The 112,448-nt window shown below is 65.5% G+C and carries 105 protein-coding genes and 2 pseudogenes (2 of these 107 only partly in view); 43 read left to right on the top strand and 64 right to left on the bottom strand.

The window, feature by feature from the left end; translation table 11 throughout:
* Nucleotides 1-482, bottom strand: the 5' end (the start) of a protein-coding gene (locus WJ16_RS23085) for an acetolactate synthase large subunit (protein WP_069259388.1). Its footprint begins 1,159 nt before the window's first position; 482 of the gene's 1,641 nt are visible here — the first part of the coding sequence; its start codon is at nt 480-482; the stop codon falls past the left edge of the window.
* Between the two features lie 329 nt (nt 483-811).
* On the opposite strand from WJ16_RS23085, the gene WJ16_RS23080 reads away from it, so the two are divergent.
* Entirely contained in the window at nt 812-1,150 is a 339-nt protein-coding gene (locus WJ16_RS23080; protein ID WP_069259387.1) for a type II toxin-antitoxin system RelE/ParE family toxin, read from the top strand.
* Nucleotides 1,151-1,153: 3 nt separating this feature from the next.
* On the top strand, nt 1,154-1,453 hold the full coding sequence (locus tag WJ16_RS23075; RefSeq protein ID WP_021157290.1) for an addiction module antidote protein: 300 nt from the start codon (nt 1,154-1,156) through the stop codon (nt 1,451-1,453).
* Between the two features lie 48 nt (nt 1,454-1,501).
* On the opposite strand, the gene WJ16_RS23070 is transcribed toward WJ16_RS23075, so the two are convergent.
* The 5 genes from WJ16_RS23070 to andAc all read right to left on the bottom strand — a co-directional run bounded on the left by WJ16_RS23070 (nt 1,502) and on the right by andAc (nt 6,250).
* Nucleotides 1,502-2,788, bottom strand: a complete 1,287-nt coding sequence (locus tag WJ16_RS23070; RefSeq protein ID WP_069259386.1) for a DUF445 domain-containing protein — start codon at nt 2,786-2,788, stop codon at nt 1,502-1,504.
* 140 nt (nt 2,789-2,928) lie between these two features.
* Nucleotides 2,929-4,149: an anthranilate 1,2-dioxygenase system ferredoxin--NAD(+) reductase gene (gene andAa, locus WJ16_RS23065; protein ID WP_069259385.1), complete on the bottom strand. Its 1,221-nt coding sequence runs from the start codon at nt 4,147-4,149 to the stop codon at nt 2,929-2,931.
* Nucleotides 4,139-4,465 (bottom strand): anthranilate 1,2-dioxygenase ferredoxin subunit AndAb, encoded by a 327-nt coding sequence (andAb, locus tag WJ16_RS23060; RefSeq protein ID WP_006479527.1) that lies wholly within the window; start codon nt 4,463-4,465, stop codon nt 4,139-4,141. The genes andAa and andAb overlap by 11 nt, the downstream gene beginning before the upstream one ends.
* Nucleotides 4,466-4,486: 21 nt before the next feature.
* Nucleotides 4,487-4,963 carry an anthranilate 1,2-dioxygenase small subunit AndAd gene (gene andAd / locus WJ16_RS23055; RefSeq protein ID WP_006490977.1) on the bottom strand — a complete coding sequence of 159 codons (477 nt, stop codon included), beginning with the start codon at nt 4,961-4,963 and terminating at the stop codon, nt 4,487-4,489.
* A 15-nt stretch (nt 4,964-4,978) separates the two neighbouring features.
* Nucleotides 4,979-6,250: an anthranilate 1,2-dioxygenase large subunit AndAc gene (gene andAc / locus WJ16_RS23050; RefSeq protein WP_069259384.1), complete on the bottom strand. Its 1,272-nt coding sequence runs from the start codon at nt 6,248-6,250 to the stop codon at nt 4,979-4,981.
* Between the two features lie 212 nt (nt 6,251-6,462).
* Between andAc and andR the strand changes: the two genes are divergently transcribed.
* Complete coding sequence (gene andR / locus WJ16_RS23045; RefSeq protein WP_069259383.1) at nt 6,463-7,422, top strand: anthranilate 1,2-dioxygenase regulatory protein AndR; 960 nt, start codon at nt 6,463-6,465, stop codon at nt 7,420-7,422.
* 150 nt (nt 7,423-7,572) lie between these two features.
* On the opposite strand, the gene WJ16_RS23040 is transcribed toward andR, so the two are convergent.
* A complete protein-coding gene (locus WJ16_RS23040) occupies nt 7,573-8,463 on the bottom strand; it encodes a LysR family transcriptional regulator (protein WP_069259382.1) in 891 nt (296 codons plus the stop codon).
* Between the two features lie 91 nt (nt 8,464-8,554).
* Between WJ16_RS23040 and WJ16_RS23035 the strand changes: the two genes are divergently transcribed.
* The 3 genes from WJ16_RS23035 to catC are packed head-to-tail and all read left to right on the top strand — an operon-like array spanning nt 8,555 to nt 10,956.
* Complete coding sequence (locus WJ16_RS23035; RefSeq protein ID WP_069259381.1) at nt 8,555-9,688, top strand: muconate/chloromuconate family cycloisomerase; 1,134 nt, start codon at nt 8,555-8,557, stop codon at nt 9,686-9,688.
* Nucleotides 9,689-9,719: 31 nt separating this feature from the next.
* A complete protein-coding gene (gene catA / locus WJ16_RS23030; RefSeq protein ID WP_069259380.1) occupies nt 9,720-10,622 on the top strand; it encodes a catechol 1,2-dioxygenase in 903 nt (300 codons plus the stop codon).
* Nucleotides 10,623-10,665: 43 nt separating this feature from the next.
* The gene (catC, locus tag WJ16_RS23025) at nt 10,666-10,956 is read left to right on the top strand and encodes a muconolactone Delta-isomerase (protein WP_059601564.1); all 291 of its coding nucleotides are present in this window, start codon (nt 10,666-10,668) and stop codon (nt 10,954-10,956) included.
* A gap of 90 nt (nt 10,957-11,046) precedes the next feature.
* On the opposite strand, the gene WJ16_RS35015 is transcribed toward catC, so the two are convergent.
* From WJ16_RS35015 to tssB, 15 genes are all read right to left on the bottom strand, one after another.
* Nucleotides 11,047-11,811, bottom strand: a complete 765-nt coding sequence (locus WJ16_RS35015) for a hypothetical protein (RefSeq protein ID WP_157126850.1) — start codon at nt 11,809-11,811, stop codon at nt 11,047-11,049.
* Nucleotides 11,808-12,326 (bottom strand): type VI secretion system lipoprotein TssJ, encoded by a 519-nt coding sequence (tssJ, locus tag WJ16_RS23015; protein ID WP_069259379.1) that lies wholly within the window; start codon nt 12,324-12,326, stop codon nt 11,808-11,810. Before tssJ ends, WJ16_RS35015 begins: the two co-directional genes overlap by 4 nt.
* 13 nt (nt 12,327-12,339) lie before the next feature.
* Entirely contained in the window at nt 12,340-13,497 is a 1,158-nt protein-coding gene (gene tssG, locus WJ16_RS23010; RefSeq protein ID WP_208607022.1) for a type VI secretion system baseplate subunit TssG, read from the bottom strand.
* Nucleotides 13,461-15,275: a type VI secretion system baseplate subunit TssF gene (gene tssF, locus WJ16_RS23005; protein ID WP_069259378.1), complete on the bottom strand. Its 1,815-nt coding sequence runs from the start codon at nt 15,273-15,275 to the stop codon at nt 13,461-13,463. Before tssF ends, tssG begins: the two co-directional genes overlap by 37 nt.
* Before the next feature lie 9 nt (nt 15,276-15,284).
* Nucleotides 15,285-16,868 (bottom strand): type VI secretion system protein TssA, encoded by a 1,584-nt coding sequence (gene tssA, locus WJ16_RS23000; protein WP_069259377.1) that lies wholly within the window; start codon nt 16,866-16,868, stop codon nt 15,285-15,287.
* On the bottom strand, nt 16,865-20,656 hold the full coding sequence (locus tag WJ16_RS22995; RefSeq protein ID WP_076605996.1) for an ImcF-related family protein: 3,792 nt from the start codon (nt 20,654-20,656) through the stop codon (nt 16,865-16,867). The genes tssA and WJ16_RS22995 overlap by 4 nt, the downstream gene beginning before the upstream one ends.
* On the bottom strand, nt 20,634-21,935 hold the full coding sequence (locus tag WJ16_RS22990; RefSeq protein ID WP_208607021.1) for a hypothetical protein: 1,302 nt from the start codon (nt 21,933-21,935) through the stop codon (nt 20,634-20,636). Before WJ16_RS22990 ends, WJ16_RS22995 begins: the two co-directional genes overlap by 23 nt.
* Before the next feature lie 3 nt (nt 21,936-21,938).
* The gene (locus WJ16_RS33670) at nt 21,939-22,196 is read right to left on the bottom strand and encodes a PAAR domain-containing protein (protein ID WP_076605995.1); all 258 of its coding nucleotides are present in this window, start codon (nt 22,194-22,196) and stop codon (nt 21,939-21,941) included.
* Nucleotides 22,197-22,260: 64 nt separating this feature from the next.
* Nucleotides 22,261-24,522 (bottom strand): DUF2235 domain-containing protein, encoded by a 2,262-nt coding sequence (locus tag WJ16_RS22985; RefSeq protein WP_069259375.1) that lies wholly within the window; start codon nt 24,520-24,522, stop codon nt 22,261-22,263.
* 19 nt (nt 24,523-24,541) lie between these two features.
* Nucleotides 24,542-25,306: a DUF3304 domain-containing protein gene (locus tag WJ16_RS22980; RefSeq protein WP_208607020.1), complete on the bottom strand. Its 765-nt coding sequence runs from the start codon at nt 25,304-25,306 to the stop codon at nt 24,542-24,544.
* Nucleotides 25,307-25,353: 47 nt separating this feature from the next.
* Nucleotides 25,354-26,118, bottom strand: a complete 765-nt coding sequence (locus tag WJ16_RS22975; RefSeq protein WP_069259373.1) for a DUF3304 domain-containing protein — start codon at nt 26,116-26,118, stop codon at nt 25,354-25,356.
* Complete coding sequence (locus WJ16_RS22970) at nt 26,111-27,103, bottom strand: DUF4123 domain-containing protein (RefSeq protein WP_069259372.1); 993 nt, start codon at nt 27,101-27,103, stop codon at nt 26,111-26,113. The genes WJ16_RS22975 and WJ16_RS22970 overlap by 8 nt, the downstream gene beginning before the upstream one ends.
* The gene (locus tag WJ16_RS22965; protein ID WP_069259371.1) at nt 27,103-29,454 is read right to left on the bottom strand and encodes a type VI secretion system Vgr family protein; all 2,352 of its coding nucleotides are present in this window, start codon (nt 29,452-29,454) and stop codon (nt 27,103-27,105) included. Before WJ16_RS22965 ends, WJ16_RS22970 begins: the two co-directional genes overlap by 1 nt.
* Before the next feature lie 80 nt (nt 29,455-29,534).
* A complete protein-coding gene (gene tssC, locus WJ16_RS22960; protein WP_069259370.1) occupies nt 29,535-31,085 on the bottom strand; it encodes a type VI secretion system contractile sheath large subunit in 1,551 nt (516 codons plus the stop codon).
* Between the two features lie 73 nt (nt 31,086-31,158).
* Complete coding sequence (tssB, locus tag WJ16_RS22955) at nt 31,159-31,671, bottom strand: type VI secretion system contractile sheath small subunit (RefSeq protein ID WP_069259369.1); 513 nt, start codon at nt 31,669-31,671, stop codon at nt 31,159-31,161.
* Between the two features lie 574 nt (nt 31,672-32,245).
* Between tssB and tssK the strand changes: the two genes are divergently transcribed.
* The 6 genes from tssK to tssE all read left to right on the top strand — a co-directional run bounded on the left by tssK (nt 32,246) and on the right by tssE (nt 39,960).
* Nucleotides 32,246-33,595, top strand: a complete 1,350-nt coding sequence (gene tssK, locus WJ16_RS22950) for a type VI secretion system baseplate subunit TssK (protein WP_069259368.1) — start codon at nt 32,246-32,248, stop codon at nt 33,593-33,595.
* Entirely contained in the window at nt 33,595-34,350 is a 756-nt protein-coding gene (locus tag WJ16_RS22945; RefSeq protein WP_069259367.1) for a DotU family type IV/VI secretion system protein, read from the top strand. The genes tssK and WJ16_RS22945 overlap by 1 nt, the downstream gene beginning before the upstream one ends.
* Nucleotides 34,347-36,110: an OmpA family protein gene (locus WJ16_RS22940; protein ID WP_069259366.1), complete on the top strand. Its 1,764-nt coding sequence runs from the start codon at nt 34,347-34,349 to the stop codon at nt 36,108-36,110. Before WJ16_RS22945 ends, WJ16_RS22940 begins: the two co-directional genes overlap by 4 nt.
* 94 nt (nt 36,111-36,204) lie before the next feature.
* Entirely contained in the window at nt 36,205-36,690 is a 486-nt protein-coding gene (locus tag WJ16_RS22935; protein WP_069259365.1) for an Hcp family type VI secretion system effector, read from the top strand.
* Nucleotides 36,691-36,829: 139 nt separating this feature from the next.
* Entirely contained in the window at nt 36,830-39,544 is a 2,715-nt protein-coding gene (gene tssH / locus WJ16_RS22930; RefSeq protein WP_069259364.1) for a type VI secretion system ATPase TssH, read from the top strand.
* A complete protein-coding gene (gene tssE / locus WJ16_RS22925; RefSeq protein ID WP_069259363.1) occupies nt 39,541-39,960 on the top strand; it encodes a type VI secretion system baseplate subunit TssE in 420 nt (139 codons plus the stop codon). Before tssH ends, tssE begins: the two co-directional genes overlap by 4 nt.
* 13 nt (nt 39,961-39,973) lie before the next feature.
* On the opposite strand, the gene WJ16_RS22920 is transcribed toward tssE, so the two are convergent.
* Entirely contained in the window at nt 39,974-40,759 is a 786-nt protein-coding gene (locus WJ16_RS22920) for an NAD(P)H-dependent oxidoreductase (protein ID WP_069261095.1), read from the bottom strand.
* Between the two features lie 86 nt (nt 40,760-40,845).
* Between WJ16_RS22920 and WJ16_RS22915 the strand changes: the two genes are divergently transcribed.
* Together WJ16_RS22915 and WJ16_RS22910 are read left to right on the top strand one after the other, a co-directional pair.
* On the top strand, nt 40,846-41,739 hold the full coding sequence (locus tag WJ16_RS22915; RefSeq protein ID WP_069259362.1) for a LysR family transcriptional regulator: 894 nt from the start codon (nt 40,846-40,848) through the stop codon (nt 41,737-41,739).
* Nucleotides 41,740-41,952: 213 nt separating this feature from the next.
* Nucleotides 41,953-42,357 (top strand): DUF2471 family protein, encoded by a 405-nt coding sequence (locus WJ16_RS22910; protein ID WP_069259361.1) that lies wholly within the window; start codon nt 41,953-41,955, stop codon nt 42,355-42,357.
* Between the two features lie 213 nt (nt 42,358-42,570).
* Here the strand turns inward: WJ16_RS22910 and WJ16_RS22905 are convergent, their stop codons facing one another.
* Nucleotides 42,571-44,604, bottom strand: coding sequence for an NADPH-dependent 2,4-dienoyl-CoA reductase (locus WJ16_RS22905; RefSeq protein WP_069259360.1), 2,034 nt, complete (start codon nt 44,602-44,604; stop codon nt 42,571-42,573).
* Nucleotides 44,605-44,679: 75 nt separating this feature from the next.
* Here WJ16_RS22905 and WJ16_RS22900 point away from each other — a divergent pair, with 75 nt between their 5' ends.
* The 3 genes from WJ16_RS22900 (at nt 44,680) to WJ16_RS22890 (ending at nt 47,100) form a co-directional block, all read left to right on the top strand.
* Nucleotides 44,680-45,789 carry an AraC family transcriptional regulator gene (locus WJ16_RS22900; RefSeq protein ID WP_069259359.1) on the top strand — a complete coding sequence of 370 codons (1,110 nt, stop codon included), beginning with the start codon at nt 44,680-44,682 and terminating at the stop codon, nt 45,787-45,789.
* A 112-nt stretch (nt 45,790-45,901) separates the two neighbouring features.
* Complete coding sequence (locus WJ16_RS22895; RefSeq protein ID WP_069259358.1) at nt 45,902-46,501, top strand: hypothetical protein; 600 nt, start codon at nt 45,902-45,904, stop codon at nt 46,499-46,501.
* Nucleotides 46,498-47,100: a hypothetical protein gene (locus WJ16_RS22890; protein WP_069259357.1), complete on the top strand. Its 603-nt coding sequence runs from the start codon at nt 46,498-46,500 to the stop codon at nt 47,098-47,100. The genes WJ16_RS22895 and WJ16_RS22890 overlap by 4 nt, the downstream gene beginning before the upstream one ends.
* A 91-nt stretch (nt 47,101-47,191) precedes the next feature.
* Here WJ16_RS22890 and WJ16_RS22885 read toward each other — a convergent pair whose 3' ends face one another.
* The 3 genes from WJ16_RS22885 to WJ16_RS22875 form a co-directional block, all read right to left on the bottom strand.
* Nucleotides 47,192-47,671 carry an aconitase X swivel domain-containing protein gene (locus WJ16_RS22885; protein WP_069259356.1) on the bottom strand — a complete coding sequence of 160 codons (480 nt, stop codon included), beginning with the start codon at nt 47,669-47,671 and terminating at the stop codon, nt 47,192-47,194.
* A complete protein-coding gene (locus tag WJ16_RS22880; protein ID WP_069259355.1) occupies nt 47,664-48,911 on the bottom strand; it encodes an aconitase X in 1,248 nt (415 codons plus the stop codon). Before WJ16_RS22880 ends, WJ16_RS22885 begins: the two co-directional genes overlap by 8 nt.
* A 187-nt stretch (nt 48,912-49,098) precedes the next feature.
* A complete protein-coding gene (locus WJ16_RS22875) occupies nt 49,099-49,527 on the bottom strand; it encodes a MarR family winged helix-turn-helix transcriptional regulator (protein ID WP_069259354.1) in 429 nt (142 codons plus the stop codon).
* Nucleotides 49,528-49,618: 91 nt separating this feature from the next.
* On the opposite strand from WJ16_RS22875, the gene WJ16_RS22870 reads away from it, so the two are divergent.
* The 5 genes from WJ16_RS22870 to WJ16_RS22850 all read left to right on the top strand — a co-directional run bounded on the left by WJ16_RS22870 (nt 49,619) and on the right by WJ16_RS22850 (nt 55,255).
* Nucleotides 49,619-50,539: a LysR family transcriptional regulator gene (locus tag WJ16_RS22870; protein WP_069259353.1), complete on the top strand. Its 921-nt coding sequence runs from the start codon at nt 49,619-49,621 to the stop codon at nt 50,537-50,539.
* An 81-nt stretch (nt 50,540-50,620) separates the two neighbouring features.
* Entirely contained in the window at nt 50,621-51,052 is a 432-nt protein-coding gene (locus WJ16_RS22865; RefSeq protein WP_069259352.1) for a MarR family winged helix-turn-helix transcriptional regulator, read from the top strand.
* Between the two features lie 64 nt (nt 51,053-51,116).
* A complete protein-coding gene (locus WJ16_RS22860) occupies nt 51,117-52,211 on the top strand; it encodes an HlyD family secretion protein (RefSeq protein WP_069259351.1) in 1,095 nt (364 codons plus the stop codon).
* A 13-nt stretch (nt 52,212-52,224) separates the two neighbouring features.
* Nucleotides 52,225-53,799: a DHA2 family efflux MFS transporter permease subunit gene (locus tag WJ16_RS22855; RefSeq protein ID WP_069259350.1), complete on the top strand. Its 1,575-nt coding sequence runs from the start codon at nt 52,225-52,227 to the stop codon at nt 53,797-53,799.
* Nucleotides 53,800-53,818: 19 nt separating this feature from the next.
* Entirely contained in the window at nt 53,819-55,255 is a 1,437-nt protein-coding gene (locus tag WJ16_RS22850; RefSeq protein WP_069259349.1) for an efflux transporter outer membrane subunit, read from the top strand.
* Nucleotides 55,256-55,324: 69 nt separating this feature from the next.
* Here the strand turns inward: WJ16_RS22850 and WJ16_RS22845 are convergent, their stop codons facing one another.
* On the bottom strand, nt 55,325-55,735 hold the full coding sequence (locus tag WJ16_RS22845) for a TIGR02594 family protein (RefSeq protein ID WP_069259348.1): 411 nt from the start codon (nt 55,733-55,735) through the stop codon (nt 55,325-55,327).
* A gap of 187 nt (nt 55,736-55,922) precedes the next feature.
* On the opposite strand from WJ16_RS22845, the gene WJ16_RS22840 reads away from it, so the two are divergent.
* The 3 genes from WJ16_RS22840 to WJ16_RS22830 all read left to right on the top strand — a co-directional run bounded on the left by WJ16_RS22840 (nt 55,923) and on the right by WJ16_RS22830 (nt 59,522).
* Complete coding sequence (locus WJ16_RS22840) at nt 55,923-56,834, top strand: LysR substrate-binding domain-containing protein (protein WP_069259347.1); 912 nt, start codon at nt 55,923-55,925, stop codon at nt 56,832-56,834.
* A 123-nt stretch (nt 56,835-56,957) separates the two neighbouring features.
* Nucleotides 56,958-58,274, top strand: a complete 1,317-nt coding sequence (locus tag WJ16_RS22835; RefSeq protein ID WP_069259346.1) for an MFS transporter — start codon at nt 56,958-56,960, stop codon at nt 58,272-58,274.
* Between the two features lie 12 nt (nt 58,275-58,286).
* Entirely contained in the window at nt 58,287-59,522 is a 1,236-nt protein-coding gene (locus WJ16_RS22830) for a metal-dependent hydrolase family protein (protein ID WP_069259345.1), read from the top strand.
* 261 nt (nt 59,523-59,783) lie between these two features.
* Here the strand turns inward: WJ16_RS22830 and WJ16_RS22825 are convergent, their stop codons facing one another.
* The 8 genes from WJ16_RS22825 to WJ16_RS22790 all read right to left on the bottom strand — a co-directional run bounded on the left by WJ16_RS22825 (nt 59,784) and on the right by WJ16_RS22790 (nt 67,733).
* Nucleotides 59,784-60,197 carry a hypothetical protein gene (locus WJ16_RS22825; protein WP_069259344.1) on the bottom strand — a complete coding sequence of 138 codons (414 nt, stop codon included), beginning with the start codon at nt 60,195-60,197 and terminating at the stop codon, nt 59,784-59,786.
* Between the two features lie 417 nt (nt 60,198-60,614).
* Nucleotides 60,615-61,034, bottom strand: coding sequence for a DUF6678 family protein (locus tag WJ16_RS22820; RefSeq protein ID WP_069261094.1), 420 nt, complete (start codon nt 61,032-61,034; stop codon nt 60,615-60,617).
* 152 nt (nt 61,035-61,186) lie between these two features.
* The gene (locus WJ16_RS22815; RefSeq protein WP_069259343.1) at nt 61,187-61,975 is read right to left on the bottom strand and encodes a hypothetical protein; all 789 of its coding nucleotides are present in this window, start codon (nt 61,973-61,975) and stop codon (nt 61,187-61,189) included.
* 103 nt (nt 61,976-62,078) lie between these two features.
* Nucleotides 62,079-63,941, bottom strand: a complete 1,863-nt coding sequence (locus tag WJ16_RS22810) for a methyl-accepting chemotaxis protein (protein WP_069259342.1) — start codon at nt 63,939-63,941, stop codon at nt 62,079-62,081.
* Between the two features lie 158 nt (nt 63,942-64,099).
* Nucleotides 64,100-64,774 carry an OmpA/MotB family protein gene (locus tag WJ16_RS22805; RefSeq protein WP_069259341.1) on the bottom strand — a complete coding sequence of 225 codons (675 nt, stop codon included), beginning with the start codon at nt 64,772-64,774 and terminating at the stop codon, nt 64,100-64,102.
* Between the two features lie 39 nt (nt 64,775-64,813).
* Nucleotides 64,814-65,578 (bottom strand): flagellar motor protein, encoded by a 765-nt coding sequence (locus tag WJ16_RS22800; protein WP_011355952.1) that lies wholly within the window; start codon nt 65,576-65,578, stop codon nt 64,814-64,816.
* A gap of 13 nt (nt 65,579-65,591) precedes the next feature.
* Nucleotides 65,592-66,833: a cyclic nucleotide-binding domain-containing protein gene (locus tag WJ16_RS22795; protein WP_069259340.1), complete on the bottom strand. Its 1,242-nt coding sequence runs from the start codon at nt 66,831-66,833 to the stop codon at nt 65,592-65,594.
* A 237-nt stretch (nt 66,834-67,070) separates the two neighbouring features.
* Nucleotides 67,071-67,733, bottom strand: coding sequence for a glutathione S-transferase family protein (locus WJ16_RS22790; RefSeq protein ID WP_069259339.1), 663 nt, complete (start codon nt 67,731-67,733; stop codon nt 67,071-67,073).
* Nucleotides 67,734-68,022: 289 nt separating this feature from the next.
* Here WJ16_RS22790 and WJ16_RS22785 point away from each other — a divergent pair, with 289 nt between their 5' ends.
* Nucleotides 68,023-69,378 carry a polyhydroxyalkanoate depolymerase gene (locus WJ16_RS22785; RefSeq protein ID WP_069259338.1) on the top strand — a complete coding sequence of 452 codons (1,356 nt, stop codon included), beginning with the start codon at nt 68,023-68,025 and terminating at the stop codon, nt 69,376-69,378.
* 106 nt (nt 69,379-69,484) lie between these two features.
* Here the strand turns inward: WJ16_RS22785 and WJ16_RS22780 are convergent, their stop codons facing one another.
* From WJ16_RS22780 to WJ16_RS22750, 8 genes are all read right to left on the bottom strand, one after another.
* The gene (locus tag WJ16_RS22780) at nt 69,485-69,952 is read right to left on the bottom strand and encodes a DUF3761 domain-containing protein (protein ID WP_069259337.1); all 468 of its coding nucleotides are present in this window, start codon (nt 69,950-69,952) and stop codon (nt 69,485-69,487) included.
* 61 nt (nt 69,953-70,013) lie between these two features.
* On the bottom strand, nt 70,014-70,154 hold the full coding sequence (locus WJ16_RS35355; protein ID WP_167375396.1) for an HHHH-motif protein: 141 nt from the start codon (nt 70,152-70,154) through the stop codon (nt 70,014-70,016).
* A gap of 312 nt (nt 70,155-70,466) precedes the next feature.
* The gene (locus WJ16_RS22775) at nt 70,467-70,901 is read right to left on the bottom strand and encodes a cupin domain-containing protein (protein WP_069259336.1); all 435 of its coding nucleotides are present in this window, start codon (nt 70,899-70,901) and stop codon (nt 70,467-70,469) included.
* An 83-nt stretch (nt 70,902-70,984) separates the two neighbouring features.
* On the bottom strand, nt 70,985-71,980 hold the full coding sequence (locus WJ16_RS22770; RefSeq protein ID WP_069259335.1) for an ABC transporter permease: 996 nt from the start codon (nt 71,978-71,980) through the stop codon (nt 70,985-70,987).
* 1 nt (nt 71,981) lies between these two features.
* Entirely contained in the window at nt 71,982-72,959 is a 978-nt protein-coding gene (locus WJ16_RS22765) for an ABC transporter permease (protein ID WP_084636107.1), read from the bottom strand.
* A 32-nt stretch (nt 72,960-72,991) separates the two neighbouring features.
* Nucleotides 72,992-74,548 carry a sugar ABC transporter ATP-binding protein gene (locus WJ16_RS22760; protein ID WP_069259334.1) on the bottom strand — a complete coding sequence of 519 codons (1,557 nt, stop codon included), beginning with the start codon at nt 74,546-74,548 and terminating at the stop codon, nt 72,992-72,994.
* A 55-nt stretch (nt 74,549-74,603) separates the two neighbouring features.
* Nucleotides 74,604-75,632, bottom strand: a complete 1,029-nt coding sequence (locus WJ16_RS22755; RefSeq protein WP_084636148.1) for an ABC transporter substrate-binding protein — start codon at nt 75,630-75,632, stop codon at nt 74,604-74,606.
* Between the two features lie 127 nt (nt 75,633-75,759).
* The gene (locus tag WJ16_RS22750) at nt 75,760-76,689 is read right to left on the bottom strand and encodes an aldose 1-epimerase (RefSeq protein WP_069259333.1); all 930 of its coding nucleotides are present in this window, start codon (nt 76,687-76,689) and stop codon (nt 75,760-75,762) included.
* Nucleotides 76,690-76,990: 301 nt separating this feature from the next.
* Here WJ16_RS22750 and WJ16_RS22745 point away from each other — a divergent pair, with 301 nt between their 5' ends.
* A complete protein-coding gene (locus WJ16_RS22745; RefSeq protein ID WP_069259332.1) occupies nt 76,991-78,031 on the top strand; it encodes a LacI family DNA-binding transcriptional regulator in 1,041 nt (346 codons plus the stop codon).
* A gap of 350 nt (nt 78,032-78,381) precedes the next feature.
* Entirely contained in the window at nt 78,382-80,703 is a 2,322-nt protein-coding gene (locus WJ16_RS22740; protein ID WP_069259331.1) for a PA14 domain-containing protein, read from the top strand.
* A 72-nt stretch (nt 80,704-80,775) separates the two neighbouring features.
* Here WJ16_RS22740 and WJ16_RS22735 read toward each other — a convergent pair whose 3' ends face one another.
* From WJ16_RS22735 to WJ16_RS22725, 3 genes are read right to left on the bottom strand one after another with little or no spacing between them, the layout of a single operon-like run.
* Nucleotides 80,776-81,543 carry an ABC transporter ATP-binding protein gene (locus WJ16_RS22735; protein WP_069259330.1) on the bottom strand — a complete coding sequence of 256 codons (768 nt, stop codon included), beginning with the start codon at nt 81,541-81,543 and terminating at the stop codon, nt 80,776-80,778.
* A gap of 33 nt (nt 81,544-81,576) precedes the next feature.
* Nucleotides 81,577-82,290 carry an ABC transporter permease gene (locus tag WJ16_RS22730; RefSeq protein WP_069259329.1) on the bottom strand — a complete coding sequence of 238 codons (714 nt, stop codon included), beginning with the start codon at nt 82,288-82,290 and terminating at the stop codon, nt 81,577-81,579.
* Nucleotides 82,287-82,976: an ABC transporter permease gene (locus tag WJ16_RS22725; RefSeq protein WP_069259328.1), complete on the bottom strand. Its 690-nt coding sequence runs from the start codon at nt 82,974-82,976 to the stop codon at nt 82,287-82,289. Before WJ16_RS22725 ends, WJ16_RS22730 begins: the two co-directional genes overlap by 4 nt.
* 766 nt (nt 82,977-83,742) lie before the next feature.
* On the opposite strand from WJ16_RS22725, the gene WJ16_RS22720 reads away from it, so the two are divergent.
* The 4 genes from WJ16_RS22720 (at nt 83,743) to WJ16_RS22705 (ending at nt 86,908) form a co-directional block, all read left to right on the top strand.
* Nucleotides 83,743-84,057 carry a hypothetical protein gene (locus WJ16_RS22720; protein ID WP_076605993.1) on the top strand — a complete coding sequence of 105 codons (315 nt, stop codon included), beginning with the start codon at nt 83,743-83,745 and terminating at the stop codon, nt 84,055-84,057.
* A gap of 187 nt (nt 84,058-84,244) precedes the next feature.
* Nucleotides 84,245-85,372 (top strand): porin, encoded by a 1,128-nt coding sequence (locus WJ16_RS22715; protein ID WP_069259327.1) that lies wholly within the window; start codon nt 84,245-84,247, stop codon nt 85,370-85,372.
* Nucleotides 85,373-85,555: 183 nt separating this feature from the next.
* Nucleotides 85,556-86,251 carry a histidine utilization repressor gene (gene hutC / locus WJ16_RS22710; protein WP_069259326.1) on the top strand — a complete coding sequence of 232 codons (696 nt, stop codon included), beginning with the start codon at nt 85,556-85,558 and terminating at the stop codon, nt 86,249-86,251.
* A gap of 303 nt (nt 86,252-86,554) precedes the next feature.
* Nucleotides 86,555-86,908, top strand: coding sequence for a hypothetical protein (locus tag WJ16_RS22705; RefSeq protein ID WP_069259325.1), 354 nt, complete (start codon nt 86,555-86,557; stop codon nt 86,906-86,908).
* Between the two features lie 37 nt (nt 86,909-86,945).
* On the opposite strand, the gene WJ16_RS22700 is transcribed toward WJ16_RS22705, so the two are convergent.
* The 5 genes and pseudogenes from WJ16_RS22700 to WJ16_RS35005 all read right to left on the bottom strand — a co-directional run bounded on the left by WJ16_RS22700 (nt 86,946) and on the right by WJ16_RS35005 (nt 91,622).
* Entirely contained in the window at nt 86,946-87,755 is an 810-nt protein-coding gene (locus WJ16_RS22700) for an alpha/beta fold hydrolase (RefSeq protein WP_069259324.1), read from the bottom strand.
* Between the two features lie 118 nt (nt 87,756-87,873).
* A complete protein-coding gene (locus tag WJ16_RS22695) occupies nt 87,874-88,791 on the bottom strand; it encodes a LysR family transcriptional regulator (RefSeq protein WP_069259323.1) in 918 nt (305 codons plus the stop codon).
* 184 nt (nt 88,792-88,975) lie between these two features.
* Complete coding sequence (locus WJ16_RS22690; protein WP_069259322.1) at nt 88,976-89,221, bottom strand: DUF3717 domain-containing protein; 246 nt, start codon at nt 89,219-89,221, stop codon at nt 88,976-88,978.
* 388 nt (nt 89,222-89,609) lie between these two features.
* Nucleotides 89,610-90,932, bottom strand: a pseudogene (locus tag WJ16_RS22685) (amino acid permease); the annotation flags it as partial.
* A 495-nt stretch (nt 90,933-91,427) separates the two neighbouring features.
* The gene (locus WJ16_RS35005; RefSeq protein WP_157126849.1) at nt 91,428-91,622 is read right to left on the bottom strand and encodes a hypothetical protein; all 195 of its coding nucleotides are present in this window, start codon (nt 91,620-91,622) and stop codon (nt 91,428-91,430) included.
* On the opposite strand from WJ16_RS35005, the gene WJ16_RS22680 reads away from it, so the two are divergent.
* The 4 genes from WJ16_RS22680 (at nt 91,609) to WJ16_RS22665 (ending at nt 96,760) form a co-directional block, all read left to right on the top strand.
* Entirely contained in the window at nt 91,609-93,141 is a 1,533-nt protein-coding gene (locus tag WJ16_RS22680; protein WP_069259321.1) for a GGDEF domain-containing protein, read from the top strand. The genes WJ16_RS35005 and WJ16_RS22680 overlap by 14 nt on opposite strands.
* A 171-nt stretch (nt 93,142-93,312) precedes the next feature.
* Nucleotides 93,313-94,383: an FUSC family protein gene (locus WJ16_RS22675; protein ID WP_069261089.1), complete on the top strand. Its 1,071-nt coding sequence runs from the start codon at nt 93,313-93,315 to the stop codon at nt 94,381-94,383.
* A gap of 330 nt (nt 94,384-94,713) precedes the next feature.
* Complete coding sequence (gene argG, locus WJ16_RS22670) at nt 94,714-96,048, top strand: argininosuccinate synthase (RefSeq protein ID WP_021157353.1); 1,335 nt, start codon at nt 94,714-94,716, stop codon at nt 96,046-96,048.
* Between the two features lie 214 nt (nt 96,049-96,262).
* Entirely contained in the window at nt 96,263-96,760 is a 498-nt protein-coding gene (locus WJ16_RS22665) for a nucleoside/nucleotide kinase family protein (protein WP_069259320.1), read from the top strand.
* A 125-nt stretch (nt 96,761-96,885) separates the two neighbouring features.
* Here WJ16_RS22665 and WJ16_RS35000 read toward each other — a convergent pair whose 3' ends face one another.
* On the bottom strand, nt 96,886-97,110 hold the full coding sequence (locus WJ16_RS35000; protein WP_157126848.1) for a hypothetical protein: 225 nt from the start codon (nt 97,108-97,110) through the stop codon (nt 96,886-96,888).
* Between WJ16_RS35000 and WJ16_RS22660 the strand changes: the two genes are divergently transcribed.
* A complete protein-coding gene (locus WJ16_RS22660; RefSeq protein WP_069259319.1) occupies nt 97,094-97,888 on the top strand; it encodes a polysaccharide lyase family 7 protein in 795 nt (264 codons plus the stop codon). The two genes, WJ16_RS35000 and WJ16_RS22660, sit on opposite strands and share 17 nt — an antisense overlap.
* A 75-nt stretch (nt 97,889-97,963) precedes the next feature.
* Here WJ16_RS22660 and WJ16_RS22655 read toward each other — a convergent pair whose 3' ends face one another.
* Together WJ16_RS22655 and WJ16_RS22650 are read right to left on the bottom strand one after the other, a co-directional pair.
* Nucleotides 97,964-99,274, bottom strand: coding sequence for an MFS transporter (locus WJ16_RS22655; RefSeq protein WP_069259318.1), 1,311 nt, complete (start codon nt 99,272-99,274; stop codon nt 97,964-97,966).
* 211 nt (nt 99,275-99,485) lie between these two features.
* The gene (locus WJ16_RS22650; RefSeq protein ID WP_069259317.1) at nt 99,486-100,568 is read right to left on the bottom strand and encodes a tartrate dehydrogenase; all 1,083 of its coding nucleotides are present in this window, start codon (nt 100,566-100,568) and stop codon (nt 99,486-99,488) included.
* Between the two features lie 108 nt (nt 100,569-100,676).
* On the opposite strand from WJ16_RS22650, the gene WJ16_RS22645 reads away from it, so the two are divergent.
* Nucleotides 100,677-101,597, top strand: a complete 921-nt coding sequence (locus WJ16_RS22645; protein WP_069259316.1) for a LysR substrate-binding domain-containing protein — start codon at nt 100,677-100,679, stop codon at nt 101,595-101,597.
* A gap of 246 nt (nt 101,598-101,843) precedes the next feature.
* Nucleotides 101,844-102,356 (top strand): helix-turn-helix domain-containing protein, encoded by a 513-nt coding sequence (locus WJ16_RS22640; RefSeq protein WP_069259315.1) that lies wholly within the window; start codon nt 101,844-101,846, stop codon nt 102,354-102,356.
* A gap of 52 nt (nt 102,357-102,408) precedes the next feature.
* On the opposite strand, the pseudogene WJ16_RS33660 reads toward WJ16_RS22640, so the two are convergent.
* The 3 genes and pseudogenes from WJ16_RS33660 to WJ16_RS22630 all read right to left on the bottom strand — a co-directional run.
* Nucleotides 102,409-102,532 (bottom strand): annotated as a pseudogene (locus WJ16_RS33660) (helix-turn-helix domain-containing protein); the annotation flags it as partial.
* A 95-nt stretch (nt 102,533-102,627) separates the two neighbouring features.
* Nucleotides 102,628-103,047 (bottom strand): ATP--cob(I)alamin adenosyltransferase, encoded by a 420-nt coding sequence (locus tag WJ16_RS22635; protein WP_069259314.1) that lies wholly within the window; start codon nt 103,045-103,047, stop codon nt 102,628-102,630.
* A 122-nt stretch (nt 103,048-103,169) separates the two neighbouring features.
* Nucleotides 103,170-103,970, bottom strand: a complete 801-nt coding sequence (locus WJ16_RS22630; protein ID WP_069259313.1) for an AraC family transcriptional regulator — start codon at nt 103,968-103,970, stop codon at nt 103,170-103,172.
* A 181-nt stretch (nt 103,971-104,151) separates the two neighbouring features.
* Here WJ16_RS22630 and WJ16_RS22625 point away from each other — a divergent pair, with 181 nt between their 5' ends.
* Together WJ16_RS22625 and WJ16_RS22620 are read left to right on the top strand one after the other, a co-directional pair.
* Nucleotides 104,152-104,778 carry a LysE family translocator gene (locus WJ16_RS22625; RefSeq protein WP_069259312.1) on the top strand — a complete coding sequence of 209 codons (627 nt, stop codon included), beginning with the start codon at nt 104,152-104,154 and terminating at the stop codon, nt 104,776-104,778.
* A gap of 13 nt (nt 104,779-104,791) precedes the next feature.
* Nucleotides 104,792-105,541: a class I SAM-dependent methyltransferase gene (locus WJ16_RS22620; protein ID WP_069259311.1), complete on the top strand. Its 750-nt coding sequence runs from the start codon at nt 104,792-104,794 to the stop codon at nt 105,539-105,541.
* Between the two features lie 20 nt (nt 105,542-105,561).
* Here the strand turns inward: WJ16_RS22620 and WJ16_RS22615 are convergent, their stop codons facing one another.
* The 4 genes from WJ16_RS22615 to WJ16_RS22600 all read right to left on the bottom strand — a co-directional run bounded on the left by WJ16_RS22615 (nt 105,562) and on the right by WJ16_RS22600 (nt 108,810).
* Nucleotides 105,562-106,251, bottom strand: a complete 690-nt coding sequence (locus WJ16_RS22615; protein WP_069259310.1) for a DUF2848 domain-containing protein — start codon at nt 106,249-106,251, stop codon at nt 105,562-105,564.
* A 71-nt stretch (nt 106,252-106,322) separates the two neighbouring features.
* On the bottom strand, nt 106,323-106,709 hold the full coding sequence (locus tag WJ16_RS22610; RefSeq protein ID WP_069259309.1) for a cupin: 387 nt from the start codon (nt 106,707-106,709) through the stop codon (nt 106,323-106,325).
* A gap of 49 nt (nt 106,710-106,758) precedes the next feature.
* Nucleotides 106,759-108,237 (bottom strand): 4-hydroxyphenylacetate 3-hydroxylase family protein, encoded by a 1,479-nt coding sequence (locus WJ16_RS22605; RefSeq protein ID WP_069259308.1) that lies wholly within the window; start codon nt 108,235-108,237, stop codon nt 106,759-106,761.
* A gap of 36 nt (nt 108,238-108,273) precedes the next feature.
* Nucleotides 108,274-108,810, bottom strand: a complete 537-nt coding sequence (locus tag WJ16_RS22600; RefSeq protein ID WP_069259307.1) for a flavin reductase family protein — start codon at nt 108,808-108,810, stop codon at nt 108,274-108,276.
* 276 nt (nt 108,811-109,086) lie between these two features.
* Here WJ16_RS22600 and WJ16_RS22595 point away from each other — a divergent pair, with 276 nt between their 5' ends.
* Nucleotides 109,087-110,298 carry an IscS subfamily cysteine desulfurase gene (locus WJ16_RS22595; RefSeq protein WP_069259306.1) on the top strand — a complete coding sequence of 404 codons (1,212 nt, stop codon included), beginning with the start codon at nt 109,087-109,089 and terminating at the stop codon, nt 110,296-110,298.
* 59 nt (nt 110,299-110,357) lie between these two features.
* Here WJ16_RS22595 and WJ16_RS22590 read toward each other — a convergent pair whose 3' ends face one another.
* Nucleotides 110,358-110,900 carry a MarR family winged helix-turn-helix transcriptional regulator gene (locus WJ16_RS22590; protein WP_069261088.1) on the bottom strand — a complete coding sequence of 181 codons (543 nt, stop codon included), beginning with the start codon at nt 110,898-110,900 and terminating at the stop codon, nt 110,358-110,360.
* Nucleotides 110,901-111,028: 128 nt separating this feature from the next.
* On the opposite strand from WJ16_RS22590, the gene WJ16_RS22585 reads away from it, so the two are divergent.
* Nucleotides 111,029-111,613, top strand: a complete 585-nt coding sequence (locus WJ16_RS22585) for a nuclear transport factor 2 family protein (protein ID WP_069259305.1) — start codon at nt 111,029-111,031, stop codon at nt 111,611-111,613.
* Between the two features lie 56 nt (nt 111,614-111,669).
* Here WJ16_RS22585 and rtcR read toward each other — a convergent pair whose 3' ends face one another.
* A protein-coding gene (rtcR, locus tag WJ16_RS22580; RefSeq protein ID WP_069259304.1) for an RNA repair transcriptional activator RtcR crosses the window boundary here: on the bottom strand, nt 111,670-112,448 show its final stretch. Its footprint extends 838 nt past the window's final position; 779 of the gene's 1,617 nt are visible here — the last part of the coding sequence; its start codon lies beyond the right edge, outside the window; the stop codon is at nt 111,670-111,672.

Here is a 112,448-nt window from a genome sequence, read left to right as displayed (position 1 = left end):
ATGTCTTCCGGCAGTTCGAGGTGCGCGGCGCCCGGGCGCTCTTCCTCCGCGCGACGGAACGCCTCGCGCACGGCCGACGGGATGTTGCCGATCGACACGATCTGCCGCGTGAACTTCGTGAGCGGCTGCATCATGTCGACCACGTCGACGATCTGGAAGTGGCCCTGCTTGCTGGACTTGATCGGCTTCTGCCCGGTGATCATCAGCATCGGCATCCCGCCGAGCTGCGCATACGCGGCGGCCGTGACGAAGTTCGTCGCGCCGGGCCCGAGCGTGGACAGGCACACGCCGGTGCGGCCCGTCAGGCGGCCGTAGGTGGCGGCCATGAACCCGGCCGCCTGCTCGTGCCGGGTCAGCACGAGCTTGATCTTCGATCGCCGCAGCGATTCGAGCAGATCGAGGTTTTCTTCGCCGGGAATGCCGAACACGTACTCGACGCCTTCGGCTTCCAGCGCCTTCACGAACAGATCCGATGCTTTCATGGGGACTCTCGGTTGATGCCGCCTGCCCGGCCTACGGACACGCGGCGTTCAGAACGCGCGCCGGCCTACGGCACGCGGACGCTTTACCTACTGGACACTGACCACGGCACTGCCCGCCGGGCGACATGCGACGCGCGGCGGCGCCCCCGGATACGGAGGACAAACGGACCCGCCCGCGCGCGGCAGGCGCGCACGGGCGGCAAAGACATTTTTGATTGTAGACGGATTACGAAGATCCCGACTTCGGCCGAACGGCCATTCGGCACGCACGCGAAGCGCGCGGCCCTACTGTGGAGGCAACGGAATTCAACTCACCGGACATGTGAACCATGGTTGACACATTGCCATCCTTGCCCTACAGTGCCCCTACGTTCAGCGTCCGGACCACCGACGTCTTCGACACCTGGTTTGCCGGCCTGCCGGATCGCGTCGCGAAGCGCCGCATCCAGGCACGCATCGACCGCCTGTCGATGGGCAATCCGGGCGACTGGAAGTCCGCCGGATCGCCGGTCGTCGAGATGCGGATCGACCACGGCCCCGGCTATCGCGTCTACTACGTCCGGCGCGCAACGATCTGGGTCATCCTGCTCTGCGGCGGCGATAAATCGACGCAACAGGCCGACATCCGCGCCGCGCACGCAATGCTCGCGCATCTCGACATGGAGTAACCGATGGACAAGATCAGCACCCGGCCGTGGGATTCGGCCGACCATCTGAAAACCGAAGACGACATGGCCGACTACTTCGAAGCGTGCCTGCAGGAAGCCGGCGACGATCCAGCCTTCATCGCGCACGCGCTCGGCGTGATCGCGCGCGCACGCGGCATGTCGCAGGTCGCGCGCGATGCGGGCCTGTCTCGCGAAGGGCTGTACAAGGCGCTGTCGCACGACGGCAACCCGAGCTTCGGCACGATCCTGAAGGTCATCAAGGCGCTCGGCCTGCAACTGCACGGCGCGAAAGCGCACGCATGATCCGCGGGCGCGGCCCGTCGCACCCGCGGTGCGATGCCCGTGGCCGCGTCAGTGCAGCCAGCCGGCCGCCCAGCGCGGCACGAGCGACACGAGGTACAGCCCGAGCCCGATCAGGCCGCCCACCAGCGTGCCGTTGATGCGGATGTATTGCAGATCCTTGCCGATGTTCAGCTCGATCTGCCGCGACATCTCGCGCGCATCCCAGTTGCGCACCGTGTCGCGGATGTGGCGCATCAGAAAATCCGCGAAATCCGGCGCCATCTCGTGCACGGCCTTCTCGACGTGCTCGTTCAGCGACGCACGCAATGCCGGGCTCTCCGCCAGCCGCGCGCCGAGCCAGCCGCCGAGCGTCGCGGCCTGCCGGTGCAGCGCCGAATCGGGGCGCGCGAGATCGGCCTTCAGCCACGCGCGCAACTGGTCCCACAAGTCGCGCGCATACTCGTTGAACGCGGCGCCGTCGCGGATATAGCGCTTGATCTCTTCGCCCTTCTCGATGAACACGGGATCGTGCTTCAGCCGCTCGGTCAAACGCACGACCGTCCGGTCGAAGCGCTGCCGCAGCTCGTGCCCGGGGTCGGCGGCCACGCCTTCGAGCACGCGGCTCACCGCGCTCGCGAGCATCCGCGCGCCGTTCTCGCCGAACCACTGCGTCGGCATGATCTTCTCGACCTTCGGGTACTGCGTCTTCAGCCATTCGACGATGAAGCCCGCGATCACCTCGCGGTTCTCCTCCTTGTCGAGCACGTCGACCACCTGTTCGATCGCGTCGTCGAGCAGCGCCTGGTGGCGGCCGTCCTTCGTCAGCGTGTCGAGGATCGCGCCGGCCGACTGCGACAGGTCGACCCGGTCGATCACCGCGCGAAACGCGTCGTGGACGAACGACTGGATCCGCGCGTCGTCGGTCATGTCGAGCGCGAAGCTCATCAGCTTCGTCACGTAGCCGCCGAGCGCGTCGGTGTTCACCGGCTCGCCGAGCCATGCGCCGAGCTTCCGCGCGGGATCGTGCTGGCGGATCTGCGCGGCGAGCGCGTCGGGGCCGAGGAACTTCTCGCGCACGAACACCGCGAGGTTGTCGGCGATCTTGTCCTTGTTCTTCGGGATGATTTCGGTATGGCGCGACACGAACGGGATCGGCACGCGGCGAAACAGCGCGACGACCGCGAACCAGTCGGCGAGCGCGCCGACCATCGCGGCTTCGGCCACGGCCTTGAAGCCGTCGACCCACGGGCCGCGCGGCAGCAGGATCGTCGTGACGAACAGCGCGACGGCGGCCAGCAGCAGCCACAGCGCGCGGCGCTTGCTGCGTTTCAGTTCGAGGGATTTGTCTGGCGTCATGGGCAACCGGTCGGGCGAACGATGCCGCTAATATGCACCGGTTGCGGTGCTGCCGACAAACATTGCCACACCCGTCGTGCGGGCGGCACGGCGCCGGTCGGCATCGCTGGCACATGCCGGACCGGACGACCGCGCGCCTGCTACATGAACGTCTTCAGGTTCACCCCCGGATCCGCAAGCTTCACCGGGTCCGGCACTGCCCCCGCCGCGATCAGCCGGCGCGACGCGCCGATGTCGCGCCCGAGGTTCACCGCGGCCACCGCGACGATCCTGCCGTCGTCGCCCAGCCCGAACACCGTGAACGGCCCGCTCGCCGGATCGCCACGCACGACGATCGTGCGCTCGCTGCCGAACAGCCCGAGCATCTGCAGGTTGCAGTCGTATTGATCGGACCACAGCCACGGCAGCTCGCCATACGTTTCATTGCCGCCGAGCAGGTTCGCGGCCGCGACGGCCGGCTGGTTTTCGGCCACCTGCCACGACTCGATCCGCACGTGACGCCCGAGCAGCGGATTGAAGTGCATCGTCACCTCGCCCGCCGCGAAAATTGCCGGATCGACCGTGCGGCAGCCCGCATCGACACGTATCCCGTTGTCGACATCGAGTCCGGCCGCCTGCGCAAGCTCGACATTCGGCACCACGCCGATGCCGACCACGACGAGGTCGGCCGGCACGTCGCCGCGATCGGTCTCGACGACCGCGCCGCCGTCCGGAGCGCGACGGATCGCGCGCGGCAAAGTCGCCGTGTGGAAACGCACACCGCGCGCGTCATGCAGTTGCCGCGCATACGTGCCGACGACTTCCGGCAGCGCACGCTGCAGCAAACGCGCGGCCGGGTCGATCACCGTCACGTCGCAGCCGAGCTGCCGCGCCGCGGCCGCCACTTCGAGACCGATGAAACCGGCGCCGAGCACCGCCACGCGACGGCCCGCAGCAAGTTGCGCACGCAACGCACGCGCATCGTCGACGGTGCGGACGTAGTGCGGCGTGACGCCCGCGTCGATCTCGCCGCCGAACGTGCGTACGCGCGACCCCGTCGCGAGCACGAGCCGCGCATAGGGCAATGTCGTGCCGTCGTCGAGCCGCACGCGCTGCGCATCGCGCTCGATCGCATCGACACGCGTGCCGAGCCGCAGCTCGATGCGCTGCGCGTCGTACCACGCCGCGTCGCGCACGAACGCACGCTGCTCGCCGCCGTCCGTCAGCAGCGCATCCTTCGACAGCGCGGGCCGATCGTACGGCAGCTCGCGCTCCGCGCCGATCATCACGATGCGCGCATCGGCGCGGCGCTCGCGCAGCGCTTCGGCCGTACGCCGCGCCGCATGGCCGGCGCCGACGATCACGAACGGGTCAGCCGACATTGACTTCCACCTGCCCGTCGACGATGCGGATCGGATAGGTCCGCACCGGCTCCGTGATCGGCGCGCATTTCGGCGCGCCGGTGCGAATGTCGATCAGCCCCTGGTGCAGCGGGCATTCGACGCAGCCGTCCTCCACGTAGCCTTCGGACAGCCGCGCATGGCCGTGCGTGCAGAGGTCATGCATCGCGAACAGTTCGTCGCCGATCCGGAACACGGCGATCGGCTTCTGGCCGGCGACGCGCGCCGCCGGTTCGTCTTCGGAGAATTCGTCGAAAGCGCCGAGCGGATGCCATTCGGCAAGCGTTGCTTCAGTCATGTCGTTTCCTTGCTTTTTGCATCAGATCGGGGTGGCAAGCAGCGTCTGCACGCGCGACGTGTCGTAGATCACGCGCTTGGTCTTGTAACGCAACCCGTCCGGCGTGCGCACGACCGTGTCGTAATACTTGCCGGCCTGGTACACGTTCGACTCGCCGTTGCTGCGCGTCTGCACGACCACGTAGTTGCTTTCGGTGTCGATCTCGCCGTCGCGTTCCGCGACGATCGTCAGCCCCGACGTCATGTGCCGGTACGTATGCTCTTCGTAGATGTTCGCGTGCCGCAGCGACACCACGCGGTCGCGCAGCATCCGCTGGTTCGTGCAGTGGACGATCCCGACCGGCAGCCCGAGATCGGCGTTCTCCTTCGGCACGATTTCATACGTGCAGTCCTCGGTGAACATTTCCGGCCAGTGTTCGAGCCGGTCGTTGTCGAGGTGGCCGATATAGCGGTTCTGGAGCATGTAAATCTCGAACCACGTCTTCATGTCTTCCGTCATTTTTTCGCTCCCGCCTCAATAGCCCATCAGCTTCTGGTAGCCGACCCAGAACTTGCGGATCAGGCTTTCGGTGATCACCGTGTCCTGCTGGTCCGGATTGCCACGCGACATCTCGATCACCGACGTCGCGTCGGCATCGCGCACCGTGCCGCGCTGGACGAGCTCGGTCGCTTCCGTGTCTTCCATCGAGATGTAGCCGGCCGGCCCGACGAGGTTCGCCTGCTTGATGCGCAGCGCGCGCAGTTCGGGCGTGTCGTCCGCGTAGCCGAAGAAGTGGAAGATCAGTTCGAAGTTGTCGGGGCCTTTCGGCAGGATCTGGCGTGCGACCAGCGTGTTGTGGATCTGCTGGATCACGAGCTGCGGGAAGATCGGCTGGATATGGTTCGTGCAGTCCTCGTCGTATTCGGAAACGAGATCGAGGATCGATTCGTCTTCCAGATGGAAGCCCTCGTCGAACGAACGGATGTTCTGCTGCTTGTACGCGGCCGACGTGTCGTCGCCCGTCTTCGTCACCGTGATGATGCTGTGCAGCCCGTGGTTCGCATCGGGAATCGAGCGCGCCTTCATCCCGACGCGGAAGATGTTGAAGGTCGTATGGAACAGGTGCAGCATGCTCGCGTGATACGGGTCCTTCACGTTCTCCATGTACAGCTTCCAGTTCGACTTCGAATACTGGCGCGTGCAGCCGAGATACTCGATCGGCTTGTGGAAAATCCGGTCGATCCACGGGCGCATCTGCTCGCCGAGATACTCAGGCAGCGGCGCGACCTCGTCGCTGAACGTCGCGAACACGAGCCCGCGATAGCTGTCGACGCGCAGCTTGCGCAGCCCGTGCTGCTTCGGGTCGAAGTCGGCCGGCATCCCGGTCATCCCCTTCTGGCCGCGCCGGAACGGCACGCCGAGCAGGTTGCCCGCGTTGTCGAAGCTCCACTGGTGATACACGCACGTATGCGAGCTCGCGTTGCCGCGCGACTTGCGGCACACCTGCGCGCCGCGGTGTGCGCAGCGGTTCACCCATGCGGAAAGCGTGCCGTCCTCGGTGCGCGTGACGACCACCGGCGTGTCGCCGACGAACGTGCTCTTGAAGTCGCCGGCGTTCGGGATTTCCGCTTCGAGCGCGACGAAGTTCCACGTCGGCCCGCGGAAGATGCGCTCCTGCTCGCGATCGTAGACCGCACGCGAGCTGAACACCTTGTACGGCACGCGCGAGCCGTCGTCGTGCGGAAAGCTCACGTCGGATGCGTCGCCGCGCTCGGCGAAAACGACGGGCGATTCAGTCTGCTCCATGTCGGACTCCTTGTGGTTCCGTTTCGTTGATTGCATGGAGCCGATTTTTGAAAAGCTAATATTCGCCGTCTATCCGGAAAGTGCGATTGCGGCGGCGCAATATCCACTTTCGGCGGATTTCTGCGCTAGCATGACGGCACACGCGACCGGCGCACGATCGAGACCCATTGATCGGATCGAAGCGCACGCCGTCTACTCCAAGGCCGATGCCCATGTCCCCAACGTCGTTCGAGCCGCTCGCGCTGCGCGCGCACCGGCTGTTCGAGTCCCGCGATCTCGACGAGACGCGCGAGCGGATCTCGCGCGTGATGCAGCCGCACGCGCTGCTGCCGGGCGGCCGCGGGCGCGGCGCATCGCACATGGATTTCGTCCGGCTCGGCGGGCTCGGGATGGGCACGATCGCGTTCGGCGACGCGATGCGCGTACAGGTCGACGCGGTCGACGGCTATTACCTGCTGATGTTCTGCCTGTCCGGCCAGGCCGAGGTGCGCGCGATGGGGCGGCAGCTCGGCGTGGACGGCCAGACCGGCGTGCTGTGCGCACCCGGCGAGCGCTTCGACGCGGTGCTGTCGGCCGATTGCGAGCAGTTCGTGCTGCGCATCGACGCGGCGACCGTCGGTTCGCTGACCGGCGACCCGCGTGCGACGCTCGACCCCGTGCTGCACGTCAGCGACGCCGCACTCGCCGCGTGGCGCCAGCAGTTGATGCTGGTCGCACGCTCGCCTGAACTGCTCGAACGCGCGAATGCGAACCCGCGTGTGGCGTCGCAGCTCGAGCACTTGCTGATCGACCTGCTGATCGAGGGCCATCCGCCGTCCGTGCTGCGGGCGTCGCACCGCGACCCGGCGCCGGGCTTCGTGCGCCGCGCGCAGGAGTTCGTGAACGCGCACTACGCGCAGTCGCTGCAGCTCGCCGATATCGTTCAGGCCGCCAACGTGCCGGAACGCACGCTGCGCGACGCGTTCCTGCAGTTCCGCGGGATGAGCCCGATGCAATACCTGCGTGCGACACGGCTCGACCATGCGCGCGAGTTGCTGCGCGGCGCGGCGTCCGGCCGGCGGATCGCCGATGTCGCGCTCGATTGCGGGTTTACGCACCTTGGACGGTTCGCGATCGCGTATCGGGAGAAGTTCGGCGAATCGCCGTCGGAGACGCTCGACGGGCAGCGGTAATCGTTGTCAAGGCGGCGGGCCGGACGCTTCCACGCGACGACTTGCCGGTCGTGTGGCAAGCGCCGGCACGGCATCGCGCCGCCCTTTTCCACATTCGGCAGCGGATGCCGAAAATGACAGTTAGTTGCGATTTATGGAATCAACGCCGAGTCACCCCGCCGCGGCGATCATCTCTCGCGCAATCGCGCAAAACGCGGCCGTCGCCGCGCTTTCGCCGTGCAGCCGGCGGCTCATGATGATCGGCGACGTCGCGGCCGGCTCCGGCAACCGTCGATAGACAACCCCCTTCACGCGCACGCCTTCCACGCTCTCCGGCACCAGCGACACGCCGACCTGCGCGGCCACGAGCCCGAGCGCCGTCTGCAGCTCGCGCACTTCGTGAACGGCCGCCGGCACCAGCGCGCCGTCGCGCAGCGCGGACAGCTGCTGATCGGCGAAGCTCGGCCGCGGCGTGCTCGGATAGACGATCAATGTCTCGTTCGCGATATCCGCGAGCGTCAGCGGCCGGCCCGGATCGGCGAGCGGATGCCCGACCGGCAGCGCCGCAATCAGCTTCTCCTCGATCAGCGCCTCGCGCACCAGCTGGTCGTCGTCGAAGCGCAGCCGGCCGAACCCCACGTCGATCCGCCCGCCCTTCAGCGCGCCGAGCTGTTCGAGCGTGAACATTTCGATCAGCGACAGCTCGACGTCCGGCTGCGCCTCGCGAAACGCACGGATCACGTCCGGCAGCGCGCCGTACAACGTCGACGGCACGAAACCGATCACGATCCGCTCCGACAGCTGCGCGAGCCGCCGCGTGAGCGGGCCGAGTTCGTCGGCCTGGTCGACCAGACGCTTCGCCTGCGCATAGAACACGCGCCCCGCATCGGTCAGCTTCAGCGGCCGCGCCCCGCGCTCGAACAGCGGCAACCCGATCTCGTCCTCGATCGCCTGGAGCTGGCGGCTCAGCGGCGGCTGCGTCATGTGCAACCGCTCGGCCGCCCGCGTGATGTTCATTTCCTCGGCGACGGCGATGAAGTAGCGGAGCTGACGCAATTCCATTTCATGCCTCAAAGGTATGGAAGTAGTCGGAAAGAGTGTTGGACGACGCGGGGCGGGAATTCCTACCATGTGCACCAACAGGAGGAATCGCATGATAGCAACTGCCGCCACCATCGAACGCATCGACACGCTGCTCGTCGACGTGCCGACGATCAGGCCCCACAAATTGTCGGTCGCCACGATGAACTGCCAGACCCTCGTGCTGGTCCGCGTTCGATGCACGGACGGTATCGAAGGCGTCGGCGAAGCGACGACCATCGGCGGCCTCGCGTACGGCGAGGAGAGCCCGGAAAGCATCAAGGTCAACATCGACACCTACTTCGCGCCGCTGCTGCAGGGCATGGACGCGACGCGCCCGGGTGCCGCGCTCGCGCGTGCCCGCAAGCTGTTCCAGGGCAACCGTTTCGCGAAGTGCGCGGTCGAGACCGCGCTGTTCGATGCGCAGGCGCGCCGCCTCGGCGTGCCGCTGTCGGAACTGTTCGGCGGCCGCCGGACCGACGCGGTCGATGTCGCATGGACGCTCGCGAGCGGCGACACGCAACGCGACATCGCGGAAGCCGAGGCGATGCTCGATGCGCGCCGCCATCGCGCATTCAAGTTGAAGATCGGTTCGAACGCGGTCGCCGACGACGTCGCTCACGTGATTGCGATCAAGCGTGCGCTCGGCGATCGCGGCGACGTGCGCGTCGACGTAAACCAGGCATGGAGCGAGACCGACGCGATCTGGGCCGGTGCGCGCCTGGCGGAAGCCGGCGTGAGCCTCGTCGAGCAACCGATCGCGGCAACCAACCGCGCGGGGCTGAAGCGCCTCACGCAGCTCGCGCACGTGCCGATCATGGCCGACGAGGCGCTGCACGGCCCCGTCGATGCGTTCGCGCTCGCGCAGGATCGCGCGGCCGACGTGTTCGCGGTGAAGATCGCGCAGTCGGGCGGCCTGCAGGGCGCGGCGAGCGTGGCATCGATCGCGGCGGCGGCCGGCATCGAACTGTACGGCGGCACGATGCTCGAAGGTGCGGCCGGCACGATGGCGTCCGCGCAACTGTTCAGCACGTTCGACTCGCTGAAATGGGGCACCGAGCTGTTCGGCCCGTTGCTGCTCACCGAGGAAATCCTCGTCGAGCCGCTGCGCTACGCGGATTTCAAGCTGCACCTGCCGGCGACGCCCGGCCTCGGCATCACCTTCGACTGGGCCCGCATCGAACGGATGCGACGCGACGCCCGCTGACCCCACACGACAACCGAAACCGGAGACACAGATGAACAAGCAAGCCATCGATGCACTGCTGAAGACCTTCGACGACGCCGCCGAGAAGCCGGGCAACCCGCGCGTGCGCGCGATCGTCAACCGGATCGTGAAGGACATCTGCTACACGATCGAGGACTTCGACGTGCAGCCGAGCGAATTCTGGACGGCCCTGAACTTTCTGAACGAAGCCGGCCGCGAATTCGGGCTGATCGCCGCGGGCCTCGGCCTCGAGCGCTTCCTCGACGTGCGCATGGACGAAGCCGAGGAAAAGGCCGGCATCCAGGGCGGCACGCCGCGCACGATCGAAGGGCCGCTGTATGTCGCCGGCGCGCCGGAGTCGGTCGGCCATGCGCGCCTCGACGACGGCACCGATCCGGGCCAGACGCTGATCATGCGCGGCCAGGTGCTCGGCCAGGACGGCGTGCCGCTCGCGAACGCACTGGTCGAGGTGTGGCACGCGAACCATCTCGGCAACTACTCGTATTTCGATCAATCGCAGCCCGCGTTCAACCTGCGCCGCTCGATCCGCACCGATGCCGACGGCCGCTACAGCTTCCGCAGCGTGCTGCCGGTCGGCTACAGCGTGCCGCCGGGCAGCAAGACCGAGCAACTGCTCGACCAGCTCGGCCGCCACGGGCATCGTCCGGCGCACATTCACTTCTTCGTTTCGGCGGACGGTTATCGTAAGCTGACGACGCAGATCAACATCGACGGCGATCCGCATCTGTGGGACGACTTCGCGTTCGCGACGCGCGACGGGCTGATCCCGCCGGTGAAGCAGGCCGAAGGCGCGGAAGGCAAACCGTATGGCGTCGACGGGCAGTTCGCGCTGATCGACTTCGATTTCTCGCTGCTCAAGGAAAAGCAGGACGTGCCGGCGAGCGAAGTCGAGCGGGCCCGCGCGCAGGCTTGAGCGGCCTTTCCGTTCGACGAATCGACAACGCAAGGAGTGCAGGATGCTGTTTCATGTGGAAATGACCGTCCGTCTGCCGACGGACATGGACCCGGTCAAGGCGGCCACGCTGAAGGCCGAGGAAAAGGCGATGTGCCAGCGGCTGATGAACGAAGGCACCTGGCGGCATCTGTGGCGGATCGCCGGGCAGTATGCGAACGTCAGCATCTTCGATGTGGAAAGCGTGCAGCAGCTGCATGACCTGCTCAGCCAGTTGCCGCTGTTTCCGTATATGGAGATGGAAGTGCGGGCGCTGTGCCGGCATCCTTCTTCCATTCGGGACGACGATCGGTGAATCCGGCAGCGGCTCATGCTGCCGGGTATCCGGCGGCATGAGCCGCGTGACATGGTGTCGCGGTGGCGCTACGCAAACCTGCATGAACGACTATTCGACTGTCGGCAACGACTGGGCGAATTCGAACCCATCGCCGACTTGGTCGAGCGTCCAGCGACGCGGCGCGTGCAGCTTTACCCATCGAGTGCGTTCGCGGTCGTCGGACACACGCCCGATCGACATTTTGGCCTTGCCCGTCGAGTAGTTCACACTGAGCGTACGCACGGCGCCCGTATTACGCATCACCGAGAAGTTGTCATAGCCGATCAGCATGAAATTCCGATCCTGCCACCGAAACGTATAGGTGGTCGATCCCATTTCCCAACTCCCAGCGCTGGCAAAGCGACCCAGCCCGACCTGCAACGTACCCCGGTCGATGCTCACGTTCCCCTCTTCCAAGGCATCCGCCAGACACGGTGATTCCCGGGTCGGTATCAGCGTTTCGTTTCGCAGCGCGAGAGCGTACTGCCCATCTGGCTGTGCAAAGGCGACGACAAGGATGCGCGGATTCGCGTCGAACGGACTCTCGCACATGCCGTCATCAGATATCACGTTCGCGGGATCATTGTCACGCAGAACCAGCGCAAGATCGTCGCGGCCATCGCCGTTCAGATCGCCCTTCGTCTGAAATTCGAGCTTCCAGCCCTTTGGAACAAAGTCTTCGGGCTTTCCAGCGAGCGGCACGATGAGTGGGGACGGTACATCTTGAGCCGCCACGCGAACGGACACGATGGCGCCAAGCCAAATTGCCAGTCCTAGCTGTTTAGAGAACCCAAAGGGCTTGCTCCCACTCAGAATAGATTGCGCGACTTTCACTTAGGCATGTCCTCCGTCATCTGTAATCTGCTCGACGTCAGGTCGAGGCGTAAAGGCTTATCCGGATCAAGCTTCTTTTTCTCGATAACTCGTCTCCAGTCTCCGGCGGCTCCGGGGGCGCGATACAACGCAACGATCGCCACATACGCCGTCTCGCGTTGCATCGGTTGAGACAAGCTCGACGAAGCGCCGGGGTTTACAACAGCCGACATATCGGCCTGCAGATCCTGAGCCAGCACGGCCCGATCGTTCTTCAGCAGATCCTCATACGACGCAGCGTCGAACAACTTGCGATCCTTCAACTGATAGACACGAACGGCAACCGATGTCGGTCGGCCCGCATCGTCCGGGTTCAACGCCGCGCGCGCAGTCAAATCGACGTCAAGCACCTTCACCTGCTTGAAAAATACGGCGCGATACGCATTCGACGACGCGTCCGACACCGACTGCCAGGCACCACACCCTGACAGCAGCAATACGGCGGCAGCGGTCGCCGCACTCACTCGATGGAACATGGACACTCCGGAATCAGGTTGCGTGCGACGCGAGTTGCGGGTCGGGGCCGGGTGCGGGAAACGCCTCGCACACGCCGAGCGCGATATCGATCAGGCGGTCGTCGATTGACGGCAACACCGTCGTCCAGCCAAGGCGCGGCGCGGGATCGCGACGTTCGACGCCGACGGTCGGGAGCGGAACGAACCGTGTCGACACGCTCATCCGCAAATGCACGTCGGCCTTGGTGCCGACATACAGCCGGATGAATGCCATCACCTCCCGATGCAGCCATGCGCCCGGCAACAAATCCTGAGCCTGTTGCGCATCGGCCGGTCGCACCGTCAAACACACGGCCCGGCTCCGATACGCAAGACGCCTGCCGAGCACATGGCCGCCACCGAGCCCGTGGCGCTGCCCGTCCGAAAGCGCTTCCGCATCCGGCTTCGCCGACGTCAACGGCGTCGGTCGGCCGGTGTTCGTCGTTACGGCCCAGAACTCGTCGACACGAACATCGGCCCCCGGCGCCGCAAGCGCCACCACGCCGGCCAGCCCTTCGGACGTACGCGTGCGCTGGATCAACAACCCCAGCAACGCCAGCATCCGCGAATCCGGCAAGCCCGCCCGCGACGGCTTGTCACCCCAGCCGAATCCCGCCAGACACAGCAGGCTCTGCGAATAATCGTCGATACCGCCGGCCCGAAAGCGCTCCGCGTAGCGGTATTTCTTCCATGCGCGATACAGCAGCGTTGCCGCGCGGTGATTGAACGGATCGAGAAACGCCTCGACCGCCTGATGTCCCTCTTCCCGCAACGCGATCTCGTCGATCGTGTGCGACGGCATGGCCGCATCGACACCGTAGAGCCCCATGAAAGTCGTACGCACGGTCGGAGGTGCATCCATGTGCTCGTCGTCGAATTCGACAGCGGCCACCTCGGCCGCCGGAAACCCCAACCGCGGACGCGGCCGGAACCGCACCGGCTCGTGCTCCGGCGTGTCGCGCGTGCCGAGCCCGGGACGTTCGGGCGCACATGCCTCCAGCAGACGGCAGAACTGCATGAAAGTCATCTTCGGTGCGCGTTCGAACAGTCTTGCGGCCACGGGCGGCAGGCCGTTTGACACGGTGATTTCGTTACTCGCCCGACCGATCGACGCGCTCATAGCGGTGCCCGCTGTGCCTTGCTGCGCGACCATTCCGTCCGCGACCGGGACGGCAGGCTGACGATCGCCAGCTTCGTGAACAGATTGATTTCCGCATACGCACCGAAGAATCGGTGCAGCAGTTCGCCGAACAGCATCACGTCGCCTTCACCGGAGAACGCATGGGTATCGAGCGTGACCTCGATCAGCACGCCGCGCTCGACCGCCCCGCCCGACACCTCCTCGATCATTTCCTGCGATACATGCAGGATGCCGGCAAGCCGACGCCGGTTCAGTTCCTCGTTCGTCCAGTCGTACAGCGCCAACGCGCCGCGCAGCACTTCCGCATTCATCATCGACAGGAAGTTCGGCGCGAGATGCGAGAGCACGCGCCACTGGAAGCGATCTTCCGTCGGCGGATACAGCGGCAACGTCGGCGAGACGAGATTGCGTACACCCGCGACGTTCGGCGTGCTGGCCGCGAGTTCGTCGAGGCTCGCTTCGCGCAAGCCCTTGCGCGGCAGCAGCCCGTTCGTGCCCGTCACGCGCAGCGACAGGCTTTCCTCGGGAAGCGTATCCATCGTTTCCCACGCATGACCGCCGAGAATCACCCACATTTCGTGCAGCCCCGACACGCCCGAGCGCACACGTGTGTGGAAATAGCGTTCCGGCGCTTCGTGCCGCAGCATGCCGCCGCGGTGCCGGAACGTCGCAAACGGCACGTATTCGTATCGCTCGGCCGTATCGTGGTCGAACGTCGCGATTGCATCGACCGAATACGTTTCGACATGCTCGCCCTGATGACCGGCCGGCACCACGCGATATTCGGTTTCGTGATGGTCGATCTCGATCGGCTCGGCATCCAGTTCGAACAGGTTGATCACCGGCGAACAGAACAGTCGAACGTTATCGACGTTGAACCGCTGATCCGACGGGTAAGCTGCCTTCAAAACGATCTCGAGTTCGAAGCGGGTCGATTTCTCGGGCAGCTTCGTGACCTCCAGTCCACACAAATCGACGAACAGGAATTTTTCGCGGAACGTGAAGTATTCGAGCAGCAGCTGATATCCGGAAAACGCCGCGTCGGCTTTGGGCCACAGCCGTTCTTCCGTCGAAAATCCCGCCGGCTCGATCGTGACGCCCGGGAGCGGCACGGATTCGCCATCGCGTATTTCCGGAACGCGCCAATGAATCGAATCGACCTGGCGCGTCAACGCGAGATGCATCGCGAACGCGGTCGGCAGATCGGCGTTCAGGTGCAGCCTCAGCCGCGACAGATCCGTCTCCTTGCGCAGCGCCGATCCTTGCAACGCGAAGCCGACGCGAATCACCGAGCGGCCGTCGTGACGCACGGCCGGCCCGGCATGCGTGATCGAGATCGGCTGCAGCGCGACAGCCTGCGTCGTCCGATACAGACATTGCACCGCCCGCGGCGCGACGCCTTCCGCGCCGCTCGGGGAAGGCACGTTGATCGGCGCGGAACGCACCGGCACGCCGGCCGGCACGACTACCGTTTTCTGCAGTGTCTCGGCGACTGGCGTCAGCTCAACGATCGACAGCGACGGAATCATCCGCAGATAGTGCGGCCACAACAGGCTGACGAGCCCTTCGGTGAGTTCGGGCAACTCGTCGTCGAGTTTTTGGCGAAGCCTGCCGGTCAGGAACGCAAAACCTTCGAACAGACGTTCGACGTACGGATCGCGATCGCCGACACGGTCGAGATTGAGCAGGCGCGCACGGTCGGGATGCGCCTTCGCGAATTCCTTGCCGGATTCACGCAGGTAGCGCATTTCCGCTTCGTAGTAGCGCAGGATGGGATCGTTTTTGTCCATGAGAATCCGTTACGACAAAGTCAATGCGCGGGCGGGATCGAGCACGGTTAGCTCGGCCTGCAGTTCTGCGATGCGTCGCACGAGTGCCGGCTTGTCGGCATCCTTGCGGTTGCTCATCGCCTTCAGTGCTTTCATCAGTTGCTGCTTGACATCGAACGTCAGCGCCGGCTCCCAGCGCATCAGCGGCAGCGACCGGGTGGACGCGTCGAGTTCGGCCAGCAGCGCGAACGATGTATCGGGCCGGCCGGCATGATCGGCCAGACGCGCCATCACGAACCGCTGCAAGTAGCGATGGCGATCGGTCTTCATCCCCGGCAGCGTTTCGAGCCATGCGAAGGCCGTCTCGATGCCTTCGCGCGCGGCCAGTTCACGGGCCTGGGTTTCGATCTCCGGCCAGTCGCCGGCGGCGTCGCTTTCGCTATCGGCGAAAACGGGCAACGGCGCGACCGTCTCGCCCGCCTCCAAATCGCGCACGACCGCGTAGCGCGCAATCCATTCGAGTGTCGTGTCGTCGGCGAACGGCGTGCCGTCGCTGAATGTCAGGCGCTCGATGCCCGGCAGTCGTTCGAGAAACAGCGCGAAGTCGGCGCGCAGCAGTTCGCGCCACGCGCTGTACGGCATGCCGACGTGATCGAGCGCGACATGCTGGAAGTACTGCAGATCGAACCACAGGTGATTCACGCCTTCCATGAACGCGCCTTCCACGCGCTCGAGCAGTTCGTGCCAGTGCTTCTGCAGCACGAGACGCTTCATCTGCTGGCGCAATTCGGCACGTGGCGGTGCCAGACGCGTGTGCGATGCGGTATCCGACGGCGGCACGTCGTGCAACGTGTCCCAGCGAACGCTGCGCACGACGCGTACCGACGGCAAGTAGCCGTTTTCCCGCTCCCGCAACCACGCCGCCATCGAACGTGCCTGATCGAGCAGGTCGCGCGTCGACGCGATCGCCCCGTTCGACACGGGAACCGGCGCAGTCCTTTGCGGCGGGATCGCGCCCGGATTCGCACCGCGAGCCGGTTCCTCCTTGCGCTCGAAACGGGCAACCAGCGGCTGCAGATTCGGGCGTGCGGCTTCGGGCCAGTTTCCTGTCTGTTCGACGAGCACGTCGAGCGCAGCAAGCGCACGTTCGAGATCGGCTGTCGCAAAGTCGCCGCGGCTGTCCAGCGTGTCGATCATGCGCGAAGTCGCCAGCATTTCCAGCGCCGCCCGCTTCGCCTCGAACCGCGCGGGCAGCACGGCCTCGCCGAACCGGTCGACGAGCGAAGCAGCCAGCTCGAGTCCGTCGGCAAAGCCGGCCGGACCGTCCTGCCGCAATCTCGCAAACGCGTAGTAGCCGACCAGTCGCAGATCCTTCCCGGTTTCCTTGAGCAATTGCTCGCAGGTGCGGACGATCAGTCCGTCGTCGATTCCCGACAGCTTGTTTGCCTCGTCCTTCAGTTCGAAGAACGCATCCTCGTAACCGGGATCGCGGCCACATGCTTGCTCCCCGGGTATCGGAACCAGCCATGCCGCCCAGGCAGTCTGTCGGGATTCATGCAGCGAATCGACGCGAGGACCGCCTACAAGTGTCTTTACGAAATTGGCAAGCGTCATGGCAGGTCTCGGAACGCAAATACGTCGCCCAGCAAACGGAGGGCGTATCCGAACGGTTTGGTGGGGACATCGGAAGATGCCGAAGTCGTCGCCAGCGAAGACAGCGCCATCCGCGGCTCGCTCGTTGGTGGTTTCTCGACGGACGCGCTCGGACGTGCTTCAGCTATCGCGGTCGTCTGACGGGGCTCCTTCCCGGCCTCCACCGGCGTCGCTTCATCCGGCCACGTCATCGCAGCCGGCAGCCCCGGCGGCAACGGCACGGCGGCGTGCCTGGCCGCGGCAATCGCCGCGGCCGGCAACGGCGGCGGACTGGCCGTCGACACCTTCGGCCCGGCGCTCGCCGCCCCGGTCATGAAAATCCGTGCAGGCAGCACGAAGTTGCGCAACTGGAGAACGTCGAGCGGGCCCGCGCCCACCTCGCTGCGCAGTTGCACCTTCAGCGGGATGCCTTGGCTCGTATCCGGCGTCCAGGTCAGCAGGTAGCGTGCGTTGTCCTGTTGCGTGACCTTCGCTCGCTCGAACAGGCGAATCAGTCCGAAGCGCCCCTGCGAATCGAGCGCCGCCCGCAAGCCGCCCTGCTCCGTCTGCCATTCGATATGCGACAGGTTTTCGAGCGACTGGCCGGGCCATTCGAACGGCGTCCATTCCTGCTTCTGGTTGAAGTAGTGCAATTCACGGCCGGACAACACGAATCGCATGTCGGTAACGCCCGGCGTCGGCACCGCCTGCAACTCATAGCGCACGCGTGCATCGCCGGACGGGAACAGCACCGTCGAAATGCGCGTGAGTTTGTTCAATCCGCTCAGGAAACCCGGATCGATCGTCAGCGCACCGGAATCGGTGCCCTGCGCAGGCACCCAGCGGTCGCCCTGCCGCTCAATGACGCCGGCGAGCTGCGTCGTCACGAATTGCGTGATCACGCCGCCATCCGGCCGCATGAAGCGCGCCATCTCGGGCAGCGACGCATCGTTGTCCGAATCCGCGAACGGATAGCGGCCGCCGAACGACTTGTTCCAGTCGGCCACGATCGCCGTGCGCCAGATTTCGTTCAGGCTCGACGCGGCCGGCTGCACGATGACCTGCCATGCCTGATCGAACGGCGCGCGGAACAGCGCGCCGAAGCCGGACCATTGCTCGCCGAGGCTCGCTGCAACCCGGCTGGCATAGTCGCGGCTGTCGGCGATATCGGACGTCTTGCCCTGCAACACCGACTGGGCGGCCAGTCGCGCAACCGCATCCGGATCGGCGCTCGAGACAATCTGCGACGTCTTCAGGCGCATGGCCGTGATGCGCTCCAGATAGCGGGCGAGGCTCAGGTCGCCGGTTGCAGCCATTTGCGCGGCGGCGGTTTTGCCGTTGGCCGGCTCACCGGAGAGGAGATCGCTGCCGGTCAGGCGCAGGATCGGCCCGAACGCCGCGGCCAGCGGCGCGAGCGGCGGCTTGACCTGCTTCGACGGATCCTTTTCGTCGCCGCCGACGAGTTGCTGCGCCTTGCTGATCAGCGTGTCGGACAGCGACTGAGTATTGGCTCCCGTTCCCGCCTGATAGACGATCGCGTTCATCAGCGCGACGAGCGGCGAGCGTTGCGGATCACCCAGCAAGGTTAATTGATCGGCCGTGGCGGAAAGCGTCGGTGCCGGTTGCCAGCGCACGCTGTTGAGGAATTGTGCCCAGGCGCGCGCATAGTCGTCGAAATAGCGTTGGCGCAGTTCGTTCTTTAGTGTCGACAAGGACTGGCCGGCGGCCTTGGTATCGGAAAGCACCCAGTCGCTCGACACGTCGTGTTGCTCGCCGGCTTCGTCGATGGCCTTGGCGATCCGTTCGTCCCATGCTGCGCGCGTGAATACGCCCGGTATGGTCATGGTCGTGTTGAACAAGCCGCGGCTTGTCGCGCCGCTTGTACCGGCCTGGGATGCTGCGTCACCCAGCAGCGTGGCGAGCGATACCGGCGGGTACTTCGGTGCCGCTTCGTCGAGGATCTGCTGGTAGACCGCGTCCCGGGAATTCTGAATGCCCCGAACGCCGATCACCGTCTGGCGCGTCGCTGCGATCAACGTACTGTCCGGTGCGATTGCCAACGCAGCCGACGCCGACTTCGCGCCGGGCCCCAGATGGTTCGTGAAGAATGTAATGGCTTGCTGCCGCAAGTCCTCCCATCTGCCCGGGGACAACGATGAATTGACGGGGCGCGCGGGCATGGACGTCGCGACGAGCTGCGGTGCCAGGAATGCAGCCACCGCGCGCTCCGGTTTCGCGAGCATCAGATAGGTTTTGAGCGTGTCGTACGCGGCCTGCACCTGGGTATCGCCGCTGTTGGCGATTTCTGCATCGGAGAGCGATGCCAGTTGATGCAGTCGGGACTCGAGTTTCTGGCGGATGGGGGCGACGAGAATGCGGTTTGCCGCATCGGCATAGTGCGGCCAGAGGGCATCGAGCAATGCGTGATCGCGATTCAGGCCGAAGCGGGCACTCAGCGGTGCGCGGGTGCGCTGGTGAGCTTCAAGCGTGTCGATCTGTCGGTCAAGGTCGGTGAGCGTTTGCAGTGACTGTGTGAGATTCTGGGTTCCCTTGAGCTTCGAGAGCGTGTCTGCGGCACTTCCAATCGTTGCGCGGTTGACGAAGCCGGACAGCATCGTGCCGGCGAGCCAGAGGCCGATCACGGCGATCGCCATCCACGCTGCGGCGGTCGACGGCGAAAAGCCGACGCGGCGGCCGTGGACGTTGCGGCTGTGGTCGGCGATGGTTTGCCAGAGGGTTCGGTGTTGGTGACTGTGCGACGGATCGCTCCCCTTCGAATCGCCATCCACCAAATCGAATTCCGGAGACATCAATGCGCGATCTTTGAATAGGGGCGCAAACATCAACCCGTGAAGCGTATGTCTCGAAATAGCGGATTCAGCCGTTCGATGCAGCAGGTCGGATAGCGCTCCGTGCAACCTTGAAACATGCTGCGCCAGTTCGGCAGGGTAACGATCATCGGCATTCGCAGCCAAGCGCGCGACACCCGTGTCCGAGAGGTGGTCGACGAGATTTCGCAGCGATTCGTCAATCGTCGCCTCGCTCACGTGCGTGTTCGTCCACGTGAAGCCCATCGCTTCGTCCGGACTGGCACGTTTGCTCCCAAAGTCCGTAACATCCAGCAGATAGGCCGGCGCGGCCCAACGCAACGTGCGTGCAAAGCGAGCAAGCTGTGAGGCGAGTCCATCCACGTCGAACGCTGCATCGCCGGCACTTCGTTGACGGGTGATGGCCACAATCGCATCGATCGGACGGCGGCGGCGCAGGCGACGAATCCGATCGAGCCATTCCGTATCGAGTTTGTCGTCAATTTTCCTCGCATACAGCATGACCGTATTGCCACGCATCGCGTAGCCGGAATCGGCCAAGCCCGGCGCGAGCCGCCGGACGAGCGGATAGTCGCCGACGACCAGCACCCAGCGATCGCAATAACGCCATCGCCAGCCGTGCCGCTCCCTCAGGACCTGCGTAAGCAAGTCGGCACGAGTCGCAACATTGACCGTCGGACCGCTTCCCGACGGAGCAGGCGTGTGACGAGCGCGATCATTGACCCACTTCTTCACGGCACGCCAGCCGTTTGCCGGCCGAGACGAGTCACTGAAGCTGAAAATCAACAGGATTGCCACGAAGATGGCGCACAAAATGACGAGCGCCACTCCTCGATCCGCTTCGGCCACCCCCATCCAGTGCGGTCGCCTCCATACGATCAGCCCTGGAAGAACGACAACGGCAAGAGCCCCGAACAAGTCAAGTTTGAAAATCCGGTTCATTCGGAAGTGCGTGTGTTGTTGATGCGTTATTCAGGTTCTTCACGACAGCGATCAGCACATGGCATTCGTCGCGCTGTGCGATCACCTGCGGCTTTGGCGATTGACAAGCCATATACGTTGCGCAAGCTGCCGCAAGCCATCCTGCCGAGATTCCCGCGTTGCCGACGATTCGATCGAGGTCAAACTCCGGAACCACTCCGTCTTTCTTTCCTTCCGGACTGTCCGCTCTCAGTGCCGTGCGCAGGAAGCCTGCCGCTGCACTATCAAGCCCAGTCATCCACAGCGCTCCGACATCGTTCGGCGCCGCATCGCCCCACTGAAGCCCATAGGTCAGCGCGTGGCCGGGATCGTCATGGCCGGCTCGCCGCGGACGATGGAATGCAGCGATCGGCCGCAATTCGAAACGCGACGCAAGGACATCGGAAATCAGCAACAATCCGACCGCGGCCTCAGCCGATCCGGGCGCGGGTTGCTCTGCAATCGCTTTGTTGAGCGCCACGGATACGAGCAAGACCGCATGCTGATGCAACGACCCATTCCGATCGTCAAGCCAGGCATCGAGCGCCATCAGGTCGAGCGGTTCGGCCGCACGGTCCGTTCTCGCGAAGCGCAACTCGTGGCGCCTCCATTCCGCCCGCCACAGCTCGACCACGTCGTGGCCTCCGACATAGCCGGAAATATCGAGCAAGACGCGTAGCGGCAGGTCCGCAGGGAGCGCATTGAGGGTTTTCTTCAGATCGTTCAACAGTCGCTCGTACAGCCATCCGAGGACCTCTGCATGACGCTCCGGATCGTCAGCGGCCAGGCAAGCTTCGATCGGCTCGAACCATCTTGCTGAAACCGATTCGTTTTCGTTCTGCTCCGAAGCCTTGGCGCTTAGCTTCAGCGTTCCATCGACGATCTGTTCGATGCCATTTTCCGTATCGTCAGCCGTTACACGGGCAGCCGCCGCAAGAACCAGCATTGGCACGCTCTCGCGCGCAAAAGCCTGCGTTTTGTACTTTCTGGTCGCATCATTCCAGGCTTGAACTTTCGCGCATTCGAGTTCGTGCGCCCGATAGCGCCGAGACACCACGAAGGCGGAAAAAACCGTCGGATAGACGGTGACGCATACCCAGAACCACGGCGTATAAGTCGGTTCGCCCTCCGGCCATAGCATCAACACCACCAATACGCCAGCCACTGTCAGCACAATGAACACCGCAGCCCAGAGAATTCGCGACGGCGATTCATCAGGGGCCGGCTTCTCAGGCGGAAGGGACGAGAAATCCAGTGCCATCGATTAACGGCGCCCGCTATTCGGAAGAGAAGAAATCAAACGGCACCCGCACTCGCACAAATCATCGTGTTGAGCGACTTCCAGACCGTCATCGAACGCACCCGAAGTTGCCGTCGCGATACGGTTGTCGCCGTGTTGCGGGCAAGTAACGGGATCGTGGAGTCGAGCAAGCGGACGACCCATGAAAAAACGTGTATTCGAGCCGGCCGTTACATGGCCACCGCCGGTATGGCTGTCTCCGACGCGCACGATGCCCGCCATATGTACCCCCGAAATAAACTGGAATCGCCACTGCAATTCGACAGTGAGCGAAATTGATATTGGGTTATAAGCGCCCCGGCAACCGGGCAGCTGGCTTCATCGCCTCGCTGACCTGCCTGACGCGCTCACCGTGCTGTTCTTCGCGCTTGCGCGTCTTGTCCTCGTCGACGTAATCGCTGGCGCCGAAGGTGTCGATAGCACGTGTCTGGAAATACAGATTCGACGACAGCACATGGTCGTGCCAGCTCGTCAGCATCGTGTCGTGAACCAGCAAGTCGAATAGCGCCATGACTTTGGGCGGCAGCGGGTTCTTGCCGCTCAGGCCCATCTTCCACGCCTGGATCAGCGCTTCCTGTTCCGGCGTCATCATCCACGCCTCGATCATCGAAGCGCTGAACTCCGGGTCCGCGTCCCACGGCAATGAACCGTCCTGAGCCATTTCGCGCACAAGATCTGCCGATTTTTGCAGTCCCGCTTGCCGGGATTCGCGTTGCATCAGTTCTTCCGATTCGCTTTGGATGCGGTCCCAGACGCCTACGGAGGGGCGCTTTTGCTCGATACCCGCGTCGCGACCGGCGTTCATTTCCGGCAACACCGCGTTGTGCCAGCGCGCATAGGCCCTGCCAAGCGTCTCTCGATCCGCAGCCGGCCGCTGATTGCGCAGCGCGAGATACGCTGCCTCTGCATCGTTGCGTTCCTTCAGAAGTACCCGATGCCGGGCGGCGAGGTCATCGAAGCCGCTCGTCACGGTTGCGCGAAATGCCGGCGACTGGTAGCGAAATGCCGGCGACTGGTAGCGAACTGCCATCCAGCGCAGGAAAACCTGCATGTGTTCAAGAAAATTCAGACGTGCGACGTAAGGGACTATCTGTCGATAGGCGTCGATCAGTTCTCCGATTTTGTAGGTGGATTTTCCGTCGGAGATGGGTTTTGCCAGGGTAAATTTCATGAACGTTTCACCCTTGAACTTGAATAGATCTTCCATCGTATCGAGCACGACACCATGCGAAACCGCTTCGTTAAGCATGTCACGCAAAACGACTCGCTGCAGTTCCGCACGTGCTCCAAGCGTTCCAGGCGGTGCGCCACCGGTGATGTCTTCGCTCGTTCCAGGATAGAGGTACTGAAGTCCGCGCGTGTTCTCGAGACTATCGAGCCGCTGATAGAAGCGCAGTTCATGTGCCGCAGCAAAATGCACGCATCGCTGCACCGACGCCGGGACCGCGAGGTCGCGATCCCCGTAGTTCTGTTTGAGCAGGCCAAGGATCGGCACAATCCCGAGCAGTTTGTTTTCCTCCATCACCGACGACACGGCGTCCAGCAGCCCCAGGAACTTGATTTCGATCGGAATAGCCGTTTGGTTGGGATCTTTCGGATCTGTATAAGCCAACTTCGTATCGCTCGGGCGCTTGTACTTTTGAGTCAACTCGTTCGCCAGCGCCCGAGCAATAACACAACCCCGATCTGCACCGAAAATGGATATCTGAATCCGCTGGACTTTCGGCATTTTCTGCTTGACGTCGTCGACTGATTTTTCAAACTGCGTCATCGCGGCCGCCATCCGATCCTCGACACCTGTTCCAAATACGCGCGCAACGGCTCGGTCGTCACGAAACCATGGAATCGAATCGATCGCCACGCCAAAGAACACCGATTTAGCGGCACTTTGGGCGATTGACGGTAAATTCTTCTTCGCGTCGTAAAGAATCGCGCGCGTAGCGGCGCGACCGCGTCGAACCCAGCGGTTGTCACGCTGCAGTTGCAGCACGCGGCCGATATTGCGCGGCGCGGATTCGACTGAGTCGACCAGATCTTTGAAAGACTGCACGACTGGTCGAAACGAGAATTCCTTGAGGCCCTTCTTGAATCCTTCCGTAATAGTATCTTTTGGATTGGTGGGAAGCCGTTTCAAGCCGGTTACGCTCTCGCCGACGTTAACTCCGATCGAAGCTGCCGCTTCGGCTCCTTGCTTTCCGAGCTTAAATATCGCAGAGACGACTTGCCCCTCTCTCGCCTCCTTGTTCAACTCTGTCCCGAGACCAGAATAGTAGAATCGATACCAGAACTGATTGGGCTCTTGCCTCTGACGTCGATCCTTGTTTTCACGATGAGCCTCCCAGAGGCGACAAATGTTTGAATATCGGGAAGTGTTCTTGTCATCGTGGTCTCGATGACGACCGAATCCGTCGAAGAAAAATCCGATATGTACAACGGCACCGCACGGAATGCAGTCGTCTTTCGGGTATGCCTTCTGATTCTCGCCTATCGCAGCACGAACTTCGGGCGGGGTTCTATCACATGAATCGAGGAGAGTTTTATTAGTCATGCCGCTCTCTGACAGGGTTTCACTCAAAACGGTAATTCTTGATTTCTTGGACAGTCACGTCAGGCAGATTCTGCATCGCCGCACCGAAGGCGCCTGGCCGACCTTTCGCCTCAGCCAAGATTCGCCGCACGATCGGATGCTCATCAAACCTGGGATTCACAAGCTGCCTGTAGTACACGTACTGCTCCAGATCCGTCGTGTCGGTCAGGCGATACTTCAGCCAACCCTGCGACGCGATACGTGCCGTGCGCCTGTAGGCCACGGCCATGTCGTCCCCGTCCGGGTTCGCCGCCTTACCGTATTTAGTCTGAAACCAGTGATCCACTTCCGTGTAATCGATCCTCGTCCCACTCATGTCGCTACGAATCTCAAACTCGATGTGATCGTCCGGGTAAAAGTGCACGGCAAGCACGTCCTCTCCTGCTCCACCCTTGATCTTTGTCGGCGGAAATTTGACTTCCGTCGTCTTGTGGATCTTCTTGATGGGCGCATATAGATCCTTGATGGCTTCATCCGCGTCATAAACTTCCCATTCGACCGTGAAATCCGTTCCCTTCAGCTTGTAACAACAAGTTAGGCTTCCGGCGCCCGCGCTCGGCGGCAAATCTCCCCCACCGCTTGCTCTGTTGCCATATCTGTCACGAATCGTGAACTCGCTCAGATTGAACGGTGTGTAATTGAGTCCCATGACGCTGACACTACGGTAGGTCGGTTCGGATGAAAACGCGTCGCAACCGGCTAACGTCGAGACGACGGCGAGCAAGACGAAAAACCGCTTGACCATTGCTGAAATACCTCCGAGTCACGAACACAACAACCGCGAAACGACGCCTAGTTAAAGCGACTCCGCTTGATCTCTTGCACAACGGCATCCGGCAGGCTCTGCATCGCCGCGCCAAAGGCGCCTGGCCGGCCTTTCGTCTCCGCCAAGATTCGCCGCACGATCGGATGTTCATCAAATTTTGGATTCACAAGCTGCCTGTAGTACACGTACTGCTCCAGATCCGCCGCGTCGGTCAGCCGATACTTCAGCCAACCCTGTGACGCGATACGTGCCGTGCGCCTGTAGGCCACGGCCATGTCGTCTCCGTCCGGGTTCGCCGCCTTACCGTATTTAGTCTGAAACCAGTGATCCACTTCCGTGTAATCGATCCTCGTCCCACTCATGTCGCTACGGATCTCAAACTCGATGTGATCGTCCGGGTAAAAGTGCACGGCAAGCACGTCCTCCCCAACTCTTCCCGTAACCTTTTCTGGTGGAAATTTAACCTCCGTTGTTTTGTGAATCTTCTTGATGGGGGCGTAGGGGTCTTTCATGAATTCGTCCTGGTCATATACCTCCCATTCGACCGTGAAATCCGTTCCCTTCAGCTTGTAGCAACAAGTTAGGCTTCCGGCGCCCGCGCTCGGCGGCAAATCTCCCCCTCCACTCGCTCTATTGCCATATTTGTCACGAATCGTGAACTCGCTCAGATTGAAGGCCGTGTAATTGAGCCCCATGATGCTGACACCACGGTAGGTCGGCTTAGACGAAAACGCATCGCAACCCGCTAGTGCGAGCAATACCACCGACAACGCAAAGAGCCGCCTAATCATGCGAGACCTCTCCATCATTCCCGGACTCCGAAGTCGCGCGTGTCGCCTCCCGCAAGACATCGGCGTCGATACGACTCAACGCGTCTCCGAACGTCCGCTCGCCGCGCATCGCATGCGCCAACCGCTCACGAATCACCGGATGCTCATCGAATCGCGGCGAAATGACGACGCCCTTTGAGACGTAGTTCAACAGGTCGTCATCGTCGGCAATACGGTATCGACGCGCACGTTCCAGTTGTTCGGAAACACACTGATAAAGCGTCAATTCCGTGAAATCGTCGAGCATCGCTCCATACATCATGCGCAACTGCATCGCGAGCTTGTCGGCACGACCGAGATGCAGCAACACCATATGCTGCTCAATTGTCATCACCTGCTCTCCCTCGACGACCGCATCGACCACACCCGCATCGTTGGGCCAGACGGTCTCGCTCAATTCACGCTCGCGATACCAGATCTCGGCACACGGCGCGAGAAATGTCCGAGCCTGTTCCGCGCTCCAAACTGCCCGTAACCGGGCAAGAATCCGGTTGTCATAGAAATGCAGGAAGTACGCGCGCTTGTCTGGCGTCGAGTAACGGCAGAACGATCGGAAATGCTCGACCAGAGACCGAATCGGAAACGGAGACCATATCCACGTCAGCATGTACAGTCCGATCGACTCCCTCCAGAGCCGCCGGACAAGCCGACTCTGTAGATCGCGCGGATCATCAAATGCGAAGCGATCGATCGCAATCAGATAGGGGGCAATGTCCGTATAGGACTCGAGAACGCTGCCATCCCACAGTGACCGCCATTCAAGCCGGGGGACGTTAGCCAGCAGTTTGTCGACGTCCGGATTGGCGCGCGCATCGGCAAGTATGTACAGGTGCGCCGAAACGCGCTCTGCATCGAACGCTTCGAATTGCGCCAACAATCGATCACGCCACGCGTCCCATGCCGCGTCCAAGTCACTGGTTGGCTTCTCAAGCCCGGTTCCGGTCATCAGGCGACCTCCGTCATCGCTTCGACACCACGGTGTGCATCAAGCAAGCACTCCTTGCATGGCCCGATGGGCATACTCGGCAGAGGAGTCGAAAGCGAAGCAGGACCGGTCCAGTGGAAATTTCCGCACTTGAGCGTGATATCTCCCGGGCATCCGAGTTCGATGTTGCCGCCATCGATCTTGAGATAGGCGCCACCGCTTGTCAGCGTCAACGCTCCGCGCGAGGCCGCGAGAATCGCACCATCGCTACTGGTGAAGTTCATGTCCTTCGACGCCGACAACGCCATCGCACCCGTGCGGGCCTGGACGACGACATCCTTTTTAGCCGCAGTGACCCGTACCCCCTGTGCTTGCGCGAAGAGCGATACCTGCCTTCCCGCCGCGACGGTGAAGCTCCGCATGATCCCGACGTCGAAATTCCCGCCCGCCGTCGCGATCAAGTTCCGGTCGGCATTGACCTGTAAATGCTCCCCGGACGTGAGCCCGATACCTGATGGTGCACTCGCAAGAATCGCCGAACGCTTCAAGCCATCCAGTGCTTCCGCATAGAATGACTTCTGTTGCTGCAACTCGGAGACGGTCGCCTCCGCCGCCCGTACCGCCTCGGAAAGTGACTCCATGCGATCAATCGCCCGCAGCAACTGCTCCTGCGCCTCTTTCATGTCGAGTTGATGCCCCGAGGCGGCAGCCTGCGCTTCAGTACTCAACAGCAAGCCCTTCGGGCCGCGCGCCGCAAGATGCCCGTCCGTCCGTAACTCGGCCCCTTGACCGCGTTCGTTACGGCCATCGTCCACCATGTGCCCCAGATTCAGCTCACTGGTCTGAGTCGGCGTCGTGAGATGAATATGCTCGACACCCTCCTTATCCTCCATCCGCAACTCATTCCGCGCCGCCGTACGAATAAGATTCCGCGTATGGTTCAGGTTGTTCACCAGATCCGGATGCACGCTGTCATGCATCGCCCCGATGATCACCGGCCGGTTCGGATCGCCGTCGGTATGAACGATTGCCACCTCCGCCCCGTCGATCAGCGGAAAGTGATGCCCGTAGTTGTCGCCGATATAAGGCTTCGCAAACCGCACCGGCCGACTCGTCCCACCCGGGCTCCATTCATCGAGATCGAACGGCAGCTTGATCACGTACCAGCCCTGCTCGGTCAGATACGCATACTTGTAATTCCCCGGCGACGTAACGCGCGCCGGCAGAATCCCGTCAACCACCGGCCGCGACACCGAAGCCATCGGCGTACGCCACACGCGATCCGACGGAATCCCCTCGAACGCCACCCAGTACGACTCGTTCCGCCCGCCGTGTGACTCGACCGACGTCACGAACACCCCATGCTTCGCATCGGCCGGCTTCGGCTCAATCCGCATCACCTCACCGGCTTCGAGCCAGAACGGATTACCCGTCCCCTTGAACGTGATCTGCTCGGCCAGATAGGCTTCGTGCCGCAACCGGGCGACCTGCTTACCCTCGTCGGGCGTCTCGTAATGCTCGCCCCAGCGATAATCGACGGCGTTCGTCGTCTTGTCGTCACGCGCTGTGTTTTCCTCGACCAGCAACGACACCTCGGCCTGCCGATGGTTGTAGTCATGCAGCCGCACCGCCTCCGGCACGCGCTTCATCTCGCGCCCGAGCGCCTTGATCGCCTCGGCGCCGGCGCTCTCCAGCCCCGAGTCACGTCGATACGGCACCGTACGCTGCTTGCGCGCATACGCATCCAGATCGTCGCCGAACACGACCACGGCATGGTCCTTCTTCTGCTCCCAGCGAAACCAGATCCCCTCTTCCGTGCAAATGCGCCGGATGAAGGCGAACGTCGTCTCGCGATACTGCGTCACGTACTCGCGACGCTTGTACTGTCTACGCAACTGAAACCGGAAATCGACACCCGCGCGATACCCGTAATGCCGCAACGTACCGGTCACGATCTCCTCGACCGACTGCTTCTGAAACAAACGGCTCGTCACACCACGATCGAGATCGGCCAGCGTCGGCTCCAGCACGACCCGGTAGCGCGTTTCATCCGCCGACGTCTCCAACTCGTCGAACTGCGTGATCACGCCGTGAACCGTATAGGCCGCAGGCTTCGTGCTGAACCGCGCCGCGTTCTCCCCGAACATCTTCCGCAGGTAATCCATGTTCGGATCGATCGGATCGGCACTGAACCTCGCCGGCCGACCCAGCACCTGATCCATCGGAATCACCGCCGCCGGACTTGTGAATTCGATCTCGTACCGATAAAGCTGGCTCACGCGGTCCAGCCCGGTGAACCTCAGGATCGAGAACGGCGCCGGATGCGGCGCCAGCTTCAATTCATAAGCCTGCGTAGGCAAAATCATCGACATGGATTCTCTCGGTTGCACAAAACGCGCTGCTCCGCCGGGGCAACCATCGACTCCCCGGCGGCTCACACACAAACGTCGGATCAGTTCTTGGCCTTCGGCATCTGCGACACGAGCGACAGCCCGATATCCATCCCTTCGACCTGGAAGTGCGGCACGATGAACAGCTTGATCCGGAAGAAACCCGGGTTGTCGTCGATGTCCTCGACCGTCACCTTCGCGTCGCGCAGCGGGTGCGACGCCTGCAGCTCATCGCCCGGATCCTTCATCTCGGTCACGAGCCCCTTGATCCAGCCGTTCAGCTCGAGTTCGAGCAGACGGCGATCCTTGGTCGTGCCGATGTTCTCGCGCTGGATCAGCTTCAGGTAGTGCGCGATACGCGACAGCAGGAAGATGTACGGCAGCCGCGCATTGATGCGGCTGTTCGCGGTCGCTTCCTTGGTCTCGTACAGCGCCGGTTTCTGCGCCGAACTCGCCGAGAAGAAGCATGCGAAATCGTGGTTCTTGTAGAACGACAACGGGATGAAACCGAGATTCGCGAACTCGAATTCGCGCGTTTCGGGGATCAATACTTCGGTCGGAATTTTCGGCTGGTAGCCGGTGCCGAGGTCGTACAGGTGGACCGGCAGATCCTCGACCTTGCCGCCCGCCTGCGGCCCGCGAATCTGCACGCACCAGCCATTGCTGACGAAGCTGCGCACCATGTTCGCCGCGAACGCAAATGACGCATTCATCCACAGGTACTTGTCGTGGTCGGGGCCCTTGACGGCTTCCTCGTAGTTGAACGCCCGCACCGGCGCCGTATCCTTGCCGTATGGCAGACGGCCGAGCACGCGCGGCATCGTCAGGCCGACGTAACGTGCGTCGTCGGTATCGCGGAAGCTCTTCCACTTGATGTATTCGGCGCGATCGAAGTAGTTGCCGATGTCCTGGATCGCCGCCACTTCCTCCATCGACTGCTTGCCGAAGAACGCCGGCCCGACCGAGCCGATGAACGGCATGTGCGCAGCGGCGGCCACCTTCGAGATGTTCCGCAGCAGCGCGACATCCATCGGCGAATGGGCAAATTCGAAATCGCTGATCATTGCGCTGATCGGCTGGCCGCCCGGCGTGTCGTACTCCTCGATGTACGTCAGCCGATACAGGCCGCTCTGGATCAGTTCGGGGGTGTCCTCGAAGTCGCGCTGCAGCGCGTCCTTCGACACGTCCAGCACCTCGATGCGTGCGTTCTTGCGGAAATCGGTCCGGCTCACGAGCATCTTCAGGCCACGCCAGCGCGCTTCGAGCGCCTGGAATTCCGGCGCGTGCATCACCGCATCGAGCTGACGGCCGATCTGCCGGTCGATCTGGCCGATATGGAAATCGAGCAACGACTTGTCCAACCGGTCGACCGGTTGGCTCGCCTTCGCGACGAGTTCGAGGAACGCGCCCATCCCGCGCGCGATGCGCTCGTCGGCCGACGCCTCGGACAGCATGTCGTTGTCGCGGAACGCCTCGAGCGGGCGTGCTTCGTTGACGGGCTTCAGGTTGATCTTGCTGCACAGCGACGCATAGACGCTGTCGATATCCGCGTGCGGGGCGTCCAGCACAACGGTCTCGGTCGCGCCGGCCTGCTGCGTTTCGGTGGGTTTCATGTCGGGTCCTGTCTGCGATCGAATCGCTACGATGTTGCGAAATGCGCTGAACGCGCGCTTTGCCTGGCGTCGCTCACGCATGCCCTTCCGGCTGCGTCGCGGCAGTCGCGATCTGCGCGAGTTCGCCACGGAGCTTCGCGGACAGGCGTTCGTCCTTCAGCACCTTCTCGAACTCGCGGCGGAACATGCCGTTGTCGAGCAGATTCGATTTGAGGTCGCGCAGCAGATTGCGCATCGCAAGGAGCGCCTGAAGCTCGGGAATCTGGCGCGCGACCTGCTCGGGCTCGAAATCCTTGATCGACCGGAACGACAGGTTGACGGGCAACTCCGAGCCGTCGCCGGCCAGCGTGTTGTCCGCAGCGATCTTGAGATCCGGTGCGTAATCGGCCAGCACGGCATCGAAGTTGTTCTTGTCGATGTTCACTTTCTTCCGCTCGGCAAGCGGCGCCTGCTCCCGGCCGGCGCTGAAGTCGCCCGCCACCAGCAGCTTCAGCGGCAGCTCGACCTTCTTTTGCGCCCCGCCCGTATGCAGATCAAGGGTGATCGACACCCGGCTCTTCGGGATCTCTCGCTGAAAGCTATCCAATTCGTTCTCCTTATCCAAGGAAGCTTGAAGATTCCGCGATGTGCACCCGCAACTACCGGTGCGCTGTCGTTCACGTCACCCTTGCTCAACCGCGCAGCACGTATTGACGGACGACCGATTCGGATATTCGCGGCACGGCATCCGATTCAGCCGGCAGAAAATATCACGCACTTTCACATGAAGTAAACAACCTAAACTCGAAATCGACCTTCAATCACAAATTCGAGCCATAAAACAATACAAGTACGAATACAGAAAACCGTCCACACATCATCAAACCGACCTCGACCCACATCCAAAGTCAATCTCAAATAACCAAACATTCAGCCTAACTAGCTGATTTTTATACACAAAAATCAACTCATAAGATCACTAAAATCTCAATAAAACAGCGCATCACAAACCCACGAATCAGAAAACAAGATCGCCCTCAAAATCCAAACCACCGAATCCGATCATATCTCTATATAAATGACACATTCGTCAACAATTCCTCTAATCACGGGGTATACGAAATCAGAAAACGATGGTTAGAATCGGCGCCTCATAATTCCAAATCGATATTGACCACACCATGCGGATCGAAAAGCCGCTCTGGCATGAAGGGCTGATTCTCACGCAGCAGCACTTCCAGCAGCAGGACCGCTGGAACGGGTTCGCGCTGCAACAACTGGCGTCGGCATTGTCCGTATCGCCATGGGGAACACTGAGCGTCGAGATCGACGAGGAGGCACTGTCTTCCGGACGCCTGAAGCTCACCCGGCTGCAACTGCGCTTCCCCGACGGCACGCCGGTCGACACGACCGTCGCCGATGCGTTGCCGCCGGCGCGCGACCTCGCCCGCGAGTTTCCGGCCGATGCCCAGACCGTCGACGTGCTCGCCGCACTCGCGCTGCCCGACGCAAACGGCAGCAACTGCCGTTTCGACGAAACGGCACTGGCCCGCCCGCGTCGCGCGTACCGCGAATTCGTCAAGGTGACGGACCTGAACGGAACGGCGGAAGCCGAGATCGCCGCCGAACGCCATGCGGTCAGGTTGCTGTACGACCATGAATCGCACGCAGACGATACGACATGCGCAATCGCCCGCCTGACGCGCACGACGAGCGGCCAGTTCCAGGTCGATCGCGGATACGTGCCGCCCTGTCTGTCGCTGTCGGGCCATCCGCTGCATATCGAGCGCATCCATCGGCTTGCGGATATCCTCGCCGCAAAAAGCGCGCTTCTCGGCGCGCGGCGCAGCGAACGGATCGAGCAGGTCGCCGAATACGGTATCGCCGACGTCCAGCTCTTCTGGCTGCTGCACTGCATCCATCAAGCATGGCCGCAACTGCGCTTCCTCGCGTCGCATCCGGCGCAGCCGACAGATCGCCTGTACCTGATACTCGCCGAGCTGGCGGGATCGTTGATCACGTTCTCCACGCGCGTGCCGCTGACCGACATCCCGCCCTACGATCATGCCGCCGCACACGGCGTCTTCGCGACGCTCGAATCGCTGATCCGCGATCTGCTCGACGCGATCATTCCGTCGCGGGTCGTGTCGATCGGGCTTTCACACACGGCAACCACAACGTGGGTCGGCCAGTTCCGCGACGAGCGGATCGTCGAAGGCGCAGCGGACTGGTACCTGTCCGTCAACGCAGCATTGCCGGCGTTCGATCTGGTCGAGCAGTTCCCGCGCCTGTGCAAGATCGGTGCGCCGGACGACGTCGAGCACATCGTCAACTCCGCGGTGGCCGGCATTCCGCTCAAGGCCGTGCAGCGCGTGCCCGGTGCCATTCCCGTCCGGCTGGACAACCACTACTTCGCGCTCGACGCGCATGACGCCGCGCATGCGCGGATGCTGGCCTCACGCGCTTGCCAGATCTACCTGCCCGCGTCGATTCCGGACGCGTCGATCGAACTCTATGCGGTGCTGCGCTGATGAATGCCATCGTCTCCTCCCGTCACGATTCCGCGCTGCTCGCGCGCGAGCCATCCTCCGATCGTGCGCCCCGGCCTTCGATACGGGCGCAGTTGCGCGATACCGCGCTGCTCGTCACTCACCTGTCGAACGGCGGGCAGGTCGACGGCCAGGAGAACCTGCGTCAGCAGTGCGTCACGCTCATCGCGCAGTTCGCCACGGCGCTCGATGCGCAAGGGGTCGCGGCCGACGTCCGGGACGACGCCGTCCTCGCCCAGTGCGGGCTGATCGATGAGGCGGCATTGCGCTACCTTCCCGCGTCGGACAAGGGAAAGTGGGAGTCCCAACCGCTGCAGGTCGACCGATTCGGCACGCATGATGCGGGAACGCGCATTTACGAGCGCCTCGAGCAGCGGATGCGCGAACCCGCGCCGAACGTCGACCTGCTCGAATGCTATGCGGCCGTGCTCGGCCTCGGGTTCCGCGGCCGTTACGCCGCCCGCTCGGGTCCGTCGCCGGATGCCCACGACGGCGAAGCGAAGCGGCAGGCATTGATCGCTGCGCTGGTCGCCCGGATCGACCAGTTGCGACCGGCCGCGCGGCCGGGGTTCGTCACCGACCGGTCGAACACGCGGCTGATCGATCGGCTCAGACACCTGTCTCCGTGGGCGATTGCGGGAACCGCCTGCGCGATCGCGATCATCGTGTGGTTCGCGTGGGATCGCATCCTCGACGCGGAACTGGCACGACTCGTCCAGCAAGCGACGCGGCCGTGAACGTCGATACCGCCGTCCCGTCGGCAGCAACACGCGCCGATGCCGATGCCGCACGCGCGGCCCTGTCGGGACTCGGCTACCCGCTGCGCACGGTCGTGACGATCTCGGCCGGTCTGGCGCTTGCCGTCATCGGAAGGGTGTTGCCCGTCGACCGCGACGTCATGTGGGGATTGATGGCCATCGTCGTCGCGCTGTCGGCGCTGATCGTCGGGTTGCATGCGTGCAGATTGACGCAGGCCCGCGAACGGCACGTGCGCGTGATCGCGCAACTCGGCGCGGCAACCGCCGACCTGCCCGTCGCGCTGCGCACCAGCATGCCGCTCGTTCTCGTCATCGGGGACGGTCTGCCCGCCATGTTCGATCGCGGCGCAAGCCCGTCGCGTTTCATCCACGTCGGCGACGGCGCCATCTGGTTGCGGGCCGATCGCCCGCAGGACCTTCCCCGCCTTGCCGTTGCGGTCCGCCAGTGGCGGAACGGTCATGCGCCCGATTGCATCGTGTTGTCGGTCGCGCCGGGACTTCATGCGAGCGACGACCTGCTGTCGCAAACGCTGCGCGTCATCCGGCAGGCAGTGGCGGACACGTCGCGCATGCTCGGCACGTCGCTGCCGGGCTATGTCGCGATCTATCAGCGACTCTCCGATTCGGCCGTTTCAGCGGGACCGGCAACCCGGTGGTATAGCGTATCGGCACGCTCACCGATCGCGGACATGCACCGGTTCGACGCCGCGATCGACGCCGCCGAATCCGATGCCCTCCACGCCGGCGCAAACCCTGCTGCCGCGGCCCGCGCCGCCGGGATCGCATCCATGATCGGATGGACTCGCCGTATCGTGTTCGACACGCTGACGGACCGACGCCAACCTGCGTCGCCCTGGCCGTTGTTCGGCGCCGGCTGGATCGACCATGGTCCGGCGACGGCCCTCGACAAGCCATGGGAACGCGAAGTCCGGGCGCGCACGGGCATCGCGCCGGCCGTACTATCGGCATCGCCCGCGCCGTGGCCGCTGCCGCAGCCGCTGATCGACGCGATGCCGCGCCGCGCGCGGCGATCGCCGCGCGTCACCGCGGTCGCGCATGTCGTCGCGATCGCGGCTTGTGCGGCCACCGTCGCCATCTGCGGTGCAGCGACAAACAACGCAGCGCTGATGACCCGAATCGGCGACCACGTTGAGCGCTATAACCGTCTCCCCGCTACGCAGGAGGCCGCGAAACGCGATGCGCTCAAAACCCTTTCGTCGGACCGCGATCAGCTCGATCGATATGCGCGCATCGGCGTGCCGCTCCGACTGTCGTTCGGCACGTATCGCGGCGCTCGACTGCTGCCGGTGCTCGGCGACGCGATCGCCTCCTACCAACCGCCCGCGCCGCCGCCCGCCGTCGTCACGCTGGACAGCATGTCGCTGTTCGACAGCGGCAACGCAAGGCTCAAGCCCGGCACCACGCGCGCGATGGTCGATGCGCTCGAACTGATCAAGGCCAATCCCGGCAAGCGCGTGCTCGTCGCCGGCTATGCGGACGACCAGGGGCGCCCCGACCGCAACCTGAAGCTGTCGATCGACCGCGCGACCGCCGTGCGCGACTGGCTCGTCGATGCATCGGGCATGCCGACGACGCAATTCGCGATTCAAGGCTACGGCGATACGCGGCCGATCGCGGACAACGCCACGCCCGCGGGCCGGGCCAGGAATCGTCGAGTCGAAATCACGCTGGTGCCCGACATGCCGGCGCCGGCCGTCTCGACCGGCGCCGCGAGGTAATACACGTTTGGGTTCCCGGGGCATCCGTCCCGGGTTTGTCAGCGCCGGAATCCGGTTCCGGCGATTCGCAGTACGAAGAAGAAGGAGTGAACAAATGGCAATTCCGGCCTACATGTGGCTCAAGGACGACGGCGGTGCGGACATCAAGGGTTCGGTGACCGTCCAGGATCGCGAAGGCAGCGTCGAACTGGTCGCGTTCGACCACGGCGTGCACATTCCGACCGACGGCAATACGGGAAAGCTCACCGGTACACGCGTGCACAAGCCGATCACGCTGACGAAGGAGACGGACGCGTCGACGCCGTATCTGTACAAGGCCGTGACGAGCGGCCAGACGCTGAAGTCGGTCGAGATCAAGTGGTACAAGATCGACGACGCGGGCAAGGAGAAGGAGTATTTCAACACGAAGCTCGACAACGTGAAGATCGTCGCCGTGAAGCCGAAGATGCTCGACATCAAGAACCCCGCCTACGAGAAACACAACCATCTCGAAGACGTCGAACTGCGCTACGAGACGATCACGTGGTCGTACAAGGACGGCAACATCATCCACAAGGACACGTGGAACGAACGTTCCTGACGCGCTGACCGACGGGCGGAATCCGGCGCGCCCGCGCGCCGGGTGCCGCTGCGCCGGTCGCCGATTCGCAGTCGCGCCCGCCGGTTCGCATGGGCGTCGACGAATGCACGCCCGCCTCCCCTCCTGATCCGATATCGACATGACGCCGCCTCTCCGGGACGCCTCCCATCTCATTCGCCGCCTCAATCCCCATTGCGCGCGCGCTCTCGAAGCCGCCGCGAGCCTGTGCCAGACCCGGCTCGCCGACGAAATCGCGGTCGAGCACTGGGTGCTGAAACTGATCGAAGCGGACGACGGCGACATTCCGGCGATCCTGCGCCACTACGGTCTCGATATCAACGCGGTGTGGGATGCGTTGATCGACGTGATCGACCGCATGCCGCGCACGCTGCGCGGCATGCCGGCGCTGTCGCGGCAGCTCGCCACGGTGATCGAGGATGCGTGGACGCATGCGATGTCGGACGATTCCGACGGCACCATTCGCTCGGGCCATCTGCTGCAGGCGATCGTCGACGCGCCACACGTGTTGCGCACGCAGCGTGCGTGGCCGCTGTTGTCGGTTTCGAGCGCGCAGATCCGGCGCGTGCTGCCCCGGATCGGGCGACGTTCATCCGAGAACGCGTCCGACGGCATGACGTTGCAGCCGCAGACGTCGCCCACCGCCGATCAGTCCGGCAACGTTGCGACAGCGGCGTCCATCGATCGTCACGCGCCACCGGCACCGTCTCGCACCACCGACGACGACGCACTCGCGCGCTTCGCACTCGACCTGACCGAGAAGGCCCGCCGTGGCGAGATCGACCCAGTGTTCGGGCGCGACCGGGAGATCCGGCAGATGATCGACGTGCTGGCGCGCCGCCGCAAGAACAACCCGATCCTGGTCGGCGAGCCGGGCGTCGGCAAGACCGCGCTCGTCGAAGGGCTCGCGCTGCGCGTGATCGAAGGCAGCGTGCCGGAGACGATTCGCGACACGCGCATCCTGACGCTCGATCTCGGCTTGCTTCAAGCCGGGGCCGGCGTCAAAGGCGAATTCGAGCAGCGGCTGAAGAACGTGATCGACGAAGTGCGGAACTCGGCGACACCCATTCTGCTGTTCATCGACGAAGCGCACACGCTGATCGGCGCGGGCAACGCGGCCGGCGGCGCCGACGCGGCCAACCTGCTCAAGCCGGCGCTCGCGCGCGGCGAGTTGCGCACGATCGCGGCGACGACGTGGGCCGAGTACAACGAATACTTCGAACGCGACGCGGCGCTCGAACGACGCTTCCAGGTCATCAAGGTCGACGAGCCCGACGACGACACGGCGTGCCTGATGCTGCGCGGGCTCGCAAGCCGCTATGCGCAGCATCACGACGTCCACATTCGCGACGACGCGATCGTCGCGGCCGTGCGGCTGTCGCGCCGCTACATTCCGGCCCGGCAACTGCCGGACAAGGCCGTCGATCTGCTCGACACGGCCGCCGCGCGCGTGCGCATGGCGCTCGACGTGCCACCGGTGGAATTGCAGCAGACACGCGCGACACTGGCGGCACTCGAACTGGAACGCGCCGCGCTCGATGCGGATTCCCGCGCCGGGATCGGCGACGTTGCCGGACGACGCGCGACGATCGACACGGAACTCGACGCCGTACGCGACACCGCGGACACGCTGCTCGACCAGTACGCTAGGGAACGCGAACGCGTCGACGTGTTGCGCAAGCTTCGCGGCGCGGCCGTCACTGCGCCCGATCCGGCGGCCCTTTCCGACGCCATCGATGCGCTATCGGAAGTTCAGGGCAAGTCGCCGATGATCGCCGCTGACGTCGATGCGCAAGCCATCGCACGCGTCGTCGCGGAATGGACCGGTGTGCCGGTCGGCAATCTCGTCGACGACGAACTGCGCAGCCTGCTCGCGCTCGAAGCGATGCTCGCCGCGCGCGTGGTCGCACAGGACGATGCGATCGGCGCGCTGGCGGAAAGCCTGCGCACCGCGAAGGCCGGCCTGAAGAGCGAACACGCACCGCTCGGCGTGTTCCTGCTCACCGGGCCGTCCGGCGTGGGCAAGACCGAAACCGCGCTGGCGCTCGCCGACCTGCTGTTCGGCGGCGAGGCCGCGCTGACGACGATCAACCTGTCCGAGTACCAAGAGGCGCATACGGTGTCGCAGCTCAAGGGCTCGCCGCCCGGCTACGTCGGTTACGGGCGCGGCGGCGTCCTGACCGAAGCCGTGCGCCAGCGTCCGTACAGCGTCGTGCTGCTGGACGAAGTGGAGAAAGCGCACCGCGACGTGCTCGACATTTTCTATCAGGTGTTCGACCGCGGCACGATGCGCGACGGCGAAGGGCGCGAAATCGATTTCCGCCACTGCGTGATCGTGATGACATCCAATCTCGGCAGCGCGCAAATCGACGATGCAACGGCCGAGGATCCGGCAATCACGCACGAAGCGCTACGCGAAGCCGTGCATTCGCAGTTGGTCGCGCACTTCCAGCCCGCCCTGCTCGCACGCTTTCAGACACTCGTCTATCGGCCGCTCGATGCTGCTGCGCTCGCCTCGATCGTGCGGCTCAAGCTCGACAAGATCGCCGAACGTCTCCATCGGCAACACGCGGTGACCCTGACGTGCGCGGACGGCCTGATCGAATCGATCGCGCGGCACTGCGTATCGCGCGAATCCGGCGCACGCAGCGTCGACGCGTGCCTGAACCGGCGCGTGCTGCCGGCCGTCTCGCGCGAACTGCTCGCCAGGATGGCAGCGGGTATCACGCCGCGGCAAATCCTGTTGTCGGTCACCACCGAAGGATCGTTGACGATCGACTTCGTCGATGCGCCGACGGCCGGCGATGCCGGCACGACGCAACGGAACGACCGATGACCGCCGGCCCGTCGCTCTACGACATGCTGCTCGGCCAGATCGGCGGCGAGCCGATCGGCGCTTACGACGACCGCACGCTCGAATGCCTGAGCGTGCAGCAGAACGTGCGCCGTATTCTCAATACGCGGGCAGGCGCGCTCAAGCACCTGCCCGACTACGGGCTGCCCGACCTGACGAACATCTACAAGGCACTCCCCGCGTCGGCGCATTTGCTCAAGCAGCAGATGGAAGCAACGTTGCTGAAGTACGAGCCGCGTATTCGCGCGATCGACGTCGGGATCGTCGACAATCGCGATCCCGGCATCCTGGTCAGCTTCGAGATGACCTGCCATCTCAAGAACGCAGGGCTCGTGCGCTTCGGCACCTACTTCGAGCCGCCGGGCCGCCTGCGCGTCGAACGACGCATCGACCCGTGACGAGCTCGCGCCGTCACTGCTCGAGCGCAAGATGCGCGGCAAACCCCACCGCTCCCGGCGCGATCTCCGGCTTCAGCGTCAGCGCCGGAATCTCGTAATCGCCGGCATTCTGCCGCCGGAACGGAATCGGCGGCGTCGTCTCCAGTGCGTCCAGACGCTTGCCGAGCGCCGCACGCGTTTCGGCGAAACGCGCTTCGTCCATCCGGTGCGTCTGATAGATCACGAACGGCGGCAGCACGTCGAAACCCGGGTAATACAGAATCCCGTGCTGAATCGGAAACAGCACGTCGTCGATCGGCCCGTTGATGCCGCGCGGGCTGTAGTGCGATTCCCAGCCGCCGGTCGTCACGATCACCATCGCGCGCTTGCCCGCCAGCGATCCCTCGCCGTAACGGTCGCCCCAGTGGCTGTCGGAATGCTCGCCGACGCCGTATGCGAAACCGTACGCATATACGCGCTCGACCCAGCCCTTCATGATCGCCGGCATCGAGAACCACCACAGCGGAAACTGCAGGATCACCGCGTCGGCCCACTTCAGCTTGGCCTGCTCGCGCGCGATATCGTCGCGCTGCGTGCCCGTCTCGAATGCACGCTTCGAATCGAGCGCGGGATCGAAGCGCGCATCGGGCGCGCGATCGGTCACGTCGCCCGCGTCGAACGCGGCCTTCCAGTTCATCGCATACAGGTCGGTCACCTGCACCGCGTGGCCGGCCCCTTCGAGATGCGCGACGGCATAGTCGCGCAGCGCGCCGTTCAGCGAACGCGGTTCGGGATGGGCATACACGATCAGCACGTTCATGTTCGTCACTCCGTCGATTGAATGACTGCAGGATGCCGCGGCCAAAGGTATATTTGAAATGAATTCCTGATATTCCAGGTATAGCGATGAATAATCTCAGGCGACTCGATCTGAACCTGCTGGTCACGCTGGACGTGCTGCTCGCCGAGCACAACGTCACACGCGCGGCCGAGAAGCTGAACATGTCGCAGCCGTCGGTCAGCGTGCAGTTGCAGAAACTGCGCGACCTGTTCGGCGATCCCCTGTTGCTGCCGGGGCCGCGCGGGATGCGGCCGACCGCACGCGCGGAAGCGCTGCGCGAGCCGTTGCGGGACGCGCTCGAAGCCGTCGAACGCGCGGTGATTCCGGCCACGCCGTTCGATCCCGCGACCGCGACGAACACATGGCGGGTGGCCGCGACCGACTACGGCGAATCGACGATCGTGCTGCCCGCGCTGAATGCGCTGCGGTCGGCCGCGCCCGGTACGCGGCTCGCCGTCGTCGAACTCGTGCCGCCGCGCATCGAGCAGGATGCCGAACGAAACGGTATCGATCTGGCCTTCCATACGACCGAGGGTTCGCCGCCGGGCATGCGGCGCCTGCCGCTGTTCGTCGAGCGATACGTGCTCATCGGCCGCGCCGGCCATCCGAAGCTCAAGCGGCGCCCCACACTCGCGCAGTTCGGCACGCTCGAGCACGTGATCGTGTCGCCCGACGGCGGCGGCTTCTTCGGCGTGACGGACGAAGTGCTCGCGAAAGCGGGGGCCGTGCGGCGCGTCGTGCTGTCCGTCCCGCATTTCCTGTTCGTGATGTCGGCCGTCGCCAGCACCGATCTCGTCGCGATGGTGCCCGAGCGGCTGGTGCGCGATGTGCCCGCGCTGCGTGTCGTCGAAGCGCCGGTCGACGTGCCCGGTTATGAAATGTCGATGCTGTGGCACGAGCGCGCGCATCGCGATCCGGCGCATCGGTGGCTGCGGGAGACAATCGCGCAATCGGTGTAAGCGGCACGGCCGACGGAATCGGCACGCCAGCGAGCGGGCAGCGCTCGCCTACCGGCCTCCATCGGCCGCCCCGACATCCGCCGCGTCCGCGCGGCCAAGATTCTTCATCCGGGACTTGAAACCGCGTCGAACACTGTATATATTTACAGTGCTTTTGCACCATTTGACCCGAATTCCGTCATCCACAGACGGACGGACTTTTGTGAGGCGACCATGTTCCAGTCATCCGCATTCGATCCCGAGCAACCCGGCTTCAATCCCGTCCACTTCGAGCGCGCCGCGCAGCGGGCGGTCGTCGATCTGCAGCGTGTCGTCGGCGGCCCCGCTCAGCGGGCGCTCGGCCTGCGCCGCCGCACCCACCCGGCCGCCGTCCGCACGATGAGCTGGCAGGCGCTGCTGAACGTCGAGGATCTGGCGTTCTCGAATGCCGGCTTCCTGAGCCGCAACGATCCGACCGTCGTCGATGCCTTCATCCGGCTGCGCGGCAGCCGGCTGGTCGCCGCGGACGTCGAGGAACCGGTCGACTGGCGTCGCGACGACGACGACCTGCCGGCCGTCTATCTGATCGTCAAGGCGATGCTCGAAGCGGAAGAGGAAGAACGGGCCGAAGCGGCCTGAGCGGCGCCGGGCACCGGTCGTGCGCGGCTGGCCGGTTTCGCGCCGCCTCGTTGCGGAGTGGCGCACGGAGGCCCGCAAAGGCGCACGGCACGGTCACCGCACCGCCCGCCTGCGCGCGCCTTCGGCCCAGCGGCGGGCAATACGTGTATCGTCGCACCGGCTGCACGCCGTCACGCGACGAACCTCGTCGCGAACGCAACCGCCACCCTGCCGTTACAGCCGCGCCGCGAGCCGCGCACCCTGATCGATCGCGCGCTTCGCGTCGAGTTCGGCGGCCAGTTCCGCGCCGCCGATCAGATGCACCGAGCGCCCGGCCGCCTGCAATGGGGCGAGCAGCGCGCGCTGCGGCTCCTGCCCGGTGCAGAGCACGATCGTGTCGGCCTCGATCAGTTCGTGATCGGTGCGCTGCTCGCCGTACGACACGTGCAGCCCGCGCGCATCGATCAATTCGTAGTTCACGCCGCCGACCATCTTCACCTGTTTCATCTTCAGCGTCGCGCGGTGAATCCAGCCGGTCGTCTTGCCGAGCCCCTTGCCGAGCGGCGCGGCCTTGCGTTGCAGCAGCGTCACTTCCCGTGCCGGAGCCGAAACCTGCGCACGCGTCACGCCGCCGCGCGTCGCAGCCGGGTCGGTCACGCCCCACTCTGCCTTCCACGCTTGCAGATCGAGCGCCGGCGATTCCCCCTCCTGCACCAGATATTCGGCGACGTCGAAGCCGATCCCGCCCGCGCCGACCACCGCCACTCGCCGGCCCACCGGCTGCCTGCCCGCGAGCACGTCGATGTAGCTGAGCACGTTCGGCCCGTCCTGCCCCGGGATCTTCGGGTCGCGCGGCGCAACGCCGGTCGCGAGCACGATCTCGTCGTAGCCGCCCGCGATCAGGTCGCTCGCGTCGACGCGCCGGTTCAGATGCAGGTTCACGCCGGTCAGCTCGACCTGGCGCCCGAAGTAGCGCAGCGCTTCATCAAACTCTTCCTTGCCCGGAATCCGCTTCGCCATGTTGAACTGGCCGCCGATCTCGGCGGCGCCGTCGAACAGGTCGACGTGGTGGCCGCGCTGCGCGAGCACGGTCGAGCACGAGAGCCCGGCCGGCCCCGCGCCGACCACCGCGATGCGCTTCGGCTGTTGCGCGGGCGTGTATTTCAGCTCCGTCTCGTGGCATGCGCGCGGATTCAGCAGGCATGACGCGATCCGGTTCTTGAACGCGTGATCGAGGCACGCCTGGTTGCAGCCGATGCAGGTGTTGATCTCGTCGGCGCGGCCCTGCGCGGCCTTGACGACGAACTCGGCATCCGCGAGCAGCGGGCGCGCCATCGACACCATGTCCGCGCAGCCGTCCGCGAGGATCTGCTCGGCCACTTCGGGCCGGTTGATCCGGTTGGTCGTCACGAGCGGAATGCCGACCTCGCCCTTCATCTTCTTCGTCACCCACGCGAACGCGCCGCGCGGCACCGACGTCGCGATCGTCGGCACGCGCGCCTCGTGCCAGCCGATCCCCGTATTGATGAGGGTCGCGCCCGCGCGCTCGACCGCCTTCGCGAGCTGCACGGTTTCGCTCCAGTCGCTGCCGTCCGGAATCAGGTCGAGCATCGACAGCCGGTAGATCAGGATGAAATCGCGGCCGACCGCTTCGCGCGTGCGCTCGACGATTTCGATCGGCAGCCGGATGCGGTTCTCGTACGCCCCGCCCCACTGGTCGGTGCGCTTGTTCGTGTGCATCGAGATGAACTGATTGATCAGGTAGCCTTCCGAGCCCATGATCTCGACGCCGTCGTACCCGGCTTCACGCGCGAGCGTCGCGCAGCGGACGAACGCGCGGATCTGCCGTTCGACGCCGCGCGCGCTCAGTTCGTGCGGCGCGAACGGCGAGATCGGCGACTTGATCTTCGACGGCGCGACCGCGAACGGGTGATAGCCGTAGCGGCCCGTATGCAGGATCTGCAGCGCGATCTTGCCGTCCTCCGCGTGCACCGCATCGGTGATCTCGCGATGCCGGCGCGCGGCGGCCGACGTCATCAGCGTGCCGCCGAACGGCTTGGTCCAGCCGGCCACGTTCGGCGCGAAGCCGCCCGTCACGATCAGCCCGACCCCGCCGCGCGCGCGTTCGGCGAAATATTCGGCGAGCCGCGGCAGCGTCTTGCGGCTGTCTTCGAGGCCCGTGTGCATCGAGCCCATCAGCACGCGGTTCTTCAGCGTCGTGAAGCCGAGGTCGAGCGGCGCGAGCAAGTGAGGAAAGGAGGTCGTCATGAGGATTCAGCCAAGGGGCGATGCGTGACATCGTAGGCGCGCGCCGCCTTGAACGTGAGGGGGCAAACAGCCATAATGCTTGTCATTTCCGGCCAAGACGACATGACTTCCCCTCTCGCCAAGGACCGCCTCGGGCTGCGCCGGCCGACGATTCCGGTCGCCTATACGCGCCTGCTGCTGCAGGCGCTGGCCGCGCGCGGCGTCGACCTGGCCGCCGTGCGCGCCGGCACGGGCCTGCGCGATGCGGTGCTGGCCGAGCCGGACGCGCGCGTCGCGCCGTCGCAATGGGGGCGGCTCGTGCTCAATGCGATCGAGATCGGCGGCGATCCGGGCATCGGGCTCGCGTTCGGGCTGCTGCTGAAGCCGACCGTACACGGCTTTCTCGGCTACGCGACGCTGACCGCGCGGGACATCCGCGAAGCGCTCACCGTCACGCAGCGCTACTTCCGGATGCGCAACCGCCAATATCGGCTGACTTATGCGGAAGACGAACGCGGCGCGACGCTCGAACTGCACGGCGTGCAGGCGAGCCCCGTGCTGCAGCATCACGTGATGTTCGAATTCGTGCTGACGGGGCTCGCGCAGAACATCTCGCAATGGGCCGGGCGCGCGTCGCCGCCGATCGCGCTGCGGTTCGCATGGCCGGAGCCGCCCTATTTCGCGCGCTATCGCGACCAGTTGCCGCCGGTCGAATTCGGCTGCGCGGCCAATGCGCTGTGGATCGCGCGCGACGTGCTCGACTGGCCGCTGCCGCTCGCCGACGAAGTCGCGCACCGGCAGGCGCTGGTGCAGGTGGAGCGCGAGTATGCGCAGGTGCGTCAGGAGGACGGCGATCTGGTCGAGCGCGTGCGCGCGGAGCTGGCGCGCGGAGCCGGCGACTACCCCGGGCCGGAGACGCTCGCCGACGCGCTGCTCGTATCGACGCGCACGCTGCGGCGGCGTCTGGAGGAAGCCGGGTCGAGCTACCGGCAATTGCTCGACGAAGCGCGGTTTCGCGACGCGAAGCAGTTGCTCGCCGCATCGGATCTCGACCTGAAGACGATCGCCGAGCGGCTGCAATTCACCGACCCGGCGAATTTCACGCGCGCGTTCCGGCGCTGGGCCGGGCAGACACCAAGTGCGTATCGGGAAGCGGCGGCCGGAGTGACAGGGTCGGCGACGACTCGGGCACCGGTGCGCGAATGACGCCGAGCCGTCGGCGCCATGGTGCGGCGGCAGCGACGCGCGGATTTCGGTGTCGCGCGCCGGACGACCCGTCGCCCGGCAAACCCGGACGGTCGGCCGAAAGCGTTCGCGTATGATGGGCGCCACATCAAAACGATGCCGCGCGAACCGGCGCCCGCTCCGACCCATGCCCAATCGCACCACGCTGATCGACGCGACGATCGACCGCGTCGATACCAACCTCGTCCGATTCAAGGCCGACGTCAGGAAGGCCCCGCCATACCGTTTGACGATGCAGAACGTCTGCTACTTCGTCACGGCCGACGACGTCGACTCGGAAGCGTTCAAGCAGATCGAGAAACTGAAGCCCGGCATGCGGGTGCGCGCCTGCACCTTCGCGCATCGCGGCCGTCGCCGGATCGCGTGGATCAGAAGCGGCAACGTTGCCATCGCGCCGTACGACGTGGTCGCGCAAAAGCGGCGGAACCTGTCGCTGCTCGCGTGGGCGTCGTGCGTGCTCGTGCTGAGCCTGGGCATCGCTGCCGCGGCACTCCATTCGGGTTGGGCGTTCGTGTCGGCACTGGCCACCGTCGTGGCCATCGTCAGTCTGACGGGCAGCCTGCTCGCCATCGCCGGCCTGTCCGATCTGATCTTCCAGCCGCAGCGACGCGAAGCCCAGGATAGCTGGCAATGCGAACCGTCCGGTTTCGACGTGGAAAGGAGCAGCCCATGACGAACCATGCGATGCAAACCACGTCCGGTCGCGTGACGGCCATCGGCCAGCAATCGATCGAAACGAAGGTCTGGAGCAACAACCTGGGTGCGACCACGCAAACAATCGAGGAAATCACGCTCCAGCTCGATTCGCTCGAGTCCCCGCTCGTATTCAGGACCAACCGGACGACACGCCTGTTCATCGCCGACGGCGATCGATTGAATGTCGCCTATACCGACGGCCAGGATCGCCGGATCGTCTACGGCATCCGCAACATGACCGACGGCTCGGCTTTTCTGCTGCGCCCCGCCAAAATCGCTGGCGCCCGGACCGACCTCGTTGTCATGCTCGTTTGCGTGATCGCCGCCGCCGTGGTCAGCGGGATCGTATCCGCGGTGACGCTCAGCATGGAATCGACGTTCGACGTGTTTGCGCTGATCAGCGCGGCTGCCATCGGTTTGTGCGCGCTGAGTGCGCTCCTGCGCATCCTGTTCGGCGTGATCGTGTGGCCCGAAATCAGAAGACTGGCTCAGCCGGGCGGCAAACGCGAAATGCATGCGGCAACCCAGGCGCTGTCGCTCACGCAGGAAGAAACCCGGCACGTGCGCTTCATCTGACCACGCCGCTCGTGCGGGCGCACGAAGCTGCACGCGCCGGATCGCATCGCCGCGCACACCGGCTGATTCGCCGCCAGTGCGCGCCGCTCGTTCAGGTCGAACCAGGGCCGCCCGAACGCGCGTCGTCACTCAGATCAATCCGCGCACCGCCATCGCCGTCGCCCGCGTCGATCCGCACGTCGCCCGTTGCCGCGACGATCGCGTCGTACACGTCGTCCGTCACGCACACCACCGGCACCGCAATCGCATACAGCTCGGCGGCCACGATCGCGCCGATCGAGATGATCAGGTCGCGCTCCTTCAGCACGATCGCGACCGGCCCCGTGCCGTTGCGCACGGCCTCCGCCAGCACGCTGCTGCTCGAACTCGACCCCTTCGCGTGCGGCATCACCATCACCGTGCCGGCGAGGCTCGCGCCGGCCTGCGGATGCCCGCGATCGACGATCCTTCCCGCGCCGGAATCGTAGCCGCCCCAGAAGCTGAGCGGCTTGTCGAGCACGAACGGGCGCGCGCACGCGCGGCCCGGCACGAGCGTGTCGCCCGTCAATACGTTGCGCGTCGCGTCAGTCATCGAATCGCACCTTTCCTTCATACGCCGACCATACGCACTCGCGCATGCTGCCGTACGCGACGCTCACGCCGATGTTCGCGGGCGCATACGACGCCCATTTCCCCGAATTGGTCATCACGAGCCCCGACAGCTGCTTCATCACCGGCGTGATGTACGTGCAGGTATCGACGACGATCTGGATGCCGCGCGCGGCGAATTTCTCCGCGAGGCCGGCTTCGTCCAGCTCCCACAGGATGAACCGGCTCGTGTTCACGTAGAAATCGCAGGCCGGCTTGCCGTCGTACGCGTCGAGCAACGTATCGAGCGTGCGGAATTCGGCCAGCGAGAAATGCGGCGTGCCGAGCGCTACCGCGACGAGCGCATCGCCGGCCGCGCCGTGGTTCAACGTGCGGCGAATCTCGTCGAGATCGGCCATCGCGACGTCGACCGTGCGTGGCGCCGCCTGCCCGTGCAACGCGGCGTCGAGCGTCGGCGCTTCGGGCGTCACGCCCACCGCATGAAACAGCGCGACCGCGCCGCTCGACGCGGCGGCCGCACCGAGCGCCTTGAGTTCGTCTTCGGTGGTGTCCGCCGGCAGCCCGACGATCGCCGGCACGATCGCGCCCGCGATCCGGCCGACCAGCAGCCCAAGCGCGGCGAAATGGATGTCGCGCGACGGCAGGCGGCTGAAGTCCGGCGCGTTGAACACGATCCGCGCGGCGCGGTTCGCTTCGACATGCAGCCCCGCGTACGGCGCGCGCCCGGTGATCGCGGCCGCCAGATCGAGAAAATCGCCGTAGCGGCTCGTGCGCGCGCCGAGCACCGAATTCGCGAACACGATCGCGTTCGATTCGGCCCACGCGATCTGCTCGCCTTTCGCCGGACGATTCTTCAACTGGTAAGGCGCGCACGTGAAGCTCGATTCGCAGCCGAGCTGCAGATGCGCGTCCATCAGGCGCTGCGCGTCGCGCTGGATCGTGCGGTCGCCGTGGTACAGCTCGGGATGGATCAGGTCGAGCGACCCGACGTTCAGCGTGGTCGGCACCGCGACCTTCGCGCCGGTCTCGACGAAATACTCGACGAAGTCGAGGCTTGTCCGGCCGTGGTACAGGCAGCCGTCGATATGCGCGGACGTGATGTCGATCAGGTGCGGCGCGGACATCACTTGCGCGGTGCGTGCGACGATCCGCATCGCGCGCGCGACGCCCTCGCCGAAATCCCCGCGCAGCATCGCGCTGTCGCGGTCGCTCAACTGCAGCATCGGTGGCTCCTCTGACGGGAACCGGCGGCGCCGGTTCACGAAATCCGTCAGGGGACTCTACAACTGGAAATAAAAACTGTCCAGATAGCAATCTATCCGGACCGTTTAAAAAACCAATTTACACATCTTCCCGCGTACAAAGAAACCATTGGCTCTAATTTCGCACCAGTTTACCGCGAACGGTCGCCTAGCGTTCCGCGGTCACGCTGAACAATTCGTCGCGCAGCGCCTTCGCGCGGTCGCGGCCGAACTGCGTTTCGAAATCGTCCTGCGCGGCCTGCCACGCGACCAACGCCCGCGCGAACGTCCGCTCGCCGAGCTTCGTGAGGCTCAGCGCATGGGCGCGCGCATCGTGCTCGGACGCGGCCGTCGTGACGAAGCCGTCGCGCTGCAGCGGCTTCAGCGCGCGCAGCAACGTCGTGCGGTCCATAACCAGCGCATCGGCGAGTTCGCTCATCAGCAGGCCCGGCTGGCGCTTCATGTTCGCCATGATCGAGAACTGGGCGGGCGTGACGCCCACCGGGGCCAGATGGCGCTCGTACAGTTGCGTGACGAAGCGCGCCGCCTGACGCAGCGCGAGACAGTTGCACGCCTGGGCAATCGAGGTGTCGTTCATGCCTGGCAATTTATATGTGCATATGCATAAAGTCAATGTACACTCCGCCGTAACACGGCCGGCGGCCGGCCCTCGCGTCAAGGAGACGGACATGGACTACATCGACAAGCTGCGGATTTTCCGGTCGGTGGTGGAGATGCGCAGCTTCACGCGCGCCGCCGACATGCACGGCCTCGCGCGGCCCGTCGTGTCGCGCGCGGTCGCGGATCTGGAGGCGCGCTTCGGCAGCAGGCTGCTGCACCGGACCACGCGCCAGGTGTCGCTGACCGAAACGGCCGAGCGCATCTACGAACGCTGCGCGGCCGTGCTCGACGAACTCGACTCGCTCGAAGCGGAAGCGCAGGCGCCGACGCGCGAACCCGAAGGCCTGCTTCGGCTCGTCGCGCACACGACGGCCGCGCTGAACCGGCTGGTGCCGCTGATCGCCGGCTTCAAGGCCACGCATCCGAAGGTGCGCCTCGACGTGACGCTGACCGAGCGGCCCGTCGATCTCGTCGGCGAAGGCTACGACATCGGCATCGTCGTGCCCTACATGCTGACGAACGAATCGACCGTCGTGCGGCTGGTCGAGCGGATTCCGCTCGTGATCGTCGCGACGCCCGCGTACCTGCGCGCCCATGCGCGCCCGGTCGCGCCGGCCGATCTCGCCGAGCATTCGTTCGTGCCGATGTCGCCGTCGCTGCGCCGGCCCGCGCTGTCGTTCCGCGTCGACGGCGACTTGCTGACGGTGCCGTTCCGCTTCGACATCTCGTCGAACAGCCCCGTCTTCAATCGCGAGATGGTGATGCACGATTTCGGGATCGGCGTCGTGCCGCGCACGCTCGTCGAAGCCGAAATCGCGTCGGGTGCGCTCGTGCAACTGCTCGAGGATGCCGATCTCGTCGACAAGTGCGTCGAGATCAAGCTCGCGTACGCGAACCGCGCGCTGCTGCCCGCGAAGGTCAAGGCGTTCATCGACTACACGGCCGCGTACTGCGACCGCGAAGGCTGGATCGTGCCGGCCGCGGCCTGACGCCGATTGGTACAGCCGCGACAACAATCTGATCCTGCCCCGCCGCTCGCTTCGCGCCGTATAGCCCCCTAATATGTGTACATGCACAAGACGACGCTCAACGATGACGATTGCTTCGCGGTCCGGCAAGCCGCCCGCCGGATCTCGCAGTTCTACGAGCGTTATCTGTCGCAGGCGGGCGTGACGCCGTCGCAGTACAGCATTCTCGCGCTGCTGCGCGACCGGCCGGGCCTGACGATGGCGACGCTGTCGGCCGTGCTGGTGATCGAGCGCACCGCGCTGCTGCGCGCGCTCAAGCCGCTCGTCGGCGCCGCGCTGGTGGCCGGCCGGATCGAGCCGCCGTGCCGCGGCCAGACGTTCGCGCTGACCGCGCACGGCGAAACGAAGATCGCCGACGCGCAGGTGCACTGGCTCGCCGCGCAGCAAGCGTTCGAGCAGCGGTTCGGGTCGGCGCAGGCGGCCCGCCTGAGAGACGAATTGTTCCGGATCACGCACAACCTGCCGGAACGCTAGCCCCTTTCCCGATCGACGACACGTCGTCGATCGTCTTGATACGTGCATATACATAGGTGAATCGATGGATACGACCCAAGCCGCTGCGTCATCGCGTGAAGCAGCCACACCCGACCAGAGCGCGAAGCAACGGCGTCGCGTGCCGTGGATGCGCATCGCGGTGGGTGCCGTCATCGTCGTCGTCGCCGCCGCCGCGCTCGACTGGCTGTTCGTGCTGCGCTTCCAGGAGAGCACCGACGACGCGTATGTCGGCGGCGACGTGACGGTGCTCGCGCCGAAGGTCGGCGGCTTCGTCGACAAGATCCTCGTGACCGACAACCAGCGCGTGAAGGCCGGCGACGTGCTCGTGCAGCTCGATGCGCGCGACTACGACGCGAAACTCGCGCAGGCCACTGCCGAAGTCGACAGCGCGCGCTCCGCCGTGGCCGAGCTCGAGGCGAAGCAGCAGTTGCAGTTCGCGGTGATCGGCCAGCACGCGGCGGACAAGAACGCGTCGTCGGCCGAGCTGACGCGCGCCGCGTCCGACCGCGTGCGTTACCGTGAACTCGTGAAGTCGGACGCCGTCTCGAACCAGATCGTCGAGCGCGCGGACGCCGATTACTCGAAGGCCGGCGCCGCCGTCGAACGCAGCGATGCTGCGCTGCTCGCGTCGAAGCGGCAGCTCGACGTGCTCGGCGCGCAGCTCGCCGATGCGCGGGCCCGCGTGAACACCGCGCTTGCCGCGCAGCGCGTCGCCGCGCTCAACGTCGAATACACGACGATCCGCTCGCCGGTCGACGGCTACGTCGGCAACCGCACGGGCCGCGTCGGGATGCTCGCGAACGTCGGCGTGCCGCTGCTGACGGTCGTGCCCGCGTCCGGCCTGTGGATCGACGCGAACTTCAAGGAAGACCAGCTTCGCAAGATGCGCGCGGGCGATCGCGTCGACGTGTCGCTCGATGCGTCGAGCACGCGGCTGCACGGCCGCGTCGACAGCGTCGCGCCCGCCACCGGCGCGACCTTCAGCGTGCTGCCGCCCGAGAACGCGACCGGCAACTTCACGAAGATCGTCCAGCGCGTACCGGTGCGCGTGCATCTCGATCCACAGCCCGGTATCGAACACGTGCTGCGCCCCGGCCTGTCCGCGGTCGTGACCGTGCATACCGGCCACGCAGGCTGAACGGGAGACGACGATGACCACCGCGTTTTCCGGCGACCCGGCGTCGCAACCGACGAAGCAGCGCGTGTTCGCGTTCGCGCTGATGTGCGTCGGCTTCTTCATGGCGACGCTCGACATCCAGATCGTCGCGTCGTCGCTGCGCGACATCGGCGGCGGCTTGTCCGCCAGCCAGGACGAACTGTCGTGGGTGCAGACGGCCTACCTGATCGCCGAGATCATCGTGATCCCGATGTCGGGCTGGCTGTCGAAGGTGATGTCGACGCGCTGGCTGTTCGCCGCGTCGGCCGTCGGCTTCACGATCACCAGCATGCTGTGCGGCATCGCGTGGGACATCAATTCGATGATCCTGTTTCGCGGGCTCCAGGGTGCGCTCGGCGCCGCGATGATCCCGACCGTGTTCACCACCGCGTTCGTGCTGTTCCCCGGCAGGCAGCGGCTGATCGCGTCGACGACCATCGGCGCGCTCGCGTCGCTCGCGCCGGCGATCGGCCCCGTGATCGGCGGCTGGATCACCGATCAATGGTCGTGGCACTGGCTGTTCTACCTGAACCTCGTGCCCGGCATCGCGGTGGCCGCGCTCGTGCCGCGCTACGTGCACATCGACGAGCCCGACCTGAGCCTCATCAAGCGCGGCGACTATCTCGGCATCGCGCTGATGTCGGGCTTCCTCGGCTGCCTCGAATACGTGCTCGAGGAAGGCCCGCGCAAGAACTGGTTCGGCGACGACGTGATCGTGATCTGCGCGTGGATCTCCGGCATCTGCGGCTTCCTGTTCGTCGTGCATGCGCTGACCGCGAAGGACCCGGTCGTCGACCTGCGCGCGCTCGTCGTGCGCAACTTCGGGATTGGCAGCCTGCTGTCATTCGTGACCGGCATCGGGATCTTCGTGACCGTGTTCCTCACGCCGCTGTTTCTCGCGCAGGTGCGTGCGTTCAGCTCGCTTCAGATCGGTATCGCGCTGCTGTCGGTCGGTGCGTTCCAGTTGATCGCGCTCTGCGCGTATGCGTTCGCCGCGCGCTACTTCAGCCTGCGCTCGCTGCTCGTGTTCGGGTTGATCTGCTTCGGGCTCGGCTGCTATCTGTACACGCCGATCACGCACGACTGGGGCTGGCGCGAACTGCTGCTGCCGCAGGCGCTGCGCGGCATCGGCCAGCAATTCAGCGTGCCGCCGATCGTGACGATGGCGCTCGGTTCGCTGCCGCAATCGCGCCTGAAATCGGCTAGCGGGCTGTTCAACCTTATGCGCAACCTCGGCGGCGCGATCGGCATCGCGGTGAGCGCGACGATGCTCAACGACCGTCTGAACTTTCATTACCTGCGCCTGAACGAGCACGTGAGCGCCGGCCAACCGCAGATCGCGTCCCTGCTCGATCGCCAGGCCGCGTACTGGGCGTCCGTGGCCGGCAATACGCTGAACACCGCGCAAGCCGGGCTCGCGAACCTGCATCACCTGATCTATCGCGAAGCGCTGACGCTCACCTATGCGGATGCGTACTACGCGCTGTCGCTGTGTTTCGTCGTCGCGCTGATCGCGGTCGTCTTCTCGAAACCCATTTCCCTGAACGCGCCGCCGCCGGACGCGCACTGAGGCTGAGGTCCTCTCCATCATGAAAAAACTTCTCGTCGCCCTCGCCGTCAGCGCACTCGCCGCAGGGTGTGCGGTGCAGCCCGCGCAGCATCCTGCGCTGCAGAACTCGGTTCGAACGCTCGCACCCGATGCGTGGGACATTGACGTGCCGCGCGCGGACATCGACGCCGCCGCGTGGTGGGCGCAATTCCATGATCCCGTGCTCGACCGGCTGATCGCCGCCGTGCTCGACGGCAACCTCGACCTGCAGGCCGCCGCCGAACGCGTGAAGCAGGCGCAGGCGCTGACCGTGCAGAAGCGCGCGGTGCTGCTGCCCGAACTCGACGCGACCGCGCACGCGGCCGACGCGCGGCAGAACACGCCGCCGCCGCTCGGCTACGTGCGGCAGGCCGGCGCGGGGCTCGCGCTGAGCTGGTCGCCGGATGTGTTCGGCGGTGAACGGCTCGACCTGCTCGCCGCGCAGGCCGAGCTCGTCGGGCAGCAGCATGCGGAAGATGCGATGCGGCTCGCGCTCGCGGCCGACGCGGCTTCCGCGTACGTCGATCTGCGCTGGTCACAGCAGGAATTGAAGATCCTGCAGGACAACGCGAAGATCCGGCAGCATGCGCTCGAACTCACGCGCAAGCGGCAGGCGTTCGGGTTGTCGACCGAGCTCGACGTGACGCGTGCGCAGAACCAGCTCGATGCGCTCGAAGCACGGATTCCGCCCACGCAGGCTCAGATCGCGCATCAGCTCAATCTGATTGCCGTGTATTCGGGACGCACGCCGGAATCGGTCGATCGGCTCGTGCTCGCGCAGGCGGGGGAGATTCCGGCGCCGCCGGTGGGCGCGCCGGGGACGTTGCCTTCGCAGGCGTTGCTGCGGCGGCCCGATGTGCTGACGGCGTATGCGCAGGTCGAGCGGCGTGCCGCACAGGTGGGGGTGGCGAAGGCCGAACGGTATCCGAAGTTTTCGTTGAACCTGACGGACGGGATTCTGGCCGCTTCTTATCTCGGGTTGCCTACATTGACCGATAACCTGTTCAGTGCCGCGTTAAGCGCGACGAGTCCGATCTTCAATGCGGGGCGGATTACCGCCGATATCTCGCAGAGCGAAAGCCGGATGCGCGAATCGGAACTCGGGTTACGGCAGACGATGCTGCAGGCGTTGCGGGAAGTCGAGGATGCGCGGGCGAATCTCGTCAGTTCCGACGAGGCGACGCGCAGGCTCGGGAGTGCGCTCGCGGCTTCGGACAAGGCGCTTGGGTTGGCGAATCAGCTTTATAAGGGCGGTGCGACGGATTTTCTGGATGTGCTGTCGGCGCAGGAAGTGTATCTGCGGGATTCGGATTCGCTCAATCAGGTCAGGCGCGAACATGCGCTGGCGGCGGTCGCGCTTTATCGGTCGCTTGGCGGTGGGTGGAGCAGGAATGACACGGCGGGTGGGCCGGGGATGGAGGCGGTGGCGAAGAACTGAAGCCGGCGCCTGATGCGAACGCACGCCGCGTGAACGGCCTGCGCCTTTATTCACACATCGCCCGCGAGATCATCCGGCAACGGGCCAGCGGTATCCGATCACTTCATTCAACGGATACGCAAGTTCGCGCACTTCTTCCAGCTGGTTGCCGCCGAAGAGATACACCTGTTCTTCATCGTGACGCAGGTAGAAACCGACATGCCCTTTCCAGCTCGCGGGATCGTCGCGCGTCAGAACGGCGATGCAGCCGTAGACCGGGCGCTCCAGCGGCCTGCCCCATTCGAGCCACGAACGCGCGAGCGCGGAGCCCGTGCCGCGAATGTCGGCGCGCGCCAGGCACCAGTTGACGAACGACGAGCACCAGGAAATCTTGTCGTCGTAGCCGACCAGGTTCGTCTGGTTGTTGTATTCGACGATGCGCGGATTGATGCTGCCGGGCGGGTGGCGGCGGATGCCGAGTTCGGCCAGGGCGACGGGCATCCACGGCGGGTGGGCGGCGTTCGCGTTGCTCTCAGGATTGGATGGGGTCACGTCGTTCTCGGGCGAGGGTGATGTGCGCTCAATCTTCGCACGAATGCGGCGGCCGGCGGCGGCGCCCTGATTCCTTGTGATTTCCTTTCGATCCGCTCGTATCATATCGGCAGCCTCCTCGACCTCCCTAGCCGCCATGCGCATTACGCCTCTGCCGCCCCTTCAGTGCCTCGTCGCGTTCGAAGCCGCCGTGCGGCATGCGAGCTTCACGAAAGCCGCCTCCGAACTGCATCTGACCCAAAGCGCGATCAGCCGCCAGATCCAGCAGCTCGAGGAATACCTCGGCCGCTCGCTGTTCGTCCGCGAGCATCGTTCACTGCGGCTGACCCTTGCCGGCGAGCAATACGCGACCCAGGTCCATCATCTGCTCACGCAATGCGCGGAAGCCACGCATGACGTGATGAAGCCGTACGGCGATCTCGAACTGACCATCGCATGCTCGTCGGGCGTCGCGCTGCTGTGGCTCACGCCGCGCCTGCCGAATTTCCGCGCCGCTTATCCGAACATCAAGCTGCGCTTGATCGTCAGAGACGGCCTCGCGTCGATGTCGCCGGCGGAATTCGACGTCGGCGTCTACTACGTGCGCCAGCAGGCGCCGGCCGAATACACCGCTCGCCGCCTGTTCGACGAGGAAGTCTTTCCCGTCTGCGCGCCCGGCTATCTGGCCGGCCGCACGCTCGACGCAGCCGACCTTGCGAACGAGACGCTGCTGCGCCTGGAAGATGGACAGCGCCAATGGATGTCGTGGCCCGAATGGTTCGACCAGAACGACATCGATCGACAGAAGGCACTGCCGCAGGACATCACGATCAATTCGTATCCGCAGATCGTACAGATGACCATTCTCGGCCAGGGCGTGTCGCTCGGCTGGCGCTACATGATCGACGCGTGCATCGAGGCCGGCCTGCTCGTGCGCGTGACGGAAGCCTCCGCGAGCCACGGCGGCGGCTATTACGTGATCTCGCCGAACGACCGCGCGCAGAACCAGGCCGCGCGCCTGTTCACACGCTGGCTGTTCGAACAAGCGGAGAAGCAGATCGCGTCCTGATCGCGATGCATGCGCGTAGCGCATGCATGCATGCAAATCTTTCGTTTCAGAAAAAAATCGCGCTGTCCTTAGCATGGGGTTCACGCGGGGCGCCCGTCCCGTCTTCTGGCAAAGGAAGAGACCATGCAAGGAACGCTTTCCCCGCGCGCCGCGCCTGCCGTCGATGCGGCAGTGCAGCAGCGTCGCCGCGCCGTCGTCGCGACCGTGATCGGCAACGGTCTCGAATGGTTCGATTTCACCGTCTACAGCTTCTTCGCGGTCATCATCGCGAAACTGTTCTTTCCGACCGGCAACGAACTGACGTCCGTGCTGCTGACCGTCGCGACGTTCGGCGTCGGCTTCTTCATGCGGCCCGTCGGCGGCATCGTGCTCGGCATCTACGCCGACAAGGTCGGGCGCAAGGCCGCGCTGTCGCTCACCATTCTCATGATGGCAGCCGGCACCGCGCTCATCGGGCTCGCGCCGACCTACGAACAGGCCGGCATCGCCGCGCCGCTGCTGATCGTCGTCGCGCGGCTGCTGCAAGGTTTCTCGGCCGGCGGCGAGATGGGCGGCGCCACCGCGTTCCTCACCGAATACGCGCCGCCGGAGAAGCGCGCGTACTACTCGAGCTGGATCCAGTCGAGCATCGGCTTCGCGGTGCTGCTCGGCGCCGCGACCGGCACCTTCGTCACGACGTCGCTCGACGTGCAGGCGCTGCATAGCTGGGGCTGGCGACTGCCGTTCCTGCTCGGGATCATCGTCGGACCCGTCGGCTACTTCATCCGCAGCCATATCGACGAGACGCCCGCCTTCAGTGCCGTCGAGGCGCAGGCCAAAGAAAGCTCGCCGCTGAAGGATGTGCTGTCCACCTACCCGCGCGAGACGTTCGCGAGCTTTTCGATGGTCATTCTGTGGACCGTCTGCACGTACGTGCTGCTCTTCTACATGCCGACGTATTCCGTGCGCACGCTGCATCTGCCGCAATCGACCGGGTTCGCAGCCGGCATGGTCGGCGGGCTGATGATCATGTGCTGCTCGCCGATCGTCGGCAAACTCGCCGACGTGTGGGGACGGCGCGTGTTCCTGTCCGGATCGGCGCTTGCGATCTTCGTGCTGGCGTGGCCGATGTTCGCGTGGATCAATCATGCGCCCGGGTTCATGTCGCTGATCGTGTTCCAGGCCGTGTTCGGCGTGCTGATCGCGATCTACACGGGGCCGATCCTCGCGGCGTTCGCGGAACTGTTCCCGACCAAGGTGCTGTCGACCGGGCTGTCCGTCGCGTACAACTTCGCGGTCACGATCTTCGGCGGCTTCGCGCCGTTCCTGATCACGTGGCTCATCGCCCGCACCGGCAGCAATATGGCGCCGGCCTTCTACGTGACCCTCGCGGCGGCCGTCAGCTTCATCGGAACGCGCTTCGTGAAGGACGCCAGGCGTGCCGCTTCCGTCAATCGATAAGGATCCCTCTCCATGACCATTACCGTGCTTCAAGGCGGCAACGTACTCGATCTCGAACGGGGCGTGCTGCTCGATCATCATCATGTCGTGATCGACGGCGACCGGATCGTCGAAGTGACCGATCGACCGGTGGATTTTCCGAATGCGCAGCGCATCGACGTACGCGGCAAGACCGTGATGCCGGGGTTCATCGATTGCCATGTACATGTGCTGGCTTCGAATGCGAATCTTGGCGCGAATGCGACGCAGCCGAACATTCTCGCCGCGATTCGGTCGTTGCCGATTCTCGATGCGATGTTGTCGCGCGGGTTCACCAGCGTGCGCGACGCGGGCGGTGCGGACTGGAGCTTGATGCAGGCGGTCGAGACCGGGCTGGTGTCGGGGCCGCGGATTTTTCCGTCGGGAAAGGCGTTGTCGCAGACCGGCGGGCATGGGGATTTTCGGCCTCGCGGGGACTTGCTGGAGCCTTGCTCGTGCTGTTTCAGGACGGGCGCGATTGCGCGCGTGGTGGACGGGGTCGAAGGTGTGCGGCTCGCGGTACGTGAAGAAATTCAGAAAGGCGCGACGCAGATCAAGATCATGGCGTCGGGTGGCGTCGCTTCACCGACCGACCCGATTGCGAACACGCAATACTCCGAGGACGAGATTCGGGCCATCGTGGATGAAGCCGAGGCCGCGAATACTTATGTGATGGCACACGCGTACACGGGGCGGGCAATCGCGCGGGCGGTGCGCTGTGGGGTAAGGACGATCGAACACGGCAATCTCGTGGACGACGCGGCGGCGAAACTGATGCACGAGCACGGCGCGTTTGTGGTGCCCACGCTTGTCACTTACGACGCGCTTGCCAAACACGGCGCGGAGTTCGGGATGCCGCCCGAATCGGTGGCAAAGGTGGCTTCCGTGCAGCAGAAGGGGCGCGAATCGCTGGAAGTCTATGCGAACGCCGGCGTGAAGATGGGATTCGGGTCGGATCTGCTCGGGGAAATGCACGCATTTCAGTGCGGGGAGTTCCGGATCCGGGCCGAGGTGCTGGGGACTCTGGAAGCGCTCCGGTCGGCGACGACCGTCGCGGCGGAAATCGTCAACATGCAGGGCCAGCTCGGGGTCGTGGCGGCGGGAGCGATCGCGGATCTGGTCGTGCTGGACGGGAATCCGCTCGAGGATATCGACGTGGTGGCCGGTCAAGGCGAGCGCGTCGAATATGTATTGCAGCGGGGGAAGGTTGTGAAGGCGCGGGCGGGTTAGGGTGGGTTCGCGGTTGCGGGGATTTGTCGCCGGATCGATTGACGGCTCCGTTGCTTGCTTCGAGCCGGACGATCGAAACAACGAGCGAACGATCATGGTTCGCACTTTTTTGAATGATCGGCGATCGGTGACGGTCCATCCTGCTACGTCGAACGCCTGCTCCTGCCCGTCGCGCGTTCCGGATGTCCGTGCGCAGCCTCCGGTCATGAAGCGCAGCCTCGTCGGGGGCGTCTTTCCGTTCGGCCAGGCGGGCTCGGAAAGTCAGCGGCTAAATTGTCCGAAAAACCGAGCCCACGCCACCCGAAGACGTCGCGCGCGGTCTTCGAAGAGATAGGAGGCCGCAAGCGTCAGGAGACCTGAAATTGCCCCCGTCACGATGTGCTCGACATAGGGGATACGGTAGTGACTCGTGTGCGAGTAGACGTCGCCCAATGTTGTCAGGATGCCGACGACCAGCGCATTGCCGTATCGATGCGGGTAGAGTTTCGCCGCGGGCGTGAAAGTCAACAGTACGGCCAGGAGTCCGGTAAGCAGACCCGTATGAATTGCGATAGTCCAGTGGGTAACGCTCATGATATTTCCCCAGCTCCCGGGCATGCAGGTCATGCACGCACTGGTCGGTTGCCAGAAACGCTGGACAAACAGTCTGACGCGGTGCTTCCACTCGGTTGACATGATGCCTTCCCATCAATGTCATCGCCGCGGCCTGTGCCATCACACGTATCGTTGAAGCAGTTTCCAAACTCTTTAACGAGCTTGCCGCCGTCGTCACGGATGGGTCGACTGTGCGCCGTATAGGCCGGGCAATAACCTGGACATGGGGGAATACTACTCCACGATTTGACGCCCGCTGTTTCGAACGAAACCGGAATTCGATGCTTGCCTCTATCGGTGCACCCCCGTCCGTGACGCGCGTCGAACGATGCGCTTGCACGCGAAATCGATGGCCGGCCTGGACCCTGAGCGGTCCATCGGATTTGCCTGTAGTGGCCCATTCACCACGGTGTCGGGATGTGCTGCGGTAGCCGTCGGTACAACGCCAGTCAGCGGTCGACGCAGAAGACATCGTCGGCGCCCACTGACGCAAGACGATCAAGCTCCGGAAAAGTCATCCGGCGGAAAATCTTCATAGGACTTCGGGGCATAGCCCCAGATTCTGGCGACGTCACCCCTGACCTCAAACTCGAAGCCAATTTCTGCCAGCTTACTCAAAACAAGCGTTGAGTGATCGATGACCTCGTGCCTGACCGAAGCCTGCTCACGCAATCCGAGATCCATCCACTCAACCCCCACAAATGGAAACGGCAGGTGGTAGAACCACTCGACATCCCATCCCGACACATGCCCGTTGATCCATTTTGAACGGTACGAAGGCCGCCATCCGTCCAGACCACGCATGAATGAAATCAGCTCGTTCCATTTCGTGTCATTGGCCAGAGACCCGGCGAACTTCTTTTGCGCCTGCGATCGAATTTTTGCCTTGTCGATACCCCGTGGCAGGGCATCAGCCATAGGAAGCTCGGACTGCATTTACTCCCCTCTGGTAGTCGTGGGCGACGCGATTGTCGGCGATGTCCCCGGTACTGTCGACTCTTTCAAAACCCTAGCGAACCCGATCGCCTCGCGATATCGCCTGACTCAACGGCCATCGAGACAATTGCATCCTACTGAACAACCGCATCGACCATCGCCTGCGCTTCCGACACAAACCGTGAATAGCGCCGCTGTTTGGGCAATTGCTGCGCGAAACAGGCTGGCCGCTGTTCCTCGGCCACGTGTTCCGTACTGCAAGCGGCGATCGTCGGCAACGTCGCATCCCGCCACAGGATATAAACCCGCGCGCCCTGCCTGATCGACACTGCCAACGTTTTCGGCCCATCCGGCATGCCGTCCTGGCTGTCACCCAGCAGCCATGCTTTCACCGTCGCATCAGCCGGCTTTCGCTTCACCGGTAATTCCGCAAACCGAAACTCCGCGGCGTCGCCACCGAGCACGTCGGTGTAAAACGTCTCGCTATCGAAAATCGCCGCAACGTCATCCGCCGACTTGATCCCCGCATCCGCCGTCGCCACCCAGGCCTTCAAAAGCGGAACCGTCGTCACGACGAGATTCACCTTCCCGTCATTCGACTTAAAGAACAGTCCGTCCGGCCCGGGCGTCATCCCGTTATCGACAACGAGGGTCGACACGTTACTCCCCGCCTTAGCGGAAAACCCTTTCGCCCTGACCATCCCGACCAGCTTGACCAACCGCGCATTCACGTCGGCCGTGTATTTCTTGTCCAGATCCGCCCGGTCTTCAATCCGCGCCGCTGCAACCGTGTCGACGGCTTTCTTTCGATAAGCAAGATAAGAATCGGCAGGCGACGCAACCACCTTCGCGCCCACGGCAGCCACTACCGCGACGAGCACCACCGCCCCCACCCCGATCTTCCACCTGGAAATGCGTTTCATATTTATAGACGTCACCGAATCCCGCGCCGATATGCAAACGGCCGCCGTGACCCCACGACAGCCGTCCCTCAGAAACGCCCTATTCTAAATCGCGAATCAGACTTTACTCATCCACCTTGAAAGCCGATACCAGCCGCGTCAATTCCGCCGCCTGCTGCTTCAAACTCTCCGCAGCCGCCGCACTTTCCTCGACCAAAGCCGCATTCTGCTGCGTCATCTGATCGAGCGACTGCACCGCGTCCCCGATCTGATCGATACCGGCACTCTGCTCCAGGCTCGCCTCGGCAATCTCGCTCATCATCGCGCTCACGCCCTGCACTTGCGTCACGACATCGCGCATCACCTTCCCGGCCTCACTCACCAGCCGCGACCCGGTATTCACCGTCCCCGCGCTATGTTCGATCAGCGATTTGATCTCCTTCGCCGCCTGCGCACTGCGCTGCGCGAGATTCCGCACTTCCGAAGCCACGACAGCAAACCCGCGCCCCTGCTCGCCGGCCCGCGCAGCCTCGACAGCCGCATTCAACGCCAGAATATTCGTCTGGAACGAGATGCTGTCGATCATCACGATGATCTCGGAGATCCGCTGCGACGCGTCGCTGATCTCCTGCATCGTGCTCACCACCTCGCCCACCACCTGCCCACCACGCGCCGCCGCATCGGAAGCGCCGTTGATCATCTTCGCGGCCGTCGTCGCCGTCTCGGTGTTGTTCCGCACCACGGCCGTGATTTGTTCCATCGACGAAGCCGTGCGCTCCAGGTTGCTCGACTGCCCTTCGGTACGTTCGCTGAGGTCGGCATTGCCGGTCGCAATCTGCGCCGACCCGGTCGCGATCGATGCAGAAGCCGCCCGAATGCTATGCACCAGCGTCGACAGCGACGACACGAACCGGTTGAACGCATCCGACAACTGCCCGATCTCGTCCTGGCTCTCGACCGTCATCCGGCGCGTCAGGTCGCCCTGGCCGCTGGCGATCTCCGACAGCAGCGTCGCCGCGCGGCGGATCGGCGCGGCGATCGCGCGGCCCACCAGCCAGATCACGAGCAACGCGACGCCAAGGCCCACCACCGCCGCGACCAGCGCAGCACTGCGAATCGCACGCGTCACCGGCCCGAGGAGTTCGACCTGCGGCACCTCGACGACCACATATGCGTTCAACTCCGGAATGAACGACGTCGCGATGAAACGCGCGCCGCCTTCACCGTTGTAGCTCAGGTACGCATACGGCTTGCCGGCCAGCAGCGTCGACGACGCATCGCCGGGCAGCCCCTGCTGGTCCTTCATGAAATGCTTGCCGTCGATCAGCGACGAATCGCGATGCATCATGATCGCGCCGTCGGGACGCACGAGATACGCGAAGCCGGTCTCGCCGATCCGGTAAGCGGCGATGCCCTTCGCGAGCGCATCGACCGACAAGCTCATGCACGCCGCGCCGATCGGCACGCCGTCGAGTTCGACGCGACTGTTGATGAACATCATGTAGCCGCCGACCGTCACCTCGCGGTCCATGTTCACGTCGAACGCCTTGCCGGACGACAGGAAGCCGGTCAGCCACTGATCCTTGTCGGTCACCTTCCGCTGCAGACCGGCTTCGTTGTAGTAGTTGCCGCTCTTCACCGACACCCACTGCACCGACGCGGCCTTCTGCTCGTCCTTCACGTTCTTCGCGAGCTGGATCCAGTTGCGCGTGCCGGCGTCCGGTTCGCCGTCGGCTTCCCATTGCAGCAGGAACGCATCGCGCGCGAGAATTCGCGACGCGGCGATCGGGCCGGCCATCTGCCGCTGCACGTCGGCGCGGATGCCGTTCACGGCCGTCGGCAGTTCTTCGCGCACGACACGGTCGCGCACCGCGTTGCCGATCAGACGGATGCTGAGTCCGCTCGAAATCGCGACGAACACGAGCAGGCAACTCGTCATGCTGAGAATCAGCTTGTTCTGAATGGAAAGCTTGCGCCAGAAGTGCATGGGGAACCCTCGATAACCGCTCGGTCTGAGCCAGTTTGGGTTATCGGCATGCTCGCGCGGAACCGCATCGCTGATTTCAGATGTTCATCATGCGAGATTCGTTATGTTGCTGTCTGATGGGCATAAGCGGCCGCTCATGAGCACGCGATCAGCGCCAATCAATACGCAACGAAGATCGTCACCCGCCGGTTTCGCGCCCGCGCAGCGGCATCGTCCCCCGCGACGAGCGGCTGCGTATCGGCCCGCCCGATGGCCGCGAGCCGATGCGGTGCGATGCCCCGCTCGGTCAGGTAGCGCACCACGCTCCCCGCGCGCGCCGACGAAAGCTCCCAGTTCGATTCGTATTTCGCGTTCGCGATCGGCACGCTGTCGGTGTGGCCTTCGACGAGGATGTCACCGGTTGCATGCGCGCTCAATGCCTGCTCAATCTGGTTCAGCACCGGCGACGAATCGGGCAGCAAGCGCGCATCGCCAACGTTGAACAGGATCTTCGCGTCGATGCCGATCTCGACACCATGCGGTGCCTTCACCAGCGAGATCCGGCCGTTCGACTTCAACGAATCGAGCAACGCGAGCCACGGCGGCGAGCGCTCAGGTGTTACGGCAGAGGCAGCGGATGCACTCGCCGCGCTGTCGGCATGCCGCGCGAGCGTCTGATACCGCGCATCGAGCGCGTTGTATTTCGCGAGCTGAAGCACATACAGCGCGAGAAACAGCACCATCAGCGTCGTGATGAGATCCGCGTACGAAATCAGCCAGCGGCCCGATTGCACGCCGTCGAGTTCGTCGTCGTCGCGATCGGTGGTGGATGCACCGTCAGTTCGAGCAGTCATGCGATTGGGAATCCGGGTTCGTCGTACGACATGCGCCCATCACGCGAGCGATTCGACCGCACGCCCGCGCACGTCACCGGTCAACCGCGTTTCGATCGTATGCGGCGATTCCTTGCGCGATATTGCCAGCAAGCCGTCGAGATACAGCTTGCGAAACCGCAATTCGCTGTCGATCTGCGCGCGCAGCTTGCCGTACAGCGGCAGGAACACGAGGTTGGCGAACGCCAGCCCGTACAGCGTCGCGATGAACGCAACCGCGATGCCTGGCCCGAGCTGCGCCGGTTCGAGAATGTGGCTCGTCACCTGCACGAGCCCGAGCACCGACCCGAGAATGCCGAACGTCGGCGCATACCCGCCGGCCTGCTGCCACACGCGCGCGGCAGCGAGGCGGCTGCGTTCGTACGCATCGAGTTCGCGCTGCAACGCATCTTCGAGCACGGCGGTCGACACGCCGTTGGCCAGCAGCTCGAGCCCGCGGCGCGCGAACGGATGAATACCGCTCACGTCCATCGATTCGAACGCGAGCAGCCCGTCGAGCTTCGCGCGGTCGCCCCATTCGAGCAGGTCGGACAGGTTCTTGCGATCGACCTCGCGCGCACGGACGAACGCGAGCCGCAGCTGTTTCACCGCGTCGAAGAAGCGCGCCCAGGTGTTCTGGATCATCACCGCGCCGAGCGTGCCGCCAAGCACGATCACGAGCGCCTCGAACTGGAACAGCATCGAGAAGTGCCCGCCTTCCAGCGCGAAACCGAACACGATCGCGGCGCCGCCCAGCACCACACCGGCCAGGGTCAACAGATCCATACGCGGCTCCTCGTCATGCATCCGACGCCGATGCGACCGGCGCGATGGCCGCCGCCGGCGCCTTCACCGCGCGCACGGCATCCAGCACGCGCTGCTCGATGTCCTCGATCTCGACCGGATCGAGCTTGAGCTCGCGACGCATCACCCACGACACCTCGTTGCGCCGCGCCTCGGTCATCACGGAAAACAGCTTGTCGGCCACCGCGCGATCGTCGAGGTTCGCGATCAGCTTCGCGAGATCGTAGGTGTCGAATGTGCCGATGACGTCGAACAGCGTGCGCTGGTCGATCGACACGAGATCCTCCAGCGAGCGCACCTCTGCGCGACGCGCGTTGCGTCGCGAGAAGTACGCAACGCCCTTTTGCTCGACGTAGCTGAGCACCTTCGATTTGCGGAACGCGAACACTTCGTCGGCAATCTCGCCGTTCGACAGCTTGTTGAGCAGCATCGTCCTCTCGACACCGATCAGCGATTCGAGATCGGCCAGCTCGATGAGTTCGAGCTCGCTGTTGATCGACAGATCGAGATCGTGATCGGCCACCTGCTGCGCGCGATCGATCACGCGCGCGGCGTCGAACGTGACGACCTGGCGCGCATCCGACGAAGCCGCATAGTCGACTGCCCCGCCCGCATGGTCCGCCTGCGCCGCTTCGATCGTGACGAGGTTGAGCTTCTCCATGCGTCGCAGCATCGCGAGCACGTGCGGGCGCGAATGGCCGGCAATCGCGCGGCATTTGCGGATCACTTCGGCAAGCGGCACCGAGGTTTCGGCCGCATGGGCCTGCATCGGCCGGCGCACCCACGCGTCGCCGCCGTCGCGCGCTTCGGCGCCCGCCATCAGCGCCAGCACATGCGCATACGACAGCACGCCCGGCATGAAGTCGGCATGCGTGTAGGTGGCGAGCTGGTCGTCCTTGCGCTTGACGCGGCGGATCATCGTTCGCACGATGTGGCGCAGCAGCGCCGACACGCGCTCGATTTCCTCGTCGAGCATGCCGGCCGGCACGACCGTCAGCTGACAGAATGAAAGCGCCTTCGCGGTATGGGCACGCGGTTCGGCCGCGAGCAATGCCGATTCGCCGAAGAACTCGCCGCGGCCGAGCGTCGCGACGATCACGCGCTTGTCGTCGCATCGCGTGGACAGCTCGACCTTGCCGTCGGCGATCAGAAAGATGACGGGCTCGCCCGCAAAACCCTCGGAGTAAATGATTTCCCCGGGCGCCGCCGTACGCGTCCACGATTGCTGACGATTCAAGTCGATTCCCCTGCTGCGCTGAATGTTGCGGACTGCGCGTCGCATGTCGAAAGCATGCGATCGCGAGTCGTCCCCGTGACCCGTTTACGTCATCGGGCTCAACATCCTTTAGGGAATTCGTCCTCGTTTCGAACCGAAATCAACGTAAAACGTTTGCGGGTCGCGCAGCCGCACGGGAAAGTTCATTTCATCGCCTGCGCGTGTAGTGCAATTGAAAGCGGCGAGCGGCCCCGTGCGTCAGAACTCCATGTCGAGTTCGTCGATGTCCTCGTGCTCCGCCTTCGCCGCGTCGATCCACTCCGTCACGAACGGATGGGCGAGCACCTGCATGCAGTACTCGGCGACGTCGGGCTCCAGTTTCACGTCGTAGGTCAGGAAGCGCGTGACGACGGGCGCATACATCGCGTCGGCGATGCCGATCTCCGCGCCGAACAGCCAGGGGCCGCCGTACGCGGCCAGACACTCGCGCCAGATCGTCACGATCCGCTGGATGTCGTGCTGCGCGCGCGACCAGATGCGAAAGCCGGGAAAGTGCGCGCGCAGGTTCATCGGCAACGCGGATCGCAATGCGCTGAAACCGGAATGCATCTCGCCGCAGATCGACCGGCAATGCGCGCGGGCTTTCCGGTCTTCAGGCAGCAGCCGCGCGTGCGGCCGGATTTCGTTCAGGTATTCGGCGATCGCGAGCGTGTCCCACACGGTGTTGCCGTCGTGCGTCAGGCACGGCACGAGAATCGACGGCGACAGCAACAGCAACTCCGCGCGCGACGCGGCGTCGATCGGCACGCTGACCGTATCGAACCCGAGCCCGCTCAACTTCGCGAGCAGCCAGCCGCGCATCGACCACGACGAGTAATTGCGGCTGCTGATGGTCAACGTCGTCCGTCCGGTGACTTCCATGTCGCTCCCCTGTTCAAGACCGTTCGCGCCCCTGCACCGAAAACGGACGCCGCGTCGCGCCACCCGCACCATGCCGGTGCCGCCCATTCGCCGAACTGGCGCACCACCGCACGCTGTCGCGGCACATGCCGCACGCCAGGCCGGCTGGGCAACGCATCGCGCGCGGCTGCCGTGTGGGGCGTGCCATCTGCGTCGTCGCGTTCCCGAACCGCGTGCAACGCGCGTGCCAGCCGCAAGCTGGCACATCGCTTGCCTCGTTCAATGCAACGCGGCACAACGAGCGACGGTCATGAATCTGCTTGCCTATCCGTTCTACCAATGGTCTGCAGAATGCACGCGCCCGGCGCGCGCATGGGCCGCGGCCACACGCGCGACGATGGCGCTGTGGCCGCCGTCCACCGCGACGCCGACCGGCCGCATGCTCGACGCGCTGTGCGAACTGCTCGAATGCTGCGCGTTCTCGCATCGGCGTCCGCCGTTCGGCATCACGTCGATCGTCGTCGACGGTGAAACGGTGCCGGTCGTCGAGGAAGCCGCCGCCGCCACGCCGTTCGGCACGCTGCTGCATTTCCGCAAGGCGTTGCCAGTGGCGCGCCAGCCGCGCGTGCTGATCGTCGCGCCGATGTCCGGGCATTTCGCGACGCTGCTGCGCGGCACGGTGCATACGATGCTGGCCGACCACGACGTGTACATCACCGATTGGCACAACCCGCGCGACATCCCGCTCACGGCCGGACGGTTCGGCTTCGACGAATACGTTGCGCACGTGATCGACTTCATCCGTCAGATCGGCCCCGATGCGCACGTGCTCGCGATCTGCCAGCCGACCGTCGCCGCACTCGCGGCGGTCGCGCTGATGGCTGCCGGCGGCGATCCGGCGCAGCCCGCGAGCCTGACGCTGATGGCGGGCCCGATCGATTGCCGCGTGAATCCGACGAAGGTCAACGCGCTCGCGACGAGCCAGCCGATCGAATGGTTCGCGCGGAACCTGATCAGCGTCGTGCCGGCTGGCTTCGTCGGTGCGCAACGCTGCGTGTATCCGGGGTTCGTGCAGGTCGGCGCGTTCATGTCGATGAATCCCGATCGCCATGCGGCGTCGTTCGCCGACCTGTATTACGAGCGCGCGAAAGGCGACCCGGCAAAAGCCGACACGCTGCGGCACTTCTACGACGAATACTTCGCCACCGCCGATCTCACCGCGGAGTTCTATCTGGAAACGGTCGAGAAGGTGTTCCAGCAATACGCGCTCGCGCGCGGCGAGCTGACGGTCGGCGACCGGCTCGTCGAACCGGCGGCGATTCATCGCACCGCGCTGTTGACGATCGAAGGGGAGAAGGACGATATCTGCGCAGTCGGCCAGACGGTCGCCGCGCAGGAGCTGTGTTCGGGGTTGCCGCCGTACCTGAAGACGCACCACGTGCAGACGGGAGCGGGCCACTACGGTGTGTTCAACGGCAGCCGCTGGGAAACGCAGATCTATCCGATCGTGCGCGCGACGATCCATGACAACGAGCCGTACGATCGCACCGCGGATGCGGAAGGCAACGCGGACGGCACGCACTATGTGACGCTGCGCGCGCTGCTCGATGCCCGCACAACCGCGCACGACGCGGCGACCGACGCGCCGCTGCATCCAGCCCACTGAAGGCCTACGACACTGAAAATGAAACGCCCCGCCATCGATGGCGGGGCGTGCGTTGCTGCAGCTTGCGGACGACGCGCGAGGAAGCGGCCTCGCGCGTCAGCCTGCGTTACGAACAGGCCTTGCCGTGCGACGCGTGGTAGCCCTTCGCCTTCGCGTCGGCTTCCGACATGTAGCTGCCGTGCTTCGTCTTGCCGTAATACTTGTCGGTCGAGCAGTGATAGACCTTCGTGCTGTCGTTGACCCACACCTTGCCCGGGCCGCCGCCGGGTGCCGCCGCCGCGGTCGTTGCGGCCGCGCTCTTCGCCGGCGCGGTGCCGGACGCAGGGGCGGCGGAGGCCGCCATGGCCGGCGCTGCGGCCGGCGCGCTCGCGGCGGCCGCCGACGATGCGCCGTACCAGGCCTTCACGCCCTTGTGGCCCGCGCATGCGCCCTTCTTCGATGCGCCCGAGTAGAACGAGCCGTCCTTGCACAGACCGGTCGTGCCGGCCGGCGCGCTGGCCGGAACCTGCGCGAACGCACCGATCGACATACCCATGCCGGCGACCAGCGCGGCGATCAACATTGTCTTTTTCATGGTCCTCTCCTGATTTGCCTGTATGAAGAATGCGTTCCGGGTATTCCCGGGAAAGTCGCGGTTACCGCACCCAGCGGCACACGCGATGGTGGTGGTGGTGATCGAAGTGACACACACGGTGCGAATGCGCTTCCGCCAGTGCCGGCACGAGAACGGCACATGCCACTGCGGTGGCCGTCAGGATCTTTGCGATGCGCTTCATGAAATCTCTCCCGGGTAGGTCAACCGGTGATCCGGCTGGTACCTCCTTAACGCCGGTCGTCGACGGGCCGTGCACCGCGTTCACGCGCAATTGACGATCTTTGACATCGCGGCGGCGCCAACGCGTCGAAGCTGACGAACGACTTTCTTTTCTTTCCGGATCTTCAGCTTCGCGGTCATTCGGAATTCGAAAGAATGTGAACACGGGAACGCGGACCCCACGTGGGCTTCCATGGAAGGCCCAACAAAAAACCGCCCGAAGGCGGTTTTCACAAACAGGCGGACGGACGATGCATGCGGAAACACCGCACCGCTACGCCCCCGACTCTGCCCACGGTGTCGGTGGCGGCACCGCGCACGGGCCGTCGACGTCGATCGATTTGAAATCGGCGGGCCCGACGATCTCCAGGTACTCCATGTCCGGCGAGTAGTCGAACAGGTAGTGGACGATCCCCGGCGCCTGGTGCACGCAATCGCCGGCGCTCACCAGCGTCTCCTGTTCACCGTACATGAAGCGCGCCCAGCCCTTCAGCATGATCACGATATGGAACTCGGCCTCGTGACGGTGCCAGCCGGTGCCCGCCTCCGGTGCATGATTTGCCCTGACGAGTTGCGCGACGACCTTGCCGTTCGTCGCGGCCGCGATACCGAGATCGCGATACAGGAAGAAGTCGCGCAGGCCTTCGCCGCGATACGCGGTGTCCTGCGGCTTCACATGGGAAAAGGCGGTGGGGGTCGGGGTGCTCATCGCGGTGCTCCTTCATCGAAAGGATCCCGCGTGACAAGCATTTAGCGTTCCAGTGTGCGGCGGCGCGACACCGCGCCGGGTCGTTACCGCTTGCGCCGCTTGCCGGTCAGCAGCGTCTGCGCGATCACCGCGAGCAGCAGGAACGCGCCGCTCGCGAGGTTCTGGTAGTACGGGCTCAACGTGCCGACCTGGTTGATCACGTTCTCGATCACGCCGAGCAGCAGCACGCCCGCGAGCGGGCCGAACAGCGTGCCGACGCCGCCCGTCAGCAGCACGCCGCCGATCACCGCCGCGGCGATCGACTGCAGCTCGTAGCTGTTGCCTGCACCCGGCAACCCCGAATCGAGCCGCGACGCGAGCAGCGCGCCGGCCAGCCCGGCGAGCGCGCCGCTCAGCCCGTACGTGACGATCTTGAGCCCTTCGACGTTCACGCCGAGCATACGCGCCGCCTCCTCGTTGCCGCCGATCGCGAACACGCCCGCACCGTAGCGCGTGTGATTCAGCACGAACGCGGCAACGAGATACGCGATCAACACGATCCACACGAGATTGCCGACGCCGAACAGCGAGCCGTTCGCGATCGTCGCGAAGAACCCCGGATTCGCGATCAGCATGTCCTGGCTCGCGAGCACGAGCGACAGCCCTTTCAATCCGAGCAGCGCGGCGAGCGTGACGATGAACGGCGCCATCCGCGCGCGCGCGATCAGCCAGCCGTTCGCGAGCCCGACGATCAGCCCGGCGCAAACGGGCGCGGCGAGCGCGGCGCCCCAGCCATACGGCGCCGCATACGCGGCGATCACGGTGCCGAGCCCGACGAGCGAGCCGACCGACAAGTCGAACCCGCCGAGGATGATCACGAAGCTCTGCCCGATCGTGATCAGCGCGACGAAGGCGGCGGCCGCGACGATGTCGAGCAGGTTCGGCGCGCAGAGGAAATGCGGAAACACGCGGCCGGCGATCAGGCACACGAGCACGAGGATCGCGATCGCACCGCGCGACTGCACGAGCCGGACGAATTGCGCGCGGCGCGCGCGGCTCGCGTCCTGCGCGGTGTGCGTGGGAATCGGCGCGGTCGACATGTCAGGCTCCCGAGCGCTGCAGGTACAGCGCGCCGAGGATGAACGCGGCCTTCAGGATCTGCGCATACGTGTAGCTGATGTTGTTCATGATGAAGCTGGCGTCGAGCAGTTGCAGCAGCAGCACGCCGAACACGGTGCCGACGATCGACACGCGCCCGCCGGAGAGCGGCGTGCCGCCGATCACCGACGCGGCGATCGCATCGAGTTCGAAGTTCACCCCGACGTAGTTCGGATCGCCTGCGCCGAGCCGTGCGGTGGCGAACAGGCCGGCAAGGCCCGCGAGCGCACCGCTTGCCGCGTACACCGCGAGCAGCGTGCGCCGCACCGGCACGCCGGCGAGATGTGCGGCCTCGCGACTCGCACCGACGAGGATCGTGTAGCGCCCGAAGGTGGTATTGCGCACGACGAAGAACACGATCGCCGCGCACGCCAGCGCGATCAACATCACGACCGGCAGCCCGAGGAACGTACCGATGCCGATGAAATCGAACGCATCGGAAGGCGGCAGGCTCACGCGCGACCCGCCGAGCAACGCCTGCGCCAGCCCGCGCGCGGCAACGAGCAGCGCCAGCCCGGAAATCAGCGGATCGATGCCGAGCCGCGCGACGAGACCGCCGTTGAAGAGGCCGACCGCGAGCCCGGTCGCGATCGCCGCCGCGCATGCGGCGCCCGTTCCGTACGGCAGACACACGGCGATGACCGCGCTCGACAGCGCCATCACCGACCCGACCGACAGGTCGATGCCGCGCGTCGCGATCGCGAGGTTCTGCCCGAGCGCGATCAGCACGATCGGCGCGGCCTGGAACAGCAGGCTGCGCGCGGCGAGCGGATTCGAGAACCCGGGCGTGACGATCAGGTTGAAGACCGCGAGCGCGACGAACGCGAGATACACGCTGTGGTCGCGCGCCTGGGCGAACAACGCGCGGCGCGACGTGCGGCGTGCGTCGTCCCGCTCGCTCGTCAGGTTGGCTAGATTCACGCTTCCCTCATTCTCTGGTCGATGTGCGGTGCTCAAGCCTGATTCGCGAGCAGCGCGGTCACGTCGTCGGGGCTCGCGCCGCGCGTCGACAACTCGCCGCTCGTCGCCCCTTCATGCAGGATCACGAGCCGGTCGGCCAGCTCGAGCAGCTCGTCCATCTCCGACGACGTCGCGACGACTGCCAGCCCGTCGTCGGCGAGCCGTTTGACGAGGTCATGCACTTCCGCCTTCGCGCCCACGTCGATGCCGCGCGTCGGATCGTCGAGCAGCAGCACCGTCGGCTCGGTCGACAGGCAGCGCGCGATCAGCGCCTTCTGCTGGTTGCCGCCGGACAGCGTCGAGATCGGCGCGCCCGCGTGCGACGTCTTGATACCCAGCTCGCGGATGTAGCGTTCGACGAGCGCCTCCTGCTTGCGCACGGAAATGAAGCCGAAACGCGCGATGCGCGGCAGCACGCACACGACGATGTTCTCGCGCACCGACAGCTTCGAGAAAATGCCTTCCGAACGGCGATCTTCGGACAGGAACGCGAGCCCCGCGCGAATCGCACGCGCCGGGTCCGTGCCGTCGAGCGCACGGCCGCCGATGCGCACCGCGCCGCCGTCCGGCTGCTGCGCGCCGAACACGGCCTTGAACGTTTCGGTGCGGCCGGCGCCGAGCAATCCCGCGAGCCCGACGATTTCCTTCGGCGCGACGCGGAACGACACGTCGCGCAAACGCGTACCCCAGCGCAACCCGTCGACGGCGAGCGCCGGCGCCTGCGTGCGATCGGCCGCGGCGGCTTGCGCCTGTTCGCGCGGCCCGTGCGCGCCGACTTCGCGGCCGAGCATCGCCGCAATCAGCGTCATGCGCGGCAGCCGGTCGGGCGTGTCGCTGCGCACCACCGCGCCGTCGCGCAGCACGGTGAGCCGGTCGCACATCCGGTAGCACTCGGACAACCGGTGGCTCACGAGCACGATCGCGATGCCCGTCGCGCGCAACTGATCGACGACGCCGAACAGCACTTCCACTTCCGCCCCGCTCAACGCCGACGTCGGCTCGTCGAGAATCAGCACGCGCGCGCCGAGCGACACGCCGCGCGCGATCGACACCATCTGCTGCTGGCCGAGCCCGAGGGAACCGACCTTGTCGGCCGGATCGACCGAGAGCCCGTAGCGCTCGACGATCTCGCGCGTGCGCGCGCGCATCGCGCGCCGATCGATCCACGGGCCGAAGCGGCGCGGCTCGTGGCCGAGGAAGATGTTCTCGGCCACGCTGCGCTCGGGAATCAGGTTGATTTCCTGGTAGACCGCGCAAATGCCCGCGCGCTGCGCGGCCCGCGGGCTGTCGAACGACACGGGTACGCCGTCGACGCGGATCTCGCCCGCGTCGGGCTGGTGAAAGCCGGTGAGGATCTTGATCAGCGTCGACTTGCCGGCGCCGTTCTCGCCCATCAGCCCGTGCACTTCGCCCGCGCGCAGCGACAGCGACACGCCGGCCAGCGCGCGCACGACGCCGAACGTCTTGCCGATGCCGCGCGTCTCGAGCACGACGGGTTTGCCGCCGGCGCCATCGTCGGCGCCGGGTCCGGCGGGTAGCGTTGCGTCCATCGTGCGCCTCGCGTTCGCGTGTGAGCGGTTGCCGACCGGTTGCCCGGTTGCCGGATCAGTACACGAGATTCGCTTCGAGCGAATGCTTCGCGTTCGCCTTGTCGTACAGCGCGTCTTCCATGATCTGCTTCTGCGCGACCGGCTTGCCGGCGAACCACGCTTCGAGCGACTTGAATGCGAGCGGGCCGAAGCGCGGGTTCGTCTCGACGCTCGCCGCGGCCGAGCCGTTCGCGATCGCGGTGACGAAATCCTTCGTGCCGTCGATCGACACGACCGTCACGCCGCGCTGCTTGCCGGCCTGCCGCAGCGCGGTCATCGCGCCGAGCGCCATCGTGTCGGCCTGCGCGTAGACGGCGTTCACGTCCGGATGCGCGAGCAGCACCTGCTCCATCACCTTCTGCGCTTCGGTGGCCGACCAGTTCGCCGTCTGCGACGCGACGATCTTCATGTTCGGGAATTTCTTCAGGCCGTCGGCGAAACCGTCGGTGCGCTGGCTCTCGACGGTATTGCCGTAGCCGCCCTGGATCTCGGCGATCGTGGCTTTACCGCCCGTCGCATCGGCGAGCGCCTGCGCGGCGCGCTGCCCTTGCCGGAAGAAGTCGGAGCCGAGGAACGTGATGAAATCCTGGCACGGCGTGCCGGCCGTCTGCCGGTCGATCGTCACGACCGGGATGCCCTTCGCGCGCGCCTGCGCAAGCGCGGGCTGCAGGCCGGTCGAATCGTTCGGTGCAACGATCAGCGCCTGCGCGCCCTGGTTGATCATGCTTTCGATATCGGCGACCTGCTTCGCCTGGTTCGCGTTCGCATTCGTGTACAGCAGCCGCTTGACGCCGGCCGCCTTCGCCGCGGCACGCACCGACGCGGTTTCGGTCGCGCGGAACGGGTTCTGCTCGTTCTCCGACTGCGAGAAGCCGACCACGAGATCGGTCAGCTTCACGCTGCCCGGCTTCGGATTCGTGCAGGTCTGCGCGGAGCTCGTCCCGACCTTCTGCGCATTGTCCTGCGCGTGCGCGATCGCGACGCACCCGAGCGTCACCCCCAATGTCACCACGATACGTTGCAGCTTTGCACGGCTCGGCATCATCGTCTCCAAGTGTTGTGATCGGCCCGCGCGCCGTCGCACATACGGCCGGCTTCGACGTCACGAACTAATATTATTACTCGATATTATCGCCTGCCCGACTCGGGATAATCCCGTATCGCCGAACCCGTCAGGCAGGGCCCGGCGTCCACCGCAGCATCGCCTGCAGCGACTCGCCCGGCGCCAGCACGCAGCCGCCGACGAGCGATACGGATTCCTTCGCATTGAAACTGTCCGTCGTGTTCGTGACGGGCTCGACGCACAGCGCGTCGGCGCCGGCCGGCGCGTACACGACGAGCTGGTCGAACGGCCGCTCGGCGTGCATCACGACCTGCCGGCCGCGCGCCGGCCAGATCACCGCGGCTTCGCGCGACCAGCCGACGAAATTGTTGTCGAGATCGAACGCATCGACCGGCATCCCGTTTCGGAGCGCGTCGACAGCCGGATGAGCGCCGACGCGAACGGGCAGCACGTCCGCATCGGCGTGCCACATCGCATCGACGTGCGCCTTCACGACGGTATCCGGCGTGCGCGGGTAATACGGGTGATGGCCCATGCCGAACGGCATCGGCGACGCGCCGAGGTTACGCGCGGACAGCGTGATCGACAGCACGGCGCCGTCGAGCCGGATCGACTGGCGCGCCTCGTAATGGAACGGCCAGTCGCCCGGGCGGCCGGGCGACGGACGATGCTCGAAACGCAGGTCGGCCCGCGCCGCCTCGCACCGCTCGACTTCCCACGGGCGACGCCAGCCGTGGCCGTGCAGCGCATGGCGATATGCATCGTCCGGGCCGGACAGATCGATCGTGCGGCCGTCGAATTCGAACTTCGCGTCGCGGATGCGGTTGCAATACGGAAACAGCGGGAAGCTCGCGAAACGCAGCGGATCGCCGCTCGCGAGCGCTGCGTCGGAGGTCGGCCGGAACCAGTGCTGCGGGCCGTCGGGCCCGTGTTCGTAGTACGCGGCGATCGCGCCGCCGGCCTGCGGCGCGACGCGCACGCGGGCCGTACCGCTGGCGAGTTCGATCAGGCCGGCATTGCGGGGCGTTACCATCGGCATCGTTCATCCCGGGATGAAGCTGGCGACCCCGCGGCCGGCGTGCAGCATCCGGCCGCGGGCATGTGCGGCAAAGAATGGCATGGCGCGGCCCGCGTGGTCAATAATATTTGTTGATATTATTATCCGAATGTCGACGAATCCGGCGCAGCCCGCGTAAAGCTTGATTGCCGGCCCGAATGGCCGATGTTACCGTCGGGTCAGGTTGATCCGACCCGCTGTTCATTACCGATTTTATTTGCCCACCCTGCCGAGGCCGGACCGCGCTCCTACCGTGAAACGCTCTACTCAACGTCGCCCCACGATGACCGACATCGCCAAGCTGGCCGGCGTGTCGCAATCCACCGTCTCTCTCGTGCTGAACAACGCGGCGGGCACGAAATTCTCGGACGCCACCCGCGACAAGGTCGTGAAGATCGCGCACGAGCTCGGCTACCGCTTCCTGCCGCGCGAAGTGACGATGACGCACGACGGCGAGCGCGACCTGATCGTCTATCTCGCCGACGAAATCTCGACGAGCCCGCACCCGGTCGTCAACGTCGACGGCGCGCGCGACGCGGCCTACGCGAACGGCAAGCTCCTCGCCGTGTACTCGACGCACGGCAACGTCGACATCGAGCGCCAGGTGCTCGAATCCGTGCTCGCGATGCCGAACCTGCTCGGCGTCGTCTATGCGACCGTCTATACGCGCAAGGTCACGCTGCCGTCCGAACTGCTGCGCGTGCCGGCCGTGCTGCTCAACTGCTATACGACGGAAGGCGGGCTGTCGTCGATCGTGCCGGCCGAAGTCGCCGGCGGGCTTGCGGCCACTGAATACCTGCTGCGCGCGGGCCACCGGCGCATCGGCTACATCAACGGCGAACCGTGGCAGGACGCCGCGAAGGACCGCCTGAAGGGCTATCGCACCGCGCTCGCGACGGCCGACATCCCGTTCGCGCCGGAACTCGTGCGCGACGGCGACTGGGGTTCGGACACCGGCTTCGAGCAGGCGCTGTCGCTGCTGCGCGAGCCGCATCCGCCTACTGCGATCTTCTGCGCGAACGATCTGATGGCGCTCGGCGCGATCGAGGCCGTCAAGCATCTGGGCATGCGCGTGCCCGACGACATCTCGGTGCTCGGCTACGACGACCAGGAAATCGCGCGGCACACGCACCCGCCGCTGTCGACGATCGTGCTGCCGAACTACGAGCTCGGCCGCTGGGCGGTCGAGATTCTGCTGCAGGAAGAGCAGAACCGCGCGGTCGGAATGCCCGTGCGCCGTCGCGCGATCAAGCTCGACGGGCCGCTGGTCGAGCGCGGGTCGGTGCGCGCCGTCGAGACGGCCGCGCAATCGGCCAGCGCGTAGGCGAGCACCCGCTTCATTCCCCGCATACGACTACGCGGTGCGGCGGCTTCGCCGCCCGGCCTGCTTGTCCTTGCCGTCGAACGCTTCAGGGTAAACACCATCGCTAAATTATTAGTAATAATTTCAAAGCATTTCTATACTTGCGTCGGCATCGGGCAAAACCCCGCGCCACGACACGGCAACACGACGAGACGGTGACCGGAAGCGAATGCGCGCGAACCCGCCGCGCTGCCCGCTCCGCCCGTCCGCACATCACACGCGTACCGCTCCGGACGCTTCCTGTCCGGGCACCGCTTCATCCGCATCGAGTCATCAGTCGTCCGCTTCTCCTCATTCATACGGAGTCCAGAATGACTATCACGTCTCGCCTCAAGCCCGCCGCACTGGCGGTCGTCGTCGTGCTCGCGTCGTGCGGCGGCGACGATTCGTCCGCGCCGTCGGCGTCCGCGCTCGCCGCGCGTGCGTCCGTCGATGCCGCATCGACCGACAGCGCCGCAGCCGCGAACGCAACGGCGTCCGGCGATTTCATGAACACGGGCTACGGCGGCCCGTCGCACTTCCCGAATCAGCTCGTCACGCTCGGCCTGCCGGGGCCGACGCCCGCGCTGCGCGTGTCGCCGCACGGCGTGCCGCCCTATGCACCGCCGGCGCCGCCCGTCGCGACCGACACGCAGACGCTGACGCTCGCCGACTTCGATACGTACGGCCCGGCGTGGACGAGCGGCGGCGGCAATACGATCCGGATCGACGGCACGAACACGGACGGCGCAAAGCTCGTCACGAACGCGCAGCATCCGGCATACGGCCACGCGTCGTACGAAGCGGACGTCACGATCGGCGCACCGGCGCCGGGCACGAACACCGCGAACGCGGGCTTCATCGTGCACGTGACGAACCCGACGGTCGGCACCGACGCGCTGACGGGCTACTACATCGGGCTCGACGCGGTGCGGCACGTGGTGCAGGTCGGCCGCGAACGGAACGACTGGACCGACTTCATCGACTACCCGGCGCCGGCGATCGTGCCGGGCAGCACGCACCATCTGAAGGTCGTCACGCGCAACAACGCGATCGACGTGTACGTCGACGGCACGCAGACGATCAGCATCAACGACGCGACGAGCGGCCTGACGACCGCGCTGCGCGCGGGTGCGTTCGGGCTGCGCCGCTTCGGCGCGAGCGTCGCGTTCAGCAACGTGACGGTCAGCCGCTATCCGGACGTCGCACCGAAAACCTACGACTTCTCGCGCGTGGTCGGCGCCGTGTACAACCCGTGGAATGCGGTCAACGCGATCGACTTCTGGGAGAACTACGATCCGGCGACCGTCGACCGCGAGCTCGACTACGCGCAGACGTACGGCATGAACACGATCACCGTGTACCTGCACTACCTGAACTGGGTCAACGACCGCGACGCGTTCCTAGCGAAGTTCGACAGCCTGCTCGGCATCGCCGCGCGCCACGGGCTGAAGGTCGCGCCGATCTTCTACGACGATTGCTGGCACGTCGATCCCGCCTACGGCCCGCAGCCCGCGCCGATCTTCGGCGTGCACAACAGCCGCTGGGTGCAGTCGCCCGGGCAGTCGGTCGAGCAGCAGTACCTGCAGCCGGTCGCGGCGGGCGCGTCGACCACGTACAAGCAGGACCTGCAGCACTACATCGCCGATTTCGTGTCCGCGCACCGCAACGACCCGCGCATCCTGTACTGGGAACCGATGAACGAGCCCGGCTGCAGCGGCAACGGCGCGCTGCAGCCCACGCGTGCGCTGATGATGAACGACGCCCGCATCGCGATCCTGAACGCGGGCGCGACGCAGCCGATCAATTCGCCGAACGTGCAGGAGCCGGAAGGCGACTACTTCTCCGATTTCCACGCGTTCCACCCGTACGCGAAGAACGCGACGACGCCCGACTACTCGCTGCCGCCGAGCCTGCTCGACAGCCTGAATTCGGAAACGCTGCAGCGCGGCTGGCCGGGCGGCCAGGCCGGCCAGACGATGGCCGGCATCGCATCCACCTACGGCGGCACGACGGGCTTCCTCGTGTGGGAGCTGATGATCGGCCGCACGAATACGCGCTTCCACTGGGGACAGACGGCGTCCGCCCCGGCGACCGTCGAACCGGCCACGCCGTTCCAGGGCACGCTCTACCCCGACGGCCACCCGTGGAGCACGGCCGAGGTGCAGGCGCTCGCGAGCGCGTTCAGCTCGCGGCTGCGCGTGCTCAATGCGACGTACTACAACGACACGACGTTCACGACGCCGGTGTTCTCGTCGATCACGCCGCTCGTCGATTTCGACCTGAACACCGAGCGCGGCACCGATTCGCCGGACGCGTCGAAGGGGATGAATGCGACGAACTATGCGATCCGCTGGACCGGCGCGCTCGACATTCCGAAGGCCGACAACTACACGTTCAGCGTGACGAGCGACAACGTCGCGCGAGTGTGGATCGACGGCCGCAAGGTGATCGACAAGGAACAGCCGGGGCTCGCGACCGCGAAGGGCCGCATTCACCTGACGCAGAAGCGCAACGTGCCGATCCGCATCGAGTACGTGCATGCGAGCGGGCCGGCCAGCATGCATCTGCAATGGTCGAGCCCCGGTGCGAGCCGCGACAATCTGGTGCGTGTCGCGCAGCGGCCGCTGACGGACGCGCTCGCGCAACAGTAGGCGTTTTCACGGCGACGCCCATGACGCCGGTGCGGCGTCACGGGCAACGCATCGCGCCGCGCAACGACCGGTTTACTTCAACCGCCCCGACAGGAACTGCCCGAGCCGTTCGCTCTTCGGATTCACGAGAATCTCCTGCGGGTTCCCTTCCTCCTCGATCTTCCCCTGATGCAGGAAGATCACGTGATTCGACACGTTGCGCGCGAAGCCCATCTCGTGCGTGACGACGACCATCGTGCGGCCTTCCTCGGCGAGCTTCTGCATCACCTTCAGCACTTCGCCCACCAGTTCCGGATCGAGCGCCGACGTCGGCTCGTCGAACAGCATCACTTCCGGCTCCATCGCGAGCGCACGCGCAATGGCCACGCGCTGCTGCTGGCCGCCCGACAGGTGCGACGGATACATGCCCTCGACGCGCGGCGCGAGGCCGACCTTCTCCAGATACTTGCGCGCCCGCGCGATCGCTTCGTCCTTGCCGACGCCGAGCACCGCCATCGGCGCTTCGATGATGTTCTCGAGCACCGTCATGTGCGCCCACAGGTTGAAGTGCTGGAACACCATCGACAGCTTCGTGCGCATCCGCTGAAGTTGCTTCGGGTCGGCGACACGCAGCGAGCCGTTGCGGTCGCGCGTGGTCCCGATCGGCTCGCTGCCGATCGTGATCTGCCCCGAGCACGGCTGCTCGAGGAAGTTGATGCAGCGCAGGAACGTGCTCTTGCCGGAGCCGCTCGAGCCGATGATGCTGATCACGTCGCCGGCCTTCGCCTTCATCGACACGCCCTTCAACACCTCGTTGTCGCCGAACTTCTTGTGCAGGTTGTCGACGGTGAGCTTGTACATGCTGAATCCTTCCTTGCGAATCTTGCGAAAGCGTTAGTGGCCGCGCGGCGCGAGGTACGCGAGCCAGCGCATCTCGAGCTTGCGGAACGCCCAGATGAGCGTGAACACGACGGCGGCGTACAGCACGGCCGCGATGCCGTAGGCCTGGAACGACATGTACGTCGCCGAATTGACGTCGCGCGTGATCTTCAGGATGTCGGGCACGGTCGCGGTGAACGCGAGCGTGGTCGCGTGCAGCATCAGGATCACCTCGTTGCTGTAGCTCGGCAGCGAGCGGCGCAGCGCGGAAGGCAGGATGATCCGCGTATAGAGCTTGAAGCGCGACATCCCGTAGGCCATCCCGGCTTCGATCTCGCCGGCCGACGTCGCCTTGATCGCGCCCGCGAAGATCTCGGTCGCATACGCGCATTCGTTCAGCACGAACGCGAGCAGCGTGCAGTTCATCGCGTTGCGGAAGAACGTGTCGAGCAGCACGTGGTTATGCACGACCTGCAGGCTGTAGATGCCCGTGTAGCACATCAGCAGTTGCACGTAGAGCGGCGTGCCGCGGAACACGTACGTATAGAGCCACACGGGGCCCGAGATCCAGCGGTTCGACGACGCGCGCGCGATTGCCAGCGGCACGGCGAGCGCGAAGCCCAGCGCGATCGACACGACCAGCAGCCACAGCGTGATCGCGAGGCCGCTGAAGCGGTAGCCGTCGGTATAGAGATAGCTTTGCCAATACTGGCTGACGAGTTCGATCACAGTGCGAGCCTCCGGACACCGACGGAATAACGCTTCTCGAGGTGATGCAGCACGACGTTCGACACCGTCGTGATCGCGAGGTAGATCGCGCCTGCCGCCAGCGTGAAGAAGAAGAAATCGAGCGTGCTCTTGCCCGCGTCCTGCGACGCTTTCACCACGTCCGCGAGGCCGATGATCGACACGAGCGCGGTGGCTTTGACCAGCACCTGCCAGTTGTTGCCGATGCCCGGCAGTGCGAAGCGCATCATCTGCGGGAACAGGATGCGGCGGAACACGCGCCAGCCGCTCATTCCGTACGCGAAGCCCGCTTCGAGCTGGCCGCGCGGCACGGCGAGGAACGCGCCGCGGAAGGTCTCGGTGAAGTACGCGCCGTAGATGAAGCCGAGCGTGATGACGCCCGCGACGAACGGATCGATGTCGATCTGGTCCCAGCCGAGCATGTCGGTCACGTTGTTCAGCAGGATCTGGATTCCGTAGAACAGCAGCAGCATCAGCACGAGGTCGGGCACCGCGCGGATCAGCGTCGTGTAGAAGGTGCCGACCGACCTGAGCATGCGATTCGTCGACAGTTTCGCGCTCGCGCCGACGAGGCCGAGCACGAGCGACGCGGCGAGCGACAGCACCGCGAGCTTCACGGTTTCCACCGTGCCGGCCCACAGCAGCGGGCCAAATCCTTGGAAGATCATATGAGGGACCCAGATCGAAGTGGCTGGATTGTCAATAGCCATTAACTGCGCATCAAACGATACTTACGCACGACGTGATGCAGCCTGCTCATCAAGCCGCACGCATCGCGCACCGTGCGCGGCGCCCGACGACAGCGCGGCACGCACGCGGCCGGCGCGCGCCGGCGCCGCTGTACGACACCCCGCCGCGAACCCTTCCAACCCGGACATCGCCCGTTCCGGCGGCGCCCCAAGTTGTACATACAACTTTGCCTTTTCAGCCCGTCCACCGGCAATCCGTGTTTATCTCTAGTTGTCGCCGGATTGTTTCGCCGGTGGAATTTTCCCTTCAATTTCAATTGATTACGGATTACATCGCGCTAAACGGAAGCTTTCCGAGCGCATCGGGCGCCAGCTTTCACCTGTCTAGACCTGACAAGGCCGCATCGCGCAGCCCGTCGGTCATGCGGACCGTTTCCAGACCGACCCGCCGGTAGCCGAACCGCGGTTCCGTCAGCGGGTGCCGCGGGCGCGCCGGCACCGGTTCGAGCTTTCGCCGCAGGTTCGTCATGTCATGGACACGCGCACGTCGTGCGCGCGGCCCGACGTCGCGAACACGTTCGCGCGCCTCTCGCGGCGCATCCGCGGTCGCGATCGTTTTTTATGCGTTCTTTTCACGGCCGGTTCGAGTCTATACACCGTATCGTCACCGTGATTCCTAGAATGGGCGGCATGTCCAGCATGAAATCTCCGCAGTGCGAAGCACGATGCGAACCGGGGTGCCAGCATGAAACCGACCACAACCGAAACCGCCGCTTCACGCGCGCTGCCGATCGTTCGATCGCGGCGCCGGACCGCCGCCGACGAATTCGTGCTGCTGTCGATTCGCATCGAATCGGACAACCTCGCCGTCGTGCGCCGCCTGCTGCATCAGGCCGTCGGTGCCGCGCTCAATTTCTACACGGCTGCGATCGACAACCGCACCGGGCGAGCGTGCATCGAGCTTGAAGTCGCGCGGTCGCAGGCGTCGCCCGCGATCCTGTCGATCCTCCGCCTGCTGCCGGCCGCCGAATTCGGCGCGATCCGCCTGCTGCAGCACTAGCCGGCATCCGTTGCGGTCGCGCACGACACACGTCTCGCGCCCGCCTCCCCCTTTCATCGATTCGAACGCGCGTTTCCGACGCGAACGCATGCGGCTCGTCATCGCCACGCGCCGCGCCGTTACGCCGTCGGCGCGCGCGCCGGATCGTCGTTCCCGTCGCAACGGGCCTTTCCAGGAAGCACACTCAATGAAAAAAGCAGTCGTCGGTACCCTCTCCCTCGCGTTCTTCGGCGCCGCCGCGCATGCGCAAAGCAGCGTCACGCTCTACGGGATGCTCGATGCGGGTATCGCCTACACGAACAACCAGTCGGGCAAAAGCGCGTGGCAGCAAGGCAGCGGCCTGCTGTCGAACACCGTGTTCGGCCTGAGCGGCAACGAGGATCTCGGTGGCGGCCTGCATGCGCTGTTCCGCCTCGAAAGCGGCTTCAACCTGAACAACGGCACGCAGTCCTACAGAAATACGATGTTCGGCCGTCGCGCGTACGTCGGCCTGCAGAGCGACCGGTACGGCGCGCTGACGCTCGGCCGCCAATACGACGCCGTGGTCGACATGCTCGGCCCGCTCGCAATGGCGAACAACGGCGACGGCAACAACCTCGCGTCGCATCCGTTCGACAACGACAACCTCGACGATTCGTTCTACATCGACAACGCGGTGAAATACACGAGCCCGACGCTCGCCGGCTGGCAGTTCGGCGGCCTGTACGGGTTCAGCAACGCGGCCGGCGGCTTCGCGAACAACCGTGCGTACAGCGCCGGCGTGTCGTATGCGAACGGGCCGGTCAGCCTCGGCGCCGCGTATCTGCAACTCAACCGCGGCGGGCTGACGCCCGGCGGTGCGCTGTCGACCAACGACGCGCCGAACTTCCCGGCCGTGCGCCAGCGCGTGATGGGCGCGGGCGGCAGCTATGCGTTCGACCGGCTGACGGTCGGCGCGTTGTGGACGCATTCGATGTTCGACGACACGGCCGCATCGTCGCTGCCCGGCGCGCTGAACGCGCTGCGCTTCGACAACTACGAAGTCAACGCGCGTTACGCGCTGACGCCAGCGGTTTCGTTCGCGGGCGCCTATACGTTCACCGACGGCCGCTACGACGACGCAGCCGGCAGCCACCGGCCGAAATGGCATCAGGTAACGCTGATGGCCGACTACGCGCTGAGCAAGCGCACCGACGTCTATGCGGAAACCGTCTATCAGCATCAGTTCGGCGTGCCGTCGGGCGCGACGCTCGGGTTCGCGAACGTCACGGGGCTCGCGGCTTCGTCGAACCATACGCAGGTGGTCGGGACGGTCGGCATCCGGCATCGGTTCTGAGCGCACGCCCGTCGGCAAAGGCCGGCCGCTCTGTGCAATCCCGCATGGACGCGCGCCGGCCGAACAGGGATCATTCGGGGGAATCCGGGCCCGCGCGTCCGCGAAACCGGTACACTCGGCGCCGGGCGCGCGCCGGATCGGCATTCGGCGGCGGGCCGCCGCCGACTCTGGAATCGTGATCCCATGACCACACCGATCTATCAGGAAATCAAGGACTTCATCCTCGCGCGCATTCATGCCGGCGAATGGGCGGAAGGCGACCAGGTGCCGTCGGAGAACGAGCTGGCGCGCGAATTCAACGTCGCGCGGATGACCGTCAACCGCGCGCTGCGCGAGCTGACCGCCGAACAGGTACTCACGCGTACGCGCGGCTCCGGCACCTACGTCGCGTCGCCGAAGTACGAATCGACGCTCGTCGCGATCCGCAGCATCTCGGACGAAGTCGCCGCGCGCGGCCACGGCTATCGCGCGCAGGTGCTGCAGGTCGGCGCGGCCGTCGCCGACGCGAAGCTCGCCGACGAGCTGCAGATCGACACCGGCAGCCCGATCTTCCATTCGCGCGTGCTGCACTTCGAGAACGACACGCCCGTGCAGCTCGAGGAGCGCTGGGTCAATCCGGCCTGCGCGCCGGAATATGCGTTGCAGGACTTCACGACGACGACGCCGAACCAGTACCTGACGCGCGTCGCGCCACTGCAGCGCGTCGAATACCGGATCGAGGCCGCGATGCCCGACGCCGAAACGCGCCGCCACCTCGCGATGGACGACCGCGAGCCGTGCCTGCTGCTGCATCGGCGCACATGGTCGCAAGGGCTGGTCGCGTCGGTCGCCAATCTGTGGCACCCGGGCAGCCGCTACCGGTTCACCGGGCATTTCTGATGCCGATGCGCGCGCTTACCGCGCGCCCGGCTGCGCCCAGCGCTCGATCGCTCTGACGGCCCGCACGGCCGAATGCGGGTGCCCGATCCCCTGCGACGGATTGCCATCGATACTTGCAAGCACCGCCGGTCGCGCAGCGCGTAGGCATTTTTACGACGATCGCAACCATCGCATGCCAAATTTCCCGCGCAGCGGTATGCTGATGTCGTACGGTTGCGCACGACGCCTCGGGTAATCCCTTCATCGGCACGTCGTCACGCCGCCGTCGCGACCGCAATCATGCGTTGCAAGGAGGGATTCGTGATGGCATCCACGCATCAGCACTTCCACCTCGAACTACGGCACGCCACCGCGCCGACCTATTTCATCAGCTACCTGTTTCCCGCATTGCTGTTCGTGTACGAACTGCTGCGCGTCGGCCAATGGATCCGCGATCACGGGATGCAGTTCGCCGCGTTCAAGCAGATGGGTTACGAATATCTGCTGATGCTGCTGTTCGTCGGGCTGCAGATCGTCGTCGAGGCGATCTTCCTGCTCGGCGCCGCGATGCGCAAGGATCATCGCGACTTCGAGCACCGGCTGCCGAACGTGGTCCTCGGGATCGGCTGCTCGATCGCACTGCTCGCGATCGATCTCGCGATCCAGCTCGCGTTCTGACGATCGGCGGTCGCGGGCCCGCCGACGGCGGTCGCGCTCACGCGCGCGCGTCGCGCAGGAACGTCGCGACAGCGGCCAGCACGTCGTCGGTCCGCTCGCGGTGCGGCATGTGTCCGCACCGGCCGAGCAACAGATACGACGACGGCCCCGCGACCTGCGCGGCGATCCGCTTCGGATGCACGTCGGACCCGTATTCGTCGTCTTCGCCGTGAATCGCGAGCGTCGCGCAGTGCACGCGCCGCAAGTCGTCGTCGAGATTCCAGTCGCGAAACGCCGGCGACAGCCACGTGTCGACCCACGCGCGCAACACCCATTCGGCCTTGTCGCCGTGATAGCGCGCGAGCCGGTCGAGCTGCCCCGGTTCGTCGAACTGCTGCCCCGCGTCGCGAATCCCGGCCAGCGTGCGATCCTCGACGAACGCCTGCGCGGCGATCGTCACGAGCGCGCGGCAGCGCTCCGGATGCGCGGCCGCGCAACCGATCGCCATCCCGCCGCCGACGCTGTGCCCGAACGCGACGAACGCATCGACGCCAAGCTGTTCGAGCAGCGTCGCGAACGCATGATCGGCCTCGTCGCGCACGAACGTCGTGCCGAGTGTGCCCGGATGACGATCGGAACGACCGAAGCCGAGACGGTCGTATGCGATCACGTCACGCTGCGTGGCGCGCGCGAGCTGCGCGGGGAAGTCGCGCCACAGCTCGACGCAACCGAGCGAATCGTGCAGCAGCACGATCGGTGCGGCCGGCTCGCCTGCCGCCGGTTGCGCGGGGCCGCCGCGCCAGCGTTTCGCGAAGAGACGCCCTTGCGGCGTCTCGACGGTGGTCTCCTCGGTCACGATTGCGGTCATGTGTGTGATGTGCCTGTCGTCTGCATGAGAACGGCCGCCCGCCGGCGGCCGCATCGAATTGCGCGATGGTGGCCCGCGCCCGCCCGCAGCGTCAAGCAAGCCCCCACCGCCCGCGCGTTCATTCGGGCTGCGGCGGCAGATAGTCCATCTTCGCCTCGTCGTACAGCCGGTAGATCAGCGCCTGCATCGCGCGGATGTCCTCCGATTCGTCGAGCATCCGCATGCTCATGATGATCGGCGACACGAGGTTCGGATCGTCGAGCGGCTTGTAGCTGATGTCGTCGCGCTTCAGCCCGTACACGCTCTGCGGCACGACCGACACGCCCTCGCCCATCGCGACGAGGCCGAGCGCGATCTGCAGTTCGCGCGTCTCGTAGATCTTGCGCGGCTGCAACGCGCGGTCGTGAAACGCCGCGAGCACCTGGTCCGCATAGCTCGGGCGCGGTGCCTTCGGAAAGATGATCAGCGTGTCGTTCACGAGATCGTGCAGCGACAGCACGGGCTTCGCGCTGTCGAGCACGTGGCCGACCGGCAGCGCGACGATCATCCGCTCCTCGCGCAGCACGACGCGCCGCACGCTCGGATCCTCGTGGCGGATGCGCCCGAACCCGACGTCGATGCGCCCTTCCTTCAGCGCCTTGATCTGGTCCATCGTCGACATCTCGTGCAGGCTCAGCTCGACGGCCGGATACTCGCCGCGAAAACGCCGGATGATCTTCGGCAGCATCCCGTACAGCGTCGAGCCGACGAAGCCCACCGACATGCTGCGCTCGATCTTGCCGACCCGCTTCGTCATCGATTCGAGCTCGGTCGTCTGCGCGAGCAGCTGCACCGCGTGCGAATAGAAGAAGCGCCCCGCGTCGGTCAGCTTCAGCGGCCGCGCATTGCGCTCGAACAGCGGCACGCCGAGCGCTTCCTCGAGCTGCTGGATCTGCCGGCTCAGCGGCGGCTGCGCGATATGCAGCCGTTCGGCCGCCCGCGTGAAATTCCGCTCTTCCGCAACCGCGACGAAGTAGCGGAGGTGTCTCAACTCCATGTTCGATGCCTCCCGGACAGCGATCCGGCGCTCAACCCCGGCCGAATGATGTCGTCACGATACCGCAGGCGGCGCAAACCGCCACGCGCGGCCGCGCGCCGCCCAAAGCAAAACGGGAAGCCCGCGAGCTTCCCGTTGCTTGATCGATGCCAACGCGCGGCGCCTCGGCATCGCGCGCCGCCCGTCACACCTCGGTCGCGTAGAGCGCGTCGCGCTGCGCGTCGCTCAGCGTGTCGAGCGGCACGTCCGGCAGCTGGTAGCAGATCATCGTGCCGTACAGTTCGGCGAGACAATTGCTGCCGGCATCGAGCGCGTAGCCGTCCTCGCCGTCCGGAGCCGGCGGGTACACTTCGCGCCACGCGTTGATCGCGGCTTCGATTCGCACGATGGAAACGGGTCCGGCCTTCCGCTCGGCGGGTGATGCGCTCATGGATTCCTCTGGGTTGCGCGCTCCGCGGGCCGTATCGGCCCGCACGGAGCGATGAAAACGCCGGGCATCGCGCCGGCCGCCGCAGGTCGCGCGCCGGATGCCGATCCGCGCTGCGCGCCTCGCGCCGGCCGGGCCGTGGCCCGGTAGGGTCGGGCAATATAACCGGCTTTGACCCCGTGGAGGCAAAAGCCGGGCAAAAAAAACGGGAAGCGCGAGGCTTCCCGTTTCGTCGCATCGCGCGCGGCCGCATGCCGCGCCCGCGTCAACCCGCGGTTTCGCGATTCGCCACCGGCTGGCGCTGCGCGCCGCGGCTCGCGGCGATCCACGGCGCGATTTCCATGTCTTCGTAGCGCACGAAACGGCTCTTCTTCAGGAACCGGAAGCCGAGCCACACGACGAGGAACAGCGGAATGCCGACATAGGTCGCGGCCACGCCCGCCCAGTCGATCCGGTTCGCGAGGAACGCCTGATAGTCCTGGCCGAGCGCGATCACGAGGCACAGCACGAACGCGAACAGCGGGCCGAACGGGAACCACTTCGACTGGTACGGCAGCTGGTCGAGCGAGTAGCCCTGCTTCACGTAGCCCTTGCGGAACCGGTAGTGGCTCACCGCGATGCCGAGCCACGCGATGAAGCCCGTCATCCCGGACGTGTTCAGCAGCCACAGGTACACGGTCTTGTCGCCGTACAGCGACGTGAAGAAGCACAACGCGCCGACGGCCGTCGTCGCATACAGCGCGTTGCGCGGCACGCCGCCGCGCGACAGCTTCGCGAAGATCTTCGGCGCACGGCCTTCGGTCGCGAGGTTGTAGAGCATCCGCGTGGACGCATACATGCCCGAGTTGCCGGCCGACAGCACGGCCGTCAGGATCACCGCGTTCATCACGCCGGCCGCGAACGCGAGGCCCGCGTGGCGGAACACGAGCGTAAACGGGCTCACGCCGATGTCGGTCACGTCCGTCTTCAGCAGGTTCGGGTCGGTATAGGGAATCAGCACGCCGATCACGAAGATCGCGAACACGTAGAACAGCAGGATGCGCCAGAACACCTGGCGCACCGCGCGCGGGATCGTCGTGCGCGGGTTTTCCGATTCGCCGGCCGCGACGCCGATCAGCTCGGTGCCCTGGAACGAAAAGCCCGCGATCATCGCGACGCCCATCAACGCCGGCAGGCCGCCCGCGAACGGTGCGTCGCCAATCGTCAGGTTGCCCCAGCCGTTGCTCGGCGCGCCCTTCAGAATGCCGAAGATCATCAGCAGGCCGACGCCGATGAACGCCACCACGGTGACGACCTTGATCAGCGCGAACCAGTATTCGGCCTCGCCGAAGCCGCGCACGGTGAGCGCGTTGAGCAGGAACATCACGCCGAGGAAGGCCGCGCTCCACCACACGCCGGGCACGTCCGGAAACCAGTAATGCATCACAAGCTGCGCGGCGACGAGTTCCACCGCGATCGTCACCGCCCAGTTGTACCAGTAGTTCCAGCCGAGCGCGAAGCCGAAGCCTTCGTCCACGTATTTCGCGCCGTAGGTCGCGAACGAGCCCGACACCGGCATGAACGCAGCCATTTCGCCGAGGCTCGTCATCAGGAAGTAGACCATCAGGCCGATCAGCATGTACGCGACCATCGCGCCGCCGGGGCCCGCCTGCGAGATCGACGCGCCGGACGCGACGAACAGGCCCGTGCCGATCGAGCCGCCGATGGCGATCATCGTCAGGTGGCGCGCTTTCAGCGCGCGATGAAGCTTGGGTGGGTTCGCGGGCGAACCGGGTGGGTCGGATTTCGGAATTGCGGACATAAACGAGACGAACGTTGAGCGGGCCGGCATCCGTAGCCGGCGCATGCGGAATCGGAGCGCAGTGCGCGTCCTGCGATGCATTCGATGCGGCCCCGATTTGCGTTGCGCGGCGGGCGCCTGCGGCGAAGCGCGGATTCTACCTGATTCGCCACGGGGACAGCTCAGGTGCCGCGGCCCGCCGTCGCCGCGGAGATTTCGCGGAATCAACACGTTGGCTCCCACCGGACCGGCCATGGGCGAGGACCGGCGGAAAAACCACGCGCGTCGGGCAGTTGTCCGTTTTTCCAAATCCGCCGGTGTTGCGCCGCTGTCCGCCGCCCTCCCGTCGATACCACGCCGACGGACATAATCGACGGGTAATCACTGGATTATTCAGACAAAACACCCAATATCGATCATTGATTCAAATCAAATCGCCTGCATGCAAAGCGGTAATGATGCGTAACCGTTGTGAATCGCCGTATCCGCATGCATGTTTTGCATGCGCGCACGAATGCCGTGAAATCGCGAGATAATGCGCCCCGATTCAAAATAATCAGTGTGCGGAATCGCCGACGATGCGCCAATCCGCCGCCCGCCGCCCCCGAGGATGAAGTCATTCACGCTGCCCGCCGCGCTGCGCCGCCATACCGCGTCGATCGTGGCCCGCATTCTGTCGCCCCGCGGCGTGCTCGTTGCGGGGATCGTGCTGCTGATGTTCAGCTGGGGACTTTCCACGTCGCTGTTAATCGAGGCGCGGCGCGATGCATACGACCATGCGGTCGAAAATGCACGCAACCTGATGCTGCTGATCGAACGCGATATCGTGCGCAATATCGAGCTCTACGATTTGTCGCTGCAGAACGTCGTCGACGGCATTGCCGACCCGGAGCTGATGACGCTGCCGCCGCGCCAGCGCCACCGGCTGCTGTTCGACCGCGCGGCGACCGGCGAATATCTGGGCTCGATCTTCGTGATGGATGCGCACGGCAATATCGTGATCGATTCGAGCGCGTCGCCCGCGCGGCAAGGCAATTTCGCCGACCGCGACTACTTCGCCGTGCATCGCGACGGGCTCGCGCAGGGCCTCTACCTCAGCCGGCCGTATGCGGCCCGGCTGCGCGGCGGTGCGCTGACGATCGCGCTCAGCCGCCGGATCAGCCGGCCCGACGGCAGTTTCGCCGGCATCGTCGTCGGCACGCTCAGCATCGACTACTTCCGCGCGCTGCTCGACGGCCTCGCGGTCGGCCAGCACGGCAGCGCGGCGATCGTCGAGGACAACGGCACGCTCGTGTCGCGGCTGCCGTTCGACTCGCGCGTGGTCGGCCTCGACCTGCACGACTCGCCGCTGTTCGTCGAATCGCAGCGCACCCGCGCCGGCGCGCTGACCGGCACCGGCGCGATCGACGGCGTGCGGCGCATCTATGTTTACAAGCATCTCGCCGGCCTGCCGCTGATCGTCGACGTCGCGCCCGCCGAAGTCGACATCTACGCGCCGTGGCTCCACCGCGCGATCTGGACCATCGTGCTGATGTGCCTGTTCACCGGCTTCATCGCGTGGGGATCGATGGCGCTGTCGCGCGAACTGCGGCGCCGGCAGATCGCCGAATCGAAGCTGTACCGGCTCGCGCACACCGATGCGCTGACGGGCCTCGACAACCGCGGCACGTTCGACGCGGTGCTCGCGAAGGAGGCACAGCGTGCGTCGCGCAGCGGCCGCCCGCTGTCGGTGCTGTTCGTCGACGTCGATCACTTCAAGGCGTTCAACGACTACTACGGCCACCCGGCCGGCGACGACGTGCTGCGGCGCGTCGCGCAAACCGCGTCGCGCTGCCTGCGCCGCGACAGCGACCACGTCGCCCGCTACGGCGGCGAGGAATTCGTCGTCACGCTGCCCGACACCGATGCGCAAGGCGCGGTGGTCGTCGCCGAGGGCATCCGGCGCGCGATCGCGGAACTCGACATCGAGCACGCGCGAAGCCCGTACCGGCGCGTCACCGCGAGCATCGGCACGGCGACCGCCGTCGACGGGCGCCTGAACGCCGCCGCGCTGCTGCGGCAAGCCGACGAGGCGCTGTACCGCGCGAAGTCCGGCGGCCGCAACCGCGTGCTGGAAGCGCAGCCGCGCACGGCCGACGCCTGACGCCACCGCGACGTGACGTGACGCGAACGCGCGCGGCAGCCGGCCGCGCCGGATGACCAACCGCACCGTGGACAGTCCCCCCGCGTTCGGCTAGCGTTACGTCTGCTGCACATGCGGCGCGGCGCCGGCCCGCGCACGCCGCCGTGCGCGTTCCGCCACTCCAGCTCCGCCATGACCACCCCGCTCCCGACCCGGCTGCCGCCGATCCTGCGCCACGCGCTCCGCCCGCTGCTCGACCCGTATCGCCGCTACCGGCACGCGAAGCTGATCCATGCGGCGCGCGTCGCGCTCGCGATTCTCGTGTCGATCGCGCTGTCCACCGGGCTGAACGTGCCGCACGGCGAATGGTCGACGATCACCGTGCTGATCGTCGTCGGCGGGCTCCAGCATCACGGCAACATCCGCAAGAAGGCGGCCGAGCGCGCGCTCGGCACGTCGATCGGCGCGCTCGCGGGGCTCGGGCTGATCCTGCTGTATTCGTTCGTGCACGCGCCGCTCGCGATCTACCTGCTGATGGCGCTCGCATGCGGCATCTGCGCGTACCACGCGATCGGCAAGGCCGGCTACATCGCGCTGCTGTCGGCGATCACGATGGTGATCGTCGCCGGACACGGCGACAACGAGATCGTCGACGGCCTGTGGCGCGCGGTGAACGTGCTGACCGGCATCGCGATCGCGCTGGCGTTCTCGTTCGCGCTGCCCCTCTACGCCACCTACTCGTGGCGCTACAAGCTCGCCGACGCGCTGCGCGCGTGCGCGGCCGTCCATGCGCGACTCGCGGGCGACCGCCAGGTGAGCGACGACGCGCACCTGAAGGAAATGGCCGCGCTCAGCGCGCTGCTCGTGCAGTTGCGCTCGCTGATGCCGTCGGTGTCGAAGGAGTGCGAGACGTCGATGGCGCAGCTCGAAGCGATCCAGCGCAGCCTGCGCCTGTGCATCGGCTATCTGGAGATCCTGTCGAGCGCGGTCCCGGCCCGCGACGACGTCGCGGCCCGCGAATACATGCGCGTCGACATGAAGGCGATGAACCGGCGCATCCGCGACACGCTGGTCGGCGCGAGCCGCGCGCTCAAGTTCGGCACGCCGAGCCGGCTCGCGCCGCGCCGCCGGCCGGCCGAACCGCCGCACGACGCGCCGCCGCCGCAACTGTCCGGCTACGTGTCGATCACGGCCAAGCTGGCCGGGGAAGTCGACCAGTTGCGCGAGAAACTGCTCGATACCGCGCAGTCGTGGAACATCTGACGTTGGCAGCGACCGGCGCTTTACACGCCATACTTTCAAATACCTTTCGATACGATGCGGTGGGCATCACGACGCCGACCGCCACGCTTTTTGCCCCGATCCAACCCCGATAACACGCGTCCCGAGCGGGCTCGCCGGGGGCGGAATCGCTGCGATTTCGCGCCGGCCCGCGGGGCGCTCTCCACCCGGTTAATCCCTCGTCAGGCCCGCCGCGACAGGCGCGGCGACGGTTCTGCACCAAAATCAGCCCTTGCTCCAACCTTCCGGACAGCCGATACTCGCATATTCCGCGAAATACGATCCCACCGGCTTCAATCCACGGTAATTCCTATGAGCACGATTCTCGAAAGCCTCCCGACCGGCCAGAAGGTCGGTATCGCCTTCTCCGGCGGCCTGGACACCAGCGCTGCGCTGCACTGGATGAAACTCAAGGGCGCCGTCCCGTACGCATACACGGCGAACCTCGGCCAGCCCGACGAAGACGATTACGACGCGATCCCGAAACGCGCGATCGAATACGGCGCAGCCGGCGCCCGCCTGATCGACTGCCGTGCGCAGCTCGTCGCCGAAGGCATCGCGGCGCTGCAAAGCGGCGCGTTCCACATCACGACGGCCGGCGTCACGTACTTCAATACCACGCCGATCGGCCGCGCCGTGACGGGCACGATGCTCGTCGCCGCGATGAAGGAAGACGGCGTCAACATCTGGGGCGACGGCAGCACGTACAAGGGCAACGACATCGAGCGCTTCTACCGCTACGGCCTGCTCGTGAACCCGGACCTGAAGATCTACAAGCCGTGGCTCGACCAGACGTTCATCGACGAACTCGGCGGCCGCGCCGAAATGTCGGAATTCATGAACCAGGCCGGCTTCGCGTACAAGATGTCGGCCGAGAAGGCGTATTCGACCGATTCGAACCTGCTCGGCGCGACGCACGAAGCGAAGGATCTCGAAAGCCTCGAAAGCGGCATCAAGATCGTGAACCCGATCATGGGCGTCGCGTTCTGGCGCGACGATGTGAAGATCGCCGCGGAAGAAGTGACGGTGCGCTTCGAAGCCGGCCAGCCGGTCGCGCTGAACGGCGTCGAGTTCACCGACCCGGTCGAGCTGCTGCTGGAAGCGAACCGCATCGGCGGCCGCCACGGCCTCGGCATGAGCGACCAGATCGAGAACCGCATCATCGAGGCGAAGAGCCGCGGCATCTACGAAGCCCCGGGCCTCGCGCTGCTGTACATCGCGTACGAGCGCCTCGTCACCGGCATCCACAACGAAGACACGATCGAGCAGTACCGCGAGAACGGCCGCCGCCTCGGCCGCCTGCTGTACCAGGGCCGCTGGTTCGACCCGCAGGCGATCATGCTGCGCGAAACCGCGCAGCGCTGGGTCGCGCGCGCGATCACCGGTGAAGTGAAGATCGAACTGCGCCGCGGCAACGACTACTCGATCCTGAGCACGAAGTCGCCGAACCTCACGTATCAGCCGGAGCGCCTGTCGATGGAGAAGGTGGCGTCGACGTTCTCGCCGCGCGACCGAATCGGCCAGCTCACGATGCGCAACCTCGACATCACCGATACGCGCGACAAGCTGCGCGTGTATTCGCAAGTCGGGCTGCTGACACCGGGCGAAGCATCGGCGCTGCCGCAGATCAAGGGCGACGACAAGTAAGCCGTTTCGCTCGACGCCATGCCGCATCGCTTGCGGCATGGCCGGGCAGGCCGCGTGGGCGGATCGAATTTCGCGCACGAGGCCTGCCGCTTCTCCTCCCCCGCCTTTTTGCTTTCCCCCGTATTCGCATCACCCCGAGTAACGCACCCGAGTCATCGCACCGCCGCCGCGTGAGTCATGGCAAGCTTCGGTCTTCCGATTACAGCGCCGACTCATGACCGCCCTTACCGTCATCCACCTGAACGGCCCGATCAACAGCGGCAAGACGACGATCGGTGTCGCGCTCGCACGCGTGCTGCCCGACGCGCGCTTCATCGACGGCGACGATCACGATGCGCCCGAAGACGCGCCGTTCGCCGTGCAATGGGCGATCGCGCTCGAACGTCTCGTCACGCAGATCGCGAACGCGCGCGAGCGTTACCTGGTCATCGCGTATCCGATCGGCGACCCGGAATTCGAGCGGCTGCGCGCCGCCTGCGATGCGCGCGACGCACGGCTGTTCGTCGTGACGCTCGCACCGCCCGAAGCGGTTGCGTCGTCGAAGCGCGGCGCGCGTGTGCTGACGGACTGGGAGCGGAGCCGGATCGCCGAGATGTATCGCGAAGGCTATGCATCGCGGCCGTTCAGCCAGATGGTGCTCGATACGTCCGACGCGACGCCCGACGCTTGCGCGGCACGGATCGCGCAGCACGTCGCCGCGACGGCGTCGTAACCGACACGCCGGCGCGCGAATACCTCGCAGCGATCGGCGTCTATCCGCTTTTCAGGCTCGAATAGGAAAACGTTTACTCCTCCAACGCTTCTTGTTAGCATCGTCCTCGATCGGCCGGACGCGCTTCACGGAAAGCCGATTGCAAGCTTCAGATATTCCGCAATTTCCCCGAGATTTACCGCATCACTGTTCCAGCCGTCGAGCGTTACCTGCTTTCTGTATTTTGGAGTGCTTTCTATGGGCAACCGGTCTCGTTTCGACGATCGCGCGCCATAAAAGGAAAACGTTATCCTCAACGTGGCACCGAGCCACGGACCATCAGAGAGAGACACCATGAAGACCAGGATCATCCCGTGCGTCATCGCCGTTCTGTCCGTTGCGTGCCTGTCCGCGTGCGGCGGCGACGATCCGGCCAGCCCGGCCGCCGCCGCCCGCCAGCAGGCCACCGCGATGGCGCTCAGCCCGTCGAATCCGCCCGGCTCGAACTTCAACCTCGCACCGTTCACGCTGCAGTTGCCGACCGGCTCGTCCGGCAAGGTCGACACGGTGAGCGGCTCGTCGCTCGCGGGCGGCTACGTGAACCCGACGTATTTCTATACGGACGGCAGCGACGGCTCGATGGTGATGATGGACCCGACGCAGGGCTGGACGACGTCCGGCTCGCTGCATCCGCGCACCGAGCTGCGCGAGAACACGACCTGGCCGACCTCCGGCACGAACCGGCTGAATGCGACGGTGGCCGTCACGCAGGTGCCCGATCACACGACGATCGGCCAGATCTTCCAGGGCACCGGCCCGAGCAAGCCGCTGTGCGAGCTGCAGTTCACGTCCGGCGGCGTCGTGCAGCTGCTGCTCGAAAGCACCAACCAGGGCGGCAAGTCGACGACCACGCCGATCACGACGGTCGGTGTCGGCAAGAAGTTCAGCTACGCGCTGAGCCTGAGCGGCACGACGATCACCGTCACCGCGAACGGCACGACCAAGACCTTCACGATGGATTCGAGCTTCGACGGCGAGAATTTCTACTTCAAGGCGGGCGACTACGACCAGACGGCCGTGTCCGGCACGCCGCTCACGACGCCGGGCACCGTCGTGAAGTTCTATGCGCTGACGCGCACGCATGGTTGATCGCACGTAACGCAACATGGCGCCGGGCGGGCATGCGATGCGCGTCTGTCCGGCGTTTCGGCGCAAACATCGCGCTCACGAATGATGCCGCACGCCCGGCGCGACCGCTTCCCGCTCCCCCTTGCGGCTCAGCATCAGCGTGACGACCGCCGACACCGCGAGCGTGCCCGCCACCACATAGAGCCCGGCCGCATACCCGCCCGTCGCATTCTTCAGCCAGCCGATCGCGAACGGCCCGACGAACCCGCCGAGATTGCCGATCGAGTTGATCATCGCGATCCCCGCGGCCGCGCCGGCGCCCGACAGGAACGCGCTCGGCATCGCCCACAGCGGCGCCTTCGCGGCGCTGATCCCGATGTTGACGACGACCAGCGCGAGCACGGTCAGCAACGCGGTGCTCGCCTGCCCCGCGAACACGAAGCCGATGCACGCGAGCACGCACGGAATCACGACGTGCCACGTGCGCTCGCCGGTGCGATCCGAATGCCGCGCCCAGACGATCATCGCGACGACGGCGGCGATGCTCGGGATCCCGGTCAGCAAGCCCGTCTGCAGTGCGGTGAAGCCGAACTGCTTGACCATCAGCGGCGCCCACAGCCCGAGCGTGTAGAGCCCGGCCGACGTGCCGAAATAGATCAGCGCGAGCGCCAGCACGCGCGGATCGCGCAACGCCTGCCACGCGCCGGCCGTGTGCCCGGCATGCGTGTGGCGCACGTCGGCTTCGGCCTTCAGCTTCGCGATCAGCCAGTCGCGCTCGTCCGGCTGCAGCCACACGGCCTTCGACGGCGAATCGGTCAGGCACTTCAGCACGACGAAGCCGAGCACGACCGCCGGCAGCGCTTCGACGATGTACAGCATCTGCCAGTCGGCGAGCCCGAACAGCGGCGGCATCTGCATGATCGCGCCGGACAGCGGCGAACCGATCGCGGTCGAGATCGGCGCGGCCGCCATGAACCACGCGGCGGCCACCGCGCGCTGCTTCGCGGGGAACCACAGGCTCAGGTACAGGATGACGCCGGGGAAGAACCCGGCTTCGGCCACGCCGAGCAGGAAGCGCAGCACGTAGAAGCTCGTCGGCCCGGCCGCGAACGCGGATACGGCCGACACGAGGCCCCACGTGATCATCACCCGCGCGATCCAGATGCGCGCGCCGACGCGATGGAGAATCAGGTTGGACGGCACTTCGAACAGGAAGTAGCCGATGAAGAACAGGCCGCCGCCGAACCCGAACGCGGTCGGCGACAGGCCGATCGCCTTGTTCATCGTCATCGCGGCAAAGCCGACGTTGACGCGATCGAGAAAGCTGACGAAGTAAAGCAGCATCACGAACGGAATGATCCGCCACATCAGTTTCCGCGCGACGCGTGTTTCCAGATCCGCTTGCATGTGTCTCCTCCTTCGAGGTCGAGCCGTGCTCTGCCGGTGAATACTCGCCGGCGCCGCGACGAAGCGCGCGCGCCGGCGCCCGGCTCGCGTCGGACGCGCGAGTCGCGGGTATCAAAAACCGCGGGGACGATGAACGGGGGGGCGCCCGGCTACCGGTTGCGCACACACGCCGCCTACGTTGCGGCCCGCATGCGTAGCGCCGCGTTGATCGTCAGGCTGCAACCGCCGCGTTTGCGACGCGCTCGCACACGGCCGCCGTCACCTGCGCGGTCGTCGCGCTGCCGCCGAGGTCGCGCGTATGCAGCGACAGGTCGGTCGTCACGGCCTCGATCGCCTGCATCACGCGCGCGGCAGCGTCCGTCTCGCCGAGATGCTCGAGCAACATCACGACCGACCAGAACGTGCCGACCGGATTCGCGAGCCCCTTGCCCATGATGTCGAACGCGGAACCGTGGATCGGCTCGAACATCGACGGATAACGACGCTCGGGATCGATGTTGCCGGTCGGCGCGATACCGAGGCTGCCGGCGAGCGCGGCCGCGAGATCGCTGAGGATGTCGGCATGCAGGTTGGTCGCGACGATCGTGTCGAGCGACGCCGGCCGGTTGACCATGCGCGCGGTCGCCGCGTCGACGAGTTCCTTGTCCCACGTGACGTCCGGGAATTCCTGCGCGACCTGCTTCGCGATCTCGTCCCACATCACCATCGCGTGCCGCTGCGCGTTGCTCTTCGTGACCACGGTCAGCAGCTTGCGCGGGCGCGACTGCGCGAGCCGGAACGCGAAGCGCATGATGCGTTCCACGCCGGCGCGCGTGAGGATCGACACGTCGGTCGCGGCCTCGATCGGATGGCCCTGGTGCACGCGGCCGCCGACGCCCGCGTATTCGCCTTCGGAGTTCTCGCGGACGATGACCCAGTTCAGGTCGTCCGGCCCGCAGCGCTTCAGCGGCGCGTCGATGCCGGGCAGGATGCGCGTCGGGCGCACGTTCGCGTATTGGTCGAAGCCCTGGCAGATCTTCAGGCGCAGCCCCCACAGCGTCACATGGTCGGGCACGTCGGGGTCGCCCGCCGAGCCGAACAGGATCGCGTCCTTGCCGCGCAGCGCGTCGAGGCCGTCGGCCGGCATCATCGCGCCGTGCTGGCGGTAATAATCGGCGCCCCAGTCGAAATCCTCGAACTCGAACGCGAAGCGGTCGCTGCCGCGGGCCAGCGCTTCCAGCACCTGCTTGCCGGCCGGCACCACTTCCTTGCCGATGCCGTCGCCCGGAATCGTTGCGATACGGTAGGTCTTCATGCGGACATCCTCGATTGATCGTGAGCGTGAACGCACTTTACCGAACCAGGAGTGCAGGAACCGGCGCTAGAATCAAGGCATCTTTAACTTCGATTCACGAATCCCGTCATGGTGGATACCGTCCAGCCGGCCGATCTCGGCTTCTTCTCGACGCTGGCCGCATCGGGCAGCCTGAGCGCGGCCGCGCGCGAACTCGGGTTGACCGCGGCAGCCGTCAGCAAGCGGCTCACGCAGATGGAGCGGCGCGCGGGCGTGACGCTCGTCAACCGCACGACGCGACGGATGATGCTGACGCCCGAAGGCGACGTGTATCTCGACTACGCGCGCCGGATCCTCGACCAGATGGACGAACTCGGCGAGTTGCTCGGCAGCGCGAAGCAGCGGCCGAAGGGGCTGCTGCGCGTGAACGCGACGCTCGGTTTCGGGCGCAGCCACGTCGGCCCCGCGATCTCGCGCTTCGTCGCGCGCTATCCGGAGGTGTCGGTGCAACTGCAGTTGTCGGTCATGCCGCCGCCGCTCACCGACGACGCGTTCGATGTGTGCATCCGCTTCGGCGAGCCGCCCGACACGCGCGTCGTCGCGCGGCGGCTCGCGCCGAACCGCCGGCTGCTGTGCGCGGCGCCCGCGTATCTCGCGCGGCACGGGATGCCCGCCACGCCGCACGACCTGGCGCGGCACAACTGCATCGGCATCCGGCAAGGCGACGAAGGTTACGGGATCTGGCGCCTGACCAGCGGCCGCGGCGCGGCACGCAACACGGAAGCCGTGCGGATCAACGGCAACCTGACGACGAACGACGGCGAGATCGCCGTGAAGTGGGCGCTCGACGGGCACGGGATCCTGATGCGCGCCGAATGGGACCTCCGCGACTATCTCGCCGACGGTCGCCTCGTCGTCGTGCTGCCCGACCACGAAACGCCGAGCGCGGACATCTATGCGGTGTATGCACAGCGTCACCAGATGTCCGCGCGGATTCGCGCGTTCGTCGACTTTCTGGCGGACGAATTGGGGCGGTTGAGGGCCGTGTAGGAAACGGTCTGGATCGCGCAAGCCGCGATCGTTGCGCGCAGCCGGCCAGACGATATCCGGCCGCCGAATCGCGTTGCGCACGGAGGGATGGCCGTCAAAAATGACATTACTTTGGCTAAATTTCCTAAAAATAGCCAAAATATTTACATTCTCACTTGCCAACCGGACCCAAAGTCGCTCACGCCTCGCATCGATTACGCTAATATTTTGGCATCTTCGTTGGCAAAACATTGAAATATTAGCCTCATGGCACAAAAGACAGCCCCGCTCCTGCCGGCATCGACCCAGCTACTCGCCGAATTCGGCGAGCGGCTGAAGCTTGCTCGCCTGCGCCGGAAGCTGACGGCCAAGCAGGTTGCGGAACGCGCCGGCATGTCGCCGATGACGCTTCGTTCGCTGGAAGCCGGCGGATCGGGCGTCACCATCGGCGCCTATCTGTCCGTCATGCAGGTGCTGGGGCTCCAGGGCGATCTGGAAAAGCTGGCCGCCGCGGACGAATTCGGCCGCCGGCTTCAGGACGCCCGCCTCGTCAAACCACGATCCGCCCGACGCACCGCGCCGGCCCTCTCCGCCGCCACATCGTCCACGCCCGGCCGGCGCATGCGCGCAAGCGCGCCGGCCGCCACGAAAGCGGCCGGAGCAGGCACGCCGGCAGCCGGAACCACCGAACCCGGCGATGCTCGCGGCACGACGGCAGCCGATCTGGTCGCGTTGCTGAAGCCGGCAAGAAAACGGCATGGGGAGCATCGAGGGAAATGACGACGATCGGCGTCTACGCGGATTGGGACAGCTTGCCCGAACCGCGAAAGATCGGACTCCTGCACGGTTCGCGTCGCGGTGGCGCGCGAAATGCCGAGCACCTGCGCCGCGCGCGTGAAGCTGTTCATTTCGACGATGCGCGTGAAGATGCGCATCGCGCGGATCGAATTGTCCACCGCACACCCCTGCAGGTTTGCCGCATGCCGCGGCGCCCGCTCGCGCACCGTGCATGCGTATCGAGAAACGCCGCGCCGCCGGCGCGGCCGACGGTTCAGCCGTTCGCCGCCGCGGCGCCGCGCGCCGGGTCGTCGAGCAGCCGCTGCGCGAGCGCAAGCGCGTCGTCGCGGGTTGCCGCCGCATTCAGCGGATAGCCCCACACCTTCTCGAACGCGCCCGAAAAAGCGTCGAGCGCCGCGCGCCGCGACGCGTCGGGCTCGATCGCGATCATCGCGGGGATCCATTCGCGCGACTGCGCACGGTTGGCCTTGCTCCATTTCGCGAGCTGCTTGCGCATCTCGTGATCGTCGCCGCCGCGATCGTCGCCGGACGGCGCATCGTCGGTCAGCAGAACGAACGGTTCGCGACGCGCGAGCAGCGCATCGAGTTCGGCGATCAGGCGGGCGGGCTCGGTGTGCGTCGAACCGGTGTAACGCAACCAGACAAACGGGAATTCGGTCGTGATGATCTGCATGTCGGCCTCCAGATGAGAACGATTCTCATTTTATGGGTCAAGGTCGATCGCGTCATTTATCGTGCCGGCCAACTGCTTGCTCGATCCGGCCAATTGCACGCGAGCGGCGCGGATCGCGCCGTTCAGCGCTGCCGGTCGGTCAGGAATTGCGTCGGCGACTTGCCGGTCGCCTTGCGGAACATCGTCACGAAGCTGCTCGCGCTCTCGTAGCCGAGGTCGATCGCGATCTGGTGCACGCGGCGGCCGGTGGTCAGCATCCGCAGCGACAGCGCGACGTGCAGCCGCCGACGCCAGTCGCCGAGGCTCATTCCGAGCTCCTTCGCCGCGAGCCGCGTCAGGCTGCGCTCGCTGACGCCCGCGCGTCGCGCGAGTTCGGGCAGCGACGACTTGTCGGCCGGACAGTCGAGCAGATGGTCGATCAGCTTGCGCAGCCGGCGGTCGGCCGGCATCGGCAGGTACAGATCCTCGACCGGCGCCGCGACGAGTTCGTCGAGCAGCGTCGCCATCAGCCGCCCCTGCGGCCCGTCGACGTCGTACAGGTTCGGAAAGCTCGCCGCCTTCAGCAGCAGTTCGCGCAGCAGCGGCGACACCGACAGCGTGCAGCAGCGCGCGGGCAGGTCGAGCGCGGCGTCCGGCTCGACCAGCACCGCATAGAACGTCGCGCCGGCCGAGCCGCGCGCCGCATGCGCGACGCCGCCCGGAATCCATACCGTGCATTGCGGCGGCGCACTCCACACGCCGCCTTCGATCTCGCAATAGACGACGCCGCTCAGCGTGTAGAGCAACTGCGCCTGCGGATGGCTGTGCCGCTCCAGCCTCCATTCGGGCTCGACGACCGAGCCGCCGAACACGACGAGCGGACGCGGCACGTGGAAGACTTCGTCGTCCGCTGCGGGATCGGTGATCGATGGAAGCGTGCGCATGAAACGGTGAACGATGGAGAAAAACCGGACGCCGGGCCCGCGCATCCTTTCGTGCTTATACCAGAAAGGCGCCGGCGCGGCCGGGCGGCCGGGCGGCTGCCGAAGCCGCGTCTGCGGGCGCGCGCCGAAGCGAATACAATGCCCCGATCCCCCGCCGCTGCGCCCACCTGCCGGAGCCGCCATGTTCGACCTGACCACCCTGACCACCTTCACGGCCGTCGTCCTGGGCCTGTTCCTGATTCCCGGCCCCGCCGTGCTGCTCGTGCTGAGCCGCACCGTGCAGGGCGGCCGCAAGACCGGCATCCTGACCGGCCTCGGCGTCGCCAGCGGCGACTTCGTGCATACGCTGTTCGCGGCCGTCGGGCTGTCCGCGCTGCTGATGACGTCGGCGCTCGCGTTCAACGTCGTCAAGCTGGTCGGCGCCGCATACCTGATCTATCTCGGCGTGCGCGCGCTGCTGGAGAAGGCGTCCGATCCGTCGCTGCCGCAAGTATCCGCCGTCACGCCGCTCAACGCGTACCTGCAGGCGATTCCCGCCGAAGTGCTGAATCCGAAGACCGCGCTGTTCTTCCTCGCGTTCATGCCGCAATTCGTGCATCCGGAACGCGGCTCGACGTTCGTGCAGTTCGCGGTGCTCGGGTTGATCTTCGTCGTGCTCAGCTCGCTCTACACCACGCTGATCGCGTGCTCGATCCGCCCGCTCGGCCGCATCGTGAAGCGGCTCACGTGGCTCACGCGCTGGCAGGGGAAGATCATCGGCTCGATCTTCATCGCGCTCGGGCTGCGCGTGGCCGTGCAGCAGCGCTGACGCACGCGGCCGCATGACGTCCGCCGGCGAAACCCTCTATACCGACCCGCGCCTCGTCGCGGTGTACGACCTGTTCAACGCGGGCGATCAGGATTTCAGGTTCTACGCGTCCGCGATCGGCGCCGCGCGGCAACGCGTTCTCGATCTCGGCTGCGGCACCGGCACGTTCGCGCGCCGGCTCGCGGCGGCCGGGCACGAGGTCGTCGCGATCGATCCCGCACCGGCGATGATCGAATACGCGCGTCGCCAGCCAGGCGCCGACACCGTGCACTGGCTCGCCTGCGGGCTCGACGGCCTGCCGCCCGGTGCGCCGTTCGATGCGGTGGCGATGACCGGGCATGCGTTCCAGTGTCTGCTGACCGACGCGGCGATCGACTCGACTCTGCGCGAGGTGCGCCGCATGCTCGCCGACGGCGGCCGCTTCCTGTTCGACACCCGCAACCCGCGCGTCGCGCCGTGGCGCACGTGGACGCCCGAGCATTCGGCACGCAGCGTCGCGTCGCGCGAAACGGGCATCGTCGATCTTCATCATGCGGTGCGGTCCGTCGCCGACGCGATCGTGACGTTCGATACGCACTACCGTTTCCGCCGCGACGATACGGTGCTGACGAACACCAGCCGGCTGCGCTTCATCGCGCAATCCGAACTGCGGGCGCGCGTGAGCGCAGCCGGATTCTCGTCGGCCGACTGGTACGGCGACTGGCAGCACGCTTCGTTCGACGACGCGACCAGCGCGGAGATCATCGCGATCTGCCGCGCGTAACCGCGCATGCGTCGACCGCGTCAGCCCGCCACGGGCAGCGCGTGCACTTCATACGCATGCCGCAGCGTGCGTCCCAGCACCGGATCTTCCAGCTCGACCTCGAACCGCTCGGCCGGCCGGATGCCGCCGATCGCCGCCAGCGTGCCGCCCAGCATCGCGGTGCCGTCGACGAAGCGGCCGTCGTGGCGGGCGAACTGCGCGAGCAGGTCGTCCGGTGCGCGCATCGCGGTCACGCTGCCTTCCTGGTACAGCACGCGCTCGCCGTCGATCGTCGCGTACGCGCGCAGCACGAGCCGATCCCAGTGCGCGGCCACGTCGTCGAACCTCCACAGCGTGTTCGCGCACGGCTTGCCGCACATCTGCTTCGACACGGTGATCCCGTAGGTCTCGACCTCGCGGTCGGTGTGGTCGGACGCGACACCGACGAACGTCTCGCCGCCGTCGCGCACCAGCACGAATTCCGCTTCGCCGCTGCTCCGGCCGCCCGATACCTGGATCGCGGGCGACGGATCGAGACGATCGGCCGCGACGCGGTAGAACACCGGGGTCGTCGCCGGACGCTTGACGCCGAGCGCCTCCAGCTCGCGAATGTGCTTTTCCATGGCGACCGTGTCGCGGCCGGTCCAGCCCGCGATCACGAGCGTATCGATCGCGATCGCGCGCTCGGTGCGGCCGTCGCGACCGTCGATCGCGAACGTGATGGTTTTCATCGAATGCTCCTCGTTGCGGGCCGCACACGCAGGATGCGCGGCCGCCCGCCTCTGTCGGTAGTAGGCCGTGCTTACGCCGGGTCGTAGTAGTGAATCTCCAGCAGCACGCAGCCGCCGTTCGACTTGAACGGGCCGTGCCATGCGCCGGGCGGACGCACCGCGTACGTGTAGCCGTGGAACGGCGTGCCGCCGTTGCCGTGCTCGTCGTTGCCGACGGTCAAGTCGCCTTCGACCAGAAACACTTCCTCCCAGTAGTCGTGCACGAACGGCTTCTTCGTGTGCAGGCCGGCCGGCAGGCGCAGCAGGCGCGTGCGGCTGCCGCGCTTGCGCTCGGTGTCGAGCGCGCCGGACAGGATCAGTTCCTGCGCGCCGGACGCCGGGTCGTAGCCTTCCGGCAGCCGCCAGTCGCGCTGCATGTCCAGCGTGTGGAATTCGTCGTGAAGCTTGTTGATGGCCATCTGTCTCTCCTGAATGCGATAGCGGGTAAAGCCGGTTCGGTGCGGCCGGTCAGGCCGCGCGCGGCGTCGACAACGACTGGTTCAGCGAATAGCTGCCGAGCATCGAATCGACGAGATGCGACGCGCGCTGCCAGTCGTACGTGCGGTACGCGTGCCCCTTCGTGACGAACGACGCGCCGGCATAGAACAGCTCGTACTGGTTATGGCGCGATGCGAATTCGGAGCCGACCGCGTCCCATGCGAGCTTGAAGAACTTCACGCGCTCCTCGGACGAACATACGGGCGACTTCTGCGTCTTCTCGATGATGCGCAGCAGGTCGGGGTTCTCGAAATCGCGCGCGCTCGACGGCAGCATGATCATTCCGCCGCCGGCGAGTTCGCGCAGCGTGTTGAGCACCTTCGAATAGAGCTGCTGCGTGACGACCTGCGAGCCGTACAGCATGTTGCGGTCGGGCACGTAGAAGCCGTTGACGACGGTGCCCTTCGCTTCCATTGCGTAGACCCACGCCTCGACCATCGACGCTTCGGCCGCGAGCTGGCCCAGCGTCTCGCGCACCTGCGGGAAGGCGTTCGTGCCGTTGACCTCGGAGATCTTCAGGCCGAGCCCGACGAGGAAACGCAGCTTCGTCATCAGGCGCACCTGGCATTGATAGTTCTGGAACACGTGCGCAGGCGTCGCGTGGAACTGCTTCGCGCACATCGCGGTGTTGCCGGCGACGAAGATCCGCTCCCACGGCACCTTGACGTCGTCGAAGTACAGCACCGCGTCGTTCTCGTCGAAGCGGCTCGACAGCGGGTTGTCGAACACCGACGTCGCGTGCTCCTCGTACGACTTGCGCGACAGGATCTTCATGCCCTTCGCGTTCATCGGCACCGCGAACGACAGTGCGTACATCTCGTCGCCTTCGCGCAGCGGCTGGATGCAGCTGCAGAACACCTCGTTCGCCATGATCCCGCTCGTCGCGAGCATCTTCGCGCCGCGCACCGTGATGCCTTCGGCATCCTGATCGACGATGCCGACCGCGAGGTACTTGTCCTCCTGCTCGTGTGCCGACTTCGACTGGTTCGCCTGCGGATTCACGATCACGTAGGTCAGGAACAGGTCGTTGTCGCGGGCATAGCGGTAGTAGTCGCGCAGCGCGCCCGCGCGCGCCGGATCGTATTGCTCGAACACGTCGGCGCCCATGTACATGCCCGACAGGCACGACGCAACGTGATCGGGCGAGCGGCCCATGAAGCCGTAGTGCAGCTCCGACCACGCTTCCAGCGCGGCGCGGCGTTCGACGAGCTCGTCGTAGGACGTCGGCAGTTGCCAGATCCGGCTGACGCGGCGGCCCGAATCGGGCGAGACGAACGTCATCTTCTCGACGTTCTCGCCGCGCGCCTGGTAGTCGTACAGGCTCGCGTAGCTGCGGATCGAATTGCGGAATGCCGCGTGCGCGGTCACGTCGCCGACCGGCTGGCCGTTCAGGTAGACCTGCCGCCCGTCGCGCAGCGACGCGATGTGCTGAGTCCCGTTCTTGATCATGATGTGCTCCTGGGTGGAATGAAGCGTGGATGGCATTCAGGCAGACGGCGCATGCATGCCGTCGAGCGTGCGATAGCGGCCGCCGAAGAAGATCAGCGGGCGCCCTTCCGAGCGCGCGCGGTGCCGCGTCACGCGGCCGACGAAGATCACGTGGTCGCCGCCGTCGTATTGCGCATAGGGTTCGCATTCGAACGTCGCGAGCGCGTCGGGCAGCAGCACCGTGCCGTCGTCATCGGCGGCCGCGTCGGCGCGCCAGCCCCATTTGTCGCCGTTCGCTTTCGCGAAGCAGTTCGACAGGTGCTGCTGCGTCTCGTCGAGCACGTTCACCGCATAGCGGCCCGCGCCGGCCAGATCGTCGAGGCTCAGGCTGCGACGGTCGACCGAGAACAGGATCAGCGGCGGGTCCAGCGACACCGCATTGAACGACGCGACCGTGATGCCGATCGGCATCCCCGCTTTGCGCGGGGCGGTAATCACCGCGACGCCCGTCGCGAACATCGACAGCGCGGCGCGAAAGCGCCGCTGCTCGTCGGCGCATGCGCCGTTTCCGGTTCCGGCATGGTTCTCGCTCATCTCGTCCTCCTTGGGTTGCAACGCCGGATTCCGCAGTGGAATCCGGCCCAACAAAGCACCGTGATTTAGCTTTGTTATTTAGCTTTTATTAAATGTAAATACAAAGGCGGGTTCAAGCTGTCGTAAACCCTGACCTTGAAAGCTTTGTTTGAAAGACAACCCTACTCCCGGGATGGATGTTGCGCGGCGCCCGCGAATGTCCACGTACACTGCGCCTACCCGATGCCCCGGGGCGTGCGTGCCCCGCGGGAGATACCGCTTTCCGGAGCCGCTTCGATGCAATCCCGCCCGATCTACATGGACTACAGCGCGACGACGCCCGTCGATCCGCGCGTGGTCGACAAAATGGTGCCGTTCCTGCACGAGCAGTTCGGCAATCCGGCTTCACGCAGCCACAGCTACGGCTGGGATGCCGAGCAGGCCGTCGAGGAAGCGCGCGCGCACGTCGCCGCGCTGCTCGGCGCCGATCCGCGCGAAATCGTGTGGACCTCCGGCGCGACCGAGGGCAACAACCTCGCAATCAAGGGAGCCGCCCACTTCTACCAGGGCAAGGGCAGGCATCTCGTCACGGTGAAGACCGAGCACAAGGCCGTGCTCGATACGTGTCGCGAACTCGAACGCCAGGGCTTCGACGTCACGTATCTCGACGTGCGCGAAGACGGCCTGCTCGATCTCGACACCGTGCGGCAGGCGCTGCGCGCCGACACGATCCTGGTGTCGGTGATGCTCGCGAACAATGAAACGGGCGTGATCCAGCCGGTGGCCGACATCGGCGCGCTGTGCCGCGCGCGCGGCATCGTGTTCCACTGCGACGCCGTGCAGGCGGCCGGCAAGATTCCGGTCGACGTGAATGCGCTGAACGTCGACCTGCTGACGGTGACTGCACACAAGGTCTACGGCCCGAAGGGGATCGGTGCGCTGTACGTGCGCCGCAAGCCGCGCGTGCGGATCGAAGCGCAGATGCACGGCGGCGGCCACGAGCGCGGGATGCGCTCGGGCACGCTGCCGACACACCAGATCGTCGGGATGGGCGAAGCGTTTCGGCTCGCGAAGGAAGAGATGGCGGAAGAAAGCCGCCGTGTCGGCGCGTTGCGCGACCGGCTGCTGGCCGGCCTGTCGACGCTCGACGAGGTTTACGTGAATGGCGATTTGACCCACCGGATTCCGCACAACCTGAACGTCAGCTTCAATTTCGTCGAAGGCGAATCGCTGATCATGGGAATCAAGGGTGTCGCGGTGTCGTCAGGCTCCGCGTGCACGTCGGCATCGCTGGAGCCGTCGTACGTGCTGCGCGCGCTGGGCCGCAGCGACGAGCTCGCGCACAGCTCGATCCGCTTCACGCTCGGCCGCTTCACGACCGAAGCCGAAGTCGACAGCGTGATCGCGCAGGTGCGCGACACGGTCGGCAGGCTGCGCGCGTTGAGCCCGCTGTGGGACATGCATCTCGACGGGGTCGACCTGAATACGATCGAGTGGGCCGCGCACTGAATGCGGCCGGCGAGTCCGGCCGGCCGGCGATCGCGGGCGAGCCTGCGGCCGCCCGCGCGTCAGCCTTTTTCCTGCCGCGCGATCAGGTGCGCGAGATCGAGCGTCGCGCGGTCGCCGTTGGTGACGAGGCGGTCGATCACCGAGCAGAGCGCCTTGAATTCGGTCTTCGTCACGCCTTCGAACAGCACGTTGTTGATACGCTGCTGCGTGTCGGCGAGCGCCTTCAGCAGCTTCGTGCCGGCCGGCGTGACCGTGAGCCGCATCTTGCGCTTGTCGTCGGGGTCCGAGCGTTTGTCGATCAGGCCGAGCTTCTTCAGCTTGCCGGTCTCGATCGTGACGAAGGCGCCGCTCAGGTGCAGGTGATCGGCGAGACGGTTGACGGTCACGACGTCGTCGTGCGAGAGGTGGGAGACCGACACGAGCAGCGAATACTGGATGCCGGTGAGGCCGATCAGCGAGCCGAAGCCGTCGCGCACCGACAGCAGGCGGGCCGCGAACGGCAGCAGCCCGTTGATCAGGTGGCGGAATTGCGTGTCCGTGCCGTCGGTCAGGCAGGCCGGGTTGGTAATGGTCAGAACGGACTCCTCTTGCTGCTTGGCCATGACTTCGACGCTCCGTACGGTCATGCGGATTTAGCTTTGAAACGAAATTATACGGCAAAGGCACATACGCCTTTGGCCCGGCCCGGCCGGCGCCTGCGGCCCGGTTTCACGATACAGGAGGTACGTCGATGCCCTTTCCGCTTCATCCCGCGACGGTTCGCGCGCTGCTCGAATGCTATCTGCGCGCGAAGGACCTGAACCGGCCCGCGCTGATCGCCGAGTGCTTCGCGGCCGACGCCGAACTGAGCTTTTCGCTCGCGAACGACGATATCGATTTTCCGCCGCGCGTGACGGGCGCGGCCGCGATTGCGCGCACACTGGTCGAGGAATTCGGCGAGCGGTTCGAGCGGTGCCGGACCTATTACGTTTGCACGGAACCCGAAGTCGACCCGCACGGCGTCAGCGGGATGTCGTGGCTCGTCGTGATGCGGCAGAAGGACAACGGCGCGTTGCGAATCGGGCATGGCACGTACCGCTGGCAGTTCGACGTTGACGGCGACGACGTCGCACGGATTGCCGCGCTGCATATTCACATCGCGCGGATGGATACGGTCGACGATCCGGAGGCGGCGAAGCTCGATGCGCTGCACGCGGCGTTCGGGTATCCGTGGCTGCCGGCGCACGCGCTCGCGCGCGGGTTCGCGGATGTCGCCGCCGCGCAGCCGGAGTGGGCATTCCTGGCGCCGTTCCGGAACGCAGTGGTGGGGGCGTAGCCGATTTCTTCGGCCGGGCTTCTACGGCTCCTGTCGCTCCCGCGATGACGTACGCGTCACGCTCCGACGAGCGCCTGCCGCACGCCGTCCCAATCCAGCCCGAATCGCGCAAGATACTTGCGCAGCCGGTCCGCATCGTTCGGCTGCTTCTTGTTCTGCCGCGATACCGCGAACAGCGTGCGCCCGGCCTCCGACAAGCTTGCCGACACGCGGCACACGTCGAGCACGCGTTCGAGCTGCGCGCGGTCGAACAGGTCGAGTTCCGCCGCACGCGCGCCGAACACCACGTCGACGTATGCATCGGACGCACCCGCGCCGCCCGGCGGCGACCATGTGCGCGTCAGCCGTTCGACTTCCTGTTCGGCGAGCGCTTCGGTAATCCGCCCGGCATCGGCCAGCGTCGCCATCCGCGTAACCGACGCGGACAGCTCGCGGAAATTCCCGGGCCACGCCGCGCGGGGCGACACGGCGAACGCGAGATAGCGCCGCTTCGCCTCGACGTTGAAACGCACCTGCTCGCCCTGCTCGCGGCCGAAACGGTCGAGTTCGAATTCGAGGTTCGGCTCGATGTCCTCGCGGCGCTCGGCCAGCCCCGGCAGTTCGTACGTCCACAGGTTGATCCGTGCATAGAGATCCTCGCGGAATGTCCCGGCCGCCACCATCTGCCGCAGGTCGCGATGCGTGCCCGCGATCAGCTCGAAATCGCTGGTTGCCTCGACGTCCGCGCCGACCGGCAGGAAACGCTTTTCTTCGATCGCCTTCAGCAGCATCGCCTGTTCGTCGAACCCGAGTTCGCCGATCTCGTCGAGAAACAGCAGGCCGCCGTCTGCCGCGC

It is taken from the genome of Burkholderia metallica (assembly GCF_001718555.1).
Lineage (GTDB): Bacteria > Pseudomonadota > Gammaproteobacteria > Burkholderiales > Burkholderiaceae > Burkholderia > Burkholderia metallica.
This window is presented reverse-complemented; position numbering and strand designations above follow the sequence as displayed.

What these genes read in the sequence shown, in the direction of transcription:
- WJ16_RS22735 (WP_069259330.1), bottom strand. Translation starts at nt 81,543, where the DNA reads ATGTACAAGCTCACCGTCGACAACCTGCACAAGAAGTTCGGCGACAAC.
- WJ16_RS22610 (WP_069259309.1), bottom strand. Translation starts at nt 106,709, where the DNA reads ATGGCCATCAACAAGCTTCACGACGAATTCCACACGCTGGACATGCAG.
- WJ16_RS22745 (WP_069259332.1), top strand. Translation starts at nt 76,991, where the DNA reads ATGACCGACATCGCCAAGCTGGCCGGCGTGTCGCAATCCACCGTCTCT.
- tssC (WP_069259370.1), bottom strand. Translation starts at nt 31,085, where the DNA reads ATGAAACCCACCGAAACGCAGCAGGCCGGCGCGACCGAGACCGTTGTG.
- WJ16_RS22660 (WP_069259319.1), top strand. Translation starts at nt 97,094, where the DNA reads ATGAAGACCAGGATCATCCCGTGCGTCATCGCCGTTCTGTCCGTTGCG.
- WJ16_RS22620 (WP_069259311.1), top strand. Translation starts at nt 104,792, where the DNA reads ATGACGTCCGCCGGCGAAACCCTCTATACCGACCCGCGCCTCGTCGCG.
- WJ16_RS22840 (WP_069259347.1), top strand. Translation starts at nt 55,923, where the DNA reads ATGCGCATTACGCCTCTGCCGCCCCTTCAGTGCCTCGTCGCGTTCGAA.
- WJ16_RS22965 (WP_069259371.1), bottom strand. Translation starts at nt 29,454, where the DNA reads ATGTCGATGATTTTGCCTACGCAGGCTTATGAATTGAAGCTGGCGCCG.
- catA (WP_069259380.1), top strand. Translation starts at nt 9,720, where the DNA reads ATGAACAAGCAAGCCATCGATGCACTGCTGAAGACCTTCGACGACGCC.
- WJ16_RS22890 (WP_069259357.1), top strand. Translation starts at nt 46,498, where the DNA reads ATGACGAACCATGCGATGCAAACCACGTCCGGTCGCGTGACGGCCATC.
- WJ16_RS22820 (WP_069261094.1), bottom strand. Translation starts at nt 61,034, where the DNA reads ATGGCTGATGCCCTGCCACGGGGTATCGACAAGGCAAAAATTCGATCG.
- WJ16_RS22810 (WP_069259342.1), bottom strand. Translation starts at nt 63,941, where the DNA reads ATGCACTTCTGGCGCAAGCTTTCCATTCAGAACAAGCTGATTCTCAGC.
- WJ16_RS22870 (WP_069259353.1), top strand. Translation starts at nt 49,619, where the DNA reads ATGGACTACATCGACAAGCTGCGGATTTTCCGGTCGGTGGTGGAGATG.
- andAa (WP_069259385.1), bottom strand. Translation starts at nt 4,149, where the DNA reads ATGTCGGCTGACCCGTTCGTGATCGTCGGCGCCGGCCATGCGGCGCGG.
- WJ16_RS22585 (WP_069259305.1), top strand. Translation starts at nt 111,029, where the DNA reads ATGCCCTTTCCGCTTCATCCCGCGACGGTTCGCGCGCTGCTCGAATGC.
- WJ16_RS22970 (WP_069259372.1), bottom strand. Translation starts at nt 27,103, where the DNA reads ATGACCGGAACCGGGCTTGAGAAGCCAACCAGTGACTTGGACGCGGCA.
- WJ16_RS22680 (WP_069259321.1), top strand. Translation starts at nt 91,609, where the DNA reads ATGAAGTCATTCACGCTGCCCGCCGCGCTGCGCCGCCATACCGCGTCG.
- WJ16_RS22865 (WP_069259352.1), top strand. Translation starts at nt 50,621, where the DNA reads ATGCACAAGACGACGCTCAACGATGACGATTGCTTCGCGGTCCGGCAA.
- WJ16_RS22750 (WP_069259333.1), bottom strand. Translation starts at nt 76,689, where the DNA reads ATGCCGATGGTAACGCCCCGCAATGCCGGCCTGATCGAACTCGCCAGC.
- WJ16_RS22980 (WP_208607020.1), bottom strand. Translation starts at nt 25,306, where the DNA reads ATGGTCAAGCGGTTTTTCGTCTTGCTCGCCGTCGTCTCGACGTTAGCC.
- WJ16_RS22650 (WP_069259317.1), bottom strand. Translation starts at nt 100,568, where the DNA reads ATGAAGACCTACCGTATCGCAACGATTCCGGGCGACGGCATCGGCAAG.
- tssF (WP_069259378.1), bottom strand. Translation starts at nt 15,275, where the DNA reads ATGGACAAAAACGATCCCATCCTGCGCTACTACGAAGCGGAAATGCGC.
- WJ16_RS22945 (WP_069259367.1), top strand. Translation starts at nt 33,595, where the DNA reads ATGAATGCCATCGTCTCCTCCCGTCACGATTCCGCGCTGCTCGCGCGC.
- tssK (WP_069259368.1), top strand. Translation starts at nt 32,246, where the DNA reads ATGCGGATCGAAAAGCCGCTCTGGCATGAAGGGCTGATTCTCACGCAG.
- WJ16_RS22590 (WP_069261088.1), bottom strand. Translation starts at nt 110,900, where the DNA reads ATGGCCAAGCAGCAAGAGGAGTCCGTTCTGACCATTACCAACCCGGCC.
- WJ16_RS22900 (WP_069259359.1), top strand. Translation starts at nt 44,680, where the DNA reads ATGCTTGTCATTTCCGGCCAAGACGACATGACTTCCCCTCTCGCCAAG.
- WJ16_RS22895 (WP_069259358.1), top strand. Translation starts at nt 45,902, where the DNA reads ATGATGGGCGCCACATCAAAACGATGCCGCGCGAACCGGCGCCCGCTC.
- WJ16_RS22905 (WP_069259360.1), bottom strand. Translation starts at nt 44,604, where the DNA reads ATGACGACCTCCTTTCCTCACTTGCTCGCGCCGCTCGACCTCGGCTTC.
- hutC (WP_069259326.1), top strand. Translation starts at nt 85,556, where the DNA reads ATGACCACACCGATCTATCAGGAAATCAAGGACTTCATCCTCGCGCGC.
- WJ16_RS22755 (WP_084636148.1), bottom strand. Translation starts at nt 75,632, where the DNA reads ATGATGCCGAGCCGTGCAAAGCTGCAACGTATCGTGGTGACATTGGGG.
- tssJ (WP_069259379.1), bottom strand. Translation starts at nt 12,326, where the DNA reads ATGTTCCATCGAGTGAGTGCGGCGACCGCTGCCGCCGTATTGCTGCTG.
- WJ16_RS22920 (WP_069261095.1), bottom strand. Translation starts at nt 40,759, where the DNA reads ATGAACGTGCTGATCGTGTATGCCCATCCCGAACCGCGTTCGCTGAAC.
- WJ16_RS22885 (WP_069259356.1), bottom strand. Translation starts at nt 47,671, where the DNA reads ATGACTGACGCGACGCGCAACGTATTGACGGGCGACACGCTCGTGCCG.
- WJ16_RS22910 (WP_069259361.1), top strand. Translation starts at nt 41,953, where the DNA reads ATGTTCCAGTCATCCGCATTCGATCCCGAGCAACCCGGCTTCAATCCC.
- WJ16_RS22715 (WP_069259327.1), top strand. Translation starts at nt 84,245, where the DNA reads ATGAAAAAAGCAGTCGTCGGTACCCTCTCCCTCGCGTTCTTCGGCGCC.
- WJ16_RS22790 (WP_069259339.1), bottom strand. Translation starts at nt 67,733, where the DNA reads ATGGAAGTCACCGGACGGACGACGTTGACCATCAGCAGCCGCAATTAC.
- WJ16_RS22915 (WP_069259362.1), top strand. Translation starts at nt 40,846, where the DNA reads ATGAATAATCTCAGGCGACTCGATCTGAACCTGCTGGTCACGCTGGAC.
- WJ16_RS22815 (WP_069259343.1), bottom strand. Translation starts at nt 61,975, where the DNA reads ATGAAACGCATTTCCAGGTGGAAGATCGGGGTGGGGGCGGTGGTGCTC.
- WJ16_RS22860 (WP_069259351.1), top strand. Translation starts at nt 51,117, where the DNA reads ATGGATACGACCCAAGCCGCTGCGTCATCGCGTGAAGCAGCCACACCC.
- WJ16_RS22825 (WP_069259344.1), bottom strand. Translation starts at nt 60,197, where the DNA reads ATGTCAACCGAGTGGAAGCACCGCGTCAGACTGTTTGTCCAGCGTTTC.
- WJ16_RS22760 (WP_069259334.1), bottom strand. Translation starts at nt 74,548, where the DNA reads ATGGACGCAACGCTACCCGCCGGACCCGGCGCCGACGATGGCGCCGGC.
- tssG (WP_208607022.1), bottom strand. Translation starts at nt 13,497, where the DNA reads ATGGTCGCGCAGCAAGGCACAGCGGGCACCGCTATGAGCGCGTCGATC.
- WJ16_RS22855 (WP_069259350.1), top strand. Translation starts at nt 52,225, where the DNA reads ATGACCACCGCGTTTTCCGGCGACCCGGCGTCGCAACCGACGAAGCAG.
- WJ16_RS22775 (WP_069259336.1), bottom strand. Translation starts at nt 70,901, where the DNA reads ATGAGCACCCCGACCCCCACCGCCTTTTCCCATGTGAAGCCGCAGGAC.
- catC (WP_059601564.1), top strand. Translation starts at nt 10,666, where the DNA reads ATGCTGTTTCATGTGGAAATGACCGTCCGTCTGCCGACGGACATGGAC.
- tssH (WP_069259364.1), top strand. Translation starts at nt 36,830, where the DNA reads ATGACGCCGCCTCTCCGGGACGCCTCCCATCTCATTCGCCGCCTCAAT.
- WJ16_RS22850 (WP_069259349.1), top strand. Translation starts at nt 53,819, where the DNA reads ATGAAAAAACTTCTCGTCGCCCTCGCCGTCAGCGCACTCGCCGCAGGG.
- WJ16_RS22875 (WP_069259354.1), bottom strand. Translation starts at nt 49,527, where the DNA reads ATGAACGACACCTCGATTGCCCAGGCGTGCAACTGTCTCGCGCTGCGT.
- WJ16_RS22655 (WP_069259318.1), bottom strand. Translation starts at nt 99,274, where the DNA reads ATGCAAGCGGATCTGGAAACACGCGTCGCGCGGAAACTGATGTGGCGG.
- WJ16_RS22625 (WP_069259312.1), top strand. Translation starts at nt 104,152, where the DNA reads ATGTTCGACCTGACCACCCTGACCACCTTCACGGCCGTCGTCCTGGGC.
- andAb (WP_006479527.1), bottom strand. Translation starts at nt 4,465, where the DNA reads ATGACTGAAGCAACGCTTGCCGAATGGCATCCGCTCGGCGCTTTCGAC.
- WJ16_RS22605 (WP_069259308.1), bottom strand. Translation starts at nt 108,237, where the DNA reads ATGATCAAGAACGGGACTCAGCACATCGCGTCGCTGCGCGACGGGCGG.
- andAd (WP_006490977.1), bottom strand. Translation starts at nt 4,963, where the DNA reads ATGACGGAAGACATGAAGACGTGGTTCGAGATTTACATGCTCCAGAAC.
- WJ16_RS23070 (WP_069259386.1), bottom strand. Translation starts at nt 2,788, where the DNA reads ATGACGCCAGACAAATCCCTCGAACTGAAACGCAGCAAGCGCCGCGCG.
- andAc (WP_069259384.1), bottom strand. Translation starts at nt 6,250, where the DNA reads ATGGAGCAGACTGAATCGCCCGTCGTTTTCGCCGAGCGCGGCGACGCA.
- WJ16_RS22770 (WP_069259335.1), bottom strand. Translation starts at nt 71,980, where the DNA reads ATGTCGACCGCGCCGATTCCCACGCACACCGCGCAGGACGCGAGCCGC.
- WJ16_RS22780 (WP_069259337.1), bottom strand. Translation starts at nt 69,952, where the DNA reads ATGAAAAAGACAATGTTGATCGCCGCGCTGGTCGCCGGCATGGGTATG.
- WJ16_RS33670 (WP_076605995.1), bottom strand. Translation starts at nt 22,196, where the DNA reads ATGGCGGGCATCGTGCGCGTCGGAGACAGCCATACCGGCGGTGGCCAT.
- WJ16_RS22615 (WP_069259310.1), bottom strand. Translation starts at nt 106,251, where the DNA reads ATGAAAACCATCACGTTCGCGATCGACGGTCGCGACGGCCGCACCGAG.
- WJ16_RS22830 (WP_069259345.1), top strand. Translation starts at nt 58,287, where the DNA reads ATGACCATTACCGTGCTTCAAGGCGGCAACGTACTCGATCTCGAACGG.
- WJ16_RS22630 (WP_069259313.1), bottom strand. Translation starts at nt 103,970, where the DNA reads ATGCGCACGCTTCCATCGATCACCGATCCCGCAGCGGACGACGAAGTC.
- WJ16_RS22690 (WP_069259322.1), bottom strand. Translation starts at nt 89,221, where the DNA reads ATGAGCGCATCACCCGCCGAGCGGAAGGCCGGACCCGTTTCCATCGTG.
- WJ16_RS22705 (WP_069259325.1), top strand. Translation starts at nt 86,555, where the DNA reads ATGGCATCCACGCATCAGCACTTCCACCTCGAACTACGGCACGCCACC.
- WJ16_RS22600 (WP_069259307.1), bottom strand. Translation starts at nt 108,810, where the DNA reads ATGAGCGAGAACCATGCCGGAACCGGAAACGGCGCATGCGCCGACGAG.
- WJ16_RS22835 (WP_069259346.1), top strand. Translation starts at nt 56,958, where the DNA reads ATGCAAGGAACGCTTTCCCCGCGCGCCGCGCCTGCCGTCGATGCGGCA.
- WJ16_RS23035 (WP_069259381.1), top strand. Translation starts at nt 8,555, where the DNA reads ATGATAGCAACTGCCGCCACCATCGAACGCATCGACACGCTGCTCGTC.
- WJ16_RS22935 (WP_069259365.1), top strand. Translation starts at nt 36,205, where the DNA reads ATGGCAATTCCGGCCTACATGTGGCTCAAGGACGACGGCGGTGCGGAC.
- WJ16_RS23075 (WP_021157290.1), top strand. Translation starts at nt 1,154, where the DNA reads ATGGACAAGATCAGCACCCGGCCGTGGGATTCGGCCGACCATCTGAAA.
- WJ16_RS23040 (WP_069259382.1), bottom strand. Translation starts at nt 8,463, where the DNA reads ATGGAATTGCGTCAGCTCCGCTACTTCATCGCCGTCGCCGAGGAAATG.
- WJ16_RS22880 (WP_069259355.1), bottom strand. Translation starts at nt 48,911, where the DNA reads ATGCTGCAGTTGAGCGACCGCGACAGCGCGATGCTGCGCGGGGATTTC.
- WJ16_RS22640 (WP_069259315.1), top strand. Translation starts at nt 101,844, where the DNA reads ATGGCACAAAAGACAGCCCCGCTCCTGCCGGCATCGACCCAGCTACTC.
- WJ16_RS22990 (WP_208607021.1), bottom strand. Translation starts at nt 21,935, where the DNA reads ATGGCACTGGATTTCTCGTCCCTTCCGCCTGAGAAGCCGGCCCCTGAT.
- WJ16_RS22645 (WP_069259316.1), top strand. Translation starts at nt 100,677, where the DNA reads ATGGTGGATACCGTCCAGCCGGCCGATCTCGGCTTCTTCTCGACGCTG.
- WJ16_RS22595 (WP_069259306.1), top strand. Translation starts at nt 109,087, where the DNA reads ATGCAATCCCGCCCGATCTACATGGACTACAGCGCGACGACGCCCGTC.
- WJ16_RS22985 (WP_069259375.1), bottom strand. Translation starts at nt 24,522, where the DNA reads ATGACTAATAAAACTCTCCTCGATTCATGTGATAGAACCCCGCCCGAA.
- WJ16_RS22695 (WP_069259323.1), bottom strand. Translation starts at nt 88,791, where the DNA reads ATGGAGTTGAGACACCTCCGCTACTTCGTCGCGGTTGCGGAAGAGCGG.
- andR (WP_069259383.1), top strand. Translation starts at nt 6,463, where the DNA reads ATGTCCCCAACGTCGTTCGAGCCGCTCGCGCTGCGCGCGCACCGGCTG.
- WJ16_RS22635 (WP_069259314.1), bottom strand. Translation starts at nt 103,047, where the DNA reads ATGCAGATCATCACGACCGAATTCCCGTTTGTCTGGTTGCGTTACACC.
- WJ16_RS22720 (WP_076605993.1), top strand. Translation starts at nt 83,743, where the DNA reads ATGAAACCGACCACAACCGAAACCGCCGCTTCACGCGCGCTGCCGATC.
- WJ16_RS22740 (WP_069259331.1), top strand. Translation starts at nt 78,382, where the DNA reads ATGACTATCACGTCTCGCCTCAAGCCCGCCGCACTGGCGGTCGTCGTC.
- WJ16_RS22725 (WP_069259328.1), bottom strand. Translation starts at nt 82,976, where the DNA reads ATGATCTTCCAAGGATTTGGCCCGCTGCTGTGGGCCGGCACGGTGGAA.
- WJ16_RS23080 (WP_069259387.1), top strand. Translation starts at nt 812, where the DNA reads ATGGTTGACACATTGCCATCCTTGCCCTACAGTGCCCCTACGTTCAGC.
- WJ16_RS22845 (WP_069259348.1), bottom strand. Translation starts at nt 55,735, where the DNA reads ATGCCCGTCGCCCTGGCCGAACTCGGCATCCGCCGCCACCCGCCCGGC.
- tssE (WP_069259363.1), top strand. Translation starts at nt 39,541, where the DNA reads ATGACCGCCGGCCCGTCGCTCTACGACATGCTGCTCGGCCAGATCGGC.
- WJ16_RS22975 (WP_069259373.1), bottom strand. Translation starts at nt 26,118, where the DNA reads ATGATTAGGCGGCTCTTTGCGTTGTCGGTGGTATTGCTCGCACTAGCG.
- argG (WP_021157353.1), top strand. Translation starts at nt 94,714, where the DNA reads ATGAGCACGATTCTCGAAAGCCTCCCGACCGGCCAGAAGGTCGGTATC.
- WJ16_RS35000 (WP_157126848.1), bottom strand. Translation starts at nt 97,110, where the DNA reads ATGATCCTGGTCTTCATGGTGTCTCTCTCTGATGGTCCGTGGCTCGGT.
- WJ16_RS22800 (WP_011355952.1), bottom strand. Translation starts at nt 65,578, where the DNA reads ATGGATCTGTTGACCCTGGCCGGTGTGGTGCTGGGCGGCGCCGCGATC.
- tssA (WP_069259377.1), bottom strand. Translation starts at nt 16,868, where the DNA reads ATGACGCTTGCCAATTTCGTAAAGACACTTGTAGGCGGTCCTCGCGTC.
- WJ16_RS22995 (WP_076605996.1), bottom strand. Translation starts at nt 20,656, where the DNA reads ATGAACCGGATTTTCAAACTTGACTTGTTCGGGGCTCTTGCCGTTGTC.
- WJ16_RS35355 (WP_167375396.1), bottom strand. Translation starts at nt 70,154, where the DNA reads ATGAAGCGCATCGCAAAGATCCTGACGGCCACCGCAGTGGCATGTGCC.
- WJ16_RS22785 (WP_069259338.1), top strand. Translation starts at nt 68,023, where the DNA reads ATGAATCTGCTTGCCTATCCGTTCTACCAATGGTCTGCAGAATGCACG.
- WJ16_RS22700 (WP_069259324.1), bottom strand. Translation starts at nt 87,755, where the DNA reads ATGACCGCAATCGTGACCGAGGAGACCACCGTCGAGACGCCGCAAGGG.
- WJ16_RS22675 (WP_069261089.1), top strand. Translation starts at nt 93,313, where the DNA reads ATGACCACCCCGCTCCCGACCCGGCTGCCGCCGATCCTGCGCCACGCG.
- WJ16_RS22805 (WP_069259341.1), bottom strand. Translation starts at nt 64,774, where the DNA reads ATGACTGCTCGAACTGACGGTGCATCCACCACCGATCGCGACGACGAC.
- WJ16_RS22665 (WP_069259320.1), top strand. Translation starts at nt 96,263, where the DNA reads ATGACCGCCCTTACCGTCATCCACCTGAACGGCCCGATCAACAGCGGC.